Source organism: Gilliamella apis, assembly GCF_002142155.1.
GTDB lineage: Bacteria > Pseudomonadota > Gammaproteobacteria > Enterobacterales > Orbaceae > Gilliamella > Gilliamella apis.
In genome coordinates this window covers 115,343-230,685 of record NZ_NASD01000001.1, presented here as the reverse complement: position 1 = coordinate 230,685, position 115,343 = coordinate 115,343, and the positions used below count along the sequence as shown (strand labels likewise).

119 protein-coding genes (2 of these 119 running past the window's edge) are annotated in these 115,343 nt (G+C 35.3%); 39 read left to right on the top strand and 80 right to left on the bottom strand.

What is annotated here, in order from left to right; translation table 11 throughout:
- A protein-coding gene (locus tag B6C84_RS01170; protein ID WP_086321230.1) for a TfoX/Sxy family DNA transformation protein crosses the window boundary here: on the bottom strand, positions 1-491 show its 5' portion. It extends 127 nt beyond the left edge of the window; the window shows 491 of its 618 coding nt (coding positions 1-491); the start codon lies at positions 489-491; the stop codon falls past the left edge of the window.
- A gap of 336 nt (positions 492-827) precedes the next feature.
- Here B6C84_RS01170 and B6C84_RS01165 point away from each other — a divergent pair, with 336 nt between their 5' ends.
- Positions 828-1,472 carry a hypothetical protein gene (locus B6C84_RS01165; RefSeq protein WP_086353779.1) on the top strand — a complete coding sequence of 215 codons (645 nt, stop codon included), beginning with the start codon at positions 828-830 and terminating at the stop codon, positions 1,470-1,472.
- Here the strand turns inward: B6C84_RS01165 and glnB are convergent.
- Positions 1,465-1,803 (bottom strand): nitrogen regulatory protein P-II, encoded by a 339-nt coding sequence (gene glnB / locus B6C84_RS01160; RefSeq protein WP_065577823.1) that lies wholly within the window; start codon positions 1,801-1,803, stop codon positions 1,465-1,467. The two genes, B6C84_RS01165 and glnB, sit on opposite strands and share 8 nt — an antisense overlap.
- Before the next feature lie 25 nt (positions 1,804-1,828).
- Entirely contained in the window at positions 1,829-3,436 is a 1,608-nt protein-coding gene (locus tag B6C84_RS01155) for an NAD+ synthase (RefSeq protein ID WP_086353778.1), read from the bottom strand.
- Between the two features lie 113 nt (positions 3,437-3,549).
- Here B6C84_RS01155 and aroB point away from each other — a divergent pair, with 113 nt between their 5' ends.
- Entirely contained in the window at positions 3,550-4,629 is a 1,080-nt protein-coding gene (gene aroB / locus B6C84_RS01150; protein WP_065577825.1) for a 3-dehydroquinate synthase, read from the top strand.
- 259 nt (positions 4,630-4,888) lie between these two features.
- A complete protein-coding gene (locus B6C84_RS01145; protein ID WP_065577826.1) occupies positions 4,889-5,959 on the top strand; it encodes a 3-deoxy-7-phosphoheptulonate synthase in 1,071 nt (356 codons plus the stop codon).
- Between the two features lie 58 nt (positions 5,960-6,017).
- Here the strand turns inward: B6C84_RS01145 and purL are convergent, their stop codons facing one another.
- From purL to B6C84_RS01125, 4 genes are all read right to left on the bottom strand, one after another.
- Positions 6,018-9,920 (bottom strand): phosphoribosylformylglycinamidine synthase, encoded by a 3,903-nt coding sequence (gene purL / locus B6C84_RS01140; RefSeq protein ID WP_086353777.1) that lies wholly within the window; start codon positions 9,918-9,920, stop codon positions 6,018-6,020.
- 371 nt (positions 9,921-10,291) lie between these two features.
- Positions 10,292-11,968: a glutamine--tRNA ligase gene (glnS, locus tag B6C84_RS01135; RefSeq protein WP_086321227.1), complete on the bottom strand. Its 1,677-nt coding sequence runs from the start codon at positions 11,966-11,968 to the stop codon at positions 10,292-10,294.
- A 205-nt stretch (positions 11,969-12,173) separates the two neighbouring features.
- On the bottom strand, positions 12,174-13,517 hold the full coding sequence (locus B6C84_RS01130) for an ATP-binding protein (RefSeq protein WP_086321226.1): 1,344 nt from the start codon (positions 13,515-13,517) through the stop codon (positions 12,174-12,176).
- Positions 13,514-14,242 (bottom strand): winged helix-turn-helix domain-containing protein, encoded by a 729-nt coding sequence (locus B6C84_RS01125; protein WP_065614669.1) that lies wholly within the window; start codon positions 14,240-14,242, stop codon positions 13,514-13,516. Before B6C84_RS01125 ends, B6C84_RS01130 begins: the two co-directional genes overlap by 4 nt.
- A gap of 161 nt (positions 14,243-14,403) precedes the next feature.
- On the opposite strand from B6C84_RS01125, the gene B6C84_RS01120 reads away from it, so the two are divergent.
- The 4 genes from B6C84_RS01120 to B6C84_RS01105 are packed head-to-tail and all read left to right on the top strand — an operon-like array spanning position 14,404 to position 16,732.
- Positions 14,404-15,132, top strand: coding sequence for an MtnX-like HAD-IB family phosphatase (locus B6C84_RS01120; protein ID WP_086321225.1), 729 nt, complete (start codon positions 14,404-14,406; stop codon positions 15,130-15,132).
- A 10-nt stretch (positions 15,133-15,142) separates the two neighbouring features.
- The gene (locus tag B6C84_RS01115) at positions 15,143-15,970 is read left to right on the top strand and encodes an alpha/beta hydrolase (RefSeq protein ID WP_065614671.1); all 828 of its coding nucleotides are present in this window, start codon (positions 15,143-15,145) and stop codon (positions 15,968-15,970) included.
- A gap of 5 nt (positions 15,971-15,975) precedes the next feature.
- A complete protein-coding gene (locus B6C84_RS01110) occupies positions 15,976-16,332 on the top strand; it encodes a DMT family transporter (RefSeq protein ID WP_086321224.1) in 357 nt (118 codons plus the stop codon).
- A 1-nt stretch (position 16,333) separates the two neighbouring features.
- Positions 16,334-16,732 (top strand): DMT family transporter, encoded by a 399-nt coding sequence (locus B6C84_RS01105; protein ID WP_065651308.1) that lies wholly within the window; start codon positions 16,334-16,336, stop codon positions 16,730-16,732.
- Between the two features lie 62 nt (positions 16,733-16,794).
- On the opposite strand, the gene B6C84_RS01100 is transcribed toward B6C84_RS01105, so the two are convergent.
- From B6C84_RS01100 to B6C84_RS01090, 3 genes are all read right to left on the bottom strand, one after another.
- Positions 16,795-17,667, bottom strand: a complete 873-nt coding sequence (locus B6C84_RS01100) for an arginase family protein (RefSeq protein WP_086321223.1) — start codon at positions 17,665-17,667, stop codon at positions 16,795-16,797.
- Positions 17,664-18,713 (bottom strand): GNAT family N-acetyltransferase, encoded by a 1,050-nt coding sequence (locus B6C84_RS01095; protein WP_086321222.1) that lies wholly within the window; start codon positions 18,711-18,713, stop codon positions 17,664-17,666. Before B6C84_RS01095 ends, B6C84_RS01100 begins: the two co-directional genes overlap by 4 nt.
- Positions 18,714-18,786: 73 nt before the next feature.
- Complete coding sequence (locus B6C84_RS01090; RefSeq protein WP_086321221.1) at positions 18,787-20,196, bottom strand: aspartate aminotransferase family protein; 1,410 nt, start codon at positions 20,194-20,196, stop codon at positions 18,787-18,789.
- A 167-nt stretch (positions 20,197-20,363) separates the two neighbouring features.
- Between B6C84_RS01090 and B6C84_RS01085 the strand changes: the two genes are divergently transcribed.
- The 7 genes from B6C84_RS01085 (at position 20,364) to gyrB (ending at position 29,649) form a co-directional block, all read left to right on the top strand.
- Positions 20,364-21,113: a MipA/OmpV family protein gene (locus B6C84_RS01085; protein ID WP_086321220.1), complete on the top strand. Its 750-nt coding sequence runs from the start codon at positions 20,364-20,366 to the stop codon at positions 21,111-21,113.
- Between the two features lie 119 nt (positions 21,114-21,232).
- A complete protein-coding gene (locus B6C84_RS01080; protein ID WP_086321219.1) occupies positions 21,233-22,141 on the top strand; it encodes a recombination-associated protein RdgC in 909 nt (302 codons plus the stop codon).
- A gap of 186 nt (positions 22,142-22,327) precedes the next feature.
- Complete coding sequence (gene ompA / locus B6C84_RS01075) at positions 22,328-23,428, top strand: porin OmpA (protein ID WP_086321218.1); 1,101 nt, start codon at positions 22,328-22,330, stop codon at positions 23,426-23,428.
- Between the two features lie 165 nt (positions 23,429-23,593).
- Positions 23,594-24,952 carry a chromosomal replication initiator protein DnaA gene (gene dnaA, locus B6C84_RS01070; RefSeq protein WP_086321217.1) on the top strand — a complete coding sequence of 453 codons (1,359 nt, stop codon included), beginning with the start codon at positions 23,594-23,596 and terminating at the stop codon, positions 24,950-24,952.
- 15 nt (positions 24,953-24,967) lie between these two features.
- Positions 24,968-26,071, top strand: a complete 1,104-nt coding sequence (dnaN, locus tag B6C84_RS01065; protein WP_034901901.1) for a DNA polymerase III subunit beta — start codon at positions 24,968-24,970, stop codon at positions 26,069-26,071.
- Between the two features lie 53 nt (positions 26,072-26,124).
- On the top strand, positions 26,125-27,195 hold the full coding sequence (gene recF / locus B6C84_RS01060) for a DNA replication/repair protein RecF (protein WP_065577837.1): 1,071 nt from the start codon (positions 26,125-26,127) through the stop codon (positions 27,193-27,195).
- A gap of 42 nt (positions 27,196-27,237) precedes the next feature.
- Positions 27,238-29,649 carry a DNA topoisomerase (ATP-hydrolyzing) subunit B gene (gyrB, locus tag B6C84_RS01055; RefSeq protein ID WP_086353776.1) on the top strand — a complete coding sequence of 804 codons (2,412 nt, stop codon included), beginning with the start codon at positions 27,238-27,240 and terminating at the stop codon, positions 29,647-29,649.
- 136 nt (positions 29,650-29,785) lie between these two features.
- On the opposite strand, the gene B6C84_RS01050 is transcribed toward gyrB, so the two are convergent.
- The 13 genes from B6C84_RS01050 to gss form a co-directional block, all read right to left on the bottom strand.
- Entirely contained in the window at positions 29,786-31,270 is a 1,485-nt protein-coding gene (locus B6C84_RS01050) for a VWA domain-containing protein (protein ID WP_086353775.1), read from the bottom strand.
- Positions 31,271-31,332: 62 nt separating this feature from the next.
- Entirely contained in the window at positions 31,333-32,700 is a 1,368-nt protein-coding gene (locus B6C84_RS01045; protein ID WP_086321215.1) for a vWA domain-containing protein, read from the bottom strand.
- Positions 32,701-32,707: 7 nt separating this feature from the next.
- Positions 32,708-33,199 (bottom strand): hypothetical protein, encoded by a 492-nt coding sequence (locus B6C84_RS01040; RefSeq protein WP_034901911.1) that lies wholly within the window; start codon positions 33,197-33,199, stop codon positions 32,708-32,710.
- 2 nt (positions 33,200-33,201) lie between these two features.
- Positions 33,202-33,891, bottom strand: coding sequence for a coiled-coil domain-containing protein (locus tag B6C84_RS01035; protein WP_034901913.1), 690 nt, complete (start codon positions 33,889-33,891; stop codon positions 33,202-33,204).
- Between the two features lie 2 nt (positions 33,892-33,893).
- Complete coding sequence (locus tag B6C84_RS01030) at positions 33,894-35,498, bottom strand: SUMF1/EgtB/PvdO family nonheme iron enzyme (protein ID WP_198215361.1); 1,605 nt, start codon at positions 35,496-35,498, stop codon at positions 33,894-33,896.
- The gene (locus tag B6C84_RS01025; protein ID WP_086321214.1) at positions 35,455-36,678 is read right to left on the bottom strand and encodes an ABC transporter permease; all 1,224 of its coding nucleotides are present in this window, start codon (positions 36,676-36,678) and stop codon (positions 35,455-35,457) included. Before B6C84_RS01025 ends, B6C84_RS01030 begins: the two co-directional genes overlap by 44 nt.
- A gap of 16 nt (positions 36,679-36,694) precedes the next feature.
- The gene (locus tag B6C84_RS01020; RefSeq protein WP_086321213.1) at positions 36,695-37,399 is read right to left on the bottom strand and encodes an ABC transporter ATP-binding protein; all 705 of its coding nucleotides are present in this window, start codon (positions 37,397-37,399) and stop codon (positions 36,695-36,697) included.
- A 1-nt stretch (position 37,400) separates the two neighbouring features.
- A complete protein-coding gene (locus B6C84_RS01015) occupies positions 37,401-39,365 on the bottom strand; it encodes a vWA domain-containing protein (RefSeq protein ID WP_086321212.1) in 1,965 nt (654 codons plus the stop codon).
- 13 nt (positions 39,366-39,378) lie between these two features.
- Entirely contained in the window at positions 39,379-40,419 is a 1,041-nt protein-coding gene (locus tag B6C84_RS01010; RefSeq protein ID WP_086353774.1) for a flagellar basal body-associated FliL family protein, read from the bottom strand.
- Between the two features lie 134 nt (positions 40,420-40,553).
- Entirely contained in the window at positions 40,554-43,229 is a 2,676-nt protein-coding gene (locus B6C84_RS01005; protein ID WP_086321210.1) for a putative virulence factor, read from the bottom strand.
- Positions 43,226-46,252 (bottom strand): virulence factor SrfB, encoded by a 3,027-nt coding sequence (locus tag B6C84_RS01000; RefSeq protein ID WP_086321209.1) that lies wholly within the window; start codon positions 46,250-46,252, stop codon positions 43,226-43,228. The genes B6C84_RS01005 and B6C84_RS01000 overlap by 4 nt, the downstream gene beginning before the upstream one ends.
- An 8-nt stretch (positions 46,253-46,260) precedes the next feature.
- On the bottom strand, positions 46,261-47,895 hold the full coding sequence (locus B6C84_RS00995) for an SrfA family protein (RefSeq protein ID WP_086321208.1): 1,635 nt from the start codon (positions 47,893-47,895) through the stop codon (positions 46,261-46,263).
- Positions 47,896-48,114: 219 nt separating this feature from the next.
- Positions 48,115-50,007: a bifunctional glutathionylspermidine amidase/synthase gene (gss, locus tag B6C84_RS00990; RefSeq protein WP_065614687.1), complete on the bottom strand. Its 1,893-nt coding sequence runs from the start codon at positions 50,005-50,007 to the stop codon at positions 48,115-48,117.
- A 188-nt stretch (positions 50,008-50,195) separates the two neighbouring features.
- Here gss and ybeD point away from each other — a divergent pair, with 188 nt between their 5' ends.
- A complete protein-coding gene (gene ybeD, locus B6C84_RS00985) occupies positions 50,196-50,462 on the top strand; it encodes a DUF493 family protein YbeD (RefSeq protein ID WP_065577848.1) in 267 nt (88 codons plus the stop codon).
- Between the two features lie 65 nt (positions 50,463-50,527).
- On the opposite strand, the gene adk is transcribed toward ybeD, so the two are convergent.
- The 11 genes from adk to putP form a co-directional block, all read right to left on the bottom strand.
- Positions 50,528-51,172 (bottom strand): adenylate kinase, encoded by a 645-nt coding sequence (adk, locus tag B6C84_RS00980; RefSeq protein ID WP_065577849.1) that lies wholly within the window; start codon positions 51,170-51,172, stop codon positions 50,528-50,530.
- Positions 51,173-51,211: 39 nt separating this feature from the next.
- The gene (locus tag B6C84_RS00975; protein WP_081300053.1) at positions 51,212-51,463 is read right to left on the bottom strand and encodes a YfgJ family double zinc ribbon protein; all 252 of its coding nucleotides are present in this window, start codon (positions 51,461-51,463) and stop codon (positions 51,212-51,214) included.
- Between the two features lie 3 nt (positions 51,464-51,466).
- Entirely contained in the window at positions 51,467-52,933 is a 1,467-nt protein-coding gene (gene der, locus B6C84_RS00970; protein WP_086321207.1) for a ribosome biogenesis GTPase Der, read from the bottom strand.
- Positions 52,934-52,951: 18 nt separating this feature from the next.
- Positions 52,952-54,124 (bottom strand): outer membrane protein assembly factor BamB, encoded by a 1,173-nt coding sequence (bamB, locus tag B6C84_RS00965; protein ID WP_086321206.1) that lies wholly within the window; start codon positions 54,122-54,124, stop codon positions 52,952-52,954.
- 26 nt (positions 54,125-54,150) lie between these two features.
- The gene (locus tag B6C84_RS00960; protein ID WP_065577852.1) at positions 54,151-54,885 is read right to left on the bottom strand and encodes a YfgM family protein; all 735 of its coding nucleotides are present in this window, start codon (positions 54,883-54,885) and stop codon (positions 54,151-54,153) included.
- Between the two features lie 23 nt (positions 54,886-54,908).
- Positions 54,909-56,186, bottom strand: a complete 1,278-nt coding sequence (gene hisS / locus B6C84_RS00955) for a histidine--tRNA ligase (protein WP_086321205.1) — start codon at positions 56,184-56,186, stop codon at positions 54,909-54,911.
- A 24-nt stretch (positions 56,187-56,210) separates the two neighbouring features.
- Positions 56,211-57,320, bottom strand: coding sequence for a flavodoxin-dependent (E)-4-hydroxy-3-methylbut-2-enyl-diphosphate synthase (gene ispG, locus B6C84_RS00950; protein WP_065577854.1), 1,110 nt, complete (start codon positions 57,318-57,320; stop codon positions 56,211-56,213).
- Between the two features lie 86 nt (positions 57,321-57,406).
- Complete coding sequence (locus B6C84_RS00945) at positions 57,407-57,847, bottom strand: helix-turn-helix domain-containing protein (RefSeq protein WP_165754941.1); 441 nt, start codon at positions 57,845-57,847, stop codon at positions 57,407-57,409.
- 58 nt (positions 57,848-57,905) lie between these two features.
- Entirely contained in the window at positions 57,906-58,772 is an 867-nt protein-coding gene (gene pdxY, locus B6C84_RS00940) for a pyridoxal kinase PdxY (protein WP_086321203.1), read from the bottom strand.
- Positions 58,773-58,776: 4 nt separating this feature from the next.
- Complete coding sequence (tyrS, locus tag B6C84_RS00935) at positions 58,777-60,048, bottom strand: tyrosine--tRNA ligase (protein WP_199283287.1); 1,272 nt, start codon at positions 60,046-60,048, stop codon at positions 58,777-58,779.
- A gap of 51 nt (positions 60,049-60,099) precedes the next feature.
- Positions 60,100-61,587, bottom strand: coding sequence for a sodium/proline symporter PutP (putP, locus tag B6C84_RS00930; protein WP_174564986.1), 1,488 nt, complete (start codon positions 61,585-61,587; stop codon positions 60,100-60,102).
- Positions 61,588-61,855: 268 nt separating this feature from the next.
- Here putP and nth point away from each other — a divergent pair, with 268 nt between their 5' ends.
- Entirely contained in the window at positions 61,856-62,494 is a 639-nt protein-coding gene (gene nth / locus B6C84_RS00925) for an endonuclease III (RefSeq protein ID WP_086353773.1), read from the top strand.
- Between the two features lie 6 nt (positions 62,495-62,500).
- The gene (gene smrB, locus B6C84_RS00920) at positions 62,501-63,046 is read left to right on the top strand and encodes an endonuclease SmrB (RefSeq protein ID WP_086353772.1); all 546 of its coding nucleotides are present in this window, start codon (positions 62,501-62,503) and stop codon (positions 63,044-63,046) included.
- 336 nt (positions 63,047-63,382) lie between these two features.
- Here smrB and cgtA read toward each other — a convergent pair whose 3' ends face one another.
- From cgtA to rplU, 4 genes are all read right to left on the bottom strand, one after another.
- On the bottom strand, positions 63,383-64,549 hold the full coding sequence (gene cgtA, locus B6C84_RS00915; protein WP_086353771.1) for an Obg family GTPase CgtA: 1,167 nt from the start codon (positions 64,547-64,549) through the stop codon (positions 63,383-63,385).
- Positions 64,549-65,514 carry a DMT family transporter gene (locus B6C84_RS00910; RefSeq protein WP_086353770.1) on the bottom strand — a complete coding sequence of 322 codons (966 nt, stop codon included), beginning with the start codon at positions 65,512-65,514 and terminating at the stop codon, positions 64,549-64,551. The genes cgtA and B6C84_RS00910 overlap by 1 nt, the downstream gene beginning before the upstream one ends.
- Positions 65,515-65,601: 87 nt before the next feature.
- Positions 65,602-65,862 carry a 50S ribosomal protein L27 gene (gene rpmA, locus B6C84_RS00905; protein ID WP_034883716.1) on the bottom strand — a complete coding sequence of 87 codons (261 nt, stop codon included), beginning with the start codon at positions 65,860-65,862 and terminating at the stop codon, positions 65,602-65,604.
- A 15-nt stretch (positions 65,863-65,877) separates the two neighbouring features.
- Positions 65,878-66,186 (bottom strand): 50S ribosomal protein L21, encoded by a 309-nt coding sequence (rplU, locus tag B6C84_RS00900; RefSeq protein ID WP_065577863.1) that lies wholly within the window; start codon positions 66,184-66,186, stop codon positions 65,878-65,880.
- 462 nt (positions 66,187-66,648) lie between these two features.
- Between rplU and B6C84_RS00895 the strand changes: the two genes are divergently transcribed.
- From B6C84_RS00895 to edd, 13 genes are all read left to right on the top strand, one after another.
- On the top strand, positions 66,649-67,146 hold the full coding sequence (locus B6C84_RS00895) for a MarR family winged helix-turn-helix transcriptional regulator (RefSeq protein ID WP_065614700.1): 498 nt from the start codon (positions 66,649-66,651) through the stop codon (positions 67,144-67,146).
- A gap of 58 nt (positions 67,147-67,204) precedes the next feature.
- On the top strand, positions 67,205-68,341 hold the full coding sequence (locus B6C84_RS00890; RefSeq protein WP_086353769.1) for an HlyD family secretion protein: 1,137 nt from the start codon (positions 67,205-67,207) through the stop codon (positions 68,339-68,341).
- Complete coding sequence (locus tag B6C84_RS00885; RefSeq protein ID WP_198192313.1) at positions 68,338-69,498, top strand: ABC transporter permease; 1,161 nt, start codon at positions 68,338-68,340, stop codon at positions 69,496-69,498. The genes B6C84_RS00890 and B6C84_RS00885 overlap by 4 nt, the downstream gene beginning before the upstream one ends.
- Before the next feature lie 392 nt (positions 69,499-69,890).
- Entirely contained in the window at positions 69,891-70,673 is a 783-nt protein-coding gene (agaR, locus tag B6C84_RS00880; RefSeq protein ID WP_065577866.1) for a transcriptional repressor AgaR, read from the top strand.
- Positions 70,674-70,724: 51 nt separating this feature from the next.
- On the top strand, positions 70,725-71,891 hold the full coding sequence (locus tag B6C84_RS00875; protein ID WP_086353768.1) for an SIS domain-containing protein: 1,167 nt from the start codon (positions 70,725-70,727) through the stop codon (positions 71,889-71,891).
- Positions 71,892-71,935: 44 nt separating this feature from the next.
- Positions 71,936-72,424: a PTS N-acetylgalactosamine transporter subunit IIB gene (gene agaV, locus B6C84_RS00870; protein ID WP_065577868.1), complete on the top strand. Its 489-nt coding sequence runs from the start codon at positions 71,936-71,938 to the stop codon at positions 72,422-72,424.
- 16 nt (positions 72,425-72,440) lie between these two features.
- Positions 72,441-73,223 carry a PTS N-acetylgalactosamine transporter subunit IIC gene (gene agaW / locus B6C84_RS00865; RefSeq protein ID WP_065614704.1) on the top strand — a complete coding sequence of 261 codons (783 nt, stop codon included), beginning with the start codon at positions 72,441-72,443 and terminating at the stop codon, positions 73,221-73,223.
- Positions 73,213-74,109 carry a PTS system mannose/fructose/sorbose family transporter subunit IID gene (locus tag B6C84_RS00860; RefSeq protein WP_065614705.1) on the top strand — a complete coding sequence of 299 codons (897 nt, stop codon included), beginning with the start codon at positions 73,213-73,215 and terminating at the stop codon, positions 74,107-74,109. The genes agaW and B6C84_RS00860 overlap by 11 nt, the downstream gene beginning before the upstream one ends.
- Positions 74,110-74,117: 8 nt before the next feature.
- Entirely contained in the window at positions 74,118-74,555 is a 438-nt protein-coding gene (gene agaF / locus B6C84_RS00855; RefSeq protein ID WP_086353767.1) for a PTS galactosamine/N-acetylgalactosamine transporter subunit IIA, read from the top strand.
- The gene (nagA, locus tag B6C84_RS00850) at positions 74,545-75,705 is read left to right on the top strand and encodes an N-acetylglucosamine-6-phosphate deacetylase (RefSeq protein ID WP_065614707.1); all 1,161 of its coding nucleotides are present in this window, start codon (positions 74,545-74,547) and stop codon (positions 75,703-75,705) included. Before agaF ends, nagA begins: the two co-directional genes overlap by 11 nt.
- A gap of 226 nt (positions 75,706-75,931) precedes the next feature.
- Positions 75,932-77,185 carry a bifunctional glucose-1-phosphatase/inositol phosphatase gene (agp, locus tag B6C84_RS00845; protein WP_086353766.1) on the top strand — a complete coding sequence of 418 codons (1,254 nt, stop codon included), beginning with the start codon at positions 75,932-75,934 and terminating at the stop codon, positions 77,183-77,185.
- Positions 77,186-77,633: 448 nt separating this feature from the next.
- Entirely contained in the window at positions 77,634-78,161 is a 528-nt protein-coding gene (locus B6C84_RS00840) for a gluconokinase, GntK/IdnK-type (protein WP_065577874.1), read from the top strand.
- 41 nt (positions 78,162-78,202) lie between these two features.
- Positions 78,203-80,008, top strand: a complete 1,806-nt coding sequence (gene edd / locus B6C84_RS00835) for a phosphogluconate dehydratase (protein WP_086321196.1) — start codon at positions 78,203-78,205, stop codon at positions 80,006-80,008.
- A gap of 105 nt (positions 80,009-80,113) precedes the next feature.
- On the opposite strand, the gene B6C84_RS00830 is transcribed toward edd, so the two are convergent.
- On the bottom strand, positions 80,114-81,835 hold the full coding sequence (locus B6C84_RS00830) for a thiamine pyrophosphate-dependent enzyme (protein ID WP_086321195.1): 1,722 nt from the start codon (positions 81,833-81,835) through the stop codon (positions 80,114-80,116).
- Between the two features lie 260 nt (positions 81,836-82,095).
- Here B6C84_RS00830 and B6C84_RS00825 point away from each other — a divergent pair, with 260 nt between their 5' ends.
- From B6C84_RS00825 to fmt, 3 genes are all read left to right on the top strand, one after another.
- The gene (locus B6C84_RS00825; RefSeq protein ID WP_065577877.1) at positions 82,096-83,964 is read left to right on the top strand and encodes an SLC13 family permease; all 1,869 of its coding nucleotides are present in this window, start codon (positions 82,096-82,098) and stop codon (positions 83,962-83,964) included.
- A gap of 89 nt (positions 83,965-84,053) precedes the next feature.
- A complete protein-coding gene (locus B6C84_RS00820; protein ID WP_086321194.1) occupies positions 84,054-84,395 on the top strand; it encodes a hypothetical protein in 342 nt (113 codons plus the stop codon).
- 126 nt (positions 84,396-84,521) lie between these two features.
- Positions 84,522-85,487 (top strand): methionyl-tRNA formyltransferase, encoded by a 966-nt coding sequence (gene fmt / locus B6C84_RS00815; RefSeq protein ID WP_086321193.1) that lies wholly within the window; start codon positions 84,522-84,524, stop codon positions 85,485-85,487.
- Between the two features lie 34 nt (positions 85,488-85,521).
- Here the strand turns inward: fmt and tehB are convergent, their stop codons facing one another.
- Positions 85,522-86,382 carry an SAM-dependent methyltransferase TehB gene (tehB, locus tag B6C84_RS00810; protein ID WP_086321192.1) on the bottom strand — a complete coding sequence of 287 codons (861 nt, stop codon included), beginning with the start codon at positions 86,380-86,382 and terminating at the stop codon, positions 85,522-85,524.
- A gap of 194 nt (positions 86,383-86,576) precedes the next feature.
- Here tehB and fabI point away from each other — a divergent pair, with 194 nt between their 5' ends.
- On the top strand, positions 86,577-87,365 hold the full coding sequence (gene fabI / locus B6C84_RS00805; protein WP_034902336.1) for an enoyl-ACP reductase FabI: 789 nt from the start codon (positions 86,577-86,579) through the stop codon (positions 87,363-87,365).
- A gap of 427 nt (positions 87,366-87,792) precedes the next feature.
- On the opposite strand, the gene ppnP is transcribed toward fabI, so the two are convergent.
- On the bottom strand, positions 87,793-88,083 hold the full coding sequence (ppnP, locus tag B6C84_RS00800; protein ID WP_034902339.1) for a pyrimidine/purine nucleoside phosphorylase: 291 nt from the start codon (positions 88,081-88,083) through the stop codon (positions 87,793-87,795).
- 274 nt (positions 88,084-88,357) lie between these two features.
- Between ppnP and slyD the strand changes: the two genes are divergently transcribed.
- The 3 genes from slyD (at position 88,358) to B6C84_RS00785 (ending at position 90,020) form a co-directional block, all read left to right on the top strand.
- Positions 88,358-88,930 (top strand): peptidylprolyl isomerase, encoded by a 573-nt coding sequence (gene slyD / locus B6C84_RS00795; RefSeq protein WP_034902343.1) that lies wholly within the window; start codon positions 88,358-88,360, stop codon positions 88,928-88,930.
- Positions 88,931-89,095: 165 nt separating this feature from the next.
- Positions 89,096-89,767, top strand: a complete 672-nt coding sequence (gene radC, locus B6C84_RS00790; RefSeq protein WP_086321191.1) for a RadC family protein — start codon at positions 89,096-89,098, stop codon at positions 89,765-89,767.
- Positions 89,768-89,816: 49 nt separating this feature from the next.
- Positions 89,817-90,020: a SlyX family protein gene (locus B6C84_RS00785; protein ID WP_034902349.1), complete on the top strand. Its 204-nt coding sequence runs from the start codon at positions 89,817-89,819 to the stop codon at positions 90,018-90,020.
- A gap of 243 nt (positions 90,021-90,263) precedes the next feature.
- Here the strand turns inward: B6C84_RS00785 and rplQ are convergent, their stop codons facing one another.
- The 37 genes from rplQ to iscR all read right to left on the bottom strand — a co-directional run bounded on the left by rplQ (position 90,264) and on the right by iscR (position 111,769).
- A complete protein-coding gene (gene rplQ, locus B6C84_RS00780; protein WP_034884211.1) occupies positions 90,264-90,650 on the bottom strand; it encodes a 50S ribosomal protein L17 in 387 nt (128 codons plus the stop codon).
- A 29-nt stretch (positions 90,651-90,679) separates the two neighbouring features.
- The gene (locus tag B6C84_RS00775; protein ID WP_034902352.1) at positions 90,680-91,669 is read right to left on the bottom strand and encodes a DNA-directed RNA polymerase subunit alpha; all 990 of its coding nucleotides are present in this window, start codon (positions 91,667-91,669) and stop codon (positions 90,680-90,682) included.
- Positions 91,670-91,694: 25 nt separating this feature from the next.
- Positions 91,695-92,315, bottom strand: a complete 621-nt coding sequence (gene rpsD / locus B6C84_RS00770) for a 30S ribosomal protein S4 (protein ID WP_065577881.1) — start codon at positions 92,313-92,315, stop codon at positions 91,695-91,697.
- 46 nt (positions 92,316-92,361) lie between these two features.
- On the bottom strand, positions 92,362-92,751 hold the full coding sequence (gene rpsK / locus B6C84_RS00765; protein ID WP_025314405.1) for a 30S ribosomal protein S11: 390 nt from the start codon (positions 92,749-92,751) through the stop codon (positions 92,362-92,364).
- Positions 92,752-92,766: 15 nt separating this feature from the next.
- Positions 92,767-93,123: a 30S ribosomal protein S13 gene (gene rpsM / locus B6C84_RS00760; RefSeq protein ID WP_034902358.1), complete on the bottom strand. Its 357-nt coding sequence runs from the start codon at positions 93,121-93,123 to the stop codon at positions 92,767-92,769.
- A 173-nt stretch (positions 93,124-93,296) separates the two neighbouring features.
- On the bottom strand, positions 93,297-93,410 hold the full coding sequence (rpmJ, locus tag B6C84_RS00755; RefSeq protein ID WP_034884218.1) for a 50S ribosomal protein L36: 114 nt from the start codon (positions 93,408-93,410) through the stop codon (positions 93,297-93,299).
- A gap of 26 nt (positions 93,411-93,436) precedes the next feature.
- On the bottom strand, positions 93,437-94,774 hold the full coding sequence (gene secY, locus B6C84_RS00750) for a preprotein translocase subunit SecY (RefSeq protein WP_065577882.1): 1,338 nt from the start codon (positions 94,772-94,774) through the stop codon (positions 93,437-93,439).
- A gap of 8 nt (positions 94,775-94,782) precedes the next feature.
- Positions 94,783-95,217, bottom strand: a complete 435-nt coding sequence (gene rplO, locus B6C84_RS00745) for a 50S ribosomal protein L15 (protein WP_034902361.1) — start codon at positions 95,215-95,217, stop codon at positions 94,783-94,785.
- Positions 95,218-95,222: 5 nt separating this feature from the next.
- Positions 95,223-95,402: a 50S ribosomal protein L30 gene (gene rpmD, locus B6C84_RS00740; RefSeq protein WP_025314400.1), complete on the bottom strand. Its 180-nt coding sequence runs from the start codon at positions 95,400-95,402 to the stop codon at positions 95,223-95,225.
- 6 nt (positions 95,403-95,408) lie between these two features.
- A complete protein-coding gene (rpsE, locus tag B6C84_RS00735) occupies positions 95,409-95,909 on the bottom strand; it encodes a 30S ribosomal protein S5 (protein WP_025314399.1) in 501 nt (166 codons plus the stop codon).
- A 14-nt stretch (positions 95,910-95,923) separates the two neighbouring features.
- Complete coding sequence (gene rplR / locus B6C84_RS00730; protein WP_034902364.1) at positions 95,924-96,277, bottom strand: 50S ribosomal protein L18; 354 nt, start codon at positions 96,275-96,277, stop codon at positions 95,924-95,926.
- A gap of 9 nt (positions 96,278-96,286) precedes the next feature.
- Complete coding sequence (gene rplF, locus B6C84_RS00725) at positions 96,287-96,820, bottom strand: 50S ribosomal protein L6 (RefSeq protein WP_034902367.1); 534 nt, start codon at positions 96,818-96,820, stop codon at positions 96,287-96,289.
- 11 nt (positions 96,821-96,831) lie between these two features.
- The gene (gene rpsH, locus B6C84_RS00720; RefSeq protein WP_034902370.1) at positions 96,832-97,224 is read right to left on the bottom strand and encodes a 30S ribosomal protein S8; all 393 of its coding nucleotides are present in this window, start codon (positions 97,222-97,224) and stop codon (positions 96,832-96,834) included.
- Positions 97,225-97,241: 17 nt separating this feature from the next.
- Positions 97,242-97,547, bottom strand: coding sequence for a 30S ribosomal protein S14 (rpsN, locus tag B6C84_RS00715; RefSeq protein ID WP_025314395.1), 306 nt, complete (start codon positions 97,545-97,547; stop codon positions 97,242-97,244).
- A gap of 11 nt (positions 97,548-97,558) precedes the next feature.
- Entirely contained in the window at positions 97,559-98,098 is a 540-nt protein-coding gene (gene rplE, locus B6C84_RS00710) for a 50S ribosomal protein L5 (RefSeq protein WP_025314394.1), read from the bottom strand.
- A gap of 17 nt (positions 98,099-98,115) precedes the next feature.
- On the bottom strand, positions 98,116-98,430 hold the full coding sequence (gene rplX, locus B6C84_RS00705) for a 50S ribosomal protein L24 (RefSeq protein ID WP_034884230.1): 315 nt from the start codon (positions 98,428-98,430) through the stop codon (positions 98,116-98,118).
- A 10-nt stretch (positions 98,431-98,440) separates the two neighbouring features.
- Positions 98,441-98,812 carry a 50S ribosomal protein L14 gene (gene rplN, locus B6C84_RS00700; RefSeq protein ID WP_025314392.1) on the bottom strand — a complete coding sequence of 124 codons (372 nt, stop codon included), beginning with the start codon at positions 98,810-98,812 and terminating at the stop codon, positions 98,441-98,443.
- Positions 98,813-99,007: 195 nt separating this feature from the next.
- Positions 99,008-99,268, bottom strand: coding sequence for a 30S ribosomal protein S17 (gene rpsQ / locus B6C84_RS00695; RefSeq protein WP_025314391.1), 261 nt, complete (start codon positions 99,266-99,268; stop codon positions 99,008-99,010).
- Between the two features lies 1 nt (position 99,269).
- On the bottom strand, positions 99,270-99,461 hold the full coding sequence (gene rpmC / locus B6C84_RS00690; RefSeq protein WP_034902373.1) for a 50S ribosomal protein L29: 192 nt from the start codon (positions 99,459-99,461) through the stop codon (positions 99,270-99,272).
- Positions 99,462-99,872, bottom strand: coding sequence for a 50S ribosomal protein L16 (gene rplP, locus B6C84_RS00685; protein WP_025314389.1), 411 nt, complete (start codon positions 99,870-99,872; stop codon positions 99,462-99,464).
- A gap of 12 nt (positions 99,873-99,884) precedes the next feature.
- Positions 99,885-100,622, bottom strand: coding sequence for a 30S ribosomal protein S3 (rpsC, locus tag B6C84_RS00680; protein WP_034884234.1), 738 nt, complete (start codon positions 100,620-100,622; stop codon positions 99,885-99,887).
- 14 nt (positions 100,623-100,636) lie between these two features.
- Positions 100,637-100,969 carry a 50S ribosomal protein L22 gene (gene rplV / locus B6C84_RS00675; protein ID WP_034884235.1) on the bottom strand — a complete coding sequence of 111 codons (333 nt, stop codon included), beginning with the start codon at positions 100,967-100,969 and terminating at the stop codon, positions 100,637-100,639.
- Between the two features lie 13 nt (positions 100,970-100,982).
- Positions 100,983-101,261, bottom strand: coding sequence for a 30S ribosomal protein S19 (gene rpsS / locus B6C84_RS00670; protein WP_024496505.1), 279 nt, complete (start codon positions 101,259-101,261; stop codon positions 100,983-100,985).
- A gap of 19 nt (positions 101,262-101,280) precedes the next feature.
- Entirely contained in the window at positions 101,281-102,105 is an 825-nt protein-coding gene (gene rplB, locus B6C84_RS00665) for a 50S ribosomal protein L2 (protein ID WP_034902376.1), read from the bottom strand.
- Between the two features lie 18 nt (positions 102,106-102,123).
- Positions 102,124-102,426, bottom strand: coding sequence for a 50S ribosomal protein L23 (gene rplW, locus B6C84_RS00660; RefSeq protein WP_034885052.1), 303 nt, complete (start codon positions 102,424-102,426; stop codon positions 102,124-102,126).
- A complete protein-coding gene (rplD, locus tag B6C84_RS00655) occupies positions 102,423-103,025 on the bottom strand; it encodes a 50S ribosomal protein L4 (protein WP_034902381.1) in 603 nt (200 codons plus the stop codon). The genes rplW and rplD overlap by 4 nt, the downstream gene beginning before the upstream one ends.
- A 16-nt stretch (positions 103,026-103,041) precedes the next feature.
- Positions 103,042-103,668, bottom strand: coding sequence for a 50S ribosomal protein L3 (rplC, locus tag B6C84_RS00650; protein ID WP_034902384.1), 627 nt, complete (start codon positions 103,666-103,668; stop codon positions 103,042-103,044).
- Positions 103,669-103,699: 31 nt separating this feature from the next.
- Positions 103,700-104,011, bottom strand: coding sequence for a 30S ribosomal protein S10 (gene rpsJ / locus B6C84_RS00645; RefSeq protein WP_006120582.1), 312 nt, complete (start codon positions 104,009-104,011; stop codon positions 103,700-103,702).
- A gap of 357 nt (positions 104,012-104,368) precedes the next feature.
- Positions 104,369-105,304 carry a pseudouridine-5'-phosphate glycosidase gene (locus B6C84_RS00640; RefSeq protein WP_086353765.1) on the bottom strand — a complete coding sequence of 312 codons (936 nt, stop codon included), beginning with the start codon at positions 105,302-105,304 and terminating at the stop codon, positions 104,369-104,371.
- Entirely contained in the window at positions 105,301-106,392 is a 1,092-nt protein-coding gene (locus B6C84_RS00635; protein WP_174564987.1) for a PfkB family carbohydrate kinase, read from the bottom strand. The genes B6C84_RS00640 and B6C84_RS00635 overlap by 4 nt, the downstream gene beginning before the upstream one ends.
- 167 nt (positions 106,393-106,559) lie before the next feature.
- Positions 106,560-106,898 carry an ISC system 2Fe-2S type ferredoxin gene (gene fdx, locus B6C84_RS00630; protein ID WP_034902394.1) on the bottom strand — a complete coding sequence of 113 codons (339 nt, stop codon included), beginning with the start codon at positions 106,896-106,898 and terminating at the stop codon, positions 106,560-106,562.
- A gap of 14 nt (positions 106,899-106,912) precedes the next feature.
- Positions 106,913-108,772, bottom strand: a complete 1,860-nt coding sequence (gene hscA, locus B6C84_RS00625) for a Fe-S protein assembly chaperone HscA (protein ID WP_086353764.1) — start codon at positions 108,770-108,772, stop codon at positions 106,913-106,915.
- A 38-nt stretch (positions 108,773-108,810) separates the two neighbouring features.
- Positions 108,811-109,329, bottom strand: coding sequence for a co-chaperone HscB (gene hscB / locus B6C84_RS00620; RefSeq protein WP_165755130.1), 519 nt, complete (start codon positions 109,327-109,329; stop codon positions 108,811-108,813).
- Positions 109,330-109,342: 13 nt separating this feature from the next.
- Entirely contained in the window at positions 109,343-109,666 is a 324-nt protein-coding gene (gene iscA, locus B6C84_RS00615; protein WP_034902400.1) for an iron-sulfur cluster assembly protein IscA, read from the bottom strand.
- Positions 109,666-110,052 carry a Fe-S cluster assembly scaffold IscU gene (gene iscU / locus B6C84_RS00610; RefSeq protein ID WP_034884104.1) on the bottom strand — a complete coding sequence of 129 codons (387 nt, stop codon included), beginning with the start codon at positions 110,050-110,052 and terminating at the stop codon, positions 109,666-109,668. Before iscU ends, iscA begins: the two co-directional genes overlap by 1 nt.
- A gap of 16 nt (positions 110,053-110,068) precedes the next feature.
- A complete protein-coding gene (locus tag B6C84_RS00605; RefSeq protein WP_086353762.1) occupies positions 110,069-111,283 on the bottom strand; it encodes an IscS subfamily cysteine desulfurase in 1,215 nt (404 codons plus the stop codon).
- A gap of 30 nt (positions 111,284-111,313) precedes the next feature.
- Positions 111,314-111,769, bottom strand: coding sequence for a Fe-S cluster assembly transcriptional regulator IscR (gene iscR, locus B6C84_RS00600; protein ID WP_034902406.1), 456 nt, complete (start codon positions 111,767-111,769; stop codon positions 111,314-111,316).
- Positions 111,770-111,932: 163 nt separating this feature from the next.
- Here iscR and sltY point away from each other — a divergent pair, with 163 nt between their 5' ends.
- Positions 111,933-113,873, top strand: coding sequence for a murein transglycosylase (gene sltY, locus B6C84_RS00595; RefSeq protein ID WP_086353761.1), 1,941 nt, complete (start codon positions 111,933-111,935; stop codon positions 113,871-113,873).
- Positions 113,874-113,884: 11 nt separating this feature from the next.
- On the top strand, positions 113,885-114,175 hold the full coding sequence (trpR, locus tag B6C84_RS00590; RefSeq protein ID WP_207463508.1) for a trp operon repressor: 291 nt from the start codon (positions 113,885-113,887) through the stop codon (positions 114,173-114,175).
- A 38-nt stretch (positions 114,176-114,213) separates the two neighbouring features.
- Here trpR and robA read toward each other — a convergent pair whose 3' ends face one another.
- Complete coding sequence (robA, locus tag B6C84_RS00585; RefSeq protein ID WP_065577892.1) at positions 114,214-115,134, bottom strand: MDR efflux pump AcrAB transcriptional activator RobA; 921 nt, start codon at positions 115,132-115,134, stop codon at positions 114,214-114,216.
- A gap of 85 nt (positions 115,135-115,219) precedes the next feature.
- A protein-coding gene (nfuA, locus tag B6C84_RS00580) for a Fe-S biogenesis protein NfuA (protein ID WP_086353787.1) crosses the window boundary here: on the bottom strand, positions 115,220-115,343 show its 3' portion. It continues 455 nt past the right edge of the window; 124 of the gene's 579 nt are visible here — the last part of the coding sequence; the start codon falls outside the window, past its right edge — the gene reads right to left on this strand; the stop codon is at positions 115,220-115,222.

The window sequence follows — 115,343 nt, the reverse complement described above, 5'->3', positions numbered from 1 at the left end:
AGTGATAGTTTCGGATTCTTATGTTTAATTCGATAATAAGTTTCCAAGTAACCCATTCTTTTAAAACTCTGAATATCGGTAATATCAACACTTATCATTAGTTTTTCTAAGGATACTGTCATATTAGGTAACGCTTTTAAACGATTTTGAGTTTTTGCTAATTTTTCGCTTTGATCTTGTTTAGCATGCTCAATGACTATTTTCACAATATCATATAACTGCTTACGGTCTGTCAGTAGGTTGTCACCGACTTTATAATAATCAAGTAATTTATTTGAACCATCAAAAACCAAATTAAGAGGTTGCATTCCTAGTTCAATAAAAAGTGATCGATAATTAGGATGAGCTCTTAAATAAATATTTTTTTGATCAACCCACCCGAACATAGTTGACTCACTATTAAGACTAAATCCGCCAAAAAACGATCTTATCGAAACGTCTTTAAAGCCAGAAAACTCTTGTTTTATTTTTTCCGCTAATTTTCTACGCATAATAAGTTCCTTTTTAACTTACTCGTTTAAGTAATTTTAGTGAGCTCTTTTTATGCTAAACTATAGCAATTACCTTGATATTTAAATGATTATTTATTATAAATTGATAAATATGAGATCTACCTTCCATAAATGAACATTAATAATATTTATGCTTGATTAATTATATTTTTTTGTTCTAAGAAATTATGGCTTCTTTAATTGTTCAAATTTACAGCATATCTTAATATTTCTTTAAAAAAGAAAAGCTGTTTTTACATTGTTATTATGTTGTAATAATTATACAATCAATAGTAGTTAATTTAATGGTAGATATTTTTTTCAAGATGAATCAACATGTTTAAAAACGTTTTTATATTACTGTTTATGTTTTTTGCATCAACCGCATCAGCCGATAAATTAGCTTTGATTGATGCATTAACATCTTGTAATCCTGATTTTTTTAAACATGTATATGAACACAAAGATGAGCTAAAAGATCACACTAACGTCAAAATTTTTAATCAAAATCAAGCTTATATTCCTGTTGAAAACCGTAGTGATACGACAAAAAACTTCGTCTATTTTCAAAGTCCAATCATATATAAAAATCTTAAGCTAATTGGTTACTATGATAGTGCTATGGATTTAAAAAAAATGGGGAAATATTATTTTTGGGGTTTTATTATCGAAAATGATATAAACCAGATCCGTGATAGCTTAGATTTTTTAGAATGGAAAAATATGGAAGATAACCTGCTATATATTGCTAATCCAAAAATTCGAAGCATTAATGACGATATTCAAGTTTGGCATAAAAATACCGGCTCTGTTGTTGGTGTAAAAACAATTCCTGCACCTAATACAACTGAAAAGTTATTATTACTTGAAAAAGGCGATAATATGCACCTTCTGATTTGTTCAATTCAAGGCGTTATTACTAATAATCTAATTAAGCAAGAACGCCCTGATATTTATGCAGATATGATGCTAATTAAATAGCCGACTCATCCATTTCGCCAGTGCGAATACGGATCACCTGCTCAACGTTATAAACGAATATTTTACCATCACCAATTTTACCTGTTTGCGCTGTTTTCATAATAGTTTCAATACAGGTTTCTAAAATATCATCGGGTACCACAAGTTCTATTTTTACTTTTGGTAAAAAATCGACCATATATTCTGCACCACGATAAAGTTCAGTATGTCCTTTTTGACGACCAAAACCTTTCACTTCAGTCACTGTCATACCTGTAATACCTTGATCAGCAAGTGCTTCTCGAATATCATCTAATTTAAAAGGTTTGATAATTGCTTCAATTTTTTTCATATCTCTATTTACCCTTAATTCGAGATTACCAATTCTTAAATCCAAAAGCAGAAGTAATTGGATAGCGTCTGCCTTTACCAAAGTTACGTGCAGTAATTTTCGGACCTACTGCTGATTGTCGCCTTTTATATTCGTTAATATCAACTAATTTAATAACACGTCTTATTGTTACTTCATCATAACCTTGTGCAACTAGTTGTTCAATCGAAAAATCCTGTTCTACATAACCCTTTAATATTCCATCTAAAATATCATAAGGTGGTAAGCTGTCTTCATCTTTTTGATCTGGAGCAAGTTCAGCCGATGGAGGACGAGTAATAACGCGTTCTGGAATAACATAAGAGCGACTATTTCGATATTTAGACAATGCAAATACCATAGTTTTAGGAACATCTTTAAGTACATCAAATCCACCGGCCATATCGCCATAAAGTGTTGCATATCCTACAGACATTTCACTTTTATTACCTGTTGTTAGTACGAGTCTACGACGTTTATTTGACAAAGCCATTAAAATAACACCTCGACAACGTGCTTGTAGGTTTTCTTCGGTAGTATCTTTTTCCGTACCTAAAAACATCGGTGTTAAAGAGCTCATGAAGGAATCAAACATCGGTTCAATTGAAATAATATCAAACTCAACCCCCAATATTTCCGCCTCTTCTTTTGCATCAGCGATACTAATATCAGCTGTATAGCGAAATGGCATCATAACAGCCTGTACTTTATCTTTACCTAATGCATCAACGGCAATAGCTAAAGTTAACGCTGAATCAATACCACCTGATAACCCTAATACCGCACCTTCAAAACCATTTTTAGTAATATAATCACGCGTTGCAAGTACTAACGCATCATAAACAGCCGCTAATGGATCGCCATTAAGGCTAGGTATTGGTTTATGATTATCATTGAGCTGAAAAACAGAAATTTGCTCTTCAAATGAATTTAATCGCTGGACGATATCACCTTTTTCATTACAGACAAATGAACCACCATCAAAAACAAGCTCATCTTGGCCACCAATTTGATTCAAGTAAACAATTGGTAATCCGATTCTTATTGCATGTTTTTTAATAAGTTCTTGACGATAATGAGGTTTTTCATAGGCATACGGTGAAGCATTGATCGAAATAACCAAATCGGCACAGTTTGCTGCAATTCGATCAATGGGTTCACATTGCCAAAGATCTTCACAGATTAATAAGCCAACTTTTTTACCTTTAAAATCGACCACACAAGTTTGCTCACCAGCAGTAAAATAACGTTTTTCATCAAATACATCATAATTAGGTAATTGCTGTTTGTGATAACACGCTAATTGCTGTCCATCGAGAAATAGTGACAATGAGTTATATATCAAACCATCTTGCCAATGAGGATGACCAACAATTACTCCACATTGTTTACTAGCTTGTTTGATGGCCGATAACGCTTGTTGGCAACGATTTTTAAAGTCATCACGATAAATTAAATCTTCTGGAGGATAACCACAAATTGCAAGTTCAGAGAAAATAATAAGATCATGAGATGAATGGCTTTGCATCAATTCAATGATTTTCTGAGTATTACCTTCAATATCACCTACACACCAATTTTTTTGTGCTAATACGAAAGATAAGGACATATAAATTCAACATTACAGATAAAAATTGGCAGTAAGTTTAAATGATTCTAAGTTGCGCTGCCACTTTTTTATCGTTAACATGCAATATTAAATTGGCATAAACTTGTTTGGAAATAATTATGCAAAAGATCCTAGATGTAGCATTAGAAAATCGCAGTTATCCTATTACTATTGGTGAAAACTTACTTAGTCAATTCGAACATTTCAAACTACACAGCGGCCAGCGAGTACTTATTGCCACGAATGACACGATTGCCCCGCTTTATTTACAGCATTTGATAGATATGCTTGAGGCTCATGGGATAAAAACAGATTTTGTTATAGTCCCTGATGGCGAACAATATAAAACCATGGAAACATGGAATCAAATTCTAACCGCTCTACTTGCCAATAATCATACTCGAAATAGCATCCTTATAGCGCTAGGTGGCGGTGTTATTGGTGATGTCGCTGGTTTTGCTGCTTCTGCTTATCAACGAGGAATTAAATTTATACAAGTACCAACAACGTTATTATCACAAGTTGATTCATCCGTTGGAGGAAAAACAGCCATCAATCATCCTCTTGGTAAAAATATGATTGGTGCATTTTATCAGCCACAAGCTGTCGTTATTGATATTAATTGTCTTAAAACTCTACCACCACGAGAGCTTTCAGCAGGTTTAGCCGAAGTAATTAAATATGGCATCATTATGGATTCTGAGTTTTTTAATTGGTTAGAAACGCATATCGATGATCTACTTAATTTAGATGTAGATGCCTTAAGTTATTGTATTTATCACTGCTGTAAACTAAAAGCACAAGTCGTTGCCGCCGATGAAACAGAACAAGACATGCGTGCTATTTTAAATCTTGGTCATACTTATGGCCATGCTATTGAAGCGGAACTCGGCTATGGTAATTGGTTACATGGTGAAGCAGTTAGTGTTGGTATGTTAATGGCGGCACAAACAGCTAAATTGCTTGGTAAATTGACTGATAAAGATATTGAACGAATAAAAAATCTATTAATTAAAGCTAAACTACCAGTTAAAAGACCGGAACGAATGACAATTGAATCTTATATTCCACATATGCTACGAGATAAAAAAGTTCTTTCAGGACAAATTAGATTGGTCTTGCCAACTAAAATAGGTGCAGTTGAAGTCATTGATGTTGTTGATAAACAATTGATATTAGAAGCAATATCATCTATTTAAATTCTCATTTTTTCACATAATCGGCCATATTTAATATACGGATGCATGCAATTCTCTCACCGCATCCGTACATATTTATTTACATCCACTCAAGTTAAATTATTAATACCTGTAAATATTAGCTTACAAAACATTAATTAATCTAACAATAAGTTAATTTTTGATTTACTATTCCGTAATTTTGTGTTTACATATTGCTTGTTTATGTAATTAATATTTTACATATAAAAATATGAATGATTTTAACAAGGAAAACCAAATGTTAAAAGATACACTAAATAATGTTCGAATCAGAGATGAGCATATGTTAATCACGCCCGAAGAAATAAAAAACCTTTATCCATTATCATCTGAATTAGAAAATCAAATTGCTTCATCCCGACAAACCATTGTTGATATTCTAGAACGTCGAGATCACCGATTACTTATAGTTTGTGGTCCCTGTTCTATTCATGATCCTGATGCAGCTATTGAATATGCACATAAATTAAAAAAACTTTCTGATGAAGTGAAAGATAACTTATTTATTGTTATGCGAGTTTATTTTGAAAAACCAAGAACCACTGTTGGTTGGAAAGGTATGATTAATGACCCGCATATGGATAGCTCATTTGATATTGAACATGGCTTAAAAAAAGCACGTAAGTTGTTACTTGATATCACTAAGATTGGATTACCAATTGCGACAGAAGCGTTAGATCCAAACACTCCGCAATACATTGGTGATTTAATCAGCTGGTCAGCTATTGGAGCGAGAACAACTGAATCACAAACCCACCGAGAAATGGCTTCTGGACTATCAATGCCTGTTGGTTTCAAAAATGGCACAGATGGGAGTTTAGACGTAGCAATTAATGCAATGAAATCAGCTTCAATGGCACATCGATTTGTTGGAATTAACCAAAAAGGACAAGTTACAGTATTACAAACTTTAGGTAATCCACATGGTCACGTGATCCTAAGAGGTGGAAAAGCACCTAATTACGATGCCGAAAATGTTGCATTATGTGAACAACAAATGGATAAGGCTAAATTAGTCCCTAACTTAATGATAGATTGTAGTCATGCTAATTCCAATAAAGATTACCGCAATCAACCTATCGTTGCAGACTCGATTATTGAGCAAATTAAGCAAGGCAATAACTCGATTATTGGTGTCATGATAGAGAGTAATTTATTTGAAGGTAATCAATCATCTGAACAACCAAAAGAAAATTTCAAATATGGTGTATCCGTTACTGATGCTTGTATTAACTTTGAAACGACTGAGCAATTATTGCGAAGAATGAATAATGATTTAGCACAGCCGTTAAAGAGTAGAAAAAAGTAAACAGTTAAAGATAAAGTTATCTTTATAAATCGCCGACTATTGTCGGCGATTTTTTTTACTAACTAAGTTGCTTACGAGCATTACGGAAAATTCTCATCCATGGGCTATCTTCACCCCAATTATCTGGATGCCACGAATTGGTTACCGTTCTAAATACTCGCTCTGGGTGCGGCATCATAATCGTTGCTCGACCATCACTTGAGGTTACTGCGGTAATACCATTTGGTGAACCATTTGGATTTGCCGGGTACTGCTCTGTCGCTTTACCAAAATGGTCAATATATCGAACTGCAACCAAGCCAGAAGCTTCTAAACGAGTCAAATGTTCTAAATCACGGGTTTCAACTTGACCTTCACCATGTGAAACCGCAATCGGCATATGCGAACCTGCCATATCGGTAAATAGTAATGACGGACTAGATTGAATTTGAACTAAACTAAAACGCGCCTCAAAACGTTCCGATATATTACGAACAAAGCGAGGCCATAACTCAGCACCTGGTATCAGTTCTTTTAAATTCGACATCATCTGGCAGCCATTACAGACCCCTAACGATAAAGTATCATTGCGATGGAAGAATTGCTCAAATTCATGACGGACTTGTTCATTAAATAAAATCGACTTAGCCCAACCTTCACCAGCCCCTAATACATCGCCATAAGAAAAACCACCACAAGCAACTAACGTATTAAATTGATTCAAAGTCACTTGACCTGATAATAAATCAGTCATATGAACATCAATTGACTCAAAACCCGCTCGAGCAAATGCTGCTGCCATTTCAACATGTGAATTGACACCTTGTTCACGTAAAACTGCAACTTTAGGCTTCACGCCTTTGACTATGTAAGGTGCAGCAATATCTTGCTCAATATCAAAAGTAATATGAACATTTAAGCCTGGATCATCATCATTTTGCTTAGCTTGGTGTTCTTGATCTGCACATTGTGGATTATCACGTAAGCGTTGCATTTGCCAAGTGGTTTCTGCCCACCATGTTCTTAATGTCAATCGCGATTCGCTATACACAACGGCGCTATTATTACGAATAATAAATTGCTGTCCTGTTTTAGCTGTTCCTAATCTATGAATCGCCTGAGATAATCCAAGCTGCTTAAAGCATGTCATGACTTTTTCTAAATCACCATTACGAATTTGAATAACTGCGCCAAGTTCTTCATTAAATAGTGAGGCAATGACATCGCTACCAAGTGAATTAATATCAATATCTATACCACAATGTCCTGCAAATGCCATTTCTGCTAAGGTTACCAATAAACCACCATCAGAACGGTCGTGGTAAGCAAGTAAGGTATTTTGCACAACTAAACTTTGGATGGCCTGATAAAAAGCGGCTAATTCTTTAGCATCATGAACATCAGCTGTTCTTTGTCCTAGATGACGATAAACTTGTGCTAATGCTGTTGCTCCTAATGCTTGATGACCTTTAGATAAATCAATAAATAGTAATAGATTATCCTCATCTGTACAAAGTTGTGGGGTAACTGTTTTACGCACATCTTCAACTCGAGCAAATGCGGAAATCACCAATGATAACGGTGAAGTTACCGTTTTTTGTTCACCATCTTGTTGCCATGTTGTTTTCATTGACATAGAGTCTTTACCAACCGGAATAGCTAATCCTAAAGCAGGACATAACTCTTCACCAATGGCTTTAACGGCTTGATAAAGACCAGCATCTTCACCTGGATGACCAGCTGCAGCCATCCAGTTAGCTGAAAGCTTAATACGTTTAATGTCGCCAATATTTGTCGCAGCAATATTGGTAATTGCTTCACCAACCGCTAATCTAGCTGATGCAGCAAAATTAAGTAGGGCAACAGGAGCTCGTTCCCCCATCGACATTGCTTCACCGTAATAACTGTCTAAACTTGCTGTTGTCACCGCGCAATCGGCAACCGGCACTTGCCACGGTCCAACCATCTGATCACGAGCAACCATACCTGTTACCGAACGATCACCAATGGTAATTAAGAAAGTTTTTTCCGCCACAACTGGCAAATGTAATACTCGTTTCACCGCATCATATAAATTGATATCGGATGTTGAAAAATGATCCCCTTCTGCTTGGTTAGATTTAACATCTCGTAACATTTTAGGGGTTTTGCCCAATAACACATCTAACGGTAAATCTATCGGATTATTGTTGAAATGTTCATCATGTAACACGACCGCTTTATTTATTGTGGCTTCACCAATAACAGCATAAGGTGTACGTTCTCGTTTACAAAGTTCATCAAATAGCTCAAGACTTTGCGGATGAATCGCTAGTACATAACGCTCTTGAGATTCATTACACCAAATTTCTAACGGTGACATTCCGGGTTCATCACTTAATATTTTGCGTAATTCAAACTGACCACCACAGCCACCATCGCTAACCAATTCCGGCATCGCATTAGACAAGCCACCAGCGCCCACATCATGGATAAATAAAATAGGATTTTTATCACCCAGTTGCCAACAGCGATCGATTACCTCTTGGCAACGACGCTCCATTTCAGGGTTATCACGTTGCACTGAAGCAAAATCAAGATCAGCATCTGATTGTCCTGATGTCATAGATGAGGCAGCACCACCACCTAGACCAATATTCATGGCAGGCCCACCCAAGACAATTAATTTGGAGCCGATAGGAAATTCACCTTTTTGAATATGTTCACGACGAATATTTCCCATACCACCGGCTAACATAATTGGTTTATGATAGCCTCTGACCTCTTCGCCATTAAAGCTATTGACTTTCTCTTCATAAGTACGAAAATAACCAAGTAAAGCTGGACGACCAAATTCATTATTAAATGCCGCACCACCTAAGGGTCCATCCATCATAATGTCAAATGCACTAACAATTCGATCCGGTTTACCAAAATCTTGTTCCCAAGGTTGTTCAAAATTGGGAATTCGTAAGTTCGAAACAGAAAAACCTACTAATCCTGCTTTTGGTTTAGCTCCTTTTCCTGTCGCTCCTTCATCTCGAATCTCACCGCCACTACCGGTTGCCGCCCCCGGCCAAGGAGATATTGCCGTTGGGTGATTATGGGTTTCCACCTTCATTAAAATATCAGCATATTCCTGATGATAATCATAGCTTCGACTATCATAATCAGCAAAGAATCGTCCAACTTTCGAACCATCCATAACCGCGGCATTATCCTTATAAGCGGATGACACATAATCTGGCGTATGTTCAAAGGTGTTTTTTATCATTTTAAATAATGATTTTGGTTGTTTTACACCATCAATAATCCAATCAGCATTAAATATTTTATGACGACAATGTTCAGAGTTTGCTTGACCAAACATATAAAGCTCAATGTCAGTCGGATTACGGTTTAATTTCTGAAAATTCTCAACTAAATAGTCAATTTCATCTGGTGCTAAAGCCAAACCTAATTTTAGATTAGCTTCCTCTAATGCTTGACGACCTTGTCCTAACAAATCAATAATTGTTACTGGTTTGGGTTGATCAGCCCTAAATAATTGTTCAGCTTGCTCAAAACTGCTTAAAACGGTCTCCATCATTCGGTCATGTATCAAGCCCAGAAAAGCATTTTTTTGACAATCAGTTAACGGAGAACTAGCTTGCACATAATAAGCAATACCTCGTTCTATTCGATGGATTTGTGATAATCCACAATTATGTGCAATATCAGTAGCTTTAGATGACCATGGCGAAATAGTACCTTCGCGTGGAGTAACTAAAAAGAGTATTTTACTGGTTTTATCTTCGACATCTATTTGTGCACTTTTAGGGCCATATTGTAACAACTTATCTAAGGTTAATTGTTGTTGAACAGTTAATTCAGCACTTAAATCAATAAAGTGAATGTATTGGGCTTCAATATTTGTTATAGGGATAGATTGTTCACGACAAGAGGATAAAATTTTATTAATACGAAATGCAGATAGAGCAGAAGAACCAGCTAAAATTTTCATGCTAAGAGTACTCTTTTTAAGCCAAAATAGGAAAAAAATAGAACAACATTATAAAATAAACTGACCAAAGAGGCTATCTTAAAAATCATAATATAATGTAATCAAAGAATTTTGAGGAAAGGGGTTTTTTAACGCTCAATTCGGCTTTTTATGATTATTTAAAACACTACAATTTTTTAAAATAAATCTTTAATGTTTATTATTAAATTAAGAAATTTTTTAATTACAATCAGTTAGTAATCATTATTATAAGGATTATATTCATACGGCAAAAGTAAGCCAAACTAACCTTCTGACGATGATATCAATAAAAATATAAAGTAGAGTAGATTAAATCAATACGCCAACCAGAGTTGGCGTATTGATTATGATTAAGCTTCGTTCCAACTGTCTCTTAATCCTACTGTTCGATTAAATACTAAATTATCTTCAGTAGCATATTTACTATCAAGACAAAAATAACCTTCACGTTCAAATTGATAAGCTTGTTCTGCTTTGGCTTTTTGCAAACTAGGCTCAACAAACCCATGTTTAATAATTAATGAATTTGGATTGATAGTTGATAAAAAGTCCTCTGCACTACCTGGATTTGGAGTATTAAATAGCCGATCATAAAGACGAATTTCAGCTGGCTTAGCAAATTTAGCTGACACCCAGTGAATAACTCCTTTAACTTTACGTCCATCTTCAGGATTTTTATTTAATGTGGCAGGATCATAACTACAATAAATAGTTTGAATATTACCGTCCGCATCTTTTTCAACACGCTCTGCTCGTATCACATAAGCATTACGCAAGCGAACTTCTTTACCTAACACTAAACGCTTATAATTTTTATTTGCTTCTTCCCTAAAATCAGCTCTATCTATATAAATTTCACGCGTGAATGTCACTTCTCGATGACCTAATTCTGGGCGATTAGGGTGATTTGGCATACTAAGTACTTCATCTAGTGTTTCCGAAAAGTTTTCAATGACAACTTTAACAGGATCAAGTACCGCCATTGCTCGTGGCGCATTTTCATTGAGATCTTCACGAATACAGAACTCAAGTGTACTCATTTCAACAGTATTTTCTTGTTTAGTTACACCAATTCGACGACAAAATTCACGAATTGATGCCGGTGTATAACCACGGCGACGCAGACCAGATACGGTAGGCATCCGAGGATCATTCCAACCGTCAACAATTTGTTCAGAAACTAACTGGGTTAATTTTCGTTTAGAAGTAATCGCATATTCAAGATTTAATCTTGAAAACTCATACTGATGCGGTCTTGCTTCAATAGTAATATTATCTAAAACCCAATCGTACAAACGACGATTATCTTGAAACTCAAGCGTACAAAGTGAATGGGTTATATTTTCAATAGCATCCGAGATACAATGTGTAAAATCATACATTGGATAAATGCACCATTTATTGCCAGTTTGGTGGTGCTCAGCAAATTTTATACGATATAACACGGGATCACGCATAACAATAAATGGTGATGCCATATCGATTTTTGCTCTTAAACAAGCTTTACCTTCTGCAAATTTACCTTCTTTCATTTGGATGAATAATGCTAGGTTTTCTTCAATGCTTCGATCACGATAAGGGCTATTTTTACCTGCTTGTGTTAATGTTCCACGATATTCGCGGATTTCATCAGCTGACAGTTCATCGACATAAGCAAGACCTTTATTGATAAGCTCTAATGCATATTCATATAAACGGTCAAAATAGTCAGATGAGTAACAAATTTCACCATCCCATTGGAACCCTAACCAACGAACATCTTCTTTAATAGATTCAACGTATTCAATATCTTCTTTAGCTGGATTGGTATCATCAAAACGTAAATTACATTTACCCTGATAATCTTGCGCAATCCCGAAATTTAAACAGATAGATTTTGCATGACCAATATGTAGATAGCCATTAGGTTCAGGCGGAAAACGAGTATGGGTTGTTTTATATTTTCCAGCCGCAAGATCTGCATCAATAATTTGACGAATAAAGTTTGTTGGACGAGTTTCGTTCTCTGTCGGTAATACACCGCTCATAAAAAACCTCTAATTATATATGTTAACTCATGACCAATTTAGAAATGAGATTTTTCACTTTTATCATTTTGACCAAAGAATATAGCAAATTTTTTGTTTTTTCGAAACGTTAAAACAAGAGTTTTAAGTTATCTAAAAAATATTCCTATTTAAATCTATATCTTTTTTAATAGTTTTTGATTAAGTTTTATTAAATTTAGCTTGATTATTCATCGCCTGATTTTATCGAAACCACAAATCTAGCGCCCCCTAATGGACTCGTCACCACAAAGGCTTTACCATCGTGAAATTCCGCCATTAATTTTACATAAGCAAGCCCTAACCCATATCCGCCGGTTGAACGTGTGCGGCTAGTATCAAGCCGAGCAAAAGGCATAAAAATTTTATCACGCGCATCAAAAGGAATACCTGCGCCATCATCATCAATCTCTAAAATCACTTGATGATCCTGTTTTGTGATATTCAACACTGCTTTATGTGTAGCATATTTAAACGCATTGAGTAGTAAATTTTTGACAATGGTTTCAACCAAATTAGTATCAATTTTGGCTTCTACATCTTGACTATTACAAACTAACTCAAACCCTTCTGGTTTAAATAGTGCTAATGATTGACAAACTTTTTCGCCCCATTCTTTCAACGATACATTAGTAAGATTTAATTCGATGTTACTCTGCTGCATTTTGAAATAATTCAAGCTGGCATTAATTAGCGTTTCAAGTTCGTCAATATCATCGCTCATCCCTTTTTGCAGTAATGCTTTTTCATGCTCATCAGTAGACTCTTCAAGCATACTTAACTCAAATCGCATCCGTGCAAGTGGCGTGCGAAGTTCATGAGCCATTGCATGCGAAATCGTTTGATTGGTACTAACTAAATGTTCTATGTGAGTCCCCATGTTATTAAGTACATTAGCTAACGGTTTGAATAACCAACCTTTCACATTTTCAGTACGTGCTTTTAAATTTCCCTGCCCCAATTGCTCTGCAGTTTGACGAATATTAACCAGATCTTTCCAAACAGCACTAAAAGCAAAATAGATTAAAATAAAAAAGATAATGGCACTAAACAAGGCCCAAATAATAAGAAATACACTCAACGACATGGTATTCGATTCTAATATATCGCGCATTAAAATCGGACCTAGTTGCAATAGATGTCCATCCTTTAAATCAATATAGACAACCTCGTCATCACCATCATAAGCAAAACCGAGTTTTTCTAACTCTTTTTTAACGGAATGAGACAAGATAGTCTGTTCTGGTAAAACTTTTATTGGATAACCAAAAGAAGGCTGTAATTCATTCACTACTTCTTGCAATGGACGTTGCTTATTTTCATCAATGTGTTTACGAATTAAGTTGACAGTTCCACGTTGTGATTCACGAAAAACAATATGATCATCAGGCATATCAGTCAATGACGAAGGCAATGAATCGAATACCAATAATGCACCATAAGCAATAATACATTGTAATGAAAGCAAAATAACGAGATAAAAAACGATACGGCGATTGAAGAATAGCGGTTTAGCTAATAATTGTTTCAATGATTTTCCCCTTCACGCATAAATAGATAGCCTTTTCCGCGCACGGTTTTAATCCGCGATGAGTTGTCAGGATCATCTAGTAATTTGCGTCGTAATCGAGAAATACGCGCATCAATAGAACGATCGCTGCCATCAAAATCAATACCTCTTACTTGGGAAAATATGTCGTCTCGAGATAAAATCTTACCGGCGTTATTTGCTAATAACCAAAGTAAATCAAATTCTGCCGTAGTCAAATCGATATCTTGCCCATCTAATAACACTCTTCGATTTTCACCATCAATAACTAAATTATCAAAGACCAGAGTATTATTGTTAAACGAAGTTATTAGTTCCTTATAGCTTTCTTTATCGGTTTCGATCTGTTTTCGTCGCAACAATGCGCGAATACGAGCAAGTAATAACCGCGGTTCAATAGGTTTAGCAAGATAATCATCTGCACCTAACTCTAAACCAACAATTTCATCAATATTGTCTTCACTCGCGGTCATAATCAGAATATAGTTTGTAAACCACGAACGTATATCTCGACATATATCAAATCCAGATTTTTCTGGCAGCATGACATCTAAAATAACTAAATCAGGGTTGATCTGTTGTATTTTTTCTTCGGCACCGGCACCACTATTATGCCAATCAACCATATACCCTTGACGAATTAGATAAACTTGGATTAAATTGGCTAATCTTTCATCATCTTCGATGATTAATATACGTTCACTCATTTTCGGTTCTCTTTACCGTATAATGTGTACTTCAAGATACCTTATTATACAGGTAAATGAAGCCTCGTTACAAAAGATATACAAAGAGCCTACAAAGTTTACTAGCACTATATGAGAGAATTGGCGCCAATATCTATAACTAAGCAATTTTTACGTTAACTATGAATACTTTTTCATCAATTACTAATCACCTTTTTCAGCCATCTTATACTCACCACCAAAACCCTATTATTTTATGTGATTTTGATGGCACAATTAGTGTTAAAGATGTTACTGATACTTTACTTAGCCAATTCGGTCAAGATGGTTGTGATGAACTTGAGGAATTATGGATTAGTGGCAAAATCGGCTCTCAAGAATGTATGAGTAAACAGATTGCATTAATGGATGCTAGTCTGGATGAACTCAATCAAGCATTAGCAAAAATTGAAATTGATAATAATTTTAAAGCATTTATTGATTACACCGAAAAAAATCATATTCCAGTTCATGTAGTTAGTGACGGCTTAGATTATGCTATTCAGTTTGTGTTAAAACACCATGGTATTGAGCATCTACCTATTTATGCCAATAAGTTAATGCATAATAATCAACGAAGTTGGCGCCTTGAGTTCCCATTTGCCAATAAGGATTGTATTAAACAAAGTGGTAACTGCAAATGCAATCATGTTAAACAACAGCAACATTTTCCTCAGATTTTATATGTTGGTGATGGTACGTCCGATTTTTGCGTTTCTCATCATGTCGATCTGGTTTTCGCCAAAGATAAGTTGATTAATTACTGTGAAAAAAACAATATTAAGCACAGTGCTATTGAGAGCTTTGCTGATGTAACCGAAGCATTAAAACAGATGCAACAAACACTAATTCCAGTCATGGCGGTAAAATAAAGGAATAATAATGAGTACAATTGAAGATTTATCTTATTTTTTACCTGGTAATAAAAATGGCGTGCTATTAATTCACGGTTTAACTGGTACACCAAATGAAATGCGTATTTTAGCCAATGGTTTAAATAAAGCTGGATTTACTGTGTATGCAATACAGCTAGCAGGTCACTGCGGTACAGAAGCAGATCTATGTAAAACAACTTGGCAAGATTGGTATAAAAGTGTTCAAGATGGTGCTGATTATTTAGCTCAACATGTTGATAATCTGTTTGTCGCCGGTTTATCTATGGGCGCATTATTAGCGTTAAAATTAGCTGCCGATCGTCCCAATCAAGTGAAAGGTGTTGGTGTTTTAGCGCCTACATTTTCTTATGATGGCTGGAGCATGCCATTTTGGGCTAAAAAATTCTTCTTTTTATTAGTCTATTTCAAAAAACTTGGTATTTTTCAAAAAGTATCTTTTATTGAAAAACCACCTTATGGCCTTAAGGATGAACGGATACGAGCCGTTGTATCTGAAAGTATGTTAAGTGGTGATGCAGCGTCTGCTGGATTGGCAGGTAACCCTTTCCCAGCTTTAGCTGAAATGCAGTTATTGGCTAAACATATGCGTCAGGAGTTACCTAAAGTTACCTCGCCGTGTTTAATTATGCATTCAGGTAATGATGACATTGCCAATATTGAAACAAATGCAAAATTAGTTGAAAAACACGTCTCTGGTCCAAAACAGTTAATTGTACTAAATGATAGTTACCATTTAATTACTATTGATAGCCAACGCCGAGAAGTGATTAAAGAATGTGCTTCATTTTTTAATAATCTTGCAGAAGGAAATTAAACATAATGTCATCTTTAGTTATTTTTCTTTGGGTTAGTAATATCTGTTTTGATACTTTAGGACAAGTTGCCTTTAAATATGCGGCAATATCACCGACCAATCGAGATGGGTTGTACTATTGGTTGGATTTGGCTAAAAATCATTGGATTTGGGTAGGAATAGCCTCTTACATTGCCGAATTTTTATTATGGCTAGCCTTTTTAACCTTAGTGCCACTTTCACAAGGCGTATTACTCGCCTCATTCAATATTATTACTATCATGTTAGTCGGTCGAATTCTTTTCAAAGAATTACTCACCCTTTATCGCATTATTGGCATGTTATTAATAACTGCTGGTGTTATTTTTGTGGGGATGTCTTAATATGGCTAAGTTCTATTTGATTGGTTTTACCGTATTACTAATGTTTGACACTATTGCCCAGTGCAGTTTCAAATTGGCTGCAGAGCATGCTCAACCGCTTGCGATGAGTTTTGAATGGATTGTTAGGGTGTTTTCTGGCCATTGGATTTATGTATCAATTGCGGGTTATATTTTTACTTTCTTCACTTGGATGACTTTATTAAAAAAAGCACCTGTAGGACCTGCTTTTGCAGCGTCTCATTTCGAAGTCGTCACGGTAATGATTGCATCAGTTTGGTTATTTAATGAACCAATAACATTATTTAAGTTAATCGGAACAATATTGATTGTTTCAGGAATTATGTTTCTAGCATTGGCAGAAAGTAAACTAACTAATAAAAACATTCATAATAGTTATTAATCAAATCTAAATCAAAAATCAAGCCTAGCTATATTTCATTGAAGAATAACAGAGTAACAATACTAGGCTTTTAAAGCATTTAATAATGTTAAATTGAGTTGATGTTGTTCTTGTTGCCAATCATTTAAGTTTTCTAAGGATATTTCTGGTTGTTTATCTAATGAACTAAGCAATCGTTTAAACCAACTTTTCGGTTGCCATATTGATAATTCACCAGTGATATCACTACCAATAATTCGTGGTTTAATTGAGGAAATAGTATCTAGTAAGTGATAAGTTTGCAGTTTTCCTTGATCCCAATTAGTATGAATAACCTCTTCACTTAATACATCTTTATCTATCGATAAATATATTGGTTTAGTATTACGATATTGCTCAGATAGAAACTGGGTAATCAAATCATCAGGCGAATCAAAATGACGAAAAGCATGATTCAAACCAATTCTTTTCGCCCAAGAAACATTGACATCTAAGCTCCAATAAGTCAATTTTTTATGAAATAGCGGTGACCATCTATTTTCCCAAAAATGCCATAAGCCAATATCATTTGAGGTTATGCCTAACACATGGACATGACTTACGAATGGTAAACTTGCTACATAGCTCACCCATGAGCCACAGTGAACACCAAATAGATAACGCATATTGTCTGGATGATTATCAAAAATAATCACTTCAATTGGATTATCTGCTGAATATTGCTTAGCGAGCTGCTCAATTAGTAATAACGAAATATGATGATAATCACCGCTCCCCATCAATACTGTGCCATAGTTTTCTGGTAATGCTTGTTGTAATTGCATTTTAAATTTTTGGAAATTTTTTTCATTACAACCAAAACGAATTACATCTTGCCACTGCGTGAAATCAATCGTTTTAGCGTCATTAATTTCACCTACGCTTTGATCAAAATTAAGGATAACCGGCAATGTCATGCTACTTTCTCCTTATCGGTTTCAAAATGGCCTATTAATTTACGTAAAATTACTCTTAACAGAGGATTTCGAATATAAACTAGATGTTTGGTTAAAGTAAAACTAGCACCTAACGAAGCTTTAACTTCGGGATCTGTCCAACCGGCGACATAACTACTTAGTTTCTGTTGTAACGCATATTCAAGATTAACAAACCAGCTAACAAAATAGAGATTCAACTCTCGTGCTTGTGGATAAACCATACCAATATATTTATCAATTAGAACATTATTCACCACAAAACAGATGTTATAACCAATTAATTGGCCATTATAGTGATAAGTGAAAATACGCCCATTTGCTGCTTTACTTTGCAATAATTGGACAAAAAATGGCTTGGTTAATAAATCAAAATGGACTTCACTTTGTTCATATACATTAAGATAAAGCTGATAATATAAATCAAGATTAGCATCATCAAAAAAACAGTCATCACCAGTTTGTAAAATATTAATCTCTAATTTTTCACGTGACTTAAGTTTTCTTCTTAAATTCTTACGACGGCTATAGGATAATTTTGCCAAAAAGTCATTTATCGATTCGAAATCGATTGGAACCCACGCTAAAGCTTGTCCTTCAACCTCAATAAAACCGTTATCTTTTAATGAACCAATAACCTGTTTAGAATATTGATTATCCTGCTTACTAAGTAAAGGCGAGTCAGAAGGTAAATCTTTTACAATAGTAAAAGGATATTTCTTTGCATATGCCGTTTTAACATTATCAGCTAATTGCTGCGCATTCACTTTATCAGTTAACAAGCTGTATTCAGAAACTGTCGTTCCGACAAAACATGTTCTTGGTTGTAACCAATGTCGCCATTTCCGATAAAAAGGCAATTTATGAACTTTATGTTTAAAATTACTATCGGCAGTTGTGAGCAAATCAAACTTAGCAGAAAAAGCTGGCACGCCATCTTCACTCATCCAGCTTGTAAATTCTTGTGGTGGATGAGAAATAAAATTATTGATTAGTTCATTTGGTTCTAGTTGGTTAATATATCGCATAACTTTCTATAAAGGATTGGGTATAACTAGAATCCCGCTAACACGTATTAGCGGGATTACTTTGCTTTAAGACTTAAAGTTCTTTTTTAGCTCGAGTGATTAATTGATCGAGTAATTCAATACCTTGGTCAATTTCTTGACGAGTAATGTGTAAAGAAGGAGCAAAAGTGATAACATTTTTGTAATAACCACCAATATCAAGCACCAAGCCCATTTTATTACCTTTCCAATCAAGATCACCTGACATACCGATATCAACCATTTTATCAACTAATGCTTTGTTAGCGGTAAATCCGTCTTCGGTACAAATCTCAGCACGTAGTGCAAGACCTAAGCCATCAACCTCACCAATTTCTTTATGTTTCTTCTCAAGTGTTTTTAATCCTTCAAGGAAGTATGCACCACTTTCCATCACCATTTTTTCGTAATCGGTTTCTGAAGTCATTTTTAATACTTCTAAACCAACCGCAGTACCTAATGGATTTGAAGCAAAAGTTGAATGTGTTGAACCAACTGGGAATACTTCAGGATTAATTAACTCTTCTCGAGCCCATAATCCTCCAAGTGGATTTAAACCATTAGTTAATGCTTTAGCGAACACAACTACATCAGGTTTAACATCAAAGTGTTCGATTGACCATAGTTTACCAGTACGATAAAAGCCCATCTGAATTTCATCAACGACTAATAAAATACCATATTGATCTAAAACTTTTTTCAGACCTTTAAAGTAGTTACGAGGCGGAACAATATAACCACCTGTTGCTTGTAAAGGTTCGGCATAGAAAGCAGCATATTCAGCTTGTCCAACTTTTGGATCCCAAACTCCGTGATATTCAGTTTCAAATAAACGAGCAAACTCAGCAACTAAGTGTTCACCATACTCTTCGGCGGTCATTCCTTTAGGACGACGGAACGGATATGGGAATGGAACAAACATTGCGCGATCACCAAAGTGACCATAACGGCGACGATAACGATAACTTGAGGTAATTGAAGATGCCCCCAAAGTACGACCATGGTAACCACCTTGGAAAGCAAACATTAGTGATTTACCGCCGGTAGCATTACGCACTACTTTTAATGAATCTTCAATACATTGTGAACCACCAACATTAAAATGCACACGGCCTTGGTAACCAAATCGTTTTTCCATACCTTGAGCAATAGTTTTTGCTAATTCAATTTTAGTTGGATGAAGATACTGACTTGCACATTGCGGTAAAGTATCGATTTGTTTTTTAAGTACGTTATTTAGACGCTCATTGGCATAACCAAAGTTACAAGCTGAGTACCACATTTGTAAATCAAGAAAGGCTTTACCTTCTTTATCATACATGTAGCTACCTTCACAGCCATCAAAAATCTTCGGTGGTTCAACGTAATGCACGGTATCACCAAATGAGCAATATTTTGCTTCATCAGCTAATAATACTGCGTCGTCAGGACGACTATTAATCATTTCTTTAGTTGGTTTACTCATAATTTATCTCACTAATCCATATTCAAATATGACAAAATGTGGCATTATTATCGGAGAAAAGTCATTGTAACAATGTACAATTACTGTATAGATTTTGTGACGACAGACTTGAGATAAAGAAATCACAATAGCTCTCGTAAACCATATCACTATGAATAGGTATTAAAATGAAAAGAATAAGCTGTATAATTTCGCTATTATCAATGTGTTCTCTAGGATATACGCAAATTGTATCAGCAGAATCTACCTTATTGGGAATCGGTTTAGGTTGGTCAACTTCACCATATAAAAGTTATAGTTCAAACTACTATCCTATACCACACATTGATTATGACAATGGCTCGTTTTTTATTGATGATCTTTCTGCTGGAGTTTATGCACTCAATGATGATAATCAAAGTCTATCCTTTGGCGCTCGCTATTTAGCTAATGAATTTAAACCTCACGATTCTGATAATCATAAACTAAAACAGCTTGATAGCCGCCACTCAACCCTACTTGCTGATATTGAATATTCACTTAATACCAATTGGGGAATTTTTTCTAGTAGTATTGGCGCTGATATCCTTGATAATAGTAATAGTATTTTAGTTAATGCTGATTATACTGTGCCTTATATTGAAAATAATTTGATTGTTGCACCAACTATCGGTATAAATTGGGCAAATAATAAACATAATGACTATTATTATGGGATTTCGCACAAAGAATCTGCACGTTCAGGCTTAGGTTATTTCAATGCTGATAGCTCTTTTACACCTTACTTTGAAATTGCGGCTCAATATTCGTTAACAGATAATATTGCAACCTTTGGTGGAGTCCATATTGATAAACTAACAGGCGATGCAGCCGATAGCCCAATGGTTGATGATAGTACGGTAACATCTATTTATATGGGTGTATCTTATAAATTTTAAAGAATTTTTTATCAAATCTTATTACTAAGGCGATAATATATTATCGTCTATGAAATTTTTATTATAAATCGTTATGATAAAATAAACTTCATAAAGCAAATTTTTGGAAATATAACACTATGCTTTGGTTTAAAAACGCAATTATTTACCAACTTAATAATGACAATTTACTTGATAAACAAACTATTGAACAAGCGCTTAAATCGGCTTCATTTTCGCCGTGCGGTAATTTAGATACCTCTAAGATGGGATGGGTTTCGCCTTATAATGATAATAACTTAGATAATTTCATTATTGATATGCAAGGACATTTACTGTTACGGATTAAAAAAGAAACTAAAATATTACCAGCGCCAGTAATTAAACAAGCACTAATTGATAAAATTGATAAACAAGAGAAAGCATTAAGTCGAAAGCTCAGCAAAAATGAAAAAGCAACACTAAAAGATGAAGTAATGATCGATTTAATGCCTAGAGCATTTAGTAAATATAACCATTATTGGTTATGGATCGATACTGAAAATAGAAGAATTATTATTGATTGTAGTAGTTTTAAACTAGCTGAAGATATTTTAGCAATTTTACGTAAAGAGCTTGGATCTTTAGCATTAACCCCATTATCAATTGATAAACCACTTGAAAAGATAATGACTACTTGGGTTAAAGAAAAGTTAAATTTCCCTCCTTTTATACTAGGTGATGAAGCTGAATTAAAAGATCCACTGGAAGGTAATGGAATTATTAACTGTAAAAACCAAGATATTACTAGCGACGAAATGTTAGTTCATTTAGATTCTGGTAAATGGGTAACCAAACTTAAAATTATTGATGAACGTGGTATCAATTTTATTATAAACCCAGACTTTACATTGAAAAAAGTAAAATTTGATTCTATTATAATGGACGAAAATGAAGATATTGGTTCTGATGAGTTTGATAAACGACTTGAAGCGGATTTTTACATTATGGCCAATACTTTATCTAACTCTATAAATGATTTATATATTACAGTTAATAAAATTGGTTAATGCCAATTAAAGTTATTTAATTTTTAAAATGTAGGATTATTCTATCTAGCTTTGCGCAATTTATGTGCTATAATTAAAGCTAGATTATGTGTAACATAATTATTAGTAATATCTATTTATAAGAAGTAAATTTAAACAATAAAATCAAATTAAACAACGTCTATAACAAATAAGTTGAGGCAAAAAATGAAAAAAACGACTCTAGCTCTAGCAATTGCAGTTGCAAGTTTAACCGCTACTGCCGCTAATGCAGCATATGAAGACAACACTTTTTATACAGGTGCTAAATTAGGTTGGTCAGAACTTTATAAATTAGATGCAAAAAAAGTTCGTGCTTTTGATGATGTAAGTATAAAAACATCTAATCGCAGTAATGTTGCTGGCGGTGCATTCTTAGGTTTCCAAGCTAATCCTTACTTAGCATTTGAATTAGGTTATGACTGGTTAGGTTCAGCTAAATACAAAAGATCTTTTCATTATGCAGGTAAAGGATACGATTTAGGAAAAAGTAAAGTTTCTGCTCAAGGCGTTTCTTTAACTGGTAAATTAAGTTATCCATTATCATTTATCTCTGACGATTTAGATATCTATGGTCGTGCAGGTGGAATGGTAACTATCGCTAAATGGAAAAATGGTGGTTTGACTAAAGATCTTTATGGTAAAGGCGGTACAAAAACTGATGTATCACCTGTTTACGCATTAGGTCTTGATTATCGTCTTAACGAAGACTTCTCAACTCGTTTAGAGTATCAATATGTTCAACATATTCATACTAAAACTGATGCATCTCCAGACGCAGGTACTGTTAGCTTAGGTATCACTTACCGTTTAGGTTCACCAGCGGTTGCAGCTCCAGTTGAAATCAAAACTGAAGTAAACCGTTATGTGTTAAATGAAGATGTGTTATTTGCTTATGCAAAAGCTGACTTAAAAGCAGAAGGTCGCCAAGCACTTGATAACTTATTAGCAACTCTTGTTAAAATTAACCCATCTGAAAGTGCTATCGTAGTAATTGGTCACACTGACCGTATTGGTTCTGATAACTACAACCAAAAACTTTCAGAACGTCGTGCTCACACTGTATTAAACTACTTAGTACAAAAAGGTGTACCAGCTGAAATCATCTCTTCACGTGGTATGGGTAAATCACAACCAGTTACTGGTACTAAATGTAATGCACTTCGTGGCGCTGACTTAAAAGCATGTTTAGCACCAGATCGTCGTGTTGAAATTGAAGTTAAAGCACGTAACGTTCAAGAAGTTCAAGTAATTGATCAAACAAAATAATGATTGTTGATTAATGATATCTGTTAAAACCCAGCTTAAAGCTGGGTTTTTTATTTATACCTTTTGTTAATTAATAAATTATATCTTGTTTTTAAGCTATAAATTATCCACAAAAAAGATTATAATTATCGCAATATTGTTAGTATCCTAGTTAAAGGAGTAGCCGTGCCTACTGCAATTTGGCAAGATTGTCTTTCTCAATTACAAGAGGCCCTTCCAACAACAGAATTCAACTTATGGATTCGCCCGTTGCAAGCAGAAATGATTGAGAATAAACTCTATATTTATGCGCCCAATAGATTTGTATTAGATTGGGTCAAAAATAAATATTTAACGACTATTTCACAGCTATTAAATACACTTTTAGGTAATGATTCTTTAAAATTATATCTTGAAGTCGGCTCTACTCTGTCAGTAGAAAAAAAATCTGAAGTTAATCAATCTAAGCCTGATATTGCTCCTGCTTGGAAAACAACCAAAGAAAGCAATAGCAACCACGCATATTATTCAGGAATTAATCATAAACATACATTTAATAGTTTTGTTGAAGGTAAATCTAACCAACTTGCTGTAGCTGCAGCAAAACAAGTCGCTGAAAACCCAGGAAAAGCTTATAACCCATTATTTTTATATGGATCAACTGGGTTAGGTAAAACCCATTTATTACATGCAGTTGGTAATGAAATTATAGCCGGCAAAGCCAATGCCAAAGTGGTTTATATGCACTCAGAACGCTTTGTGCAAGATATGGTAAAAGCACTACAAAATAATGCTATTGAAGAATTCAAAAATTATTATCGTTCGGTTGACGCACTACTTATTGATGATATCCAATTTTTTGCTAATAAAGAACGATCTCAAGAAGAATTTTTTCATACCTTCAACTCATTATTGGAAGGTAATCAACAAATAATCTTAACTTCTGATCGTTATCCTAAAGAAATTAATGGTGTTGAGGATCGTTTAAAATCGAGATTTGGTTGGGGGTTAACCATTGCTATCGAGCCACCTGAGCTTGAAACTCGAGTTGCGATTCTAATGAAAAAAGCGGAAGAAAATAATATAAAACTACCTGAAGAGGTAGCATTTTTCATTGCTAAACGTTTGCGTTCCAACGTGCGTGAATTAGAAGGAGCATTGAATCGTGTGATAGCCAATGCCAATTTTACAGGTAAATCTATCACTATTGATTTTGTAAAAGATGCTTTGAAAGATTTACTTGCCTTGCAAGAAAAATTGATTACTATTGAAAATATTCAAAAAACGGTTGCTGAATATTATAAAATCAAAGTTTCTGATTTATTATCAAAACGTCGCTCTCGTTCAGTTGCAAGACCAAGACAGGTCGCTATGGCTTTAGCAAAAGAGTTGACGAATAAGAGCCTTCCAGAGATTGGAGATGGTTTCGGCGGTAGGGATCACACAACTGTATTACATGCTTGCCGAAAAATTGCCGAATTGAAAGAAGAAAGCAATGATATTAAAGAGGATTATTCCAATTTAATTAGAACATTATCAACTTAAAAAAGAATTAACACTATGAAATTTATTATAGATCGTGAAAAACTTATTAAGCCCTTACAGCTTGTTAGCGCACCGTTAAGCAGTCGCCCTACTTTACCTATTTTAGGTAATTTACTATTACAAGTTATTGATAATACATTATCAATGACCGGAACCGATTTAGAGATTGAGATGATATCTCATCTTCCTTTAACCGAACCTTGTGAGCCAGGGGCAACAACTGTTCCCGCAAGAAAGTTCCTCGATATTTGCCGAAATCTACCAAGTAATGCCCAAATTTCGATAAGCGTTGACGATAACCGATTAATTATTCAGTCTGGACGTAGCAAATTTTCCCTAGCCACATTACCTGCGACAGATTTTCCTAATTTAGAAAATTGGCAAAGTGATGTTGATCTATCCATACCACAAAAGACAATCAAACGACTTATTGATGCAGTCCAATTTTCAATGGCGAATCAAGATGTAAGATATTATTTAAATGGTATGTTATTTGAGATCGAAGATGGATTATTAAAAACCGTTGCGACAGATGGTCATCGTTTAGCTGTGTGTGCTCAACCCGTAGGTCAAAATATCGCGGAATCTTGTTCAGTTATTTTACCTAGAAAAGGGGTAATAGAACTAGCTAAACTGGTTAGTGACAATGATGAGCTAGTAAATATGCAGATTGGCAATAATAATTTACGTGTTAATCTTGGTGATTTTACCTTTACTTCAAAACTTATTGATGGAAGATTTCCTGATTATAAACGAGTGATGCCTCGTAATCCGGACAAACCACTTGAAGTATCATGCGAAGAGCTTAGAAATGCATTATCACGAGTGGCAATTCTTTCAAACGAAAAATTCCGTGGTATAAGATTATATGTACATAACAACCAAATAAAAATCACAGCAAATAATCCTGAACAAGAAGAAGCGGAAGAAGTGATTGATGTAAAATATGAATCACAAGAGCTTGAAATTGGCTTTAATGTGACTTATTTATTAGATATATTAAACACACTAAAATGTGATAGCGTACAATTATTATTAACAGATGCAACATCTAGTGTGCAAATTGAAGATATCAATAATCAATCAGCTACTTATGTTGTTATGCCAATGCGCTTATAATAAATAAATAACTATCTATCAAACTTCCGGTTTCGGCCGGAAATTTTACCAACATGACTCTTTCACAAATCAAAATCCACAATTTTCGAAACATTGATTATGCTGAATTATCATTATCAAATCATTTCAATTATATAGTTGGTGATAATGGTAGTGGAAAAACCAGTCTACTTGAGGCTATTTATATGCTTGGCCATGGCCGAGCATTTAGACATATTCAATCAAATAGAATCATACAACATGAAAAGCCTGAGTTAGTTTTATTTAGCCAAATAGAGTCATCTCAACAAATTCGCACAATAGGATTATCAAAAACACGAAATAATGATAATACGATAAAAATCGATGGTGATGAAGGATTTCGATTAACTGACTTAGCTAAGCTATTACCTATTCAACTTATTACTCCAGAAGGATTTGATTTACTTACTGGTGGTCCAAAATATCGTCGCGCGTTTATAGACTGGGGATGTTTTCACCATTACCCAGAATTTGTATCACTATGGAACAATTTAAAACGATTATTTAAACAAAGAAATGCGTTATTAAAACAATCTTCTAACTATAATCAATTATTACCTTGGGATAAAGAACTAATACCAATTGCCGAAAAAATCAGTCAAATTAGAGCAGATTATAGTCAAAATATATTTCCGCAAATTATAGAAACTTGTCGGAATTTTTTACCTGAGTACCAACTAAATTGCCAATATTATCAAGGTTGGGAATATGGGATGAATTATTCTGATATTTTATATAAACAATTTGAGAGAGATAAATTCATTAATTACACTTCATTAGGCCCACATAAAGCCGATATAAAATTACGTATAGATAACATTCCAGTAGAAGATTTGCTATCTCGTGGACAATTAAAATTACTCATGTGTGCATTACGTTTATCACAAGGTGAATATTTTTCAGAGAAAACTGGACTATCTTGTATTTATTTAATAGATGACTTTACTTCTGAACTGGATCAAAATAAACGTAATCTATTAGCTAAGCGGTTAAAATCAGCTAAATCTCAAGTTTTTATTACTGCGGTTAATCAAGAACAAATTACCCATATGATCGATGAAAATGATAAGATTTTTCACATAAAATCTGGTATAATTTCTTAAATATATAGAATGATATAAATAATTAAACAAGTCGAGAAATCCATGTCTAACTCTTATGATTCTTCAAGCATTAAAGTACTTAAAGGACTTGATGCGGTTCGAAAACGTCCAGGAATGTATATTGGTGATACTGATGATGGTACAGGCCTTCATCATATGGTTTTTGAAGTGGTAGATAATGCCATTGATGAAGCATTAGCGGGTTATTGTCACCATATCGAAGTTACTATTCATCCAGATAATTCTGTTTCAGTACGAGATGATGGCCGAGGAATTCCTACCGGCATCCATGAAGAAGAAGGTATTTCTGCTGCAGAAGTTATTATGACCGTTTTACATGCTGGTGGTAAATTTGATGATAATTCATATAAAGTATCTGGTGGCTTGCATGGTGTTGGTGTCTCGGTTGTAAATGCATTATCAGATAAATTAGAATTAGTTATTTACCGTGAAGGTAAAATCCATAAACAAACTTATCATTTAGGCGTGCCAGAAGAACCACTTAAAGTTATTGGTGAAACAACTGAATCTGGTACTTATGTTCGCTTCTGGCCAAGCCCAGAAACTTTCTCTAATATTGAGTTTGTCTACGATCATTTAGCGAAAAGATTACGTGAATTATCATTTTTAAATTCTGGTGTTTCAATAAAACTTACAGATGAACGAACAAGTAAAAGTGAACACTACCATTATGAAGGTGGTATTCAAGCTTTTGTTGAATATTTAAATAAAAATAAAAATCCAATCCATCCGAAGATTTTTTATTTTAGTACTGAGAAAGACAATATTGGTGTCGAAGTTGCTTTACAATGGAACGACGGCTATCAAGAAAATATCTATTGTTTTACCAATAATATTCCTCAACGTGATGGCGGTACCCACTTGGCTGGTTTTCGTGGAGCAATGACTCGTACACTAAATAACTACATGGAAGCTGAAGGATATAGCAAAAAAGCTAAAATCAGTGCCACTGGTGATGATGCACGTGAAGGACTAATTGCAGTAGTATCAGTAAAAGTGCCAGATCCTAAATTTTCATCACAAACCAAAGATAAATTGGTTTCGTCTGAAGTAAAATCAGCAGTTGAATCAGTGATGGGTGAAAAATTAGCTGAGTATTTACTGGAAAATCCATCGGATGCCAAAATTGTGGTTGGCAAAATTATTGATGCCGCTAGAGCTCGTGAAGCAGCACGAAAAGCACGAGAAATGACACGCCGTAAAGGTGCTTTAGATTTAGGTGGCTTACCAGGTAAACTAGCTGACTGTCAGGAAAAAGACCCCGCATTATCAGAACTTTACTTAGTGGAAGGGGACTCTGCGGGTGGTTCTGCAAAACAAGGGCGTAACCGTAGAAATCAAGCAATTTTACCGTTAAAAGGTAAAATCCTTAATGTTGAAAAAGCCCGTTTTGACAAAATGCTTTCGTCTCAAGAAGTCGCAACTTTAATTACTGCTTTAGGTTGTGGTATTGGTCGTGATGAATATAATCCAGATAAAATGCGTTATCACAGCATTATCATCATGACCGATGCGGATGTGGATGGTTCACATATTAGAACGTTATTGTTAACCTTCTTCTACCGTCAGATGCCTGAAATTATTGAACGAGGTTATGTTTATATCGCACAACCACCACTTTATAAAGTTAAAAAAGGCAAACAAGAACAATATATTAAAGATGATGATGCAATGACTCAATTCCAAATTGCTCTAGCTTTGGAAGATGCATCACTACATGTTAATGATCATGCCCCAGCTTTAGCCGGTGAAGCTTTAGAAAAATTAATTGCTGAATACCAAAAAGTTGAAAAACTAATTACTAAAATGGAACGTCGCTATCCTCGAGCCTTGCTATCAGAATTAGTCTATCAAGAAGTATTAGATGAAGATATTTTAAAAGACCAACAAAAAGCTGAACAGTGGGCAAAATCAATTGTTGAAAAATTATCAAATAAAGAACAACATGGCAGTAGCTACCATTATAGTGCGGATTACAATGAAAAAGCAGAGTTATATATACCTGTAATCAAAGTAAGAACACATGGAGTTGATACCAGTTATGCTTTAGATCAAGTATTTATTCATAGTAATGAATACCGAAATATTTGCCATTTAGGCTCACAATTGAAAGATTTACTGGAAGAAAGTGCATTTATACAACGAGGCGAACGAAAACAACCAGTAAGCTCATTCGAAGAGGCTGTTGATTGGTTAATTCGAGAATCTCGCCGTGGATTAACTATCCAACGTTATAAAGGTTTAGGAGAAATGAACCCCGAACAACTATGGGAAACAACCATGGATCCAACCAGTCGTCGTATGTTGCAAGTAACCATTAAAGATGCAATTGAAGCAGATCAATTGTTTACTACATTAATGGGAGATGAAGTCGAACCTCGTCGACTATTTATTGAGGAAAATGCATTAAAAGCAGCTAATTTAGACTTTTAATAACGATTATTTAATCAATAAAAACCAGACATCCTGTCTGGTTTTTTTACCATTTTTAATAGTTATTTTTATTAAAGATAACTATTGATTAAAATCTAGTTCAAATCATTCGACATTATCAATTTTATTTATCTGTTTACTGGCAAACAGGACGATTAATTTTTAAATCAGATACCGCTTTATTCATCTGTCTAATCATATCTTTAGGACTTTGTGCAATATAAACTTTACCTCGAGTAGCGTTAGCAACACAATCTATTTTATGTTCACCCGCTATATCAACGATATTTATCTTAAGTCGAGGTTTCTGAGCTGCAATATAATTAGCTAGAGTACAAATATTATTCCTTGAGCAGTTATCATCGCCATCACTGATTATAAGGATATAATCATCTCGTTTTACACCATCAAGCATCTGGCTGGCTTTTTGTAACCCGCTATAAAGTGGTGTGCCTCCGCCACCAGCTGCACTTGGTGTTAATCGATTAATTTTACTTTTTAAAGCGCCTCTGCCCGAGTAATTATAAAATGGTGTTGTATCTGCCGCTGGACAACTATTTAATGCCACTAATGCTATATTAATATTTTGTTGAATTTTATCGATACTAGTCAATGCCACTTTTTTACTGGTTGATAAACGAGTCGGTAGTCGAGACATCCGTTTTTCATACGCAATTCTTTCTGATGCAGGCATATAGCTAGGGTAGCCATGGGTTAGATAATTAAAATATTGCTGAACTTGTGAAGGAGGCTCTGCTAATGTTACCGTCATTGATAAAGAATTATCAAAGATCAACGCCATTTTGGATGGATTAGAATTTTTTACCAATTCTTCCTTAGTAATACAATTTGGTGGATTTTTTACTTTTGGCGCTGGTTTAGGTTCTGATTTGCTAACCGACTCTGGTGTTGGGTCAGGTACAACTACAGGTTGTGGCTCTGAAACCTGTGGTTCTGGTTTCAATTCAGGTTTAGGTTTAATGACAAGTTCTGGTTGTTTTGCAAATTCAACGGTTAGTTCAGTTTTTTTCGGTTCAATTGGTTGTGTAATCGCTGGTTCGACGATTGGTTCCACCTTGCTAGTCTTTTTAAAAGGATTAAAAAAGAACCATAACAAACCTAAAATTAATAATAAAAATAAAACTAATATTAAGGTGTACCACCATCGCCAAAAACCTTTTGGCGCGACAATAGGAGGGTCAGGAAATACAATTGGCTCAAAAGTATCAATAATAACTGGTTCATTATTGATCACATAAATTTGATTATTTGGACTTTTAATTCTTGCTAACCATGAAGAAACTAAATTTCTTTGTTGATTATTTAAAGGAATTAATTTTACAGTTGTTTCAATATCATTGATTCGAGTATGTAAAGCATCTTCAATTACTGCTTTTTGCGAGGCGTCATTTATATCATTAAGTGATATAGGTTGACCTTCAAGGTTTGTATACCAAGCAATATATTGGTTATTTTCTATTAATTTTGGTGAAGCAAAAATTGAAAATGTTCTTGCGGTCAAATGAGGTTTAAGTATCGAAAGTAAAGAATTATACTGTTCCAGTGACTGCATCTTGTCTACATTATTATGATCAAAAGCAATACGAGTTATTCTTTGCATCTCTAAACTTATTCCTTGTTACTAAAAAATTAGTATAAAAGCCCATTGGTTAACTAAATATTTTATTTACAAATAGGTTTACTAATATTCATATCTGAAACGGCATTACTCATTTGATTGATAAGCTCGGTTGGATTTTGAGCTATATAAACATTACCGCCAGTGCTTTTTGCTACACAATCTATTTTATGCTGTCCAGCAATATCAACAATATTAATTTTTAAACGAGGTTGTTCTGTAGCTATTTCATTAGCAAGAGTACATATATTACTTTTAGTACAATTATCCTCACCATCACTAATAATTAATATATAATCATCACGATTAATGCCATCAAGCATTTTACTGGCCTGTTTAACACCGCTATATAATGGTGTGGCACTATTATATTCTAATGGCTGCAACCGTTTAATTTTGCTTTTTAATTTTTCTCTATCTTCATAAGGATAGAATGATGTAGTTTGTGCAGCCGGACAACTTGTTAACGTTACAAGTGAAATATCTATATTTTGTTGTATTTTATCAATACTGGTTAATGCCACTTCTTTACTACTTGATAAACGATTAGGTAATCTGGTCATTTTTCTTTCATAAGCTTCAGCTTCTTTTTCTGTCATTGAATAGAAATCGCTTTTTAAATATTTATCAATACTCGCTTGTGATTCCATCAAGGTTAAAGTCATTGAGGCTGAATTATCAAATATCATCACCATTTTAGAAGCAGACTTATTGTTAGTTAATTCTTCTTTAGTTATACAATTCTTAACTTCCGTTACAGGTTCTGTTTTTGGTTCTAAAGCATTGGGTTGTTCAACTACGGGGGTTGATTCAACTTCTTTTTTTTCAGTATTTTGCGAAATTATTGGTAGCGTATCTGATACTTTTTCTTTGCCATAAGGACAAAAAAAGTACCAAACAAGACCAATTAATATAATTAAAAACAGTACAAGCAATAAGAAATACCACCAACGCCAAAATGATTTTGATGTTGGTGGTATTGCTGTAGGTTCAGGTAAAATCGGAGCTTTAAATGAATTAACAATAACAGGGTCATCATTAATTACATAAATGGTATTTCCTGAGTTTTTTATTCTCGGTAACCATGCAGATATTAATGCTTGTTCCTCACTTGTGAATGACATTGATTTGATTACGAGTTCAAGGTCATTAATTCGCGTATTCAGCTTTTTTTCTATCTGCTTTTTATATTCTTCACTTTCAATATCATCAAGTAAAATAGGTTGCCCTTCTAAATTACTATACCAACCAATATATTGATTATTATCAATTATTTTTGGTTGAGCTAAAATCGAAAATGTTCGTTCAGTTAAATTATTTTTTAGCAATGCTAATAAAGAGTTATATTCTTTTAACAAAGAAATCTTATCCGATTCACTCTGATCAAATATAACTCTTGTTATACGTTGCATGGCTAAATTATTTACCTAAATTTAAAGCTTTTTGTAACTGTTGAAGTTTTTTATTTAACTTATCTAATTCAACTTGTTTTTCAAGTTCAGATGAATTGGAATTGTTAACTTTCTTCAACTGTTGCTCAATATCATTAACTTGTGCTTGTAAATCATCACGATTTTTAGCCTTTTGTTTTACTTCACTAGTTAATTGAGTTAATTCTGTTTTTAATTTTTGCAACTGTGTCTGTTTTTGTTTCACACTTAATGAAGTCGAATTTTTTTGTCTTTCAATCGTTGCATAAATTTCTCTGAATTGTGCATTAGCTCGTTTTTCATTCTCTAAAATTTGCTCTTTTTTATCAATACGAGCTTGATAGTTACCTGAATAATTGCAACTAATTTTATCCATAATACCAATGTTAGTATTAGTTGGGTCACATTGTTCTGGCGTTGTCGAACACCCCGTTATAAGTAACAATGGACTAAGTAAAAATATAATAGATATCTTTTTCATAATTAGCTTACCCTTACAGCTGAACGTTGTTGAGTAACAAGATTAATTTGTTTTTCAAGTACCGCAATTTGTTTATGTAACTGATTAATTTCTTTATCAAGTTTTGACACATTTACACCTGATTGTCGTTCTTGTGAAGAAATTGAAACCCAATCATTTTCAACTTTTTTCATGCGTGATAATTTATCTTTCAAATAAGCAATGTTAGCGTCTATTTGAGTCAGATCTTTTTGGGCCTGTGTTTTAGTGACTGATTGAGAATTAATTTGTTTATTTAACGATTTTAATGTTGCCAAGTTTTTATCTAAAACAGCTCTCGCACTTTCAGTTATAGCTTGGACTTCATAGGTATTTTGCTGAACATCTTGAATATAAACATCAAGTCGCATTTCAGCATCAGCATATTCAGCTCGTTTAGTATCAAGATAATAATTGGCCCCCATCATTACCCCACAACCAACAGCGGCTGAAGCAAGGCATGCCCCGGTTTTACCACCCAATAAAACACAACCAATACCACCGATTCCGGCACCTATAGCACAAGACTGCCATGCTGATTTACTAAAAAATTTGGCGCTATTACTTTTGCTTAAAGCTGGATCAACATCTTTTGAACTTGCACCACCTGATGCTTGACAACCTGATAGAATCAAGGAGATACACAAAGTTATTGTTACTATTAATTTATTCATTATTACTTTCCTTTTATTTCATTACACGTCTCAAGCCAATTTGTTCGGTCGATCTTCCCTGATTCAATATATTTATTAATATGTTTGAAATAGAGTTTTAAGTAATCGCTCATATTAGCTTTACCACTATTTTCAAGTATAAATTGCGTAGGTTTAGATTGATTATTAATAATATCCTTATCATAATTTGTTGCAGTATTTACAATAGTATCTGAATAGTATTTTAATATAAAATCACGTGCATTTTTAGACTCATTTAGGACATTATTTAAATCATTTAGTTTCACTTTGGAACACATATTATCTTCATTCAATGTCTCTATTTCATTTGGATCACATACCTCATTAATCATTGTTTCATATAAATTATTATTATATTCAAATTTAGCATTTAAATCGGAAACATTAGCACATAAAAAAGCACCCAATTGTAATGCTGATTGAATAGAGCGATCTCTTTGTTCATCACGAGCTTGATTGGCACTACGTAAAAGAGCATTAAGTTGATTTAATTCTTTTTTAGTTTTTTCATCATCAACTTGCTTGGTAATTTTTTCTAACTCACTAACCACATTATCATCTTTTGAAAGACCCGCTTGGTTACCCAGTTCATTCCATTCTTTGTCGAGTTCTTTTACTAGCTCATTCGACTGTATAACTTCAGTTGTATAAACTAAACGAAATCCAACATCTTTGCTTTTATAAGCACTTTGAACATCATAGTAAGGTTTTTCTATTTTTAACGAAGTAGTTATTGATGCTTCAGGCGTTAAATAACTTCCTCCACGAACAGTAATACCTCCTTGCTGACCATGATAACGATCAAGTTTATTCATCCGAAATGAATCGAACATCATTTCACTCGCATTACCCAAAATATCATAAAGACCAAGCGGATTGGCTTCTAACCGACCAATAAGTTGTAATTTACCATTGGCTGATTTTGCACCAGAAAACCAAGCATAATTTTCTAAACTATTCCCCATAGGAAATTTTGATTCACGAAATTCTGACTCAGTAACTTTAGCACCACCTCTTGCAGCGTATTCCCATTCAGTATTCGTTGGTAAACGAAAATAACCTTTTGGAACATCATTTGATCTATTTTTTGTTTGTTCAATTAACCAACGATTATATTTATCCGTAAAAGCCACGGCATCAAACCAACTGATGTCAGTAATAGGAAAAGCAAGATTCGTTTTAGCTGTTGGGCAATTATCATTCATAACAGATTGATATTGAAGAGCGGTAATTTCATATTTGCCAATAAGATAATATCTTTCGGCACCTCCATCAGAAAAACTACCTGAGATATAATTAGGTGTTGCATACTCAGCGAAACCAAGTTCTTTTTGGTTATTACCTAAAATAATTTTAATATCATCTAATGGTTTACGTGTTGGTGTAAAGACTTTTTTCATTACCAGACTACCTTCACATGGCATAGGTAGAATAACATCATCATTGTCAGGTTTAGGATTATAAAATTTACTATCCCAAGGCTGAGCATATCCAATACTAGGAATAAAACTGAAAGCAATTACCCAAAAAATAGGATTAAACTTACGCTTCACGTAGGCTTTCTGCTGGTTGAATACTAATGGCACCTCGTCCTCCTATCGCAACAACAATGAATGATATCAATAGTGTTAATATAAATGCGATAATAAAATGATAAAATTGTAATTGACTAACAATTGGTTGTGAAACTAAATTTTTACCTAAAACGAGATTAAATGCACAATTTCCTAATAAAAATAGCAAACATGATACGATAAAAGCTAAGCAGCTTAACGTCATTGCCTGCATCAGTAAATAGAACATAACTTGCTTAGATTTAAATCCTATAAGCCTCATGAAAGCAATATCTTTACGTTTTCGCTCTATATTAGATAAAAATGAACCACTAAAAGATAATATACAACCAAAAATTGCCGTAATAGCAATCACACTAAAAATAAAACCTAATACTCGGTCAATGGCTTGCATATTTTCAATCGCACTAGCCTGAGTTCTCGTCTCTATATTTTTTTCACGTAATTTAAATGCTAAAGGAGCAACATCATCAAGTGAATCAGCATAAATTCGCGCTCTTGCAAATGAGTTAGGGTAGGAAGAATCAACTAAACCCGTTCCGGTTGGAAAAATTTTACTTTGATAACCATCATAAAAATGTTCCATTTCAATTAAAAGATCTAAGCTTATAAAACCTGCGGCACGACTATAATACGTTTCAGGAATAATGCCAATAACCTCTAATTCTGTTATCCCTTTTTCCAATTTACCATCTAGTTGTCTGGTGATAACCATCTTTATTCGGCTACCAATTTTTATTTGCATTTTCTCAGCAGCTAAAGAACTCAATAAAATTTGGTCTTTTTTATCAATCAAAGGCATATCTTGAGTTATTGGATCACCTTTTGCGGTTGGAATAATTTCAGCATTATTAACAAAATGACTTGAATCATTAAGCAAATCAGCTTGAGTATTCAAAGAACGAGTAAGCGGAATAACAAACGCCGTTTCAGGTTGCTTTGCAATCCAATCAAACATTTGCTGATTAAGTTGTAAATTACCGACAATTTTTATCTCTAAATTTTGTGGATCATTAAGTAACTGATGGCGTAGCTGAGCGACAACACCATACTTCAAACTAAACAACAGCAATAATGGCGTAATAACAGATATTATAGATGCGATAATACAAAATGATACTTTCTTGTCATACCATAAATCGGCCAATGATAACCGAGTAATAAATCGCCATTTTGATGTTACATTATCCATCTTTTTACACCCTATTTTATAACGGTAAAAATTCTGATGATTGCGTAGAGGATAATTTTGCCGATAAAGTAAACAATCCTTTATTTTCAATCCGTTGCCAATCATGAGTGACAATCAGAGCTGCAATATTATCTTGTTGAGCTTGCTCTATAATTAAATCAAATAGTAAATTAGCATTATAAGGGTCAAGTGCAGAAGTTGGTTCGTCAGCTAACAGTAAAGCAGGTTTATGAATAATCGAGCGTATGAAAGATGCTCGTTGCCTTTCACCTATTGATAACTGTTTAGGATATTTATTTAACAAATGACCAATATTCAATTTATCAATTAAGTAATCAAATCTGGTAGCATCAATATTTTTTTGTAATAACTTCGCTGATAATAAAATATTATCTTTAATATTTAAAAACGGTAATAATCCACCTGTTTGTAACATAAATCCCAAATATTTTGCTCGTATAGTCGCTAATTCATTCACATCATTGCGTTGAATCACATCAGCAATATCGTAATTTTGATTATCAACCATAAGATGATAATGGCTGATTTCATCAGGCTGTAAGATCATACCGATCATTTCGAGTAAAGTACTCTTACCACAGCCACTATCACCTTTAATGACAACAACCTGACCGGCTTTAACCGAAAGTTCTGGTAGGCAAACTTTAAAAAAAGATTTGTCTATCGGCCTAGAAATTACCAAGTTATGAATAGTTAACATTTTATGGCAACATTTCTAATGGTACAGGATAGACATTTTCACGTGGATCACTACCTTCAGATAGTGAAATCCAACGATCAACATCAGCATTACATTTTTGATAATAACGGACTTTGCTATTTAGATTACGAATAAACTTTTCTTGTTCAATTCCACTCATACTTTTCCATGTTTCTTGGTCAAGACCTGTTACATCACTTTTATAGGGAATATTATCTAAATACTCGCCAAGTAAACCTAAATCAGCAATCTTAGTGACAGAATCTGATTTTAATTTATTTGGATCTTGTCCCATTGCCGCAGCAACAGAACGTAATTGTGAAAACATATCATCGGCTGAAATTAATCCATCATTAGCTGCATTAGCAATCTTAGTCACAATATCACTCAAATCACTTAATTGTGATTTAGTTAACAAAATTCGCGGTTCCGCAGTTGGAATTGCCGGTTTAATAAAATCTTTATCAGCAATCCATGCTTTGAAAACAGTTGGCGCTTTAGTTCCTTTAGTATCACCTAGATAAGCTAATTGCATCGCCTTACTCAATAGTAAAGCATCTTTTAGCATATTAGAGTTATCATCATCTTTAGCATTAAGCGCATTACCAACTGATGATTCACCTTTATAAGCTAATTTAACTTGCTCTGATAAAGCTTGTGCTAATGAATCTACTTTCTTTCCAAACTCATTAACATCACCAGCATTAACGGGATAATATAATGATTTATGAATAAAATCGTTATAAGTCAAGTCAGAATATTGAGCTGCGGCAACTTGATGATCCTTTTCACCACTTTTTGTTTTTAAATGTAAGGCATAAATTGCAACACCTTTATGTTGTGCTTCAAGCCGTAATTGAGCAGCATCCATACCAGTACTTGACAGTTTATCATCACCAGGAATTGCACTTGCATCAGTAATCAAAATCATATATCGAGCACCAAAGCTATTCCAATTAATATCATTTAATGCTTGCGATACACCAGCATAAGAGTCTTCGGCAAAATAAGCAGTGGATACTGATGCCTGTTTGAGTGAAGCACTCAACGCTTTAAAATCATCTTTATTTTTTACTTTATTTGGATCTGCAAAAACTTTACTAACAAACTCTAATTTATCTGAGGCTTTTAAACTTGAACGAAACGAAATCAAACCAAATTTAACCTGCTCTTGTAAATGTTCTTTTTCAATATGTTGATAAACTCTTTCTACCGCTTCTTTGGTCCTAGAAATATAAGGATCCATTGAAATAGTTGAATCAATAACAAATACAATAGCAGCCTTAAACGGTGCAACTTGATTACTGTTATCATCAGAAGATGAATTCGTAGATTTGTTATTATTTTTAACGACTGTTTCTTGTTTACTAACCGAAGCAACCTCTAAAATTCTTTCATAAAAACCTTGACCATTCATTACCTCTTCACCTTGTAAGATAGGTAATAAATAAAAATTACTTTTAAAATCAATAAATTCTTTAGGTTCTTGAGCCACCACTTGTGGTGCAACTTTATTCTTTTTTAATGTATCACGAATAGGTGTTATTAATGTTTCCGGTTTATCAGCATCAACAATTGTTGATAAAGAAGCTTTATCTTTAAAAAATAATAAAGGATCACGTTCAACAGGATTAGTAAAAACTAAAGTCAATTGCATATTCCAAGCAACAGCACAGGAATTATTAATCCAACCAACAGTTTTACCATATGAATCAGGTCCGACATTTAACCATTCTTGATTATTTTCGTTTTTACGTTCGTACACATAATAACGAGAAAAAGCAGGTACTGATTGACCAGTAGCATCATTAATATTTTTTTTCAACTCACAAGTTGGTGTACTCAAGACTCGCTGATAAAGTGTTGTTTTACCGGCTTGCTTTAATGGTTCTAAAGCCGAACTAACCAAAGGTAAGCAAGTCAGGCTAAATCCGAAAATCAATGTTGAAATTACTGTTTTTTTCATACCTGCACCTTAATTATTTTTGTAATTCTGCTAACCGTTCTTTAGCCAACTCGTTATTTGGATCATTATTTAATGACGTTTCATACCAATAAATTGCCGTTTCTTTATCAGCCTTAAAACACTGGTTATCTTGATAAAACTTCACATCGTATTCTTTCGCATAAAGTAGAGCCACTTTGGCATTCAATAAAGATTGATTTGCATATAAACGCTGTGCGATATTACATTTATTAGCTTGTTTGGCCTGATTTATGATATCAATTACGGTGTCAGTATCAGGTTTACTCTGTAAACATTGCTGAATAAAAGATAAATCATCGGTTGTAACATTAGCAACATTACATTGACTATTACTTTGAGTTAGAGACGTTAAAGGATTTTTACCTTGAGAGAATAAGAAATACCATACTCCAACACCAATCCCAGCTAAAGTTAGCAGAATGACAAAAATAATAATAAACAACCCTAATTTACTTTTGGTTTTAGCGGGTAGTGGTGATATTGCTGGTGCAGGCGTTACTTCTATTTCCGTTTCTATCTCTTTTTCAGGCTCTGCTATTACCTCATTTTCAACCTCAATTATTTGTTCTTCGGTTTCTGGCTCTACAGATTGAGAATCATCAGATTCAACAAGATTAGAAGTTACTTTATCCGACTCTAATGTATTTTGTTCAATCTCATCAGATATTGATGATTGGGTATTTAAAGCAGATGAAGGGAATACTGTTTCAGCAATACTTACCACTCCTCTATCAGTATAGTTTTGATTCTGTTTATCACGAATTTCGATAAGGAATCTAACACGATTTTCTTGAGATAATAAAGAATCAACTAGCCATTCACCAACTAGGCCACTTAATTGTTCATTATCGACAGACATGTTAGTTACAGTATGCCAATTCTTTTCCGGACCCCATTGATTCAGTCCAGACAAATAATAACCGTCTTGGTTACGTTGAATAAGCAGATCAACATCAGCACTACCACTCCATTTTTGAGCCAAAAATTTAGCAATGCCTGGTTTATCGCCTTCTAATTCAATTCTTAATGCCATGATATCCTCTATTTCATCACTATGATTGTATCAAATGGTTTGGTACATATTTCATAATGTAAGGTAGTTTTAAAACTACCTTATTGTTATTAATAATTATTAAATTATTGTCATTTAATATATTCACAATAATACTAATGTATTTGTGATTGCTTAAAACAAGTTAAAATTTCACCAAGTTGAGAGTTTTGTTCTTGACTTATTTCACGGCCAGCATGGTGACCAACATTTTCTTGAGCAAGCGTTGCAAAGGCAATAAACCAATCAAATATAGCAAACTGAGAATAATTTTTAGTCTTATCATCAAGTACCGGTAATGGATGTGACAATTGACTTGAGAATTGACTCAATGGCGGTGAAAATATCGGCTTACCTTGATTAACACGGCTAACAGGGATATTGCTTGTTTGCCCAGGAATAAAACCAAGCCATGCAATAAAATCAGCCAATAACATATTAATAGAGCTAACCTGCCGAGACTCAAGATCATCACGCTTACTACCTACATTTTCATTAGCTAAAACTTTTTCAGTTAAGCTAGTATCAAGTTTCAAACGGTTAGCACCCGTAATCAACTCTTCAACAATAAAAGAGAGTGCTTTCTGATCAATACTGAAAAATTGTAGAATATGTTTATCTAATACAATATTTCTTAAATGTTCTAGCCATGCAGTAAACACATTTTTAGCAAATTTTGATTCGCTAGCGATATTAGCAACTACCTGAGGTTGTAAAGGTGAATTTACTTCCGGAAAAAGTTCAAAATCGGTATTTAAGCCAAAATCGTTTGAAGAATTATCGATTACGTCATCACCGCTAGTATTGCTGATATCATTATCCATATGGCTAGAATGATACAAAGCTCGAATAGTTTGATCCGGCAATTCTAAAACTTTAAGTAATTCACCTAATAATAATGCTTTTCCTTGTAGTTCTTTTACAACATTATTAATTATCTGTTTTTTCTTACCTAATTCTTCATCGCTACCAGCTTGATACCAAGTATCAAAACGCATATTGATAATATAATCAATTTGTTCATTAAGTTGTTCAACAATCCGCTGTTGTTTAACTTCAGTAATGGCGACTTGTTCTAAATACTGGCTAATTCGGCCAATGCCACCATCATTTAATTTTAACATCGCATCCCACGCTTGATCAGGAGCGTTGACATACTCTTGAATATCTGGATTTTCAACGAATGTATTTTTCAACATTAACATTTCTTGTCGATAATTTTCATTGTAAGACAATTCAATATTTGCTTTAGCATCGACATTTAAAAATGGTACGTCAAATCCTGGTTTACGGACCAAAAATACATTGTTAAATTTACCATCATTTGACCAATTGGATAGCCAATCATAACTACCAAAACGTTCTAAAATGGTTTGCTGTAATAAGCCACCTTTACCCCAAGTATTTTTTAAATTGTCTTGGGATAACGACAATGATGCGCCAATTCGTTTATCAAACATCGTGATAGCCCATAGTAATCCAGCTTTCTTTGTTGCTCTTTTATCAGCTGTTTCGCCTTGGGTTTTATCAATCCATCTTTGTAATACTGGACCAACATCATTAACATCTGATTGTTTATCCGATGGCGTACAAACTACCAAAACATTCATCTCTTGGCTATCAGTGTATTTTTCAAAAAGATAAGCGACTTTACCGCGTAATAAAAGTTGAGCGATAGGATTACCTTCTTTGACATCAGAAATAGAAATTAAATTTAATCGACCACGATATCCTGGGAAATCAAGCAGATCGACATTCTCAAAAGTAGGTACACGAGTTTGATTCACTAATGGGAAGATCAATTCTGCAGTTAAAAAGGCTAATTGCGCTAATGATATTGATGTTGGCACTCCATTAAGTGGCGTAACGGTTACCGATGAATCATTTTCAGTATTTAACCTTTCAAGCATATCGACATTCATGATGCTATCAATCTGTGATTTAGTACCATCACCATTGTCCTTAACTAACACGGTGAGGGGCGCATAAATGGTATTTACATGATTTAAGCTTAATAAGGTTGTCGCCAATTGAATATAAATTGCTGTAAGTTCACTGATACCACCCCATAACACAGAAAGTAAAGCACCACGGTCTGTAATCGAAAGATAAGGTAACAATGACATGGCTTTTTCCCAATAACCACCTTTCAATCCTTCAAGTGAATTGCCAAAATTTTCAGATAAATAATCATACAGATCAACGATATCATCTTCAGTTATACCGCCGGTGTAATCAGCTTGCTTTTTACTTTCGATACGTTGAATAAGTTGATTTAACTCTGAAAACTCAACTTTATTGATAACTTTTTGTTGATCAAAATCTTTAAAATAGGCATTAATTAAGATTTTAACAATTTCTATTTCTTGAAATAATTTCAACTCTAATGGATAGTTGGCAATACCACCTTTGGCTGTCCGACTAAACCGAGTAACAAGTCCGGTTGCCTCTTTACCTCCACCGACAGGATTTACGTGATCAATAAAATCTAAAACTTCATTATCAACTACTGTTTCAAGTTTACCATTTTCACCAGCCGCTAATGCTGAAATAAGATAAGATTTACCTGCTTGTGACAAACCAAAAAAACCGACCGCAACGGATTTAGTCGACACATCACCTAAACGTTTAGCACTATTACGTAATCGGCGAAGATCAAGAATTAAATTATCAGCTTCATTATGCAAACGTTTCGATGAATCTCGGGTTTGATTGACCCATTCAATTGCCTGTGCTGATGCTTGATAAATCTGTTCCCAAGATTTAGGAAGTTGTTCGTTTAAATTTTTCATCGTTTTATCATTCCACTATCAAGCCAATATTGTGTGCTAATTAGGCCAGAATTTACCATTGTATTTAGACTAAGCTTTATATCTTTGGTTTTACTGCAAGCACGTCCATCAGAAGCTTTGACATCTTTAATATAGAAATTCTCAACTGTTTTTTGTCGATTTTTTATTCCTAATGTTACTTCTAAAACTACTCCTTCAGCACTTAATCTTTTAGCCACATCACTATTTTCAATAGTTAAAATATAAATTGCTGAGGCAGGCCAACGATCAATTTCTAACTGTTTGAAACCAAGTCTTGTTGTGCCTCGAATTTCAAAAGAGATCTCAGGAAAATCATAATCAGGATCATCTAAATCGATATCTTGATAATAAATATTTTCTTTTTTTATCATATTTAGATTATCTAATAGACCAATATATTTAACCGTTGAATACAAATCCATATTGGCGGATCTAAAATAAAAATTAGCTAATCTTAGGTTTTTACTTAAGAAACATAACATGGCTCCAACTGCTGCTGTTGTTTTAGGATCATCAATGCGCTCTTGTTTATGGAAAGGATACCAGCCACCGGTATAATAACCATGTAATGGTAAAACACGCCCTGCTGGAATAGATAAACGAGAACGGAAATAGCTTTGTACACCAGGTAAACGAGATGGTCGACCGGTCAATAACAATACATCACATTGATAACAGCTAATAATTTCAGATAAGGCATCGAATGTTTTACAAATATTATAATAATCACCACGAATAAATAAGTGATGAATACGTTTAAGATTTATTTCAACATTTAAATCAAGAACGGAAAATTCAGGATTATTTAGAGCCCGACGAACCGGTTCATTAATAAAATTAAGAACATTATCTGTCATCACATTATTTCGTAATAACTCACCAAAAGTCATGTTATACACATGTTTTTCGGAATGTAATGGTTCATAAAGTTCATATAGTTTTAATACCTGTAATCCGACAGGTGTAAATAACTGTAAAGTTAATTGTTGTCGTAACACAGCATCTTGAATTGATACCTGCTGTGAACCAATAATTGTCGATAAAATCGGATTAGGATCAACAAGTCCAACCTGTTTTAATCCATTAGTTAATGAAGATAAAACTGTATCTTGGATGATATCAAGCAAAATATCATCACCTGCAACTTTAAAGCCATCACGAAAGCGTTGAGTTGGAACAAGGTAAGCATTACTACTATTAAGTTGTTTATTGGCTCCATAATCCAGTTCGTAATCATTGATGACCAAATCTGTTGTTCCACCACCAATATCAACTGTGGCAATTGTTAGTTTTTGTTTATTGGTTTTGTCTGGTCGTACCATTGAAGCAATAAATTCTTCTGAACGACCATTATAATTGTTCTGCGTTTCGTTAAAGAGATAAACAACTTGGCCACAGGTTGCTTCGTCCCATTGAATATAAACTTCAGGAATATTTGGCCAAATACTTTTCAATTGCTCAGGATTACTAAAATCAATATTATCTTCAGAATTATCCCAACCTAAGCTTTTCCAAACTAGGCCAATAGCTTGATAAACACAGCTTTTAAATATTGCTTGTTCTGGTTTAGGCATTGCCGGGGGAATGGTAAGAATAATAGAACGCAAATTACGCGGTGTTCTTGCGTGTTCAAGCTTGTTGCGTTGAGCGACACTATTAATTTGCATTAGAGCATGCATTAATACTTCACATAGCATAAATGTCATTAGTGAACTACGTGAATATTTTGGGTGGAAAACTGGTATTTTTCGGTCAAATTCTTCCTCAATTTCATTACTGAGGATATGCAGTGCTTCACCATACTCATTAATTAAACTTGAAAATGGCTCTGCGGTAGCAAATGGCTCATGATCACTTTTGACATAATGAGAATTAAATCGCCAACCTTGCTCATACTTTTCTTGATCCCATAAATAACGTTTCGGGCTTGAAAGTCCGGTAGCACCTTCATTCCCTTCGCGGCGACTAGCTAAACGGCTCGCTTCTTTTCCAACCCGAACAATACTTGGCCAGCGGAATGTATCTCGTCTACCACTTTGTAGTGAAAAGTGTTCTTTACCAAAAAAAGTTTGCGCAAATTCTACTCGACTTTCGAATGGTTCATTATAGATATGTTCAGGTTGGGTTAAATCTCGAATTTCAAGCTCATAACGACGATTTAAACTATCTTTATCTTGAATATGATCTTCTATTAAAATGCCACATGTTCTTGAGTTACCAACATCTAAAATCATATCAACAGGAATCGATTTAATCACATCATCTCGATTATTCGAGACAATTTTAATTTTTGGTAACTGTAATGAATCAGCAAGCAAACTAAGAATATTTAAATAATGACCATAATAAGCTTTATTAGCTATTTCTAAATCAATATCGTCTTTATGTACTTTTAGACGTTCTGGTTGAGGAGCTAATTCTTGGAATAAATCAATCAACCAACTGGTGATCCATTTTTGCTCTAAATACCATGAAACTTGATCCGAACGATGAGCTAAACTGAATACAGCACCGGTTTTTACATCATTTTCCGTTGGTGCTAAATAAGCAACATCCTGCATATTGGTAAAAATTTTTGTATCAAAGGCAAAAGTAATACGATGAGTATTGCCATCTGGATCTTCACCTTCAGGAATATTAACAATTCGCACTCGACTCCAGTTATGAGGTCCTTTATCGAAGCGCTCTGGCGGAATTGATCTGAGAATTGGAACTGGCAACCAAATACCATCATATAGTTTTAAGGATTGCTCAACACTAATCTCTTGAGTAGGTGTGACAGCAAAAGAAAGATTATCTGGTGCAAAAAATTTACCATTATCGATATCTTCAATTAATCTAACTAACGCTCCACTTTCTGATGGATCAATAAAACAGCCATTAACTTTACTGCGCCATTGATTATCTTTCCAATCTATTTTTAATGCAAAATCAAGAAATTGAATCCCACTATTCATGATAAGTGTAACTTCTTGACCGTAGTTGCGTATTTCTGGAAGCATATACAATCCTATTGTTTTTTCATCGTAATTGGGAACGAAGTCCCGTTATCATAAATTCCCTGACAATCAGCTTGATTGTTTTTGCCTGATTTACACTGAATTTTTGGTAATTGATATTTAGTATTATCACTGCAAATGGCTTCGGTATTACCAGTAATATTTAAATTAGCATTTTGGATACCTGTGCCAACTTTACCAACACATTTAACGCCATCACTACGAGTAACCGTAACTTCGCCATTACCTTGATTAAAATTATAACTTAATTGTAATGGTTTACCTGTTGCTTTATCTTGAATACCAGCACCAACTGACCATTGACCATTTAAAAAGTTTGTTGATCCCTGTTTTAACGCGTCAGCAGGCAAAGATAAATTATTTACTTGATTAGCATTTGCATTAGCTTGATTGCCTTGATCAGAATTACTATTCGTTATAGCTGGTTTATTATCTAAATCAGGTGTTGGTGGCACTTGTCCATTTTTATCATCTTTATTTTGCCCATCTTGATTATCTTTTTTATCATCAGATGGATTAGCATTACTGCCTTTATCACCTTTATCAGCCTGATTTCCCTGTTCACCTTGTTCGCCATTATTTCCTTTATCATCAGGTGAAGTCGTAGATTGTGGTTGATCTGTAGCACCATCTGAATTTATATTATTGGCTATTCCTTGATCTGATGCGGTTGCTGCCGAATTATCAACTACAGCTGGATCTGTAGCAATACCATTAATTGGCTGTACATTAGGATCTACTGCAACTTTTCCATTTGGTACTATACCATTAACCACAGTAACAGGTTTATCATTAACCTCTTTGATTTCTGGCTCAGGATCTTTTTTCTCTTGCTTGTCCTCTTTATCATTTGCCACTGTTGGAACCGGAATATCAACTTTACTATCTAATGATATTTTAGGATCGATAGATACACTTGGCTTCCAGCTACAACCTTTTAACCAAAATATTGCTAATAATAGTAATAATAACAAGGGTAATAATCCTAACAACCATATCCACCAGCGCTTCCACCAAGGTTTTTTAACAATAACATCTTGTATTGGAGCTGTGGTTGCAACTTTTGGAGCAGCTTTTCGAAATGCTTCTAAACAGTAAAAAGGTGAAGTTGCTTGTGGCGTCTGAGGGTTAACAAATCCCCAAAAAGTGATAACCGGTTTACCATTGACAATATAGACAAACTGATTACTAGGAAAACGTAATGCCATTAAATTAGGTTCAAGACTATCTGAGCTCTGTTTTGGATCGTAAATCAATCGACTAAAAAGTAATTGGTCGCCTTCTAGATTAGGATTATTTGCTAATTTTTGGCCTAACTCAATGACTTTACTTTCGAATTCTTTCAGTAAAACTAGTGCAGACTTTTGTTCATCTTCACTAGCTGAAGTCCACGGGATAATATCATATTGACCATCAGGTTGTTCTGAGTCGAAGGGAATGTACCAATCAACAATATTGCCCTGATCATTACGTTGGGGAATAGCTAAACAATCAGAGTATTGGCGGCCTAATTTAACTCGGAACATTTCACGGATTTGCGAAGCGACAAGATAAGCTGCTTTGCCGTCATGTCCGAGCATTTTAAAGTCTTTAATATCGCCACTGCGCAATAATGTATTTGCCATATATCCTGATATTCCTTTATTTTGATTATATTTTTAATAATTATTATTTGTAATAAATCAATTCTATCAAAAAAGTTAAGTTATTGTCATTGTCAATCAAATAGATAAGATATTTTAGTTATTTTTAATAAAATGAAAATATCTTAATTAGCTCTGTTTAATTAAACAACAAAACTCACCATCTGTCATTGGCAAATTGATGTTTAAAAACCCCTTTCCTCAACTTTTTTTGTAAAATTGTTTAATAAATTCCTCATCAGTTAAGACTCGTAAAGGCTGCATATCACTTTCCCCCCTTATAACTAAAGAAGGATCTGAACGTAAACAAGCTCCACCATAATGACCACCAACGGTAAAGGTACAAATTTGTAAATAACGATCATCAACTTTAGGTAAACACCATAGTTCTTGATAAATGTTTTCTTGTTTAGCAAATCGGCCAACCGTTTTATCCAATACTTGCTCATGACGACCAACTAACTCGATATCACTCCCCCTGCGCCCAGCAATCGGCTTAATGGCATAACCTTTTTTTATTAAGTTGTCATTGAGTTCAAATGTAGATTCCAGCAGATAACGATGGTTTGGAAATAGCGACCATAATACAGGTAAAATAGCTTTGTTACTTGGGATGACTGTCCATAAAGGCTCAAAAACAGACACCTCAGGTCGAAGTAACACATCTATTAATCTTACCGAATTTTCTGGATGCCAAGTTCTAATTGGTAATCCAGCCACTTGGGCTTCGCTCTCTTGACGAAGTTGTTCAAGTACAGTTTCCCATGCCCAAGTTTTCCATACGCAGGTGACCTGACGTTGCTCATCATCTACTAATCGACCTCGTTTATCCCAACTGAGACCTGAGAGTCCACGTAAAATCTTGCTTTCAAATCCAGCTTGAGTCAGCGCTTTTTGCATAAATAATGCATGATAATTTTCTTCGCTATCATTATCTTGCATGATATGTACAAATGCTTTTGCATCACTATGTTTCCAACAGTTAGCTAATGCATTAAGTAGACCAGCACTAGGATTTACTCCAGCATTTAATTCGGCTTGTATTGCCCAATTTTGTAAAATTTGTCCAGCTTCGGTATGGCATGAAGCTGAATCAGCATTATATTCATAAACTTTAAAGCCTCTTTCATCCATACAGAAATCTAGTCGGCCGGTTATCATCTGATAACGGCGTTGTTGCCATGATAATCTAAGCCGAGGCCAAAGTATTTCGGGAATATTGAAATTACACAATAAATTATCATCTTTTAAAACTTTATCGGTAGCATGCAAATACATCAAATGAAGTTCGTTTGTTGCACGAATAAGCTCCTGTTCAGCGCTTTCCGAAATAGTAAAATAACGATACTGATCATCATGGCTTATGGCATGTCCAGTTGCTGACACATAGGCACTTTCTAATGGGTCACTCTCGTTTAACCATTTTTTATCAAATTGACCATGATTTTCGATATGAACACTATGGATATCGAGTAAATGCTTAGCAACATTCGGTTGTGGTAAACTATGAAGAGTATTCTCAGTTTGAATCATCCAGCCTAAAATATTGGTATCATCAAAAGTGTCGTGTAAATAATAGCCATCATTGGATACCGTCATTTTTAATTCTCGAGTCCATTGTTGACCAATAGGAAGCCGAGTATGGACAACATTTTGTTCGGCAATTCTAATTTTATTATCAAAAACTTCAGTAATAATCGCTACATGACCAGTTCTATCAAACATACCGCCGTCATCCCATATTAACAATGCTCCCGCTTCTGGCATTTTTTTGCTACCATTAGCAAATGCTTGCAATGGTAAAATGGCTTCATTGATCACTTGACGAAGAAATCGTAATGAAAATATTTCATGAGCCATACCAACATCAGTAAAGACAATCCCATAATTTAGAAATAAAAATCTTCTAGCAAATTCGACACATTGCCACTTATAGCCCATATACTCATGACCTGAATAACTTCTAAATGATGCATCATTAGGGTATTGTTCAGGATTTAATGTTTCATAATCAGAAGAGTAAATAGCAACACCACCCGGTGCATAGCCAAGTAATGTACCAAAAGGTTCTTTGTTAGCTGATTGGGATAACATGTTATTTTAGCCTTTTAAAATAATAGTAAGGTAGGTTTTACTAAGCTATGTTAGAATTTGACTATCATAGATCAAATTATAGGCTTTAAAAAGTAATGTTTATTATTCTGAACTTGAAGAATAATAAACTGACTATATATATGCAATATCTTTAATAGCTGTATTGATAAAACGAGAAAAAGACTATTATGCAACAAACAAAATTAAATGAATTATTAGATTTCCCTTGTTCTTTCACTTATAAAGTAATGGGTGAAGCAAAACCAGAATTAGTTGATAAAGTTGTATCCGTGATTCAACGTCATGCACCAGGGGATTATACGCCGTCGATCAAACCAAGTAGTAAAGGTAATTATCATTCAGTATCCATTACCATTAATGCAACCCATATTGATCAGGTAGAAAATCTATACAAAGAATTAGGTGAAATCGATATCGTAAGAATGGTTTTATAATCTTTATTTTACGAAAAATAAGATAATTATTAAAAGAGGGATAGTTTTATCCCTCTTTTTTTGAATTAGCCTAAAATTTTAGTCAATTCATTGGTCACAGCGGAAACAGCTTGTGTCCCATCAATACGGAAATATTGAGTTCGACCTTCTTTGGCTTCATGTTGATAATATTTGACTAATGGTTTAGTCAAATCATGATATTCAACAAGACGTTTACGGACGATTTCTTCACTATCATCTTTACGAATAGTTAAAGGTTCGCCAGTTACATCATCAATATTTTCAACTTTTGGTGGATTATGACGAACATGGTAGACACGTCCTGAGCTTGCATGAATACGACGACCACTCATACGGTCAATAATCACTTCATCAGGCACATCAAATTCAAGTACGAAATCAACATCGATACCCGCTTCTTTCATTGCATCTGCTTGCGGCACAGTACGAGGAAAACCATCTAATAAAAAGCCATTTTTACAATCGCTTTGCGCGATACGCTCTTTAACTAATGCAATAACTAACTCATCAGTAACAAGCTTACCATTATCCATTAGCTCTTTTGCTTGTAAACCTAATGGACTTTCTGCTTTTACTGCTGCACGCAACATATCGCCAGTTGAAATTTGCGGAATTCCATATTGTTGCATAATAAATTGTGCTTGAGTTCCTTTTCCTGCTCCTGGTGCGCCTAATAAAATAATTCGCATAAAATAACCTCTTATGGCTTTAAATATAGATACAATTTTCTATTCTGGTAAATAATGAAATATCACTTTACTGCTGGAAATTAAGCCATCAGTGTGACAAATATAGTTAATAGCGCCACAGCCTTTAACCATTTGCGCATTTTGTCGGCAAATTGGGCAAATATACTGTTCTTGATAATGCTGTTGGCAATGAGGACAATCATAATGTTGTGGCGAAACAATACTCATTCTATTATGACACTTAGGACAAATACCTTCTTGCCCACCATCTATCATCTTTGTTTCTGTCATAAGTTATTTACGACCTCGTACATGTTTCATTAAACGACGACGTTTACGTTGTTGCGAAGCAGTCAAACTATTTTTTCGACCTTCGAATGGATTGGCGCCTTCTTTGAATTGAATTCGTATTGGCGATCCCATAATTTTTAAGGAACGTCTAAAATAGTTCATTAAATAACGTTTATAAGAATCAGGTAAATCTTCAACTTGATTACCATGAATAACCACAATGGGAGGATTATAACCGCCGGCATGGGCATATTTTAATTTAACACGACGTCCTCTGACCAATGGTGGTTGATGGTCATCTTGTGCCATTTGCATTATTTTAGTTAATAATGCAGTATTAACACGACGTGTAGCACAATCATATGCTTCTTGAATTGAATCAAATAAGTTACCTACACCACTACCATGAAGCGCAGAGATAAAGTGTAGACGAGCAAAATCGATAAAATCAAGTCGATCATCTAACGTAGTTTTCACTTGTTCTTTAATATCTTGTGATAATCCATCCCACTTATTAACAGCAATAACCAGTGAGCGCCCACTATTAATAATAAAGCCAAGCAAAGACAAATCTTGATCAGAAATACCTTCTCGCGCATCAATGACCAAAATTACGACGTTAGCATCTTCAATTGCTTGTAACGTTTTAATAACCGAGAATTTCTCAACGGTTTCGGTTACCTTACCTCGTTTACGAACACCAGCAGTATCGATCATAATATATTCACGATCATCGCGTGTCATTGGTATATAAATACTGTCACGTGTTGTACCGGGCATATCATAAACCACAACCCTTTCTTCGCCTAAAATTCGATTAGTTAGTGTTGACTTACCAACATTTGGTCTACCAACAATAGCAACTTTGATTGGTTGGTTGATGAGCGACTCGGCTTCATCTTCAATATCATCATAAGATTCAGGAAGAACATCATCTAGCGCATCCTCTGACAAGACTTCATTTTGATCATTGGCAAAATGAAAAATAGGATCGAGCACCGTTTCGATTAATACATTCACTCCACGACCATGACTCGCGGCAATCGGATGAATGTCACCTAATCCTAAACTATAAAAATCAGAGATTGCGCTATCGGCATCAATACCATCAATTTTATTAGCAACTAAAAACGTTGCTTTTTGGCGAGATCGAAGATGTTTAGCAATTGCATGATCAGCTGGCATCGCACCGGCCCTTGCATCTACAAGAAATAGTACGATATCCGCTTCTTCAATTGCTTGTAAGGATTGTTCTGCCATAAAGCTTTCAACCCCATCTTCAGTGCCATCAATACCACCTGTATCAATGACTATATATTCGTGCCCTTTGATTTCGGCTCGGCCATACTTACGATCTCGCGTTAATCCAGGGAAATCCGCCACTAAGGCGTCTCGAGTTCGAGTTAATCGATTAAATAGAGTCGATTTTCCTACATTCGGACGACCAACTAGTGCGACAACAGGTACCATATTTATTCTCTAATTACCTTAATTTTTTGTGAATGCGTAAATATCACCATTTTTAGCTTGGACAATAATTTTATTATCTACAACTAATGGCTTCGAAATCAATCCACTGCTACTTACTTGTGTTTTAGCAACTACTTCTCCATTATCTTGATTTAACCAATAAAGATAACCCTCAAAATCACCAACAATAATATAATTTTGATAAATAACCGGATCGGTTAATTGACGATGTAACAAACCTGCCTGAGTCCAATTCACTGCACCACCATTTTTGCTTACTGCTTGAACATTGTCATCTTGATCCACGATAAATAACTGATGTGAATCAACGGCAAAGCTATGGGTAGATCCCATTTCTTTACGCCATACAATTTGCCCATTACTTAAATCAAGTGCGACAACATTACCATTATAGCCAATTGCATATGCCAAATTACCTTCAATAACTGGGGTTGAATCAACATCATTTAATTTGTCAATTTCAGTCGATCCACTTGGTTGAGATATGCGTTGCTGCCAAATAAGTTGTCCATCATTAAGATAGTAAGCATTCACGTGACCTGTATCATCACCAAGTATAGCGGCGCCATGAGCAATAGTTGGTGTTGAATTACCTCTTAATGAAAGTGTTGGTACTTCAAGAACAACATCCCATACATCTTCACCTGTGTTACGATTCAAAGCTTGTAAATTACCGCTAGCGGTATGAATTATTAGTTTATCATCAGAAGATACTGGGCGAGCCAGTACTTCACCTTTAACCGGTTTTTCCCAAATTACATTACCATCATTACGATCTAATGCGTAAACAACCGCACGTTCACTACCGACATAAACATATCTATCATCAGCACTTACACCGCCAGAAAATAACGCTGTTTTACTGCTGAATAATGTACTTTGTGATAAATTTTTGTCCCATATAGTATGACCAGTTGATAAATCAATCGCTTTAACTTGCCCACTACGGCTAGCAACATAAATAGCATTATCGTAATTAATTGGCCCTAATAATGAATAAACATGTGTATTGCCTGCTGTGCTATTTCGCCATATTTCTTGGATTGGAAATTGGTTATCCACTTTTGGTGAAGGTGAAATTTGGACAATTTCTTCTTCTCCACCAAACAATGAACACCCCGCAAGTGAAAACATAAAAACACTCATAAACAGACATTTTGATAACTTCATCGTATAGATCCTTATATCAGGATAAATTAATCTTCATTTTCTTTAGCTGCGTTTTTTTGGGCTTCAGCTTCTTGCTTAGCTTTTTCCTTAGCGGCAGCTTCTTCTTGTTTAGCTTGTTCAGCTTGTTGTTTATCTTTAAGATATTGAGCTTGATTTAACTTCATTTTGATATTTTGCTCTAAGGCTTGAGTAGGTGATGAACTTAATGCAACATTATAAGCCTCCACAGCCTCATTGTAATTGTTCATTTTCACCAATATATCGCCACGAATATCATTAACTACCGGCGCCCAACTTTTTTCGGTTACTTTAGTTAAAGTCGCCAAACTTTCTTGATAATGTTCTAGTTGATATTGTATTTTTGCAATACGAATATAACTTATTGATTTAATGATATCTGAATCAGTTTTACTTAACGTATCTGTAAGTAATTTTTCTGCTCCAGCATAATCTTTTAATTGTTCTACATAAAATTTTGCTGCTCTAAAATTAGCAAAAACACTATAAATAGTATTATTATCTTTAGCAAAAGAGACTAATTCATTAACTGAATCAGGATTATTATTATCTAATTTAGCAATTAATTGTTCATAATGATCGGAAGATTCTATCACTTTTTCTAATTTATAAGATTGCCAATAACGCCAGCCATAAAAAGCTAGTAATCCAATTACAATAACCGCAACAATGATTTTCCACGTTTTAGCAAGAAATTCTTTTATCTCTGAAACTTGTTCTTCGCCAGACAATTGATGACTCACGTTTTTCTCCTATTTTCCTTAATTTACAATATTGCTAAACAAGTTTGAACAATCTCTTTTTCTGCAACTTCAACTTGTTCGCCTGTTTGTAAATTTTTAATTGTAACTGATTGATTAGTAATTTCGTTTTCGCCAATAATTACAGCTATTTTAGCACCTAATTTGTCCGCTTTGGCAAATTGTTTTTTAAAATTACTACTACCGTAATTAGTCACAATTCGCTTATCAGTTAACCCATCACGGAGTACTTCTGCCATTTTTTGAGCTGCAGCTATCGTTTTTTCATCCCCCGAAGATATCATATAAATATCAATTGAACTATCTCGATTTAATGAAGGATTAACTGCTTGTACTAATAATACCAAACGTTCAACCCCCATGGCAAAACCAACTGCTGGTGTGGGTTGTCCTCCAAGTTGGCTAACTAGACCATCATAGCGTCCACCGCCACAAACTGTACCTTGAGCCCCTAAACTATTCGTTACCCACTCAAAAACGGTACGGTTATAATAATCTAAACCACGCACCAATCTTTGGTTAATATTATATTTTATTCCTGCACTATCTAATAATTGACACAAACCATCAAAATGAAGTTTAGATTCTTCATCTAAATAATCAAATAATTTTGGTGCTTGATTAAGTAATTCTTGAATAACAGGATTTTTTGAATCTAACACCCGTAATGGGTTAGTATACATTCTACGTAAACAGTCTTCATCTAATTTATCTTTATGTTGCTCAAGAAAACTGACTAAAGCATTACGGTAATTTGCTCTTGCTTCAACTGAACCAATAGAATTAAGTTCAAGTGTTGTATGCTCTTCAATACCAAGTGCTTTCCAAAAACGTGCTGTTAATAAGATAAGCTCGGCATCAATATTAGGTCCTTCAAGGCCAAAGACTTCAACACCAAATTGATGAAATTGACGATAACGCCCTTTTTGCGGTTTTTCATAACGAAATGCAGGCCCTAAATACCATAGTCGTTGTTCTTGGTTATAAAATAGACCATGTTCAATACCAGCTCGTACACAACCAGCTGTAATTTCAGGGCGGAGAGTAATACTTTCATCATTACGGTCATTAAAAGTATACATCTCTTTTTCAACAATATCGGTAACTTCACCAACTGCACGTTTAAATAGTGCTGTATCTTCAACGATCGGTGTTCTAATTTCATTATAACCATAACTATTTAGTACACCTTTAACAATTTTTTCAATTTGTTGCCATGTTGCACTATCATTCGGGAGTAAATCATTCATTCCCCGTATTGATTGGATTTTTTTCTCTGCCATTTGTTTATTCGCTATCTAATAAAGTTATAGTTCAGTTGTTGCAATTCTATTTTTTAAAATTGATGCCTTAGCACGAATTTTAGCTTCCAACTCATCTATCATTTGTTCATTATCAATACGCCCTATGCGCACACCATCTTCATAAAAACCACTTTTGTTGTGACCGCCAGCAACACCCATTGTAGAGGCTAAAGCTTCGCCCGGACCATTCACAACACAACCAATAATCGATACATCCATTGGTGTTATTATATCTTCTAGTCGCTGTTCTAATGTATTAACAGTACTAATTACATCAAACTCTTGCCTTGAACAGGTTGGGCAAGCAATAAAATTAATACCTCTAGCTCGAATACGTAGCGATTTTAAAATATCAAATCCAACTTTAACTTCTTCCGTTGGATCAGCTGCAAGGGAAACTCTTAATGTATCACCAATCCCTTCCGATAATAATAAGCCAAGCCCAATCGCTGATTTTACCGCACCACTACGCACTCCACCAGCTTCGGTTATTCCTAGATGCAAAGGTTGCTTAATTTGTTTTGCCAATAATCGGTATGAATCAACAGCAGTAAAAACGTCTGAAGCTTTTACACTTACCTTAAATTGGTCAAAACCTAGCCTATCAAGTATATCTACATGTCGCATAGCAGATTCGACTATCGCTTCAGGTGTCGGCTCGCCATATTTTTCCTGAATATCTTTTTCCAGCGAACCAGAGTTTACACCAATTCGGATCGGGATATTTTTATCCTTAGCACAATCAACAACCGAGCGAATCCGTGATTCATTACCAATATTACCGGGATTAATCCGTAAACAATTCACACCATATTCAGCAACCTTTAAAGCAATGCGATAATCAAAGTGAATATCGGCAATAAGTGGAACTTTTACTTGTTGCTTAATTATTTTAAACGCCTCTGCAGCATCCATAGTTGGAATAGAAACTCGAACAATATCAACTCCTACACGCTCAAGAGCTTGAATTTGAGCTACTGTCTTTTCTACATCGGTCGTTCGAGTATTCGTCATCGATTGCACAGCAATCGGCGCACCACCGCCTATTGGCACATTACCAACGTAAATTCGGGTTGATTCTCGCCTAATAATTGGTGACTCTTGATGACTCATAAGATGCCTAATCATATTACAAAATAACTAGGACGCAATCTTAACAAGATTTAAGGCAAATGTCTGTATGTGAATAAGAAAATTTGCTAACTGTTAACGCGATCTGAAGGCTGTGGAGAAATATAATGACTAACTTCAATAAAGTTACTTTTATTTTGTGAATTGACATAGTATAAGCCAACACCTAATGCACAAACTAAAGCAAACAAGCCAAAAAAGAACGGTTTCTTACTACGTTTTGTTTTACTATATATCGGTTTAGGTTTTTTAGTTTCTTTTACTAAATATTGTTTAGCTAAAATTTCGAGATGAGGTTGATATTCATCTGCTGATAAGCCAACAATATTGGCATATGAACGAATATAACCTTTAACAAAAACAAAAGGGGCATGAAGTAACTGATCATTTTCAATTTCAGAAATAACCGCCGTTCTAACATGAATTTGTTCAGCAATATCTTTTTGCGATAAACCCATATTACTTCTTAAATCGGAAAGAATCTTACCCAATGAAATATTGTCTTCCATTAATCCCCTCATTGTCTTACTATCCGCAATTTTTTGTTATTTTTACATATTTTCGCAATTAATCAATTCTTTTTGCATTAAACCACAGTTTAGGGGTTTCTATTTCATTTTGTGCAGCTACTAATTGCAATTCATATTCATTTTGTCTTAATGTTTCAAGCATAACCGCATAAACCGCCGATGTAGTATGCTCAAATGCTTCAACCATGGATTTACCAAGCATAATATTTGCTAAAAACAGCCCACTAGTCATATCGCCAACACCAACTGGTTGTTTGACACCAAAATCAACTAACGGCCGATCAATATGCCAAGCTTCATTTTCTGTTACTAACAACATTTCAAAACGATCTTGTTGATAGCCCGCTCGACTTAAATGTTTAACTAAAATTGCTTTAGGCCCTTTTTCACAAATTGAACGGCATGCTGAGATTGCTTGACTGACATTATTAATCGGCTGTTTACCGTTAAGTTCTTCTAATTCTAAAATATTCGGTGCCATCATGTCTGATATGGGTAAAGCTGTATTACATAAAAATTCTGCTACACCAGGAGCGACAAAGCATCCTTTTTCGGGATGCCCCATTACAGGATCACAAAGATAAATTGCTTCAGGATTCTCAGCTTTTACTTTTTTCACAATTTCAATAATTGCATTACCTTGTTCTGGTGACCCCATATAGCCACTTAATACGGCATTACATCGTTGTAATTCGCCAATAGCATTAATTCCATCAGCGATATCGGTTAAATGAGATGCAGGCATTACCGTTCCAGTCCATTGCCGATATTGGGTATGGTTTGAAAATTGTACCGTATTTAATGGCCAAACATTCACACCTAAACGACGCATTGGGAATACAGCAGCACTATTACCTGCATGACCGAAGACAACATGCGACTGAATCGATAAAATATTTTTCATGAAATCATCTCCAAATAAGCAAGCAATAGTATTTTTTACCTCGACGCAGTAATGTGTAACGATTAAATAACTTATCACTATCAGAAAAACGATAATCTGTTGTTGAGTTACGTTCACCATTAACGGAAATAGCATTGGAATCAATCATTGTTCTTGCTTGACCTCTTGATGGCGCAAATTCAGCATTAACAATGGCTTGTTGTAGATCTACATCACCTTCAATGCTGGCTGTTGGCATGCCATCTTGAGCTAATTGTTCAAAATCAGCTTCAGATAAATCGGTTAATTTACCAGAAAATAAACTTTCAGTAATACGTTTTGCCGCTGTTAGTCCTTCTTCACCATGAACTAATCGAGTCACTTGTTCGGCAAGGACATACTGAGCTCTAGGTGCAACGCCACTATTTTTATCCTCTTCTTCCAAAGCATCAATTTCTTCCAATGACATGAAAGTAAAGAATTTAAGGAATCGATAAACATCAGCATCAGCAGTATTAATCCAAAATTGATAAAATTTATATGGACTGGTTTTTTTCGGATCTAGCCATACAGCACCACTTTCAGTTTTACCAAATTTAGTTCCATCAGATTTAGTAATTAATGGTACAGTTAAACCATATACTTGTTTCTGGTGTAAACGACGGGTTAAATCGATACCAGCAGTAATATTACCCCATTGATCAGAACCACCAATTTGTAACACAACATTATGTGCTTTATTAAGACTTGCAAAGTCATAAGACTGTAACAAACTATAAGAAAATTCAGTAAAAGAAATACCTGATTCATCACGGTCAATACGTTGTTTAACGGATTCTTTGTTAATCATTGCATTAACAGAAAAATATTTACCAATATCTCGTAAAAAAGATAAAACATTCATGCCACCAAACCAATCATAGTTGTTGGCAACAATAGCGGCGTTATCACCACATTCAAAATCTAAAAATGGCGATACTTGTTGTTTAATCTTTTCACTCCATTCAATTACCGTATCTTCAGTATTGAGTTTACGTTCAACAGCTTTAAAACTTGGATCGCCAATTAATCCTGTCGCACCTCCAACTAAAGCTATTGGCTTATGACCAGCCAATTGAAAACGTTTCAAACAAAGCAATGGAACTAAATGACCAAGATGCAAACTATCAGCGGTTGGATCAAAACCACAATATAGTGCAATAGGATTTTGCTCAATCAGTTCCATTAACGCTTTTTCATCAGTAAGTTGAGCAATCAGTCCACGCTCTTGCAGTTGTTTGATCACATTTTTTGTCATGATATTTTACCTATTAAATTTGTTACGTTTATATTCTACTTTAATTAAATTCTATACTGTTTTATTGTGGTATTTTTTATACGCTTGTTTGAAATGGTCTTCAACTATTTCGTTCGGTTTTTTATCTAATAAGCTAAAAATAATGATTGCTATTGACGCAAATAAAAAGCCAGGAATTAGTGAATATAAATTAAGCCAATTAAAATTAATCCAAAGCAAGACCGTAATTGCACCAGTTATCATACCTGCTAATGCACCATTGCGGGTCATTCGAGCCCAAAACACCGAGAATACAACAATCGGACCGAACGCTGCACCAAAACCAGCCCAAGCATGGCTAACTAAATCAAGCACACTGTTATTAGGATTGATCGCTAATAAAATAGCAATAACAGAAACTAATAACACCATTACACGGCCAACCCAAACTAATTCTCGCTGCTTAGCCTTTGGTCGAATAAAAGCGCGATAAAAATCTTCTGTCAATGCACTTGAACAAACCAATAATTGACAACTTAAGGTGCTCATTACTGCGGCTAGAATAGCTGCTAGCAAAATACCAGCAACCCATGGGTTAAATAGTAATTTAGATAATTCGATAAAAATACGTTCATGTTTCCCATTATCAATTAGATAAGCTAAGTTAGGATTATTGGCAAAGAAAGCAATACCAAAGAAACCAACTGTAATTGCGCCAGCTAAACATAAAATCATCCATGTCATACTAATTCGACGAGCATTTTTCATTACTTCATGAGAATCAGCAGCCATAAATCTAGCTAAAATATGTGGTTGACCAAAATAACCAAGTCCCCAACCTAACAATGAAATAATGGCAATCAAATCCATATGAGCAAAGATATTTGTATAATCAGGATTTAATGATTGAATGTTAGCCATTGCATCAGTGAAACCACCAGCATTAATCATTACCATAATTGGTGTTAAGATTAGAGCAAACATCATTAAACTTGCTTGAATTGTATCGGTCCAACTTACCGCTAAAAAACCACCAATAAAAGTATAAGCAATTGTCGCTCCAGCACCTGCTAGCATTGCCCAGCCATAACTAAGCCCAAATGTACTTTCAAATAATTTAGCGCCAGCAACTACACCTGAAGCACAATAAATGGTAAAAAAGATTAAAATTATTACTGCTGAAATAATTCTTAATAGTGAACTATTGTCATCAAATCGACGAGCAAAATAGTCAGGTAAAGTTAATGAATTATGATTTATCTCAGTGAAAACTCTTAATCTACCGGCAATCAGCAACCAATTTAGATAAGCGCCAATTATTAATCCTATAGCTATCCAGCTTTGCGAGATACCAAATAAGAACACTGCACCCGGTAATCCCATTAATAACCAACCACTCATATCAGAAGCACCAGCAGAAAGTGCAGTAACGACACTGCCTATGCGACGTCCACCTAATATATAATCACCAAAGTTTCGTGTTGCACGAAATGCAAAGAAACCAATCGCAATCATTCCTAATATGTAAACAGCAAAGGTGACAATCATTGGTAATGACATTTTTATAATAAACCTTGATCGATGAAATTAAAAAATAGTTGGCTAGCTTATCATAAAAAGCCCCTGCTAAAAAGCTGGCGATTTTGCTATATCTATCTTAACTATAAAAGCTAGTATTACAATTCAATCCACAAAATAAAAATATCTTCAATTTTTTAAATAGATACATAGTTAATAGTTTCAACCTATATAAAAACTCAATATATCCTAAGGTAAAATATCATATAATGTATATAATATTGATTAACTTTTTTATTTATAAAATATTGTGAAACAATCAACTCGAATTGAAATTTTAGAAAGATTAAAAGAGCATATTAAAGATCCTACAACTGAATTGGTATATAAAACACCATTCGAGTTACTTATAGCTGTTGTACTATCCGCTCAAGCCACCGATGTTAGTGTGAATAAAGCGACTAAACCATTATTTGCTATCGCAAATACCGCAGAGCAAATTCTGGCGTTAGGCGTCGATAAATTAAAAGATTATATCCGAACCATCGGTTTATATAATAGTAAAGCTGAAAATATCATCAAAACTTGTCAGATTTTGGTTGATAAATACCAAGGTGAAGTGCCTGAAAATTTTGCTTCATTAATAGCTCTTCCTGGCGTAGGTAGAAAAACAGCTAATGTTGTTTTAAATACCGCGTTTGGTTGGCCAACTATTGCTGTCGATACGCATATCTTTAGAGTAAGTAACCGAACAGGATTTGCACCAGGTAAAACGGTTGAAGCTGTCGAAGAAAAACTACTTAAAGTGGTTCCAGATGAGTATAAAATAAATTGTCATCATTGGTTAATATTACATGGTCGATATACCTGTATAGCTAGGAAGCCACGCTGCGGATCTTGCGTTATTGAAGATTTGTGTGAATATAAAGAAAAAGTTTATCCAGAGTAAAAATCAATGCCAAATAAATTTAAATTAGAAGATGAAGATATCAACTTGTTTAAAAGTAGTATTGGGAATGCCAAACAACTTAAACAAGATACCGTTATTCATAAACCAGTAAAACGATCCCAAAAGCTAATTGATAATCAAAAGCTTCAACATGAAAAAGTAAATAATGAATTTTACTTTTCTGATGATTACCAACCACTATTACAAGAAGATCCTATTCGTTACATTCGTGAAAATGCGGATACTAATGAATTAAAAAAATTGCGACGAGGATTTTATTTACCCGAGTTTTTTTTAGATCTACATGGATTAACTCAGCAAGAGGCAAAAAAAGAAATCGCTGCACTTATTGCTGCTTGTTTACGTGAAAATGCCAATTGTGCTTGTATTATGTATGGACATGGAAAAAACATATTAAAAAAACAAACGCCAATGTGGTTAGCCCAACATCCACATGTAATTTGTTTCCATCAAGCACCAAAAGAGTTTGGGGGTAACGCTGCATTATTAGTTTTATTTGATATCAATAATCCATCAGTTAATCTAAGATAATTACTAATAGATATATAGTAAACAATAAAAAAGCCAGCTTAGTTTTACTAGGCTGGCAAACATTGGAAGCAATGTGAGCAATGTCATACTTTTTTAGAAGTCTTTCGACGCTCTAATAAAGTACAATTGAATGATAATCATTCTCATTATTAAAAGCAAGTTATTTTTTTGACTATTTTCAAAAAAAAGATAAAAGTTTATCAATTTAAAATGTATTACTGTATTAACTTTTTGTTTTTATAAAGAATATAATTGAAAGGAGCAGGGTAAATTTTCCCTGCTTTTTTGAAAATTTAATTATAAAAAAACGTTTATAATCAACTATTGGCAATATTTTTATTTTTGATAGATAAACTCAACACCTTCTTCATCACTTTCATCCCAATCATCAAAATCATCGTCATCATCAAATGCATCATCCATTACTTGTTGATGATAATCATCCCACATAAATTCGACTTTTTCCGGCGAAGTTTCCTCTTGTTCCGCTTCTCGAGGATGGGTAGTAATATAATCCATCAAATCCCAGCATAATGCTTTAACACCTTCATGATTAACCGCTGAAATAAGATAATATTTCTCATCCCAATTTAAGGCTTTCGCAATTTCAGCTGCACGTTTTTCGCTTTCATCAGGACCTAATACATCCATCTTATTAAAAACTAACCAACGTGGTTTATTTGCTAATTTATCACTATATTGATGCAATTCTTGAATGATAACTTTCGCATTTTCAATTGGATCAGAACCATCTATTGGCGCTATATCAATTAAATGCACTAATACGCGACAACGTTCAAGGTGTTTTAGAAAGCGAATACCAAGCCCTGCGCCATCAGATGCCCCTTCAATCAATCCAGGGATATCGGCAACAACAAAACTTTGTTCATTATCCATTCGCACAACACCTAAGCTAGGTACTAATGTTGTAAAAGGATAATCAGCGACTTTAGGTTTAGCTGCTGAAACACTGCGAATAAATGTTGATTTACCCGCATTAGGTAACCCCAACATCCCCACATCAGCTAGCAGTAATAATTCTAATAACACATCTCGTTTTTCACCAGGCGTACCATCGGTTTTTTGTCGTGGAGCACGATTCACTGATGATTTAAAACGGGCATTACCAAGTCCATGAAAACCACCTTTAGCAACCAGAACTTTTTGTTGATGATGTGTTAAATCACCAATAATTTCACCAGTATATTTATCAGTTATACGAGTTCCTACTGGCACTTTAACGGTAATATCTTTACCTCGTTTACCGGTACAATCTGAACCTTGTCCATTTTGACCACGTTCTGCTCGGTAGTTTTTTTCAAATTGAAAATCAACCAATGTATTTAAATTTTCATCGGCAATAAAAAATACATCACCACCGTCTCCACCATCGCCACCATCAGGACCACCTTTAGGTATATATTTTTCTCGGCGGAAACCAACACAACCATTTCCGCCATCACCAGCTTCGACACGAATTGAAGCTTCATCTACAAATTTCATTATTTGTCCTCTTTCTTTCGGTTAATCAGCCAGCCTTTTCTTGGTTGCCATAAATGGTGTCCAACTGTTGCAAACATTGCCCCAGCGACCACAGATACTGCGCCAATATAACCTAAAATATTTAAATATTGCATTGCAAACTTTTCTGGCCATAGTAAAGCAAATAAATCTGAAAAAATCAGTGCAAAAAGTGGTGTTAATGTGGTTATTGCACTTACTTGTGCTGCTTGCCAACGTTCCATGGCCATAACCAAAGCACCATAAGCAATAATAGTATTCAACCCGCAAAAAATAATAGCAAACAATTGGCTAAAATCAGCACTAGCTATTTTCGTTGGTGATGCTAGAGGCCATAAAAAAATACTACAAATAAGATAAATCAACCAAAGTAGCTGTTCTGCTCGTAATTTTTTTAATAATACTTTTTGTGCTAACGCATAACATGCCCATGAGATAGAAGCCAGTAAGGCAAGCCAAACACCTATGCCATATGAAGACATATTAGCAAAAAGATCAGCTAGATTTTCATTAAAAAACAACCCTAACCCAATTAACAATATAGTAATACCAATAATTTGAGTGGGTCTTAATTTCTCCTTGAAAATAAAAGCACTTGAAATCATAAATATAACAATACCAGTTTGACTAACAACTTGCGCTGTAGTTGCAGATAAATACTGCACAGCTGTGGCAAAAAGTGCAAAATTACCGAGTAGACCAAATCCAGCAATCATCAATAAGATAAAACGGCGACGTTTTTTGAACATAGCTAAATTAGGAAACTGTTTTTTATAAGCCAGCCATAGTGTAATACCGATAGCTGAGATACTTAATCGTGACCAAGCTAATGTTAAGGGATCAATAACAACTAATGCATATTTCATAGCAATTGGCACTAGTCCCCACATAACGGCTGTTAACATGGCTAATGCAAAACCTAATTTAACATTTTGCTGTTTTATCATAATGAATTAATTTATATAAATTTCAAGAAATGAAAAAAGCCCCACAATAACTGTGAGGCTTCTATAACTTCTTAAACCGCTAATTTATTAGCTGTTAGCAACTACACTAACATAACGGCGATTTTTAGGTCCTTTAACTTCGAACTTAACTTGTCCATCAACTAAAGCGAATAGGGTATGATCACGACCACAACCTACGTTAGTACCTGGGTGGAATTGAGTTCCACGTTGACGAACTAAAATGTTACCCGCAAGAACTTCTTGAGAACCATAACGTTTAACACCTAAACGTTTACTCTGGGAATCACGACCATTACGTGATGAACCACCAGCCTTCTTATGTGCCATTGTTCGATACTCCTATTAAGCGATTGCAGTGATCTTCACATCAGTGAACCACTGACGGTGACCTTGTTGTTTACGATAGTGTTTACGACGACGGAATTTAACAATTTTCACTTTTTCGCCACGACCGTGCTCAACAATTTCTGCTTTAATTGTTGCACCTTCAACAAACGGAGCACCAACTTTGATGTCTTCACCATTTGCTACCATTAAAACTTTATCGAAAACAACTTCTGAACCTGTTTCGACTTCAATTTTTTCCAAGCGAACGACTTGTCCTTCGCTAACTCGGTGTTGTTTACCACCACTTTGGAAAACTGCGTACATACTTAACTCCGCAATAAAAAGCAGACGATTCCTGATTAAAAATATATGTCTGCATTGATTAATCTTATAGGGCGTGAATTTTACGCAAAATTTATGCTTGTTGCAAGCGCTGTTTAATAAAAGATCGCAAAAAGTCACAAAAAAGATCTTAGACCAGCAATTTTCACACTACAATATAGTTAAATTATTATTTATTTGAACAATATTGATTGTTAAAAATAATAGAGACTATAACTATTAGTATAGTTATTATCAATTCAAACAACTATTGATGAAAAAAAATCCATATATAAAAGTTAACATGAACAACTATATAACATTACTTATACTTTTCTCAAAAAAATTTACGATAGCACTGAAAATAACTAATTCAATTAGTACATTAAAATAGCCATAAAAAAGGATTGCCAATTAGTGGTAAATAAGTATAATTAGCCGACTAAATAAATTAGGTAATGACAATTGAATTACAATTCAAGAATACTTCCTTCTCGCGAAACTTTAGCAAAAGCACAAAGATTTAATGATGAAATTATTGAGGTTTCAGGCGTTGATCTTGTCTTAAGTTTAATCACCACCGCCGATTTAATTCGATCAAATATTTATGCACAACTAGCCAAAGATTATGATGTATCTGAAGGAAAATTTGCCTTGTTAATGTCACTATATAGTGAAGGGGAAACTTGCGCTAGCGAGTTAGCATTAAGAGTTGGCGTAACACCAGCAACCGTTTCGGTAATGGTGAAACGAATGTTAGCAGCACCCGATCCTTTAATATCAATGACCAAAAGTGGAGAAGATGGCCGTTCTCGACTAATCACCCTTACTGCAACAGGGGAAAATCTTATCCAAAAGGCATTACCTAATCACTTAAAATCGATTCGTGCTTTTGCTCAAGTCTTAAATCCACAAGAGCAGGAATCTTTAATTGCAATGTTACGCAAATTATTGCGTAAATAATTGTCAATAATTATTCATAATCATGATATTTTAACAATATACTTAGCTGACTAAATAAATGAAAAATAAATTAAACTTAAATTTACCCAAAAACATTAAAATTCCTGCTATATTTTTATTGCTACTTCTATTTGGATCTACATTAATTTGTCTTGGTTCAAGAAATGATGCAGTAACTGTTGCTAAAAGTATCAAATCAGGGGTATTAACCGCTGATGAAATCAATGTTGCCTTTCAAAATGTAGGTGGAAAAGTAATTAAACGCTTTGTCCAAGAATCACAATTCGTTAAAAAAGGCGACCCATTAATGCAACTTGAAGATATTGATACCAAGCTATCAATTGATCGCTTGCAAGCATTAGTTGATAGTCAAACTGCTGCTGTTAATCAAGAACAAGCAGCAATCGAAATCACTGAAAATGAAATCAATCTTAATGAGTTATCAACTTGGCGAAAAATTGAGGAAGTTAAAGCTAACCTTGAAGCGGCAAAGTCTGCTCGTGATCTAGCTAATACTGAATTTCAACGCCATACTCAATTAAGAAAAACGGGTGGTACTTCTCAATCACAACTTGATGCTGCACGAAATGTCTACATTAGTACCAAAATGCAGGTTGTACAGATTGAAAGCCAATTATCAACCTTAATGATTGGCGCAACTCCAGACCAAATTAACCTGTTTGAACAAACTAGAAATGCCACAGGTATGACATTGCAATCAATTACTATTGATCGACAAAAACTGCAAAATCGTCAAAATCAACTTGCTCAAATTAAAGCGCAATTAGCACAAGCTCAAGCTGATTTAAAACAATTACAAGTCAATTACGATCGACTAACATTAGTTGCGCCAGAAGATGGTAAAGTTCTAAAACTGATGTTTGAAGATGGTGAGATGGCACCTGCTGGAGCACCAGCTGTATTATTAGAAACTGATCGCAAATATGTCGATATCTATGTTAATGAAAAAATGGTCAATGATTATCAACCAGGCACAAAGGTGAAAGCGAATGTTATCGCATTAGATAAAACCGTAAAAGGCACCGTTCGATTTGCAACTGCTGCGCCATCATTTGCTGACTTACGCATGACTCGAGAACGAGGACAGGCTGATTTAACATCTTACCAAGTCAGAGTTTATATGGAATCTATTCCACAACTATTAACCGGTATGACAATTGAGGTTGATCAATGATGCGACAAAACATCATTAAATCTATGCTTGAAGAGCTTGATGCTATGTTATCAGGCCACTTCATTCCTTATTATAAAGTGTGCTTAGGTTTAGCAGCAATCGTATCACTTATTTTTTCAATTGTTCTGAGCCATGGTTCAGTTTTTGAAGGAAAAATCGCCGTTATTGATCTTGATGGTTCTAATTATTCAACTGAATTAATCAGTAAGGTAAATACGTCACCATTTATTGAAATAACAGAAGTGATTCGATCGCCAGTTAATCCAATTACATTGGTTTCTCATGATCGTAATTTAGGCGTGTTATATATCCCTAAAGGGTTAGAAAAATCGTTAAAAAAAGGTGATCAGACGGTTAAATTAGGTTATTTTGCTGATGACTCAAATGATGCCCAAAATGCTAAAGTAATGCAAAGCCTGAATGAAATTATTCCTGAATCAGGTGCAGAATTAAGTGTTGGTAAAGTCGCAGCATTAGGACTAGGTCGAGAAGCAACAGAAGCGACCTTATCACCAATGCAATTAAAAACGAGAACCATGTTTAATCCAGCTAGTTCATCAACAATATCCACTATTATCTATTTTGTTTACTTCTTTTCATCATTAACCTATGGTTTAACCTCGTTAATGATTATTGGTCGATTAAAAACCATGGGGATGTGGAATACAGTAATTGAACGTGGTTTTTTACCATTATTAGCCAGAACAGTGCCTTATGCCCTATTTTATACAACGGCTTTAACCTTAATCACGGCAATATTGGTAATATTTGGTCAACTACGCTTTGATGGTAACTATTTTACTTTCGTACCAAGCATTTTTATGACTGGTTTAGCTTTTGGTTGGTTAGGTTTACTACTATCTTGGAAAACTAACCATCCTGGCGAAGGAGCTAGTAAAATGATTTTCCTTGTCCCTCCCGGCTTTATTATGGGTGGTTCAACCATGGCTGTAGGTATTATGCCAATATGGGCATTTTATGTTAGTCATGCCTTTCCATTAGTTTGGTTATTTCGCTTTTTTCGTGATATAGGCATCCGCGGACGTTCATTTATCGATATGCTATCTACATATGGTATTTTCATTATCTATTTAACAATTATTGCTTTTGTCGTAATGATGTTTGTTAATCGCAGTAAAAATAGCCAACCAGAATAAAAAATAACCTCATAAATTATTGAAACACCAATCGGTGTTTCAATATTAACTGCAGTATTCTCTTGATTATAATTTTCAATTAACAACCTTATAATCAATTACATTCATAAATTTGTGATATAGATCACATTAAACAGTGAAAGCGAATATTCATTTATTGTTTAGTTTACTTTCTTTTATGTGATTTCTCTTTTAAGTTAACTTTTTGAATAATAAGATTAATCTCCTTTTTATTGTTTACCTTTCACATTGAAACCTTTCGTTTCGTTTCAAATGAAAATAATATTTCAATTTTTCCTTTTATAATCAGTTTTGTGACCTATCTATCATTTTTCGATCCCTTATCTATGTTTAAATTTAATAAAGGAATGAAAGTTGAACGAGTGGTAAAAATGAATAAAGAAATAATCAATACTTTGCAGCGTAGAGAAAAAATTATTCATTTACTCGATACAGAGAATACCGTATCAGTTAATAAATTAAGTAAATTATTTAAAGTATCTAGCGTTACCATCCGAAACGATTTAAGACACCTTGAAGAAAAAGGCTGTATATTGCGCTGTTATGGCGGCGCAATGTTAAATAAATCCTTTGCATTGGATAAGCCATTATTAGACAAAAGCCGTATCAATTCGATCATAAAAAATAAAATTGCTCAGCGAGCTGCTGAAATGGTTAATGATGGAGATCGAATCATTCTCGATTCAGGATCGACAACAGCAGCTATGGTTCCCTATTTACGTAACAAAAAGAACTTAATTGTCTTTACTAATGCTGTAAATATTGCCTATGAATTATCAACTAATAACGACATAGAAGTAATTATTGCTGGTGGTAACATCAGAAAAAAAGCTTACTCCATTTCCGGTCCTACAGTAGAACAACAATTAAGAATGTACCATTTTGACAAGCTTTTTTTAGGTGTTGATGGTTTTGATCTAGATGCTGGCATTACAACACCAAATTTCGGTGAAGCCAATGTTAACAGAGTAATGTGTCAAGTTTCTGGGCAAATTATCGCGATGACTGACTCAACAAAATTCGGTCGTAAAAGTTTCTGTACGATTGAAAAAATTAATCTAATTAAAACTCTAATTACTGATACAAAAATTCCAAAAGATTATCTAGAACAATTACATAAATTAGGAATAAATGTAGTAATTGTAGATGATTAAACGTTATAAATTTATTGAAAAGATTAAAAAGGATATAGAAGGATATAGATTATGCAAAAATATTTGAATTATTCGTTAGATTGGTTAGAACAACACGGAGCTCAACATACTGCGAAAGAAATTTGTCAACAACCACAAATTTGGCGAAATTTATTACAAATCATTTTACAAAAGCAAAATCAGTTACAATCATTTTTACAACCTTTACTTTCCGATCCAAATCTAGAAATAATTTTGACCGGAGCCGGCTCATCTGCTTTTGGTGGTGTTGCTCTAGCACCATGGCTAAAAGAACAGACTCATCGTAACGTTCACGCTTATGCTACAACAGAGATTGTCACTAATCCTCAGCAATATTTATCACCAAATAAAAAAACTTTAATTGTCTCATTTGCGCGATCAGGAAATAGCCCTGAAAGTGTTGCTGCGGTGAAATTAGCAGATCAAATAGTTTCTGACTGTTATCATCTATTTTTAACCTGTAACCCAACCTGTGCATTAACAGAGTATGCGGCTAAAGAAAATAATTCTAAGCGTATTTTACATCTGGTCATGCCTGAAGGAACTCATGACTTAAGTTTCGCAATGACATCGAGTATTAGTAGTATGATGCTTGCCACCCTTTTATTGCTAGACAATGTTGATTTAGAAAAAGCACACAATGCAGTAATGGAAATTGCCAGTATTTGTGAAGAGAAGCTTTCAAGCTGGCAATCAATAACCAAACAGTTAGCCAGTAAAGAACATGATCGAGTTATCTATGTTGGTAGTAGCTGCTTCACAGGTATTGCACAAGAATCTGCATTAAAAATTTTAGAATTAACCGCCGGTAAAGTAGCAACCCGCTTTGATTCAATATTAGGACTACGTCATGGTCCAAAATTTATGGTTGATGCAAAAAGTTTAGTTGTCTGTTTCTTCTCAAGCGAACCATATGTTCACCAATACGATATTGACCTATTTAATGAACTTGTTCATGACAAAATTGCTGCTGACGTCATTGCACTAACAAGTCAAGAGAGTATTGATCAACAAATATTATCGGTGGATAGCAAACTCCCTGATTGTTGGTTAATTTTTCCTTATCTAGTTTTTGCACAAATGTTAGCGTTTGAAAAATCACTTTATCTTGGATTGACTCCAGATAACCCTTGTCCAACAGGAGAAGTTAATCGAGTAGTAAAAGGCGTTAATATTTATCCATTTAATAAAAATTAATCATCTGAATATGTTAAACAAATAAACAAAAGGACTTAATAGCAATGAGCACACCTAATATTCTTATGACACGTATCGATAATCGTTTAGTTCATGGTCAAGTTGGCGTAACTTGGGTTAATGCACTTGGTGCGAATCTATTATTAGTCGCCAATGACAGTGCTTCGCAAGATCCAGTCCAACAAAATCTAATGGACATGGTTGTCGCTGAAGGCATTCAAACTCGTTATTTTACCTTACAAAAAACTATCGACATTATTGGCAAAGCAGCAGAAAGGCAAAAAATTTTCATTGTCTGTAAAACACCACAAGATGTATTAACCCTCGTTAAAGGCGGCGTACCAATCAAATTTGTCAATGTTGGCAATATGCATTTTTCCGAAGGTAAAAAACAAATTCATAAAACAGTTTCTGTCGATGAATCAGATATCGCAGCATTTAAAGAACTTGAACAATTAGGCGTAACTTGTGAAATCCGCCGAGTACCTGATGAAGCTGGCGAAAAAATAGCGGATTTAATCAATCTATCTTAACTTGAGGGAGCATACTATGTTAATGGATGCATTATTAATTGGACTTCTAGCCGGTATAGCTGGTGTAGATTTATTTGATGGCCTGACTCATTTACACAGACCGATCGTAATAGGGCCGTTAGTTGGATTAATTTTAGGTGATGTTACAACCGGTTTATATGTTGGAGGATCATTAGAACTGGTATGGATGGGAATGGTACCGTTAGCAGGGGCACAACCACCTAATGTGGTTATCGGTGGTGTGATAGGTACTAGTTTTGCAATCTTAACTCATGCAGATCCTAAAGTTGCAATAGGTATTGCCGTACCATTTGCTATTGCAGTACAAGGATGTATCACTATTTTATTCACCATATACTCACCAATGATGCATAAATGTGATCGTTTCGTTGATCAACTCAATTTTAAAGGAATTGAATGGGTTAACTATCTTGGTATGATTATTCTTTTTGGTTTCTATTTTATTGTTGCTTTCTTACCTATCTACTTTGGTGCTGATGCAGCAACAGCACTAGTTCAGAAATCACCACAATGGTTGCTTGATGGTCTTAGTGTTGCTGGAGGTATGATGCCTGCCATCGGTTTTGCAATGCTAATGAAAATTATGATGAAAAAAACCTATATTGCTTATTTCATTTTAGGTTTTCTTGGTGTGACTTTCCTTAATTTGCCAATTTTAGCAATTGCATTAGGCGCTTTAGCTATAGCAATGATTGATTTCTTTAATTATGGCCGTGAAAACAACGATAGTAACAAGCCAGTAAGCTCAGATTCAGTGGAGGTGGAAGATGGAATTTAATAACGATCATGATAAAAAAATGGCCGAGAAAGAAGCAAAACGTATGGAACAAGCATTAGCGACAAGCAAAGCCACAGCCGATACTTTTTATGATCAAAGCCAAGATGTAACACTAACCAAAGGTGATATTAACCGAATGGCATTTCGTTCTCTTGCTTTACAAGCATCGTTCAACTATGAACGTATGCAAGCTGGAGGGTGGCTTTATACTATCTTGCCAGCATTACGTAAAATACATAAAAACAAAGATGACCTTAAAAATTCGATGCATATGCATATGGAATTTATTAATGTCCATCCTTTTGACGTAACTTTCCTTTCAGGGTTAGTTCTTGCCATGGAGAAAGGCAAAGAAAATATTTCAACTATACGCGCAGTGAAAGTGGCGTTAATGGGACCATTAGGTGGAATCGGTGACGCATTATTTTGGTTAACTTTACTACCAATATGCGCTGGAATTGGTGCATCGTTAGCTTTAGAAGGTAGCTTTTTTGGACCAATAATTTTCCTACTAATGTTTAATATTGTGCATTTTGGTTTACGCTTTGGTTTAGCTCATTATGGTTATCATGCCGGTACCAGTGCTTTACCTTTATTAAAAACACACACAAAACGTATCTCACATGCTGCATCTATAATTGGTATGACAGTAATAGGAGCATTAGTTGCTTCGTATGTACATTTATCTACACCGTTAGAAATAAATGCAGGACAGGCTCATGTTGCGCTACAAGCTGATGTATTAGATAAATTGATGCCAAATATATTACCACTTGGTTTTACCTTAATTGTTTATAGTTTAATGAAACGTAATTTCTCACCAGTAAAATTAATTGGATTAACCGTTATTATTGGTGTTGTAGGTAAATTAGTTGGATTTTTATAGAGGAAATTATGTTAGGGATAATATTAACAGGTCACGGTAGCTTTGCTACCGGGCTTTACGAAGCCGCCACCCAAATTATTGGTAAACAACCACAATTTACGGCTATAAATTTTCCTGATGGTATGAGTAGTGAACAATTAGAGGAACAATTGCACCAAGCATATCAAGAAACTAATAGTGGTGATGGTGTCTTGTTTTTAACAGATATTGTCGGAGGTTCTCCATTTCGATTAGCGGCGATTTTAAGTTATCAACAACCAAATATTGAAGTAATTGGTGGTATTAATATGCCGCTTTTACTTGAAATTTTGTTACTACGTGAAAATTTAGATATTACAACCATTCGTCAAGAAACTATTGAAAATGGTAGGCAAACAATAACTAGCTTATGGCATGAACATCAAAAACAGTCAACTATTGATAAGGAATGTTCTGATGGAATTTAAACAAATTTGTGCTCAAAAGGTTTTAACTCCTGTTGGTTGGATTGATAATGCAATTATCAGTATTAATAATGGAAAAATTATTGATATTCAACCTAGTGAGAAACCTTGTACGAACCAAATAAAACTGTTACCAGCGCTCATAGATACCCATATTCATGGCGTCATGGGCGCTGACACTATGGATGCTACTCATGAATCATTAAATACCATAAGCTGTTTTTTAGCACAACGTGGTGTTGGTGCTTTTTTAGCAACAACAGTAACTGAAAGTTATGAAAAGATTGAAGCTGCATTAATACAAGTTAAAAACAGTATAAAAAAAGGCGTTTCAGGTGCCACATTATTAGGTTCGTATTTAGAAGGGCCTTTTTTTAGTGATATACATAAGGGCGCTCATCCGGAAGAGTTTCTATGTGCACCAGATCGTGCAATAATTGAAAAATGGTTATCGCTAGCTGAAGGAACTTTGAAATGTATAGCTTTAGCACCAGAATACCCCAATGCCCTCTCTATTATCAAGTGGTTAAATGAACAAAAAATCCGCGTTATGTTAGGACATACTAATGCCGACTATCAAACAATTAAAGATGCAATATTAGCTGGCGCAAGCGGCGTGGTACATTGCTATAACGGCATGTCTGGATTACATCATAGACAACCGGGCGTTGTTGGTGCAGCATTAAGTATCGATAACTGTCAAACTGAAATTATCGCCGATGGCCACCATGTTCATCCAGCAGCTATTAAAATCGCCCATAAATGTTGTGGAAAAAATCTGTTACTAATTACCGATGCAATGCAAGCAACGGGAATGCCAAATGGCGATTATTATTTAGGAAAATTACTAGTACATATGCAAGATGATGTTGTTCGGACTGACAATGGTGGTTTAGCTGGTAGCACGTTGACCCTTGAGCGTGCGGTAACTAATTTTGCTGATTATACTAATATACCTTTCGAACAGGCTTGGTTACATGGTAGTTATTATCCAGCTAAAGCATTAGGGATTGATGATACTTTAGGTAGTATTGCGCCAAACAAATTAGCCAATTTAGTATTATTAAATGATGATAATCAAATTGTTGCAACCATTATAAATGGTAATGTTGTTTATCAAACATCAGATGATCTTAGCAATATTTTGATTTAAAAAACTATACGCTTTTTAATAAAATAAGAGGTATAAGGGTTAATCGTGTAGGCGTCTACATATCTATTAAATCCATTTTCTTTCCTCTTATTATATAAGGATCGATAAGTAATATAGAGTAAAAATATACTATTTAATTGAAATAATTATTGGTGTTTACCTCCTACTTATCACAAGCAATATCATGGTGATCTTATCTCCTCGAACGTTACTTAAGAGGTTATTTATGCGAAAATTAAAATTAATATTAGGCCTATCTTTTGCTTTATCTTTCTCAACACAAGCATTAGAAACAGTAGATAATTATACATTAGAACAAGTGGTGGTTTTCAGCCGTCATGGATTACGAGCTCCATTAGCTAGTCCAAATAGTACTTTAGGTAAAGTAACCCCTAATCAATGGCCACAATGGGATACACCTGCTAGTTATTTAACTACCCGAGGCGGAGTATTAGAAAGTTATTTTGGACATTATTTTAGTGAATGGTTAGTTGATAATAAATTATTAAGCGAAAATACATGTCCAACAGAAAAAGAAGTATATATTTATACTAATAGCTTACAACGAACTATCGCAACTGGTCAGTACTTTGCGGTTGGCGCTTTTCCTGGTTGCATTGTCCCAATTATTCATAAAGAAAAATTAGGCACTATGGATCCTACATTCTTTCCTGTAATTAAAGATGATAGCCCAACATTTAAAGAGTCTGCCATTGCATCAATCAATCAAATTGCTGATACAAATGGTATTGAAGGATTAAATAAAAAATTGGATAACGCCTATAATGACATGTCCAAAATAATCAATTACGCAAATTCGGCAAATTGTTTAAATGATAAACAATGTGATTTTACTGCTTTACCAACTAAACTTATTATTGAAAAAGGCAAAGAACCAGGTATAACAGGTCCTCTTCGTACTGGAACATCAATTGCGGATGCCTTTATTTTACAATATTACGAAGGGGCACCATTAACAGATATAGCCTGGGGTAAAATAAAGAATAACGAGCAGTTTGAAAAATTAGTCGCTATCAAAGAAAATTATAATACCGTATTATTTGGTTCGCCTGTTGTAGCCAAACAAATCGCAGCCAATTTAGTTAATTATATCAATCAAACATTTTCAGAAAAAAACAACAAAAGCAAATTTACGTTTTTAGTCGGCCATGACTCAAATGTTGCATCACTATTTTCCGCCATAAAAATTAAGTCGTATACACTAGCAAATCAATTTGAAACTACGCCAATTGGTGGAAAAGTTGTATTTCAAAAATGGCGCGATAACAAGACTGGTGAAGCATTAATGAAAATTGAATATTTTTATCAGTCAACCGATCAAATTCGTAACTTGACCCAATTAAATAGGAAAACTCCTCCGCAAAAAATTGTATTAGAAATGGAAAATTGTCCAACGAATAAAGATGGTTTTTGTTCATTTTCAACATTTAAACAAATCATGAATGATGTTACTAAATAATGCTTGATATATTGATTGTATGCTTAGGTTTAATAAAAATTTGGGCATACAATCAAAAATTTATTATTTAACAGTTATATTAGTAATCTATACTTAAATCATGACTTATCAAAGTCTACACACTATCTAAAGAAAAAGTTTACCACAACTTCAATAACTAATTTAATCAACATAGATGTAATATTTTGATTATAAAAATTATTTTCAAATCGTTAACTAGCAACTAGTTTCATTTCTACAAGCCCCTGTACATTCACTTTAACTTAGTTTCCGAAAATGGCTATAAATCATAGTGAATGCAATAAAACAAAGAAAAATAGCCAGATGAGTATTTTTTGGTCGCAAATAAAAATATGATCTAGGTCACAAAAGAAACTTTTTTATATTGCAATAAAAGAATATAGTGACAAAATGTTACCCGTAACAGAGTGGTTTAGAGAATAAACTAATGACCGAGAAGAAAAATATTTTCATTTTTATGGGGGTATCCGGAAGTGGTAAATCAGTTGTTGCTAAACAAATTGCCGATAACCTAAATGCGGCTTTTTTAGATGGCGACTTTTTACATCCCAAAGCCAATATATTAAAAATGCGTAGCGGTATTCCGCTAAATGATGAAGATAGACTGCCGTGGCTAAATCTAATTAGTAACGCCGCATTTGCGATGAGTAACGTCAATGATGTTTCGATCATAATTTGTTCCGCATTAAAACAACAATATCGAGATATTATTCGTGGCGAAAATAAAAATATTCACTTTATTTACCTAAAAGGAAGTTTTGCGGTTATTGCACAGCGTCTAGCTGAACGTAAAGGACATTACCAAAAATCTGGCATGTTACAGTCACAATTTGACACCTTAGAAGAACCTACTGCCGATGAAAAAGATGTCTATGCTATCAATATTGAACAATCGCTAATTGATGTTATTAATGAAACTACGCAGGTTATTAATTCAATATGTAATTGTGAATAAATTTATAACAATAAAAAATAAAAAAGATCGGAGAGGTTAATGTGAATTCCACTATTTTAGCTGTAACGCAGCGTATTATTAATCGTTCTAAAGCATCACGTGAGGCTTATTTACAAAAAATAGAACACGCTATGTTAAAAAAAGTCACTCGAGCAAGTTTACCTTGTAGCAACTTAGCACACGGCTTTGCCGCTTGCTGTTTAGATGATAAAAATGATCTTAAAAATATACTAAAAAGCAATATCGGCATTATCAGTTCTTATAATGACATGTTATCTGCACATAAACCTTATGAATCTTACCCCGAACAAATTCGCAAAGTATTACATGAAATAGGTGCTGTTGGTCAAATGGCCGGTGGGGTACCCGCCATGTGTGATGGAGTAACACAAGGTGAACCCGGAATGGAAATTTCACTCATGAGCCGAGATGTTATTGCAATGTCAGTTGCGGTTGGCTTGTCGCATAATATGTTTGATGGAGCTCTTTATCTTGGCGTTTGCGATAAAATTTTACCAGGGTTATTTATTGGAGCTCTATCTTTTGGGCATTTACCGGCTATTTTTGTCCCTTCAGGACCAATGCCATCAGGCCTATCGAATAAAGAAAAAGTTCGTATTCGCCAACTTTATTCGGAAGGAAAAGCCTCACGTGAAGATCTATTAGAATCTGAATCTGCATCATACCATTCTAGCGGAACCTGTACTTTCTATGGTACCGCGAATAGTAACCAAATGGTCATCGAATTAATGGGTTTACATTTACCTGGCGCAGCCTTTGTACATCCAGAAACAGCATTACGTTACGAATTAACAAATGCAGCAGCAAAACAGATTACGCGCTTAACGAACCAATCAGGTAATTATATGCCTGTCGGTAAAATGGTTGATGAAAAAGTCATTGTTAATGGCTTAGTTGCTCTATTAGCAACAGGTGGGTCAACCAACCTAACCATGCATATTGTTGCTATGGCTAAAGCTGCTGGTATTATTATTAATTGGGATGATATTTCTGATTTATCAACTGTTGTACCGCTACTTAGTCGAATATATCCAAATGGACCTGCTGATATCAATTATTTCCAAGCGGCTGGTGGAACGTCATTACTTGTAAGAGAATTATTAGCTGGCGGCTTATTACATGAAGATGTTGAAACCGTTGTGGGGCGTGGACTAAGCCGTTATACCAAAGAACCAATTTTAGAAAATGGCAAACTAATTTTCCGTGAAGGCCCTACTAAATCTTTAGATGAAAATGTGATTGCATCAATCAAAAAGCCTTTCAATTCCCATGGTGGGCTAAAGGTCATGTCAGGCAATTTAGGTCGAGCCATAATGAAAACATCTGCTGTTACCGCAGAGCATCAAATTATTGAAGCTCCTGCCGTAGTTTTTAATAGTCAATATGATTTAGATGCAGAATATAAAGCAGGCAACCTCAATAAAGATTGTGTTGTAGTTGTACGCTATCAAGGTCCAAAAGCTATCGGGATGCCGGAACTACATAAATTAATAACACCATTGGGCGTGTTACAAGATCGCGGTTATAAAGTTGCCTTATTAACTGATGGTCGCTTATCTGGCGCCTCAGGTAAAGTACCAGCCGCAATTCATGTCACACCTGAAGCTTATGCTGGAGGATTGTTAAGCAAAGTACAACAAGGCGATATGATTCGTGTCAACGGTCAAACTGGCGAAATCACATTATTGGTCGACGAAGCGGAACTAGCAATGCGACAAGCAGAACCAATCGATTTAACCGATTCACATCGAGGCTTTGGCCGAGAACTTTATTCGGTTATTCGAGAGAATCTTACTTCAGCAGAAGAAGGCGCCGTTAGCTTTTAATTCAACTTATCTGCCGCCATATGCGGCAGATATCGTTAAAATTAGGCTAAAAAACCCCTTTCCTCAAAATTTTTTAAGATAATACTCAATTGTTAACTTTGTGATTTATTTTTTAACAAAATTATCCACCAACAAATTAACCACATCTTTCATTTTGCCATGCAATGATGCTTTTACACTATAAAGCGCCATTCCCATCACTTGTGAACTATGTATTTCCGGCGGCATAACTAGTTCATACTCGCTTGTTTTAACATCTAATAAAGCTGGACCAGGATGGGCCAAGAATGATTGCACGGCCGCTTCAAGCAAATCAGAATTATCAACTCTAATTGAATACAATCCCATTGCATCGGCAACTTTAGCAAAATCAGGATTTTTTAAATCAGTATAGTGATCGACAAGCCCTTCCGATTTTTGTTCTAATTCAACAAAATTAAGTGAACTATTATTTAGTACGATAACTTTGATGGGTAGATTCTCCTGAATTGTAGTCAATAAATCACCTAACAGCATACTAATACCACCATCCCCGGATAAGGTAATAACTTGACGATGAGGAAAGGCTTTTTGCACACCCAATGCTTGTGGCATCGCATTGGCCATAGTGCCGTGTTTTAAACTAATAACGGTACGTCTTTTACCATTGGTTGAGAAATGGCGACATGCCCAAACCATCGCCGAACCAACATCAGCACAAAGTACCGCATCATCATTAGCATATTTATCAATCAATTCGGTTAAATATTGCGGGTGAATAACTGTTTTTGATGGTATCGCTTTTTTATTTAATTTATCGATTGCTTTAATGTGTAATTCACAACATTTATCCAGAAATGTCGTATCTGTTTTTTCGTCAACTAGTGGTAATAATGCCGCTAAAGTTGCTTTGCTTGCCCCAACTACACCAACCTCTACACTATGGCGGTGACCAAGATGAGTAGCATCGATATCGACCTGAATAATTATTGCATTATCTGGATAAAACTGAGACCATGCAAAATCAACACCCAACATTAAAAGCACATCACAATCTTTAATAGCCGTGGCGCCAGACTCCATACCAAACATCCCCGTCATACCGACATTATAGGGATTATCATATTCAACAAAATCTTTAGCTCTTGATGTGTGGACTATTGGTGATTTTAATTTATGAGCCAAATCAACTAATTCATCATGAGCGTCTGATACCCCATGCCCAGCAAAGATTGTCACTTTACTATTTTCATTTAAAATTTTAGAAATTTTAGCCAACTCATCATCAGATGGACGAATTATAGGATTCGGATGATAGATATTGTATTCACTGTTATCCTCGACTTTAGTTAAACTAATATTGTAAGGAATAACTAAAACAGCAACCCCACGCTGATTAATCGCAGCTTGAACTGCTGCAATGGTAATTCGCCTTGCTTGAGTTGGATCAGTAATTTGCTGACAAAATACAGAACAGTTTTTATAAACTGCTTCAAAGTCAACTTCTTGCGGAAAATCCGTTCCTTGTTGAGAAGTAACCAACTGACTAGCCAATAAAATAAGCGGTACTTTATTACGTTGTGCTTCATAAATACCATTAATAAAATGTAAACTTCCCGGTCCACAAGAACCAGCACATGCTGTTATTTGATCGGTCAAATAGGCTTCAGCGCCAGCAGCAAAAGCGCCAACTTCTTCATGACGAACATGTACCCACTCAATATCACTTTTTTTAATAGCGGAAGTAATCTGATTTAATGTATCACCAACAATACCATAACAATGTTTCACACCGGCTTGAGCTAAAACATCAACAATAATCTGTGCAACTGATTTTTTTGATGACATACGGTCTCCTCAATATGGTTTAGAATTAAATAATTCAAGTTAACTAACTTACACCTAAGTTTTATGAATGCGAATAGTCGAAAAATAAAACAGCAGAAAATGTTAAAAATGTCATAAAGACAAATGACGGCATGGAATAATCTTTATTTGAAGATATTCCCTATTACTATAAATCAAGGTATTATGTCGAAAATCTACTCAACACTATAGAGCTACTTTTTGTGGAACATTTGTCATCTGGGCATAGTTTTGTATCATCAATGTCGGCTTTTTTGCCTAGTTATATAATCGAATATTATCCTCTTATTACTGTTTGTTTATTACTTTTTATTGCTATTCTACTGTTTTCATTCAGTAAATTAAGAATGGATATTATCGCACTTCTCATTATAACCGCAATCACCGTTACCGGGGTATTAACCCCTGCAGAAGCACTTTCAGGATTTAGCGATCCAAACATTATCTTAATCGCATTGCTATTTGTTATTGGGGAAAGCCTAGTAAGAACCGGTATCTCTTACAAAATGAGTGAATACATATTAAAAGCAGCGGGTCAAAATGATATACGAATTATAACATTTATTATGTTAGGTATAGCATTATTAGGATCGATCATGAGCTCAACAGGTGTTGTAGCGATATTTATTCCAGTAGCGATTAGTATTGCCAATCATACCGGTATACATGTAAAAAAACTAATGATGCCACTATGTATTGCTGCGCTAATTAGTGGCATGATGACCCTAGTTGCTACTGCACCAAACCTAGTAGTGAATAGTGAACTGAGTCGAGCACATTTAACCGAGTTTAGTTTCTTCTCTATTACACCAATAGGTCTTGGAGTATTAATCGTTGGTGTTATTTATTGCGTACTAACTCGCAATTGGTTACTGACAGCCGACCAAATTACACCAACCAATAGTCAACCACAAAGGCGTAAAATTACCGACCTGATTAGAGATTATAAATTAATTGGTCGAGCGCATCGAGCGCAAATTCTTGCAGGATCCCCTTTTGTTGGTCGAACTATTGACGGTTTACATTTACGCAGTGAACACGGAGTAAATGTTATTGGTATCGAACGTTGGCGAAAGTTTCAAAAAGTCCTCATTCCGGTTAATGGAACCACCGAATTTAGAGAAAACGATATTCTTTTATTGGATATGTCCCATTCCGAAGCGGATTACCGTACATTTTTAACGACCAATAATCTTGAACCCAAAATTTTACGTGGTGAATATTTTTCTGAACAAGTAAAAGAAGTTGGCATGGCCGAGGTAGCATTACTCCCAGAATCATCATTATGTGGTAAAACGCTTAATGAGATAGATTTTAGAAGTAAATATTTTTTAACCGTGATTGGTATTTGGCGAAATCATGCTCCTGTTGAGACTAATAACTTATTCCAAGAACGCTTAGAAATGAGTGATACGTTATTAGTTTGTGGTGATTGGGGCTCAATCCAAAAACTTCAAACTCGTACCAGTGATTTTGTGGTGTTAGATTATCCATCAGATATTGATGATGTAGCCCCTGCTAGCTCGCAAGCTTATATAGCACTATTTAATCTAGCCTTGATGATTATTTTAATGGTTACCGGAATTGTGCCAAATGTTGTTGCCGCGCTCATCGCCTGTCTATTAATGGGAGCAACACGTTGTATTGATATGGCTAATGCCTATAAATCGATTCATTGGCCAACATTAATTCTCATTATTGGTATGATGCCTTTTGCAGTAGCTTTAAATAAAACTGGGGGAATTTCATTAATCTCGGAATGGCTTGAAATTCATTTACGATCGTTTGGTCCTTATATGGTGTTAACCTTTATCTTTTTATTGTGCTCAACGGTGGGATTATTTATTTCTAATACCGCAACAGCAATTTTGATTGCACCAATTGCGATTGATTTAGCCATAAAATTTGGCTATTCACCGTATCCATTTGCTATGACAGTGGCGATTGCAACATCGGCTTCATTTATTACACCTGTTTCATCACCAATTAAAACAATGGTAGTGGCTCCAGGAGGATATAGCTTTAGTGATTTTGTTAAGATTGGCGTACCATTAACTTTTCTAGTGATGGCTGTTGATATAGCATTAGTACCAATCTTTTTTCCATTTTAAATAATAAGAAAATATTTATCACAATATATGTTACTGTTGCTATAGAGTGTCTGGATGATAAGATAATTTAAGGAATAAGGAGTTAGAAAATGAGTAATGCTCAACAATTTTTCATGTTTATAGGCATAATGACATGCCTAATTGGCAGTTTTAGTTTATTTATTTATATATTAACAGTGTTACATACATTAACAGTAAAAAAATCAATAAATAATAATAAAACATCAGATGAAAGATTAATCAAATTATATAATGATGCGAAAAATACTATTGATAATAAATCTAAAATTATCATAACGGCGGTTGTTATGGGCATATTTTGTGGCGGAATTTTTGGTGGATTTTTTTACTATTATTTTATCAAACAACTTTTTACCAACTCTTATGACATTTACAAAAATGCGATGATTCAACGTAACTTACCGCTGTAACCTACGTAATATTTTTTATATAACACAAAAGTGATATCTATTAGGGGTATACTTTTGTGATTAAAGATTCTTAGAACAATTTGAAGTATACTATCTATTATATTTTGATTATGGATATTATCACTCATGACATCAACAACAAATCCCTTAAATATTATTTTTGCCGGCACGCCTGATTTTGCTGCCACACATTTAGAAGCATTAATTAACTCAAACCATAATGTCATCGCCGTCTTCAGTCAACCAGATAGACCTGCAGGTCGAGGAAATAAATTAACGGCAAGCCCAGTAAAACAATTAGCAATCGAAAATAATCTTCCCATTTATCAACCGGCCACACTAAAAACAGAAGAAAATCAGCAAATCATTGCCGATCTAAATGCTGATATTATGATTGTGGTTGCTTATGGATTGATTTTACCTCAAGCTGTGCTTGATATGCCAAAACTAGGATGCTTAAATGTTCACGGTTCTTTATTACCTCGATGGCGAGGTGCAGCACCAATTCAGCGCGCCTGTTGGGCTGGTGATAGCGAAACCGGCATCACCATTATGCAAATGGATGCTGGCCTTGATACTGGGGATATGCTGTATAAATTAGCATGCCCAATTGAAGCGAATGATACTAGTGCAACATTATATGAAAAATTGGCTAAATTAGGCCCTCAAGCATTACTTGATACGCTAACACTAATTAACCAAGGAAAAGTTAAACCTGAAAAGCAACAACAATCACAAGCCACTTATGCCGAAAAATTATCTAAGCAAGAGGCTAAATTAGATTGGAATTTATCAGCGAAACAATTGGAACGATGTGTGCGGGCATTTAACCCGTGGCCAGTTAGTTACTTTGAAGTAAATGGTGAACCCGTAAAAGTTTGGCAAGCTCAAGTTATTACTGTTGAACATAATCAACCCATCGGTACCATTTTGCAGGCTGATAAAAAAGGCATCTGTATTGCCACTAGCGATGGGGCGTTAAATATGACAGTATTACAACCAGCAGGTAAAAAACCAATGTCAGCCCAAGATTTATTAAACTCTCGAAAAGCGTGGTTTGAAGTTGGTAAAATACTGGGTAATAACCAATAGTAAAAAAATATATTACAGGAAGCATCCTGTAATATTATGGTTTCTTGGCGAATAGCGTCGCAAAACGAAGTTTTATTCGGTTGCCATGGATATCCGTTTTATGCAATTCGCCAACATCCTCATTATATTTTATAATCTTCCAATCCTGATAATAATTACGTAGTTCATTCTCTTTAAACGTAAACGAAAAGCCAACTGTGCAAGGAAAATCATCCGTTGACATAGCACAAACAATTAAATTATAACCGCCTGATTTAGTTATCGTTTGCATATTGTGAATAATATCGGGAATTCTATTAGGTTGTAAAAACATCATCACAACGGTTGAAATAATTAAATCATAATTACCTGTTAAATTAGCTTGGTTTATATCATAAATAGATGCATTGATATGCGCTAAATGATCATTGGCAATAATTTGCTGTAAATTATTAATACTCATCTCTGACTTATCAACGGCATCAACATCAAAACCAAGTAGCTGCAAATAGAGTGAATTACGACCTGAACCACAACCTAAATCTAACGCTTTTCCGGCTTGAATCATTTGACAGATTTCTGATACGTCAGAATGGGTTTGCGTCATTTGATATTTTTTATGTGTATAATCTTCAGGTTGGCAATAAAAAGCCAGTTGGCACTGTAAATCATCGGATACATTAGCTATTCGATGCCATTGTTGAGGCTGAATAAAAGGCGGTTGATGCTCAACATCAAAAACATGTTGCGAAATAATCTCGCCTTGCTCGGTTAACATATCAAAATTCACACGACCTTTAATAATGTTTAATTTTGCCCATGTTCCTACTTGGGTATTATGTTTTTCACAAAACATTTTCGGTAGAGTTGTTACATCCCAAACTGGTAGCGTTTTATAGCAAACTAAATCTTTCATCACTATTTACCAAACGAAGCTATTTAATAGTTGAGCATTATAGTCAACTATTAACCAAATAAACAACCTCTTTTTTAAAAATAAAATGACAATTAAATAGGTAAAAATGAATTTATAGTAGCGAAGTTAACTATATCAACATATAATCATCAACATTCTAGACTATATAGTAAAAAATATTAGAGGAATAATTTATGGGATTTTTAACAGGTAAACGCATACTGGTTACCGGCGTGGCAAGTAATCGTTCTATTGCATACGGTATTGCAAAAGCGATGCACCGAGAAGGTGCTGAATTAGCTTTTACTTATCAAAGCGAAAAATTAAAAGGCCGTGTTGAAGAGTTTGCTGCTGATTTTAATTCTAAAATCGTTTTACCTTGCGATGTGGCACATGATGACAGTATCACATCGTTATTTACTGAGTTAGCCAAAACATGGGATAAATTTGATGGTTTTGTGCACGCTATTGCTTTTGCGCCAGGAGATCAATTAGATGGTGACTATGTTAATGCCGTAACGCGTGAAGGTTTTGCAATTGCCCACGATATCAGCTCTTATAGCTTTGTTGCGATGGCTAAAGCTTGTCGTTCAATGCTTAATCCTGATTCAGCATTAGTTACCCTTTCTTACCTAGGTGCTGAGCGTGCAATTCCTAACTATAATGTGATGGGTCTTGCTAAAGCATCTCTAGAAGCAAACGTACGTTACATGGCTAATGCTATGGGACCTGAAGGTATACGTGTAAATGCGATTTCAGCAGGTCCTATTCGTACTTTAGCGGCATCAGGTATCAAAGATTTCAAAAAGATGTTATCACACTGTGAATCAGTCACTCCTATTCGCCGAACAGTAACCATCGAAGATGTGGGTAATTCAGCAGCATTCTTATGTTCGAACCTATCTTCAGGTATTACCGGTGAAGTTATTCATGTTGATGGTGGGTTTAGCATCGCTGCTATGAATGAATTAGAACTTAAATAATATAAACTTAAATGAAATAAGGTGTCAGAATAAATAACTGACACCTTATTTTTTAATTTATCACCTTGATATTTTTTATCTTAACCTCTAGATAATCAAACTTTTGTATAGAGTAAATTAATATTGCTGTCTAATTCAAAACATAAAATTTTTACTAATCCATTTTATCTGTAAATTCTTACTATATTAGCTAATCTAAATCAAAAGTTTAGTATCTTAATTCTAAAAATTATCTATCACTTTTTGACAATTAAAATACAATTATGATGATTTAATAATCATTAAGTCTATTTTATAGAACCTTAAAAATCTAATAAATTATCATTACCCAAATAACATATGATCAAATTTTTCAATAGAATATAAATCGTGCTGTCGAATCCAATGGTTAATTTAATAATATTATTTGTAATACATTGGTGCATCTTTATTTTGCGAGGTAACGACACAAATAAGCGGTTGGTTCTGAAACCTGAACATCGAATTTGCTTTCTTTAGCAATATGAAAAACTTGTCCAGCTTCAAATATTTGCCAATCATTTGCCGTAGGCAATAACACTTTAAGTGAACCGGTTATGACGGTCATTTCCTCTGGATTATCAGTATTAAAAATATATTCACCTGGTAACATCACACCAACAGAGACTTTACCGGTAGAACCATTTTCAAAGCCGATAGATTTCACTTTCCCTTCAAAATAATCATTAACTTTCAACATAAAATCCCCCTTTCCTCACTATTTTTAGTCATTAGCAATAATTTAATATTAGCTACAATAAAGTACTGTATAAAATTCACGCTATCAGCTTAATTGATTTCAACAAGCTATCCAACTATTATTTACTAATTAAAATTGGTCTCTTGAAACAAAAGCACTTCAAAAAATAAAACATTAGCAAAACTTGTTAAAATACGAAAAAATAGCATACAGATGGATTTTTTTCCGTTAAAATCTAACACTATTTGCTCAGTAACAGTTTGTTGGAGAAAACATGAAAATAGCAAAAAACACAGTGGTAAGTTTAGCATATCAAGTTCGTACTAAAGATGGTGTTTTAGTTGATGAAGCAACAACAGTAGCACCACTCGAATATCTACACGGTGCAGGAAACTTATTACAAGATCTTGAAAATTCCTTAGAAGGCCATCAAGTTGGTGATAAATTTGACGTTGAACTAGTTAATCCTTATGGTGATTTTAATGATGCACTAGTACAAAATGTGCCACGTGACGTTTTTGTTGGTGTTGACGAACTTGAAGTCGGTATGCGTTTTTTTGCTGACACTGATCAAGGCTCTTTACCTGTTGAAATTACTGCAATTGATGGCGATAGTGTAACTATCGATGGCAATCATATGCTAGCAGGCCAAGATCTAAATTTCAATGTCGAAGTATTAGCAATTCGTGAAGCAACACCAGATGAAATATCGCATGGACATATTCATGGTGCGCATGGTCATGACCACGGGCATGGTGGCTGCGGTTGTGGCGGACATGACCACGATGAAGATGAAGAAGAAAGCGGTTGTTGTGGCGGTGGTCACGGCGGATGTGGCTGTCATTAATTTTCAAATAAATAACCAGTTAAAAAGCGCTAACAAGCGCTTTTTTATTTGCTGTAAAAATAATTTCATTACTGCGAACTTGTTCACAACGTTATATATCTCTACTTATTATTTTTCACAACATAGCTAATAATCACATTTTGTGTGAATAACAAGAATCCAATTATGTCAGAACAAAAAACCACCTTAATGCCTCGAGAAAAATTATTACTATTTGGTGTCGAAACACTATCTGATGCGGAATTACTCGCCCTTTTCTTACGCACAGGTATACGTAATTTACCAGTCCTAGATTTATCGCAAAAATTATTAAATGAATTTGGCTCATTTTATCATTTAATAAATGCTAGCCACGATGAGTTTTGTAAAAAGCAAGGTCTTGGAACTGCAAAATATACTCAGTTAAAAGCGGTTGTTGAACTTTCTAATCGTTATTTGAAAGTTAAAATAAGCCATGAAAATTACTTAACATCGCCAAGCTTAACCCATCATTACCTAGCTAGTCGCTTAATGGATAAAGATCGTGAAATTTTTATGGTGATATTTTTAGACAATCAGCATCATGTCATTACTTCTGAAGAGATGTTTGTTGGAACCTATAATTGTGTAGAGGTTCATCCGAGAGAAGTAGCTAGACGGGCATTACAACACAATGCAGCAGCATTAATTTTAGCTCATAATCATCCATCAGGATTGGCTGAACCAAGTCAAGCTGACCGGATATTAACAAAGAAAATTGAACAAGTTTGTGAATTAATAGATGTTCGCATTGTTGATCACCTTGTGATTGGTAAGGGAGAGTATGTTTCTTTTGCCGAACGAGGATGGATTTTATAATTACTTTTACTTACAATATAAAATTACTAAACTAATTAATGAATAAACTATGAACCAACAACTGGAATTATTAGAAACTAAAGTCGCATTCCAAGAAATGACCATTGAAGAACTCAATCAAATGGTTGTTAATCTTCAAGCAGATATCAGCAAACTCAAAGAACAATTAATGTTATTGTCACAAAAGTTACAGGCTACACAAACCTCAAATATTGCTAATTTATCAGAAGAAACACCGCCTCCTCATTATTAACTACAAGTTTAATAATTCGAGGGACTCTAAAATCTACTTTTTACCAATAAAATTATACCCTCGATAAGAAAGCAGAGAAATTAAAATCAAGAAGCAACCAACCCATTTTGTCCATGGCATATAAAATCATGATTATTGCAAAGCAAATAGTAAAATTGTAGTAATAAAAATACTCAATTAGGTAATATCTAGATAATAAAAAACCGGCTAAATAGCCGGTTTTAGTTTAAGCTTTAATTATTTTTATTCAGCTGCTGCTTCTGCTTCTACCGCAGGGCGATCAACTAATTCAATATAAGCCATTGGAGCATTATCTCCATCACGGAAACCACATTTTAAAATGCGAACATAACCACCCGGACGGGTAGCAAAACGTGGACCTAAATCTGAAAATAATTTTTTTACTGTATCTTTATCACGGATACGAGCGAAAGCCAGACGGCGATTAGCTACGCTATCGCTTTTAGCTAACGTAATTAACGGCTCAACGACACGACGCAACTCTTTTGCTTTAGGCAATGTTGTTTTGATAATTTCATGTTCAACTAATGAACTTGTCATATTACGAAACATCGCTTGACGATGGCTGCTATTTCGGTTCAGTTGACGACCACTTTTACGATGGCGCATAACTTTATCCTTCTTATATAAATTTTATCTTAGTCTTCAACAATACTTGCTGGTGGCCAATTCTCAAGACGCATGCCTAAAGATAAACCACGAGATGCGAGCACATCCTTAATTTCAGTAAGAGATTTTTTACCAAGATTAGGGGTTTTAAGTAACTCGACTTCAGTACGTTGCACTAAATCACCAATATAATGAACTGCTTCTGCTTTTAAGCAATTAGCAGACCGAACAGTTAATTCCAAGTCATCTACTGGACGTAAAAGAATTGGATCAAATTCCGGTTTATCTTCTTTGACTTCTGGTTGACGTACATCACGTAAATCAACAAAAGCTTCAAGTTGTTCAGCCAAAATAGTAGATGCGCGACGAATAGATTCTTCTGGATCGATAGTACCATTAGTTTCCATATCGATAACCAGTTTATCTAAGTCGGTACGTTGTTCCACACGAGCAGCATCGACAGAATATGCAATACGCTCAACTGGACTATAACATGCATCAACTAATAGACGACCAATTGGTCGCTCTTCATCTTCTGACTTAACGCGAGCAGAAGCAGGGACATAACCACGTCCTCGTTGTACACGAATACGCATACTAATTGAAGCATTGGCATCAGTAAGATGACAAATTACTAAATCAGGATTAACAATTTCAACATCACCATCGTGAGTGATATCTGATGCAGTTACAGCACCAACGCCTGATTTATTTAAAGTCAGCATAACATCATCTTTAGTATGTACACGAACCGCTAATTTTTTCAAATTAAGCAGAATATCAAGCACATCTTCTTGAACGCCTTCTTTAGTACTATACTCATGCAGAACACCGTCAATTTCAACTTCGGTCACTGCATATCCCGGCATAGATGATAATAAAATGCGGCGTAGTGCATTACCTAAAGTATGACCAAAACCACGCTCAAGTGGCTCTAAAGTCACTTTCGCATGAGTTGGGCTGTATTGAACAACGTCAACTAGGTGAGGTTTTAAAAACTCTGTTACAGAACCCTGCATTATGTCCTCTCTTAAGTGCTAAACTTTACTTAGAGTAAAGTTCGACGATCAAATGTTCGTTGATGTCAGCAGATAAATCTGAACGTTCTGGTAAGCGTTTAAATACACCTTCCATTTTGCTAGCATCAACTTCTAACCATGTTGGTTTTTCACGTTGTTCAGCTAACTCTAAAGCGGCTTTAATACGTGCTTGTTTTTTTGATTTTTCGCGAACACTAATAACATCTTCAGGTGAAACTTGATAAGATGCGATGTTCACAACATGACCATTAACAAGAACAGCTTTATGACTAACTAATTGACGAGCTTCAGCGCGAGTTGCACCAAATCCCATACGATAAACAACGTTATCTAAGCGACGTTCTAAAAGAGCAAGTAGGTTTTCACCAGTATTACCTTTAATACGTGCTGCATTTTTGTAGTAATTACGGAATTGACGCTCTAGAATTCCATAAATACGTCTAACTTTTTGTTTTTCGCGTAACTGAACACCATAATCTGATAAACGCGGTTTACGCGCACCATGTTGTCCAGGAGCTTGTTCTAACTTACATTTACTATCAACCGCTCGGACGCCAGACTTAAGGAATAAATCTGTACCTTCACGACGACTTAATTTGAGCTTTGGTCCCAAATATCTTGCCATTTTTTTTCTCCAATAATCCTATAAACATTCAATGTTTAATAAAAAATTAAACACGACGTTTCTTTGGTGGACGACAACCGTTATGAGGAATCGGAGTAACATCAGTAATATTAGTGATGCGATAACCCGCTGCATTTAATGCACGAATTGTTGACTCACGACCAGGACCAGGTCCTTTAACCATAACTTCCAGATTCTTAATTCCGTAGTCTTTTACAGCTTCGGCACAACGTTCTGCTGCTACTTGAGCTGCAAAAGGAGTTGATTTACGAGAGCCGCGGAAACCAGAACCACCAGCGGTTGCCCAACCCAACGCATTACCTTGACGATCGGTAATTGTTACGATTGTATTGTTAAATGATGCATGAATATGAGCTATACCATCAGAAACTTGCTTTTTAACACGTTTACGTGTACGAACAGGTGTCTTTGCCATTTATTATCACCTCAATTATTTCTTGATTGGCTTACGCGGTCCCTTACGGGTACGAGCGTTAGTCTTAGTGCGTTGACCACGGACAGGAAGTCCACGACGATGACGCACACCACGATAACAACCAAGGTCTAATAAACGCTTGATACTCATAGTTACTTCACGACGTAAGTCACCTTCAACAGTGAATTTAGCGACTTGTTCGCGTAACTGTTCAATCTGATCTTCAGATAGTTCTCTGATCTTAACATGTTCAGGAATACCCGCTTCAGCACAAATTGTCTTTGCACGAGTACTACCGATACCATAAATTGCTTGTAACGCAATAACAGTATGTTGTTGATCAGGAATGTTAATGCCTGCTATACGGGCCACTATGCACTCCTTTATTGTTAATGTTCAGTAGATCCACCATACTGAAAAGCCCGTTTTCAGGATACTCAAACAATGGATCTACAAAAAAATTTTTTAGGCTGGCTATTCTAGCCAGCTTTACTATACTTTGGCAAGTAAAATATGCAAAAGTTCAACTTTACAGTTAAATAATATTAACCTTGACGTTGTTTATGTTTACCTTCAATGCAAATAACACGAACAATGCCATTGCGTTTGATGATTTTACAATTTCTGCATAATTTCTTGACTGAAGCACGAACTTTCATTTTTTTCTCCGTAACTTCTGGCTAACTTATCGGCCATAGCCTTTAAGATTCGCTTTCTTTAACACTGACTCATAACGATTTGGCATCATTAAAGTCTGTACTTGTGCCATAAAATCCATGATTACAACAACCACAATTAATAATGATGTTCCACCAAATTGAACTGGAACTTTCATTGCGCTTGTCATAAACATTGGTACCAAACATACAAGAGTAATGTAAATAGCGCCGATTAGCGTTAAACGTGTCATTACTTTGTCAATATACTTCGATGTTTGTTCACCTGGACGGATACCTGGAATAAATGCACCTGATTTCTTTAACTGATCTGCTGTTTCTCTAGGATTGAAAACCAATGCTGTATAGAAGAAACAGAAGAAGATAATCGCTGCTGCAAAAAAGATTATGTATAACGGTTGATCATGAGAGAAGTATTGTCCAATAAGAACAAAGACATATCTCCATCCTTCACCATTTCCTTGGAACCAAGAAGCCATCATTGATGGTAACATAATAATTGTTGAAGCAAATATTGCAGGAATAACACCTGCCATATTAATCTTCAATGGTAAATGTGTACTTTGTGCAGCATACACACGACGGCCTTGCTGTCTTTGCGCATAATTAACAACTATACGTCGTTGACCACGTTCGACAAAAACAACAAAGTAAGTCACACCAACCACTAATGCTGCTACGACTAATAATAAAATCGGATGCAATGAACCAGAACGAGCTTGTTCAATTGTTTCATATATTGCATGAGGAAGACTTGCCACAATACCAGCAAAGATAATGATAGAAATACCATTACCTACACCGCGTTCCGTGATTTGCTCACCCAACCACATAAGAAACATAGTGCCAGTAACTAAGCTAATCGATGCAATAAAATAGAAAGAAAATCCTGGGTTAATCACTACATGACTATAACCAGGAATATTCGGTAAACCAGTCGCAATACCAGCTGCTTGTACAATTGCTAAAGCTAATGTGCCATAACGGGTGTACTGACTGATTTTTTTACGACCTGATTCACCTTCTTTCTTCAATTCTGCTAATTTAGGGTTAATTGCCGTTAATAACTGCACAATAATAGATGAAGAAATATAAGGCATTATCCCTAAAGCAAAAATTGAAGCACGGCTTAAAGCACCACCAGAGAACATATTGAACATACCAACAATACCATTAGATGATGATTGTAGTAAGTCCGATAACGCTTTAGTATCAATACCAGGAACCGGAACGTAAGAACCAAGACGGAAAACAATAAGCGCTAAAAGCACAAATAATAAACGTCTTTTAAGCTCACCACTACCGCCTCGTGTGCTTTGAAAATCTAATCCTGGTTGCTTTGCCATCTTTCTAATTATTCCTCAATTTTTCCGCCAGCAGCTTCAATTGCAGCTTTAGCACCTTTAGTTACTCGAATACCACGAACTGTTACTGGTTTAGTAACTTCTCCAGATAACATGATTTTTGCATATTCGATTTGTGAATTAATCACATTAGCAACTTTCAAGCTATTTAGGTCAACAATATCACCTTCAACTTTCATTAAATCAGAAAGACGAACTTGTGCTGTTACCATAGCTTTACGTGAGGTAAAACCAAATTTTGGTAAACGACGATATAAAGGCATTTGACCACCTTCGAAGCCACGACGAACGCCGCCACCTGAACGTGATTTTTGACCTTTGATACCACGAGTACCAGTTTTACCTAGCCCTGAACCGATTCCTCGGCCCACGCGCTTAGATGCATGCTTTGAACCTTCAGCAGGAGATAAAGTATTTAAACGCATTACTATTACTCCTCAACTTTAACCATGTAATAAACTTGGTTTACCATACCGCGGATTGCTGGTGTATCTTCACGTTCAACAGTATGACCAATACGACGTAATCCTAAACCAACTAACGTTGCTTTATGCTTCGGTAGACGGCCAATAGAACTACGAGTTTGTGTAATTTTAATTGTCTTTGCCATGGCTAATTACCCCAAAATTTCTTCGACGGTTTTACCACGCTTAGCAGCAACCATTTCTGGAGATTTCATATTTTCTAAGCCATCAATAGTCGCACGAACCACGTTAATTGGGTTAGTAGAACCATATGCTTTAGCTAGAACGTTACGAACACCAGCAACTTCTAATACAGCACGCATTGCACCACCGGCGATAATACCAGTACCTTCTGATGCTGGTTGCATGTAAACACGAGAGCCTGTATGAGCACCTTTAACTGGATGCTGTAAAGTATCGTTATTTAACGCAACGTTAATCATATTACGACGTGCTTTTTCCATTGCTTTTTGGATTGCTGCTGGCACTTCACGTGCTTTACCATATCCAAAACCAACGCGGCCATTACCGTCACCAACCACTGTTAGTGCAGAAAAACTAAAAATACGACCACCTTTTACGGTTTTAGAAACTCGGTTAACTGCGATTAGTTTTTCCTGCAGTTCACCAGCTTGTTTTTCGATGTTTGACATCTTTAACTCCTACCTTAGAACTGTAGGCCAGCTTCGCGAGCAGCATCTGCTAGCGCCTGAACTCGACCATGATATTGGAAACCTGAACGATCAAAAGAAACTTCTTTGATATCTTTCGCTAATGCGCGTTCTGCAATTGCTTTACCAACTGCTGCTGCTGCATCTTTGTTTCCAGTGTATTTTAAACTTTCACTGATAGCTTTTTCTAATGTTGAAGCCGCTGCCAGTACTTCTGATCCGTTTGGTGCGATAATCTGCGCATAAATATGACGCGGAGTACGGTGAACTACTAAGCGAGTTGCAAGTAGTTCTTGCATCTTACGACGCGCTTTAGTTGCACGACGGATACGAGCTGATTTCTTATCCATAGTGTTACCTTACTTTTTCTTAGCTTCTTTAGTACGCACAACTTCATCTGCGTAACGAACACCTTTACCTTTATAAGGTTCAGGACGACGATAAGCACGGATATCAGCAGCTACTTGTCCAATTAACTGTTTATCAGCACTTTTCAGAACGATTTCAGTTTGCGAAGGACATTCAGCTGTTACACCTGCAGGTAATTGGTGATCAATTGGATGTGAATAACCAAGAGATAAGCCAATTGTATTACCTTTAACTTGTGCACGATAACCGACACCAACTAGCTGAAGTTTTTTAGTAAAACCTTCAGTAACACCAATAACCATTGCATTAATCAATGCACGAGCAGTACCTGCTTGCGCCCAAGCGTCAGCAAAACCGTCACGAGGCGCAAATGTAATCTGGCCTTCTGCTTGATTAATAACAACTGCATTATTTATTGTACGAGATAACTCGCCATTTTTACCTTTAATCGTAATTACCTGACCATTGAGTTTTACCTCTACGCCAGCAGGAACAACGACAGGTGCTTTTGCAACACGAGACATTTTTTTCTCCCTTACGCTACGTAGCAGATAATTTCACCACCAAGACCTGCTTGGCGTGCTGCACGATCAGTCATAACACCTTTAGAAGTAGAAACAACTGCAATACCTAATCCAGCCATTACTTTTGGTAATTCATCTTTACGTTTATAAATACGTAAACCTGGACGGCTAACACGTTTAATACTTTCTACTACAGCCTTACCTTGGAAATATTTTAAAGTGATTTCCAATTCTGGTTTAGTGTCACCAACTACTTTATAGTCCCCGATATAACCTTCTTCTTTTAGCACATTGGCAATTGCCACTTTTAGCTTAGAGGAAGGCATGGTGACTGCAACTTTATTCGCAGCTTGACCGTTACGAATGCGGGTCAACATATCTGCTATAGGATCTTGCATGCTCATCTATAACACTCCCCTGATTACCAACTTGCCTTTTTAAGACCAGGAATCTCACCACGCATGGCTGATTCACGAACCTTAATACGGCTTAAACCAAACTTACGAAGGACGCCATGAGGACGACCGGTTTGACGACAACGACGACGTTGACGTGATGGACTAGAATCACGAGGAAGCGTTTGCAATTTAAGCACTGCATTCCAACGATCTTCATCTGATGCATTAAGATCAGAGATAATCGCTTTTAATTCTTGACGCTTTGCAAAATATTTTTCTGCTAGCTTTACGCGTTTTTTATCGCGTTCAATCATTGATTGTTTAGCCATTATGTCCTACCTTACTTACGAAATGGGAAGTTAAAGGCAGATAATAAAGCTCGGCCTTCTTCATCAGATTGTGCTGTTGTTGTGATAGTGATATCTAAACCACGAACACGATCAACTTTATCATAATCGATTTCAGGGAAAACGATTTGTTCACGAACACCCATGCTATAGTTACCACGACCATCGAAAGATTTTGCGCTTAAACCACGAAAATCTCGAGTACGAGGAAGAGCAATATAAACTAGACGTTCAAAAAATTCCCACATACGTTCGCCACGTAAAGTGACTTTACAACCAATAGGATACCCTTGACGGATTTTAAAACCAGCAACTGATTTGCGTGCTTTAGTGACTAGTGGTTTTTGACCACTGATTGCTGCTAAATCTGCAACCGCATTATCTAATAATTTCTTATCAGTAATTGCTTCACCCACACCCATATTCAAGGTGATCTTTTCGATCCGAGGGACTTGCATGACAGATTTGTAGCCAAACTGTTCTTGCAGTTTATTTACTACCTGTGCTTTGTAGTAATCATGCAGTTTCGCCATCGTACACTCCAAATTACTTAATTGATTAATTTATTAGTAGACTTATAAAAACGGACTTTTTTACCGTCTTCAAAACGAAAGCCTACGCGATCTGCTTTGCCTGTATCTTGGTTAAAAATTGCTACGTTAGAAACGTTAATTGGCGCTTCTTTCTCAACAATTCCACCTTCTTGATTTAATGCAGGTACTGGTTTTTGGTGTTTTTTCACCAAATTGATACCTTCAACAATCACTTTACCAGTAGACAAAACACTTTTTACTTTACCGCGTTTACCTTTATCTTTACCGGCTAACACGATAACTTCATCTTCTCGACGGATTTTAGCTGCCATTACCCGCTCCTTACAGTACTTCTGGTGCTAATGAAATGATCTTCATAAACTTCTCAGAACGAAGTTCACGAGTGACCGGTCCAAAAATACGCGTACCAATCGGTTGCTCACTGTTATTATTTAAAATAACACAAGCATTGCGATCGAAACGAATGACAGATCCATCAGGACGACGAACACCTTTTCGAGTGCGCACCACCACAGCTTTAAGTACATCACCTTTTTTAACTTTACCACGTGGAATAGCTTCTTTAATGGTAACTTTGATGATATCACCTACCGCTGCATAACGACGATGCGATCCACCGAGAACCTTGATACACATTACGCTACGTGCGCCAGAGTTATCAGCAACATCGAGCCTAGTCTGTTCTTGGATCATTTTAATGCTCCGTATAAATTAATTATTGTCTAATCTACCTTCATCCACCTCAACTACCATGGATAAGAATAGACAACCAAAAACCCACTTACGTGAGGGCGCATAGTATAACACCACTCAAATAAAATGGATAGCATAAAATAAACGGCCGGTGAGCCGTTTATTATATTATGTACAGTTTTTAATCAAATTTGATTAGCTAACTGCTTTTTCAACGATTCGAACAAGAGTCCAAGATTTGGTTTTTGATAATGGACGACACTCTTTAATTTCTACAGTATCACCAATACCACACTCGTTGTTTTCATCATGTACATGCAATTTAGTCGTACGTTTAATGAACTTACCATATAACGGATGCTTCACTTTACGTTCAATAGCTACAGTAATAGATTTATCCATTTTGTCGCTAATAACACGACCTTGCTGAGTACGAATTTTTACTTCAGTAGTCATATTACGCACCCGCCTTCTCAGTTAATAACGTTTTAACTCGTGCAATATTACGACGCACTTGTTTTAACATATGAGTTTGTGTTAACTGACCTCCAGCTAATTGCATACGTAAGTTAAATTGCTCACGTAATAAATTAAGAAGTTCAGTATTTAACTCTTCAACGCTTTTTTCGCGTAGCTCTTTTGCTTTCATTTACATCACCGTCTTAATCACAAAGGTGGTTTTAATTGGCAGTTTTGCAGCTGCCAACGCAAATGCTTCACGAGCAACTTCTTCCGGTACACCGTCCATTTCATAAAGGACTTTACCTGGTTGAATCTGAGCAACCCAGTATTCAACGTTACCCTTACCTTTACCCATACGCACTTCAAGTGGTTTTTCAGTAATTGGTTTATCAGGGAAAACTCGAATCCAGATTTTACCTTGACGCTTAACTGCACGAGTCATTGCACGACGTGCTGCTTCGATCTGGCGCGCAGTCAAACGACCACGACCCACAGCCTTAAGACCGAATGTACCGAAACTTACATCAGTACTCACAGCAAGACCACGATTGCGGCCCTTGTGCACTTTACGGAATTTTGTACGCTTTGGTTGTAACATCAGCGACGCTCCTTATTGTTTTCGGCCTTTGCGCTGCTTTTTCGGTTGAGCAGCAGGTTGTTTTTCTGCTTGTTCAACGGCAGCCATACCACCAAGGATCTCACCTTTGAAGATCCACACTTTAACACCAATAATACCATAGGTAGTCAATGCTTCTGATAAACCATAGTCGATGTCCGCTCTTAATGTATGTAATGGTACGCGACCTTCACGATACCACTCACTACGAGCAATTTCAGCGCCGCCTAAACGACCACTTACTTCAACTTTGATACCTTTAGCACCCGCCTTCATTGCATTTTGAACCGCACGTTTCATTGCACGACGGAACATAACACGGCGTTCTAACTGAGAGGTAATACTGTCAGCAACTAATTTAGCGTCTAGTTCTGGTTTACGAACTTCAGCAATATTAATTTGTACTGCAACATCACGTTTCTCTTTTTTGTCTTTGTATTTATTGACAATAGAAGCTACGGCATTACGTAATTTTTCAACGTCCTCACCTTTTTTACCAATCACAATACCTGGACGAGCAGTGTGAATAGTAATGCGAACGTTAGTTTCTGCTGAACGATCGATAACAATTTTAGAGATTGATGCTTGTGCTAATTCTTTATTTAAGAATTCACGTACTCTAAAATCACTTTCTAAATTATCAGCGAATGTCTTTGTACCCGAATACCATGTAGATGTCCAAGGCTTGACGATGCCTAGTCGGATACCATTTGGATTTACTTTTTGACCCATTGCTATTCTCCAGCCTAGCGATCTGAGACGATCACGGTGATGTGACTCGTACGCTTCAAAATTCGATCTGCACGACCTTTCGCACGAGGCATAATACGCTTCATGGTTGGGCCTTCGTCTACGAAAATTTTCGCAACTTTCAGATCATCAATATCAGCACCATCGTTATGCTCTGCATTAGCAATAGCAGACTCTAATACTTTTTTAACAAGTACAGCCGCTTTTTTATTGGTGTACGTTAAAATATCAAGTGCCTGAGACACTTTTTTACCGCGAACAAGATCTGCAACTAAGCGAACTTTTTGTGCAGAAGAACGAGCGTGGCGGTACTTTGCAATTGTTTCCATCTCTTTCTCCTACTTATTTCTTCTTAGCTTTCTTATCCGCAGCGTGGCCGCGATAAGTACGAGTCGGCGCGAATTCACCCAATTTATGACCAACCATTTCGTCGGAAACATAAACTGGAACGTGCTGACGACCATTATGGACAGCGATGGTCAATCCGATCATGTTAGGAAAGATCGTTGAACGACGGGACCAAGTACGAATTGGTTTCTTGTCCCCGCTTTCCACCGCTTTCTCTACCTTCTTCAGCAAGTGTAGGTCAATAAAAGGACCCTTCTTGAGAGAACGTGGCATAGCTAATCCTCTATATTAATTATTTCTTATTGCGACGGCGAACAATATACTTATCAGTACGTTTGTTGCTGCGCGTTTTCAATCCTTTGGCTTTTTGACCCCATGGAGACACAGGATGTTTACCAAAGTTACGACCTTCACCACCACCATGTGGATGGTCTACCGGGTTCATTGCTGTACCACGAACAGTAGGACGAACACCACGCCAACGCGTTGCACCCGCTTTACCTAGTACGCGAAGCATATGTTCTGAGTTACCCACTTCACCAATAGTGGCGCGGCAATCAGATAATACTTTACGCATTTCACCTGAACGTAGACGTAATGTTACATAAGCACCATCACGCGCAACGATTTGAACATAGCTACCAGCTGAGCGAGCAAGTTGTCCGCCTTTACCTGGTTTCATTTCAATATTATGCACGGTAGAACCTACTGGAATATTGCGCATTGGTAAACAGTTACCTGTTTTAATCGCTGCATCAACACCAGATTGGATCTGATCACCTGCTTTTAAGCCTTTAGGCGCTAAAATATAACGACGTTCACCGTCTTTATATAGAACCAATGCAATATTTGCACTACGGTTCGGATCATATTCCAAACGTTCAACAACTGCTGGAATACCATCTTTATTACGCTTAAAGTCGACAATACGATAATGTTGTTTATGACCACCACCGATATGACGGGTAGTGATACGACCATTATTATTGCGACCACCAGTTTTGCTTTTTGTATCAAGCAACGGTGCATAAGGCTTACCTTTATGCAACTCTGGGTTAACCACTTTAACAACGTGGCGACGACCCGGAGATGTAGGTTTACACTTAACAACTGCCATTGTTCTTACTCCTCCGAATTACTCAGCGACGCCAGCAAGGTCTAAATTTTGACCTTCTGCTAAAGTAACGTAAGCTTTTTTCCAGTCGCTACGGCGACCGATTTGTTGACCACGACGTTTTACTTTGCCTTTAACAACAAGAGTATTCACGTCATCTACTTTGACTTCAAATAGTTGTTCAACTGCGGCTTTAATCTCTCTCTTAGTAGCATCTTTAGCAACTTTCAATACTAATGTATTTGTTTTTTCCATTGAAATAGATGCTTTTTCAGAAACATGTGGTGCTCGCAGGACTTTAAGCAGACGCTCTTCACGAATCATGCTAACATCTCCTCTACTTGTTTAACGGCATCAACAGTGATAACCACTTTGTCAAATGCAATCAAACTAACTGGATCAATACCTGCCACATCACGCACATCAACTTTATATAAGTTACGTGCTGCTAAGAAAAGATTTTCATCAACTTCAGAGGTAATGATTAGCACATCTTTTAGATTCATATCATTTAATTTCTGAGTTAATAATTTAGTCTTAGGTGCTTCAACAGTAAATGTTTCAACCACGATTAAACGTTCTTGACGCACTAATTCAGAGAAAATACTCTTTAATGCACCACGATACATTTTACGGTTAACTTTTTGGCTATGATCTTGTGGTTTTGCTGCAAATGTTACACCACCACTACGCCAGATTGGGCTCTTAATAGAACCTGAACGAGCACGACCTGTGCCTTTTTGACGCCATGGTTTTTTGCCTGAACCAGCGATTTCTGCACGAGTTTTTTGTGCGCGAGAGCCTTGACGAGCAGCAGATGCATAAGCAACAACTACTTGGTGAACTAACGCTTCATTAAACTCACGTCCGAAGGTAGTTTCGGAAACAGAAAGCGCTTGCGCGTCTTTTACTACTAATTCCATCTCTATCTCCTCGACGTTAAGCCTTGATTGCCGGTTTAACAATTACGTCACTATTGATCGCGCCTGGTACTGCACCTTTAATTAATAAAAGGTTACGTTCAGCATCAACACGTACAATATCTAAGTTTTGAACAGTTACACGTTCATTACCTAAGTGACCTGCCATTTTACGACCTTTGAACACTTTACCTGGAGTTTGGTTTTGACCAATAGAGCCATGACCACGGTGTGCCAAAGAGTTACCATGAGTAGCATCTTGAGTGCGGAAATTCCAACGTTTAGTTACGCCAGCGAAACCTTTACCTTTAGATGTACCAGTAACATCAACTTTTTTAACGTCTGTGAAAATATCAACGTTAATGCTTTGACCTACAGTATATTCGCCTTCTTCAAAACGGAATTCCCATAGACCACGACCAGCTTCAACGCCAGCCTTAGCGAAATGACCTGCTTCAGGTTTATTTACGCGGCTTGCTTTTTTGCTGCCAGTAGTAACCTGAATAGCTTGATAACCGTCATTTTCAAGTGTTTTAACTTGAGTAACGCGGTTGCTTTGAACTTCAACTACGGTGACAGGAATAGAAACACCCTCTTCGGTGAAGATTCGTGTCATTCCTACTTTACGACCGATTAAACCAATCATTGTTTCGACCTCTCAATCATTCAGCTTAGGATTAACCTAAACTGATCTGCACATCAACACCGGCAGCAAGATCTAGACGCATTAAAGCATCAACTGTTTTTTCAGTTGGCTCTACAATATCAACTAGACGTTTATGAGTGCGAATCTCATATTGATCACGCGCATCTTTATTAACGTGCGGAGAAATCAATACTGTGAAACGCTCTTTGCGTGTCGGTAATGGAATAGGACCACGAACTTGTGCGCCAGTGCGCTTCGCAGTTTCTACAATTTCAGCAGTTGATTGATCAATCAAACGATGATCAAACGCTTTTAACCGGATACGGATTCTTTGGTTCGACATGAGACCAGAGCTCCACTATTTAAAAGTTATAACAAAAGATTACTCCTCTTGCCCTGTTTCGATTGACAGGAGAGTGTAATCCGTTCTTTTCGTAATCCCCAAATCGGAGATATTGTTGATATAATTCAATATTTTGACATAAAGACTATATCTTTTTACGCATTTGTTTATTGAAAAATCAGCAAACAAAGTGCGACAATTATACGGGATTTATTGGCTAATGCAAGGAGTAATTATAAAAACTTGTATATAATTATCTAATTGATTAGCTAATAATGAAACAGTAATCATAGTGATGCTGTTCCATTATTTAAAAGCAGTTTAGATTACAAAATACAATCTTTATTTGCATTAAATTTATTTACTATTGCAATAACTCATCGCAATTTCAGAAGCTAATTTTGCATTATTAAAGACAAGATTAATATTTGCTTCTAAACTATCACCACCGGTTAACTCAACCACTTTAGCTAACAAGAATGGAGTAGTTTCTTTACCTTTAATTCCTTGCTCAACTGATTCTTTTAAGGCTTTTTCAATTGCTGCTGAAATTAATTCTTCATCCATTGCATATTGTGTTGGAATAGGATTAGCAACCACAACCCCACCATTTAAGCCTAAATCCCATTTTACTTTAATCATTTCAGCTATTTGTTTGGCACTATCTAGTTTAACACTAACATCAAATGGGCTAGTTCGACTAAAGAATGATGGTAGTTTATCAGTCTGATAGCCAACCACAGGAACACCAAATGTTTCTAGATATTCCATCGTTAAACCTAAGTCTAAAATTGATTTAGCACCAGCGCAAACAACGGCAACACTAGTATTGGCAAGTTCTTGAAGATCGGCAGAAATATCAAATGTATGTTCTGCCCCACGATGAACACCACCTAATCCACCGGTTGCAAATACACGTATACCGGCTAATTCAGCGATAATCATGGTTGCGGCAACGGTAGTTGCACCATTTTGTTTATTAGCTACAACTACTGGTAAATCTCGACGACTCACTTTAGTTACATTTAATCCTTCTTTACCAAGAATTGTTATCTCTTCTTTTGACAAACCCGCTTTTAAACGACCATTAATTACCGCAATAGTGGCAGGTATTGCGCCATTTTTTCTGACAATTTCTTCTACTTTTAATGCCGTTTCAACATTTTGTGGATATGGCATACCATGTGAAATAATGGTAGATTCTAATGCCACAACCGGTTGATTATTTTCAAGAGCTTGTTTAACTTCAGGCGAAATATCAAGATATTGATTATATTTAGACACATTGTTCATGAAAGGGACTCCAAAATATTTTGAACACAATTAATTGATAAATTAGGATTATTAGTAAATTCAGATGATAATGTTAATGCTGAACAAGCTTGACCAAATCTCACACTTTGATAAAAACTCAGTCCATTCAAGTAACCTTGAACAAGCCCTGCAAGCATGGCATCACCAGCACCAGTAACGCTGACAATATCAGTTGGAATGGATGCAGACCAACCACGATCACCATTGATTTCGCTATAATAAACACCATCAGCACCAGCGCTAATTGCAATTCGTTGCACGCCTTGCTGATGGAACCAGTCAACCACTTTAGGAATATCGTCATTAGTTTCGATTTTTATTCCACTTAAAATTTCGGCTTCTAGTCGGTTAGGTTTTAAAGTATGAATATATGACAACCAAGCTTTAATCTTATGAGATTTAAATGCAGATACAGTATCAACAAAAATAGGCACTTCCCCAGCATTATTAAACAGCCATGTTAATGCTTCTTGTTGCAAATTACAGTCGATAACTAGTAATTTAGCATGCTGAATTAACTGCTTAGATTCATTTAATAAACTTGGTGTTAGTTTGTTAATAATATCCATATCATTAATAGCTATCACCATTTCTCCTGATTGATCAAGCAGAGAGAGGTAAGTTGAAGTACTATCGCCTTTTATCACATGGCAATGCTCCATATTAACACCGGCTTTTCGGGTATGTTCAATAAGCTGAGCACCATAGAAATCATCGCCAATCATTGAAATAAGATGGGTATCAAGTCCTAAAAGCGCCAAATTTTCAGCAATATTTCGCCCCACACCGCCAGGAGTACAACGAATCTTACCGGGATTAGAATCTTGATAAACTAACTTTTCATCTGAATATCCAGTCACATCCATGTTACAAGAACCCACGACAACCACATGATTATTTTCAGACAAAAGATAACCTTTTCCTTTTATATAACCTTTTTGAGTCAAAGTCATAATATAACCAGCTACACTAGAACGGGTAATACCTAACATTTCAGCAATCACTTGTTGTTGGATGAAGGGATCTTTGCGAATAATCGTGAGGATCTGCTTTTCTCTTTGATTCATAAACACCTGTCTATTTTTAAGCATATGTTTAGTCTGTGACTATAGCAGAATCATTATCAAGTTGAAAGCAACTAAGTCAATTAGGTAAATAAAATGAGATAATTATCACAAGTAAAAATTTGAGGAAAGGTGTTTTTACAGAAGGATGTCGCCATAAAGGCGACTAATTAATGATCTTCTTTGGCGTGATTAAGGCTATATCTTGGAATTTCGACTTCAAGATCTTCATCGGCTACTCGAGCTTGGCAACTTAAGCGACTATGAGGCTCGACACCCCAAGCTTTATCTAGCATATCATCTTCTTGTTCATCACTTTCTTCAAGTGAGTCAAATCCCTTTCGAACAATACAATGACAAGTTGAACATGCACAAGACATTTCACAAGCATGCTCTATTTCGATGTCATTGCGCAAAGCGACATCTAATATTGATTCGCCTTCTTCGGCCTCAACAGTTTTTCCTTCAGGACAAAGATCAGCATTTGGTAAAAAGGTAATTTTTGGCATAATAATCTCATTGGTTAAATATCATCAACGCTATGCCCGGTTAAGGCATCACGTATTGATCTATTCATACGTTTAGCAGCAAAGGTTTGTGTTGCGTTATCAACATGTTTAATTTGCTGCTCAATCAAAGAACAATCATTAGATTCCGTTGCTTGTTGCAATTTTTGCTTAGCATTCAAGATAAGATTAAGTTCCTCTTCATCTAATAAATCAGCATCTTTATCTAGTGCAGATTGTAATGTTTCAAGTACTCTGGCAGCCTCTACTTTCTGTTCGGCAAGCTTTCTTAGTTGTTTATCTTGATTTGCATAATTGATTGAATCTTGAATCATGCTAGCAATTTCGTTTTCTGACAGTCCATAAGAAGGCTTAACTTGGATCGCCGCCTCAATCCCTGTCGATTTTTCCATTGCCGTAACACTCAATAAACCATCAGCATCGACTTGAAAGGTAACTCGAATATGCGCACCACCTGCAGGCATAGGAGGGATGCCTCGCAAAGTAAATTTTGCTAATGACCTGCAATCGGCAACACTTTCTCGTTCACCTTGCAAAACATGAATCATCATCGCCGTTTGTCCATCTTTAAATGTGGTAAACTCTTGTGCTCGAGCGCATGGAATTGTGCTATTACGAGGAATAATTTTTTCAACTAATTCCCCCATAGTTTCAATCCCTAAAGATAAAGGAATAACATCCAGCAATAACATGTCTGAATCAGGTTTATTGCCAACCAATATATCAGCTTGAATTGCTGCACCAATAGCAACGACTTTATCAGGATCAATCGACGTTAATGGTTCTGTTTTAAAATAGTGACCAACTAATTGCCTTACTAATGGAACTCGAGTTGAGCCACCGACCATCACAACTTCACTAACTTCATCAAAATCAATTTGCGCATCTTTCAATGCACGGCGACAAACTGCCAATGTTCGTTTAACTAAAGGTTCAATTAAGTCTTCAAATTGTTTACGAGTTATTGTTAAAGACTGCCCTTCTATATTCACTAAAGCAGAATCTTGCTGGCTTAATATAATTTTAATTTTAACTGCTTCATCGATAATTTTTTGGTTTATATAGGGATCAGAATTGTTATTTAAACCTAACTGTACTTTTAAATAATCAGCAAGTAATCGGTCAAAATCATCACCGCCAAGTGCTGAATCGCCTCCGGTTGCTAAAACTTCAAATACACCTTTATGTAGACGTAAAATAGAGATATCAAATGTACCACCACCTAAATCATAAACAGCAATAACACCTTCTTTACCTGAATCTAAGCCATAAGCAATAGCAGCAGCTGTTGGTTCATTCAGTAATCTTAAAACATGTAATCCAGCTAATTTAGCCGCATCCTTAGTTGCTTGTCTTTGCGCATCATCAAAATAAGCTGGTACTGTTATTACTGCACCATCAATCTCACCATCTAAGCTTTGTTTTGCTCGATCAACCAAAGCAATCAAAATCTCAGCTGAAACTTGTACTGGATTAACTTGTTGATTAGGTAAATTTAATAAAGGAACACCATTATCAGTTTGTGAAAAAGTATAGGGAAAGCGTGAACTATCAATATCAGTTAAGCTTCTTCCCATTAAGCGTTTTATTGAACTAACCGTATTCAATGGATCATTGGCTGCATTAGTTTTAGCATTTTTACCGACAGTAATAATAGTATTATCATCATGGTCAAGGCCATAATACACAACCGATGGTAATAATGCATTACCATCTAAATCTGGCAAAACTTCTGCTTGCCCACTACGAACTGTTGCGACTAAAGAATTAGTTGTCCCTAGATCTATGCCAATAGCTAATCGACGTTGATGAGGTTCTGGTGTTTGTCCCGGTTCACTGATCTGTAATAATACCATTTGATCTATCTCTAATTGATGTGTTACTTAATCTTAAATTATAGAGCAAATTGCTTTTCTTGTAACTTTTCGATCTGTTCAATCAATCTAGCTAGATAACGGATTTTATAGATTTGATTAACTGCGCTTTGCCAATCTTGTTGGGATATATGTTGCAATAGCTGATGATAGACTTGTTTTTTTCGTTGCGAAATTTCCGAATGAAAATCATCTAACAGATCAATATTATTTTGATTTTCAATATCATCTAATTTTTCACGCAAACTAAATTGTTCCATTAAAAAATCGGCATCATGAATAATATTTTGCTCTGTTGCAACATCAAAACCTTGCAATGATAAAAAGTATTCAGCCGCTTTTAGCGGATTTTTTAGCGTTTGATAGCCATCATTGATCATTGCCGACTTTTGAATGATAGCCACTTTTTCATTATCTGTTGCCTGAGAAAAATTATCAGGATGATATTGGCGTTGCAACTGTTGATAGTTAGCCGTTAACTGACCATTATCAATAGGTAATTGAATTGGTAATTGAAATAATTCAAAGTAATTAATCACAATTCATGTCCCATTAAACATTAAAGCTTTCGCCACAACCACATTCATTGCTAGCGTTAGGGTTATTGAATTTAAAGCCTTCATTTAGACCTTCTTTAACAAAATCAAGTTCTGTTCCATCAAGATAAACTAAACTTTTTTTGTCAATGATCACTTTGACATCTTTATCTTCAAAAACACTATCATCATCATTAATGATATCAGCAAATTCTATTACATAAGCCATTCCCGAACAGCCAGAAGTTTTAACGCCTAACCGAAGCCCAACCCCTTTACCTCTGTTAGCTAAAAAGGCCTGAACTCGATTTGCTGCGCTATTAGTTAATGTGATTGCCATTAACGTTGTCCTTTTTTGGTTTTATAATCATCAATTGCTGCTTTAATGGCGTCTTCCGCTAAAATTGAACAGTGAATTTTAACCGGAGGTAAAGCTAATTCTTTCGCTATATCAGTATTTTTTATTGCTTCAGCTTCATCTAATGATTTACCTTTAATCCATTCAGTCACTAATGAACTTGAGGCAATTGCACTACCACAACCATAAGTTTTAAATTTGGCATCCTCAATAATACCATCATCATTAACTTTGATTTGTAACCGCATTACATCGCCACATGCTGGTGCACCAACCATACCACTACCAACATTTGGATCATTTTGATCAAAAGAACCTACATTGCGTGGATTTTCATAATGATCGACGACTTTTTCACTATATGCCATAATTTACTCCTAATTTTTAATGGGCTGACCACTTAATTTTTGTTAAATCAACACCATCTTTAAACATTTCCCAAAGTGGAGAAAGATCTCTTAATTTACCGATAGAATCTTTAATTAACTTAATTACATAATCTACTTCTTCTTCGGTACTAAATCGACCAAATGAAAATCTTATTGAGCTATGGGCAAGTTCATCATTTAGTCCTAGTGCTCGTAGTACATAAGACGGTTCTAAACTTGCAGAAGTACATGCTGAACCAGATGATACTGCTAAATCTTTTAGCGCCATCATGAGTGATTCACCTTCAATATAAGCAAAGCTTACATTTAAAATATTAGCCACACCATGCTCTAATGAACCATTAAGATAAACTTCATCAATATCTTTTAATCCATTCCATAAACGAGTTTTTAGTGCTAAAAGACGTGGTATTTCTGTTGTCATCTCTTCTTTTGCTATACGGTACGCTTCACCCATACCCACAATTTGGTGTACTGGTAAAGTACCAGAACGCATACCGCGTTCATGTCCACCACCATGCATTTGGGCTTCAATACGCACGCGAGGTTTACGTCTAACATAAAGTCCACCAATGCCTTTTGGCCCATAGATCTTATGACCAGAGAACGACATAAGATCGACTTTTAATTTAGTTAGGTCAATCGGTAATTTACCAACACTTTGGGTTGCATCAACATGAAATACAATGCCTCTTTCACGGCACATTTCGCCGATTTTTTCGATATCCTGAATAACACCAGTTTCATTATTAACGTGCATAATTGATACAACAGTTGTGTCACTACGCATCGCTGCAGCCAGTTTATCAAGATCAAGAATACCATTTGATTCTGGTGCTAAATAAGTCACTTCATAACCTTCTCGTTCTAATTGACGACAAGTATCAAGCACTGCTTTATGTTCCGTTTTACAGGTAATAATGTGCTTACCTTTAGCATGATTAAAATGCGCCGCACCTTTAATGGCTAAGTTATCGGCTTCTGTCGCGCCTGAAGTAAATACAATTTCACGTGAATCGGCACCAATTAAGTCAGCAATTTGATTTCGTGCAATATCAACGGCTTCTTCAGCTTGCCAACCAAATTTATGTGAACGAGAAGCGGGGTTACCAAAAACACCATCGGGTGTTAAATACTGCATCATTTTTTCAGCTACTCTAGGATCTACAGGCGTTGTTGCTGCATAATCCATATAAATAGGTAATTTCATTAATTACTCCCAATTACAAATTCTGTATTTTTAATTAATTCTGTTTTGATGAAGATGACTTTGTCGATTAAAGACGGCTTTCACTTCTTGATTATTAACCAATTCGCTTAAAGTAATGCTGGTCAAAAAATCATTGATTCGCTCACTCAAGTCATTCCATAAACTATGGGTAAGGCATCTTACACCATTTTGACATCCGGTATTACCGTGGCATTTAGTCGCATGAACAGTTTCATCAACAGCTTTTACAATTGAGCTAATCGCAATTTGCTCCATACTACGGCCGAGTACATAACCACCACCAGGACCTCTAACACTTGAAACTAAACCATTTTTACGCAATCGTGAAAACAGTTGTTCTAAATAAGATAGTGAGATTTCCTGACGTTCTGAAATATCAGCAAGTGATACAGGGCCTGATTCTGAATGCAGTGCTACATCTAACATAGCTGTCACTGCATATCGCCCTTTTGATGTCAATTTCATTAATCATTCCCCTATATTTAATAGTAAATATTTTATATATCCATTACTTTTAGTCAAGTATTTAGTTGACTATTTTAGTGGGAATTAAGTTATCAGTTCTTCATCGACGAAATATACGGGAATATGCTAATCTAATAAACTAATTTGATACAGGAGTTTAAGAATGAATTTAGTAATACGCTGGTGTTTAATATTAAGCATACTTTGGGCTAAAAGTGTGTTTGCGGAGCCTACTTTGAATGATTTGCGACAAAATTACCAAAAGTGGCAAAACACTTATCAATCATTAACTTTTGATGAACAACAGAAATTACTAAAACAATTAAAAAACTATCCACTATACCCTTATGCTGCTGTGCAATTTTTTCAAAACAACATTAAAACAGTATCAACACAAGCAGTGAGTGATTTTGCAAAAAAATATCATGATTTCCCATTAACATCGTCATTAACTCAGGCTTATATAACTGAGCTGGCTAACCGTCAAGACTGGAATGCAATTATCACTTTTCCTATAGATAATTCCATTGCCTCTAATTGCCGATATCAGTATGCAAAATTACAACAACATCAAGATAAAGCGGTATTTAATAATGTCGAATCGCTATGGTTAACAGGTAAAGAATTGCCTTCGGCTTGTGATCCTTTATTAGATGCATGGTCAAAAAGTGGTAAACGCACAGCAAATATTATTTTATTACGCATAGAACTAGCTTTAGAAAACAACAATTTAAAATTAGCTCGCCATTTAACCAACTTACTAGATGATAACTATCAAACAACCAAAAATCATTTATTAGCTATTTTTGATAATCCGCGAAAAATTGAAGATTTTTCAAAAAATATTAAAACGAGTACCTTCACCCAAAAAATTGTTTTAGCTTCTTATCCTCGGTTAGTTAAAGCTGACAAAAAAATGGCTGCGGTATTATTACCACAACTAATAAAAAAACAGAATTTCACTGATGATGAGCAAATTAAATTACAACAAAGCTTAGCCAATAGTTATTTTAGTGATTCAGCAACCCCAGAACAGATCAAATGGCGAGATAATTATATTAGCAAAAGTCACGACTCAATTTTAGTTGAAAAACGTATTCGCATGGCTATTGATGCTAATAATTACAAAGATATTGCACATTGGCTAAAACAACTAACTCCAGAAGATCAATTAAAAGAGGAGTGGCAATACTGGCACGCTCGAGTATTACTCAATAACAATAAAACCAACGAAGCAAAACATATCTTAAAAAGTTTAACTAATAAACGTGGTTTTTATGGCATGGTAAGTGCACAAGCTCTTAATCAACCATATACTATTAATAATTTATCGAAAAAGATCCCGACTGCAGAAGTCAATGCACTTAAAGCCAAGTATGACCAGCAACCATTTGCGATTAGAATTAAAGAATTAAGATTATTAGGTATGTTAGGGGAGTCAAAACAAGAATGGCGATATGTACTTAAAAACCATACAGCAGAAAATGAATATTTAGATTTAGCTAAATACGCTTATCAAAAAGGTTGGGGAGAACTAAGTATTCAAGCAACAATATCAGGTAAATTATGGGATAATTGGACTGAACGCTTACCTATCATGTATAAAAACTTATATAATGATGCCTTGAAGGATAAAGCGATTCCATTATCTTATGCTTTAGCAATAACTCGGCAAGAAAGTGCATTTGATACCACAATACAATCTCCAGTTGGAGCCAGTGGTTTAATGCAGTTAATGCCAGCAACAGCTAAGGAAACAGCCAAAAAAGTCAGTAATATTACCTATTATTCACCAAGCCAACTGTTTGAACCGACAACGAATATACAGTTAGGTACTTATTTTTTAAATAGTGTTTATTTACAAAATGATAACAATCGTATTTTATCCTCGGCGGCATATAATGCTGGTCCTGGCCGAGTAAAAAAATGGTTGAATAATAGTAATGGAAAACTTGATGCTATCGCATTTATTGAAAGTATTCCCTTTAATGAAACTCGAAATTATGTCAAAAGTGTATTAGTTTATGATTATATTTACCAATATATTTTAGGAAATCAACACCCTCATATACTGACAACAAACGAATTTAATAGACAATATTAATGGTGCATTACATGAAAACTAAAGAATGGAACCAGACGGTTGAAATATTACACCAAGCATTTAATAGTGGTTATTCATTAGATATATTGAAATTACTGATGACCGCTGATGAACGGGATGCATTAATCACAAGAGTTAAAATTGTCCGTTCTTTACTGGATGGCTCGATCAATCAGCGCCAACTTAAAGAGCAATTAAAAATTGGCATTGCCACTGTTACCAGAGGATCGAATAGTTTAAAAGAAGCAACACCTGAATTTAAAGTGTGGTTGGAAAACATTCTATTGAAATCAGATAAATAAAATAATAGTCAATATTTATAAAAACTAGTTAAAGTAGACTATAACAAGTTTGACTGGATATTGACTTCATCATCTGCAACCACAGGTACACAATAATCGCATTCCATAGTATGGATATCTTTAAAACATTTAATCGTATCATCATGATGATTATGATGAATCTCAATTAAACAACTTGAGGTGCGTAACCGAACTTTTAATGCTGGCATTGCAGCTAAGTGGACTTGAGAAATAAAATCACTGAAATTTTCTAGCGAACCAATATATTTAAAACAAAGATATAAACCACCTTCATTAACAATTGGTTCTATATGCTCAAGATTATTATTATGATCTAAAGCAATTGTATATAAAAGTTCTTGTTCATTAGCATTATCTTTACTTTTCAAAATGCGGCTAAAAGCAAAAATCTTATCCGGTAAACTGTCACTATTGTGAGCATAATGGGATAAATAATTTTGAAAAAACTGCGATCTTAATTTATTTTCTTCATCTAAAATTTGACTCAAATTACAATTATTTTTGTAAGAGATCCCCCAAAAAGTTTGTTTCGGCATATTCACAAATTTAGGTTCAGGTAAAGAAAGTCGATTTTTATTTAATTCAATAGCAGGAGTTAACCCGGTAGGATCCCAAAATTCACCACGACGATAACTTGCTGGTGTTTCATTAAATTGCTTTTTAAAAGAACGAGTAAAAGTTTGCTGCGAATCAAAACGATATTGCATAGCAATATCTAAAATAGGTTTACTTGTCATGCGCAAAGATAATGCCGCATAAGTTAATCTGCGGTGACGAATATAAGTACCAAGTACTTGACCAGTTACTTCTTTAAACATCCGTTGTAAATGCCACTTCGAATAACCTGATTTCTGGGCGACATTATCAATAGATAAGGGTTGCTCCAAATTTTTTTCAATCCAAACGATAAGATCTGAAATAATACTAACTTGATTCATATAACCCCATCATGATGTGAATTGGCAAATATTATGCGATTATGACTTAATCACAGCAATAAGCAAGATGTAAATCGAAAATTTTTTAACAATATGAATGGCTTCCAGCTTGATGTTCGGTAATATCTTTTACGCCTGCCAGTTCAGGGAATTCAGCAAGTAGCTGTTTTTCAATCCCCTCTTTTAAAGTGTAATCGACCATCGAACAA

Excerpts from the sequence above, each read along its gene's own strand:
- B6C84_RS01165 (WP_086353779.1), top strand. The coding sequence starts at position 828 with ATGTTTAAAAACGTTTTTATATTACTGTTTATGTTTTTTGCATCAACC.
- glnB (WP_065577823.1), bottom strand. The coding sequence starts at position 1,803 with ATGAAAAAAATTGAAGCAATTATCAAACCTTTTAAATTAGATGATATT.
- aroB (WP_065577825.1), top strand. The coding sequence starts at position 3,550 with ATGCAAAAGATCCTAGATGTAGCATTAGAAAATCGCAGTTATCCTATT.
- B6C84_RS01145 (WP_065577826.1), top strand. The coding sequence starts at position 4,889 with ATGTTAAAAGATACACTAAATAATGTTCGAATCAGAGATGAGCATATG.
- purL (WP_086353777.1), bottom strand. The coding sequence starts at position 9,920 with ATGAAAATTTTAGCTGGTTCTTCTGCTCTATCTGCATTTCGTATTAAT.
- glnS (WP_086321227.1), bottom strand. The coding sequence starts at position 11,968 with ATGAGCGGTGTATTACCGACAGAGAACGAAACTCGTCCAACAAACTTT.
- B6C84_RS01125 (WP_065614669.1), bottom strand. The coding sequence starts at position 14,242 with ATGAGTGAACGTATATTAATCATCGAAGATGATGAAAGATTAGCCAAT.
- B6C84_RS01120 (WP_086321225.1), top strand. The coding sequence starts at position 14,404 with ATGAATACTTTTTCATCAATTACTAATCACCTTTTTCAGCCATCTTAT.
- B6C84_RS01115 (WP_065614671.1), top strand. The coding sequence starts at position 15,143 with ATGAGTACAATTGAAGATTTATCTTATTTTTTACCTGGTAATAAAAAT.
- B6C84_RS01110 (WP_086321224.1), top strand. The coding sequence starts at position 15,976 with ATGTCATCTTTAGTTATTTTTCTTTGGGTTAGTAATATCTGTTTTGAT.
- B6C84_RS01105 (WP_065651308.1), top strand. The coding sequence starts at position 16,334 with ATGGCTAAGTTCTATTTGATTGGTTTTACCGTATTACTAATGTTTGAC.
- B6C84_RS01100 (WP_086321223.1), bottom strand. The coding sequence starts at position 17,667 with ATGACATTGCCGGTTATCCTTAATTTTGATCAAAGCGTAGGTGAAATT.
- B6C84_RS01095 (WP_086321222.1), bottom strand. The coding sequence starts at position 18,713 with ATGCGATATATTAACCAACTAGAACCAAATGAACTAATCAATAATTTT.
- B6C84_RS01090 (WP_086321221.1), bottom strand. The coding sequence starts at position 20,196 with ATGAGTAAACCAACTAAAGAAATGATTAATAGTCGTCCTGACGACGCA.
- B6C84_RS01085 (WP_086321220.1), top strand. The coding sequence starts at position 20,364 with ATGAAAAGAATAAGCTGTATAATTTCGCTATTATCAATGTGTTCTCTA.
- B6C84_RS01080 (WP_086321219.1), top strand. The coding sequence starts at position 21,233 with ATGCTTTGGTTTAAAAACGCAATTATTTACCAACTTAATAATGACAAT.
- ompA (WP_086321218.1), top strand. The coding sequence starts at position 22,328 with ATGAAAAAAACGACTCTAGCTCTAGCAATTGCAGTTGCAAGTTTAACC.
- dnaN (WP_034901901.1), top strand. The coding sequence starts at position 24,968 with ATGAAATTTATTATAGATCGTGAAAAACTTATTAAGCCCTTACAGCTT.
- recF (WP_065577837.1), top strand. The coding sequence starts at position 26,125 with ATGACTCTTTCACAAATCAAAATCCACAATTTTCGAAACATTGATTAT.
- gyrB (WP_086353776.1), top strand. The coding sequence starts at position 27,238 with ATGTCTAACTCTTATGATTCTTCAAGCATTAAAGTACTTAAAGGACTT.
- B6C84_RS01050 (WP_086353775.1), bottom strand. The coding sequence starts at position 31,270 with ATGCAAAGAATAACTCGTATTGCTTTTGATCATAATAATGTAGACAAG.
- B6C84_RS01045 (WP_086321215.1), bottom strand. The coding sequence starts at position 32,700 with ATGCAACGTATAACAAGAGTTATATTTGATCAGAGTGAATCGGATAAG.
- B6C84_RS01040 (WP_034901911.1), bottom strand. The coding sequence starts at position 33,199 with ATGAAAAAGATATCTATTATATTTTTACTTAGTCCATTGTTACTTATA.
- B6C84_RS01035 (WP_034901913.1), bottom strand. The coding sequence starts at position 33,891 with ATGAATAAATTAATAGTAACAATAACTTTGTGTATCTCCTTGATTCTA.
- B6C84_RS01025 (WP_086321214.1), bottom strand. The coding sequence starts at position 36,678 with ATGGATAATGTAACATCAAAATGGCGATTTATTACTCGGTTATCATTG.
- B6C84_RS01020 (WP_086321213.1), bottom strand. The coding sequence starts at position 37,399 with ATGTTAACTATTCATAACTTGGTAATTTCTAGGCCGATAGACAAATCT.
- B6C84_RS01015 (WP_086321212.1), bottom strand. The coding sequence starts at position 39,365 with ATGAAAAAAACAGTAATTTCAACATTGATTTTCGGATTTAGCCTGACT.
- B6C84_RS01010 (WP_086353774.1), bottom strand. The coding sequence starts at position 40,419 with ATGGCATTAAGAATTGAATTAGAAGGCGATAAACCAGGCATTGCTAAA.
- B6C84_RS01005 (WP_086321210.1), bottom strand. The coding sequence starts at position 43,229 with ATGAAAAATTTAAACGAACAACTTCCTAAATCTTGGGAACAGATTTAT.
- B6C84_RS01000 (WP_086321209.1), bottom strand. The coding sequence starts at position 46,252 with ATGCTTCCAGAAATACGCAACTACGGTCAAGAAGTTACACTTATCATG.
- B6C84_RS00995 (WP_086321208.1), bottom strand. The coding sequence starts at position 47,895 with ATGGCAAATACATTATTGCGCAGTGGCGATATTAAAGACTTTAAAATG.
- gss (WP_065614687.1), bottom strand. The coding sequence starts at position 50,007 with ATGTTATCCCAATCAGCTAACAAAGAACCTTTTGGTACATTACTTGGC.
- ybeD (WP_065577848.1), top strand. The coding sequence starts at position 50,196 with ATGCAACAAACAAAATTAAATGAATTATTAGATTTCCCTTGTTCTTTC.
- adk (WP_065577849.1), bottom strand. The coding sequence starts at position 51,172 with ATGCGAATTATTTTATTAGGCGCACCAGGAGCAGGAAAAGGAACTCAA.
- B6C84_RS00975 (WP_081300053.1), bottom strand. The coding sequence starts at position 51,463 with ATGACAGAAACAAAGATGATAGATGGTGGGCAAGAAGGTATTTGTCCT.
- der (WP_086321207.1), bottom strand. The coding sequence starts at position 52,933 with ATGGTACCTGTTGTCGCACTAGTTGGTCGTCCGAATGTAGGAAAATCG.
- bamB (WP_086321206.1), bottom strand. The coding sequence starts at position 54,124 with ATGAAGTTATCAAAATGTCTGTTTATGAGTGTTTTTATGTTTTCACTT.
- hisS (WP_086321205.1), bottom strand. The coding sequence starts at position 56,186 with ATGGCAGAGAAAAAAATCCAATCAATACGGGGAATGAATGATTTACTC.
- ispG (WP_065577854.1), bottom strand. The coding sequence starts at position 57,320 with ATGAGTCATCAAGAGTCACCAATTATTAGGCGAGAATCAACCCGAATT.
- B6C84_RS00945 (WP_165754941.1), bottom strand. The coding sequence starts at position 57,847 with ATGGAAGACAATATTTCATTGGGTAAGATTCTTTCCGATTTAAGAAGT.
- pdxY (WP_086321203.1), bottom strand. The coding sequence starts at position 58,772 with ATGAAAAATATTTTATCGATTCAGTCGCATGTTGTCTTCGGTCATGCA.
- tyrS (WP_199283287.1), bottom strand. The coding sequence starts at position 60,048 with ATGACAAAAAATGTGATCAAACAACTGCAAGAGCGTGGACTGATTGCT.
- putP (WP_174564986.1), bottom strand. The coding sequence starts at position 61,587 with ATGTCATTACCAATGATTGTCACCTTTGCTGTTTACATATTAGGAATG.
- smrB (WP_086353772.1), top strand. The coding sequence starts at position 62,501 with ATGCCAAATAAATTTAAATTAGAAGATGAAGATATCAACTTGTTTAAA.
- cgtA (WP_086353771.1), bottom strand. The coding sequence starts at position 64,549 with ATGAAATTTGTAGATGAAGCTTCAATTCGTGTCGAAGCTGGTGATGGC.
- B6C84_RS00910 (WP_086353770.1), bottom strand. The coding sequence starts at position 65,514 with ATGATAAAACAGCAAAATGTTAAATTAGGTTTTGCATTAGCCATGTTA.
- rpmA (WP_034883716.1), bottom strand. The coding sequence starts at position 65,862 with ATGGCACATAAGAAGGCTGGTGGTTCATCACGTAATGGTCGTGATTCC.
- rplU (WP_065577863.1), bottom strand. The coding sequence starts at position 66,186 with ATGTACGCAGTTTTCCAAAGTGGTGGTAAACAACACCGAGTTAGCGAA.
- B6C84_RS00890 (WP_086353769.1), top strand. The coding sequence starts at position 67,205 with ATGAAAAATAAATTAAACTTAAATTTACCCAAAAACATTAAAATTCCT.
- B6C84_RS00885 (WP_198192313.1), top strand. The coding sequence starts at position 68,338 with ATGATGCGACAAAACATCATTAAATCTATGCTTGAAGAGCTTGATGCT.
- agaR (WP_065577866.1), top strand. The coding sequence starts at position 69,891 with ATGAATAAAGAAATAATCAATACTTTGCAGCGTAGAGAAAAAATTATT.
- B6C84_RS00875 (WP_086353768.1), top strand. The coding sequence starts at position 70,725 with ATGCAAAAATATTTGAATTATTCGTTAGATTGGTTAGAACAACACGGA.
- agaV (WP_065577868.1), top strand. The coding sequence starts at position 71,936 with ATGAGCACACCTAATATTCTTATGACACGTATCGATAATCGTTTAGTT.
- agaW (WP_065614704.1), top strand. The coding sequence starts at position 72,441 with ATGTTAATGGATGCATTATTAATTGGACTTCTAGCCGGTATAGCTGGT.
- B6C84_RS00860 (WP_065614705.1), top strand. The coding sequence starts at position 73,213 with ATGGAATTTAATAACGATCATGATAAAAAAATGGCCGAGAAAGAAGCA.
- agaF (WP_086353767.1), top strand. The coding sequence starts at position 74,118 with ATGTTAGGGATAATATTAACAGGTCACGGTAGCTTTGCTACCGGGCTT.
- nagA (WP_065614707.1), top strand. The coding sequence starts at position 74,545 with ATGGAATTTAAACAAATTTGTGCTCAAAAGGTTTTAACTCCTGTTGGT.
- agp (WP_086353766.1), top strand. The coding sequence starts at position 75,932 with ATGCGAAAATTAAAATTAATATTAGGCCTATCTTTTGCTTTATCTTTC.
- B6C84_RS00840 (WP_065577874.1), top strand. The coding sequence starts at position 77,634 with ATGACCGAGAAGAAAAATATTTTCATTTTTATGGGGGTATCCGGAAGT.
- B6C84_RS00830 (WP_086321195.1), bottom strand. The coding sequence starts at position 81,835 with ATGTCATCAAAAAAATCAGTTGCACAGATTATTGTTGATGTTTTAGCT.
- B6C84_RS00825 (WP_065577877.1), top strand. The coding sequence starts at position 82,096 with ATGTCGGCTTTTTTGCCTAGTTATATAATCGAATATTATCCTCTTATT.
- B6C84_RS00820 (WP_086321194.1), top strand. The coding sequence starts at position 84,054 with ATGAGTAATGCTCAACAATTTTTCATGTTTATAGGCATAATGACATGC.
- fmt (WP_086321193.1), top strand. The coding sequence starts at position 84,522 with ATGACATCAACAACAAATCCCTTAAATATTATTTTTGCCGGCACGCCT.
- tehB (WP_086321192.1), bottom strand. The coding sequence starts at position 86,382 with ATGAAAGATTTAGTTTGCTATAAAACGCTACCAGTTTGGGATGTAACA.
- fabI (WP_034902336.1), top strand. The coding sequence starts at position 86,577 with ATGGGATTTTTAACAGGTAAACGCATACTGGTTACCGGCGTGGCAAGT.
- ppnP (WP_034902339.1), bottom strand. The coding sequence starts at position 88,083 with ATGTTGAAAGTTAATGATTATTTTGAAGGGAAAGTGAAATCTATCGGC.
- slyD (WP_034902343.1), top strand. The coding sequence starts at position 88,358 with ATGAAAATAGCAAAAAACACAGTGGTAAGTTTAGCATATCAAGTTCGT.
- radC (WP_086321191.1), top strand. The coding sequence starts at position 89,096 with ATGTCAGAACAAAAAACCACCTTAATGCCTCGAGAAAAATTATTACTA.
- B6C84_RS00785 (WP_034902349.1), top strand. The coding sequence starts at position 89,817 with ATGAACCAACAACTGGAATTATTAGAAACTAAAGTCGCATTCCAAGAA.
- rplQ (WP_034884211.1), bottom strand. The coding sequence starts at position 90,650 with ATGCGCCATCGTAAAAGTGGTCGTCAACTGAACCGAAATAGCAGCCAT.
- B6C84_RS00775 (WP_034902352.1), bottom strand. The coding sequence starts at position 91,669 with ATGCAGGGTTCTGTAACAGAGTTTTTAAAACCTCACCTAGTTGACGTT.
- rpsD (WP_065577881.1), bottom strand. The coding sequence starts at position 92,315 with ATGGCAAGATATTTGGGACCAAAGCTCAAATTAAGTCGTCGTGAAGGT.
- rpsK (WP_025314405.1), bottom strand. The coding sequence starts at position 92,751 with ATGGCAAAGACACCTGTTCGTACACGTAAACGTGTTAAAAAGCAAGTT.
- rpmJ (WP_034884218.1), bottom strand. The coding sequence starts at position 93,410 with ATGAAAGTTCGTGCTTCAGTCAAGAAATTATGCAGAAATTGTAAAATC.
- secY (WP_065577882.1), bottom strand. The coding sequence starts at position 94,774 with ATGGCAAAGCAACCAGGATTAGATTTTCAAAGCACACGAGGCGGTAGT.
- rplO (WP_034902361.1), bottom strand. The coding sequence starts at position 95,217 with ATGCGTTTAAATACTTTATCTCCTGCTGAAGGTTCAAAGCATGCATCT.
- rpmD (WP_025314400.1), bottom strand. The coding sequence starts at position 95,402 with ATGGCAAAGACAATTAAAATTACACAAACTCGTAGTTCTATTGGCCGT.
- rpsE (WP_025314399.1), bottom strand. The coding sequence starts at position 95,909 with ATGTCAAACATCGAAAAACAAGCTGGTGAACTGCAGGAAAAACTAATC.
- rplR (WP_034902364.1), bottom strand. The coding sequence starts at position 96,277 with ATGGATAAGAAATCAGCTCGTATCCGTCGTGCAACTAAAGCGCGTCGT.
- rplF (WP_034902367.1), bottom strand. The coding sequence starts at position 96,820 with ATGTCTCGTGTTGCAAAAGCACCTGTCGTTGTTCCTGCTGGCGTAGAG.
- rpsH (WP_034902370.1), bottom strand. The coding sequence starts at position 97,224 with ATGAGCATGCAAGATCCTATAGCAGATATGTTGACCCGCATTCGTAAC.
- rpsN (WP_025314395.1), bottom strand. The coding sequence starts at position 97,547 with ATGGCTAAACAATCAATGATTGAACGCGATAAAAAACGCGTAAAGCTA.
- rplE (WP_025314394.1), bottom strand. The coding sequence starts at position 98,098 with ATGGCGAAACTGCATGATTACTACAAAGCACAGGTAGTAAATAAACTG.
- rplX (WP_034884230.1), bottom strand. The coding sequence starts at position 98,430 with ATGGCAGCTAAAATCCGTCGAGAAGATGAAGTTATCGTGTTAGCCGGT.
- rplN (WP_025314392.1), bottom strand. The coding sequence starts at position 98,812 with ATGATCCAAGAACAGACTAGGCTCGATGTTGCTGATAACTCTGGCGCA.
- rpsQ (WP_025314391.1), bottom strand. The coding sequence starts at position 99,268 with ATGACTACTGAAGTAAAAATTCGTACTCAGCAAGGTCGTGTTATTAGC.
- rpmC (WP_034902373.1), bottom strand. The coding sequence starts at position 99,461 with ATGAAAGCAAAAGAGCTACGCGAAAAAAGCGTTGAAGAGTTAAATACT.
- rplP (WP_025314389.1), bottom strand. The coding sequence starts at position 99,872 with ATGTTACAACCAAAGCGTACAAAATTCCGTAAAGTGCACAAGGGCCGC.
- rpsC (WP_034884234.1), bottom strand. The coding sequence starts at position 100,622 with ATGGGTCAAAAAGTAAATCCAAATGGTATCCGACTAGGCATCGTCAAG.
- rplV (WP_034884235.1), bottom strand. The coding sequence starts at position 100,969 with ATGGAAACAATTGCAAAGTACCGCCACGCTCGTTCTTCTGCACAAAAA.
- rpsS (WP_024496505.1), bottom strand. The coding sequence starts at position 101,261 with ATGCCACGTTCTCTCAAGAAGGGTCCTTTTATTGACCTACACTTGCTG.
- rplB (WP_034902376.1), bottom strand. The coding sequence starts at position 102,105 with ATGGCAGTTGTTAAGTGTAAACCTACATCTCCGGGTCGTCGCCACGTT.
- rplW (WP_034885052.1), bottom strand. The coding sequence starts at position 102,426 with ATGATTCGTGAAGAGCGTCTGCTTAAAGTCCTGCGAGCACCACATGTT.
- rplD (WP_034902381.1), bottom strand. The coding sequence starts at position 103,025 with ATGGAATTAGTAGTAAAAGACGCGCAAGCGCTTTCTGTTTCCGAAACT.
- rplC (WP_034902384.1), bottom strand. The coding sequence starts at position 103,668 with ATGATTGGTTTAATCGGTCGTAAAGTAGGAATGACACGAATCTTCACC.
- rpsJ (WP_006120582.1), bottom strand. The coding sequence starts at position 104,011 with ATGTCGAACCAAAGAATCCGTATCCGGTTAAAAGCGTTTGATCATCGT.
- B6C84_RS00640 (WP_086353765.1), bottom strand. The coding sequence starts at position 105,304 with ATGAACAATGTGTCTAAATATAATCAATATCTTGATATTTCGCCTGAA.
- B6C84_RS00635 (WP_174564987.1), bottom strand. The coding sequence starts at position 106,392 with ATGAATCAAAGAGAAAAGCAGATCCTCACGATTATTCGCAAAGATCCC.
- fdx (WP_034902394.1), bottom strand. The coding sequence starts at position 106,898 with ATGCCAAAAATTACCTTTTTACCAAATGCTGATCTTTGTCCTGAAGGA.
- hscA (WP_086353764.1), bottom strand. The coding sequence starts at position 108,772 with ATGGTATTATTACAGATCAGTGAACCGGGACAAACACCAGAACCTCAT.
- iscA (WP_034902400.1), bottom strand. The coding sequence starts at position 109,666 with ATGGCAATCACATTAACTAATAGCGCAGCAAATCGAGTTCAGGCCTTT.
- iscU (WP_034884104.1), bottom strand. The coding sequence starts at position 110,052 with ATGGCATATAGTGAAAAAGTCGTCGATCATTATGAAAATCCACGCAAT.
- B6C84_RS00605 (WP_086353762.1), bottom strand. The coding sequence starts at position 111,283 with ATGAAATTACCTATTTATATGGATTATGCAGCAACAACGCCTGTAGAT.
- iscR (WP_034902406.1), bottom strand. The coding sequence starts at position 111,769 with ATGAAATTGACATCAAAAGGGCGATATGCAGTGACAGCTATGTTAGAT.
- sltY (WP_086353761.1), top strand. The coding sequence starts at position 111,933 with ATGAATTTAGTAATACGCTGGTGTTTAATATTAAGCATACTTTGGGCT.
- trpR (WP_207463508.1), top strand. The coding sequence starts at position 113,885 with ATGAAAACTAAAGAATGGAACCAGACGGTTGAAATATTACACCAAGCA.
- robA (WP_065577892.1), bottom strand. The coding sequence starts at position 115,134 with ATGAATCAAGTTAGTATTATTTCAGATCTTATCGTTTGGATTGAAAAA.